Below are 115343 nucleotides of genomic sequence, written 5' to 3'. Positions count from 1 at the left end.
CATCTGTGTTGCATGAAAGGGGTTAACCATGCTAGGACTTGTAAAGAAAATATTCGGTGACACCAATGAACGCGATGTCAAACGTCTGATGAAGACGGTCGAAGTGATTAATGGACTCGAGCCGGATTTCGTAGCGCTCTCGGATGAAGCGCTCAAGGCTAAGACCGAAGAATTCCGTGCCCGGATTGAAAAAGGCGAGACCCTCGAGGAAATTCTTCCTGAGGCATTTGCAACCGTACGCGAAGCTTCCAAACGGACGCTGGGCATGCGGCATTTTGACGTACAGCTAGTTGGAGGTATGGCGCTGCATGAAGGCCGGATCTCCGAGATGAAGACAGGTGAAGGTAAGACACTGGTAGGAACATTGCCGGTCTACTTGAATGCATTGCTCGGTAAGGGTGTGCATGTCGTAACGGTAAATGATTATTTGGCGCAGCGCGACAGTGCGCAAATGGCACAAATTTATAACTTCCTGGGCATGACGGTTGGGGTCAACCTGAACGGCATGGACCATGCTGATAAACAACAAGCCTATGCCTGCGATATTACGTACGGCACCAACAATGAATTCGGCTTTGACTACTTGCGTGACAACATGGTGCTCTATAAGGAGCAAATGGTACAGCGCCCGCTATATTTCTGTATTATTGATGAAGTTGACTCCATTCTAATCGATGAAGCGCGGACTCCGCTTATTATTTCCGGACAAGCCGAGAAATCGACAGAACTGTATTATGCTGCAGACCGCTTCGTGAAGAAGCTGACTGCTGAAGAGGACTATACAGTAGATATTAAAGTGAAATCAGTGGCTTTGACAGAGAAGGGCGTGGCTACGGCTGAACGCGCTTTTGGTGTTGAGAACCTTTATGATCATAGTCATGTGACACTGAACCATCATATCGTCCAGGCACTCAAGGCAAATGTAATTATGCGCCGTGATGTAGACTATGTAGTGAATGGTGATGAGGTTGTCATCGTTGATGAATTTACGGGCCGGTTGATGGCTGGACGCCGTTACAGCGACGGGCTGCACCAGGCGATAGAAGCGAAGGAAGAGATCGAGGTACAGAACGAGAGCATGACGCTGGCTACAATCACCTTCCAGAACTATTTCCGGATGTACCGCAAGCTTGGCGGTATGACAGGTACTGCGAAGACGGAAGAAGAGGAATTCAAAAAAATCTACGGTCTGGAAGTTCTGCAGGTTCCTACGAACAAGCCGAACCAGCGTGTTGATATGCCTGACGTGGTCTACAAGAGCGAGAACGGCAAATTTAACGCGGTGGTAGCAGAGATCGTTGAACGCCACAAGAAAAATCAGCCGGTGCTGGTTGGTACCGTATCGATTGAGAATTCCGAACGCGTATCGGAAATGCTGAAGCGCAAAGGTGTAAGACACCAAGTGCTGAATGCTAAACATCATGAATCCGAAGCAGAGATCATCTCGCATGCCGGACAACCGGGAACTGTAACAATCGCTACGAACATGGCTGGTCGCGGTACCGATATTGTGCTGGGTGAAGGTGTAACGGATCTCGGCGGTCTGCATATCATTGGTACGGAGCGCCATGAATCCCGCCGGATTGATAACCAGCTGCGCGGGCGTGCGGGACGCCAGGGCGACCCGGGTTCGACTCAGTTCTATTTGTCCCTCGGCGATGAGCTCATGAAGCGTTTCGGCGCGGACAATGTCCTGAATATGATGGACCGTCTCGGTTTTGAAGAAGATCAGCCGATTGAGAGCCGCATGATTACCCGTGCCGTTGAATCTGCCCAGAAGCGCGTGGAAGGCAATAACTTTGATATCCGCAAAGTCGTACTGCAATATGATGATGTAATGAATCAGCAGCGCGAGATTATCTACAAACAGCGCCGTGAAATTCTTGAATCCGATAATATCAAAGATGTCGTAACAGAAATGATCCAGCCGGTCATTGACCGTGTGGTACGCGCACACTGCAGTGATGATATTCCGGAAAACTGGGAGCTTCAAGAGGTTGCTGATTATGTGAACAGCAAGCTGCTGGATGAAGGTGCCCTGACCCGTGATGATCTCTGGGGCAAGGAAGTTGAAGAAATCGTCGAATACATTTTCGACCGTGTGATGCAGAAGTATTCCGAACGCGAAGAGCGTCTCGGCTCTGAGCTGGTACGTGAATTCGAGAAGGTTATCGTGCTTCGTTCCGTAGACAGCAAATGGATGGATCATATTGACGCAATGGATCAGCTCCGTCAAGGGATTCACCTTCGCGCTTACGGCGGTACCGATCCGCTTCGTGAATATCAGTTTGAGGGCTTTGAGATGTTCAACGCCATGACTGCCAACATTCAGGAAGAAGTCGCTACTTATATTATGAAGGCGCACATCGAAACGAATCAGGAGCGGCAGTCGGTAGTGGAGGAGGACAAAATCTCCACCAACGCCGAACCGGTTGAGAAACGTCCTGTGCATGTTGAGGCTGCTATCGGCCGCAACGACCCTTGCCCGTGCGGTAGCGGCAAGAAGTACAAGAACTGCCACGGCCAGAACGCATAAGATATAAGAATTGTGTTAATTCTTTAGGTTTATAATGACAATAAAAAGCGGCTGGGCCCGGGGGACACCCCGTTTGCGGCCCGGCCGTTTTTTTGGAGTTTGGGTGTTAAGCTGATCATTAAGCGCAACAAGCGATGATGATCTGAAAACCAAAGCCCGGGCGGGAGTGACGGAGGGGAAGTTTGGAACTGGAGGAGCGACAGCGTCCGCCTTTAGGTTTGGATTTCTACCGCGAAGAGCGGTTAGAAATAAGGAAATCCAAACCTAACAGCGGCCGGAAGTCCAAACATTCCCTGGAGCTGCGTTCTAACCGGGGATTGCAGTTTTGAAGTGCCAACTCCGTAAGCGGCACAATAGAACCGGATCCACAAAGGCCCCAACCCAGCGGCCCGGCCCAGCATTTTATTATGAAAGGTGAAGTGATCCCATTGATCGATTCCAACGTAAAGCAGGATCTGCGTGAAATAGGCAAGAAACTAACCAACCTTAGGGGGTCTCTTTGACTTAGACCTAAAGCTTGAGATGATTGCGAACTTTGAAGAGAAGATGGCTGCGCCCGGCTTCTGGGATGATCCCGAGAAGGCGCAGGGTGTCATCGGTGAAATGAATGCGGTGAAATCCTCCGTGGACCAGTTTGAGAAGCTGCAGCAGGAGTATGATGATGCCGCAATGATGGCGGAGCTGGCTGATGAAGAAGGCGACGAAGAGCTGGCAGCAGAGGTTGCAGGAACGATCCGCGCTGTAGCCGGAAAAGTCGATGACTTTGAGCTGCAACTGCTGCTTAATCAGCCGTATGACAAACTGAATGCTATTCTGGAGCTGCATCCGGGTGCGGGCGGAACGGAGTCCCAGGACTGGGGACAAATGCTGCTGCGCATGTATACCCGCTGGGCCGAAAAGAACGGCTTCAAGGTAGAGGTGCTCGACTACTTGCCGGGCGACGAAGCAGGCATCAAGAGTGTCACGCTGCTGATCAAGGGCTTTAACGCTTACGGTTACTTGAAGGCTGAAAAAGGTGTACACCGGCTGGTCCGTATCTCGCCGTTTGACTCTTCCGGAAGACGCCATACCTCATTCGTGTCCTGTGATGTGGTTCCGGAGATTACCGATGATGTCGATGTGGAGATCCGTACAGAGGATCTGAAGATCGATACATACCGGGCCAGCGGCGCGGGCGGTCAGCACATTAATACCACAGACTCAGCGGTGCGGATTACCCACTTGCCGTCAGGCGTGGTTGTAACCTGCCAGAACGAACGCTCGCAGATCAAGAACCGGGAGCAGGCGATGAAAATGCTGCGTTCAAAGCTGTATGAGCGGAAATTGCAGGAACAGCAGCAGCAGCTTGATGAGATTCGCGGCGAGCAATCTGACATTGCCTGGGGCAGCCAGATTCGCTCCTATGTGTTCCATCCCTATAGCATGGTAAAGGATCACCGTACTTCCGTGGAAACCGGGAACACAGGAGCGGTAATGGATGGCGATCTGAATCCGTTTATTGACGGATATCTGCGCAGCCAGATTAAGACTGAAGTTGAATAAGCAAACTGTATTCCTACGCGTCTTCGGAGGTGTAGGGATTTTTTTTGAAATGGATCAGCCCCATGATGCCCCAATTACACCTTAAGGAGAAGCTAGATATGCAAAAAGTCAATTCACGCAACAAACCCCCGCTGATTCCACTGAACGGGCCGCTGCGCCATACGGTGGATGTAGCGTTAATACTAATCGGCTCGCTGATTACCGGATTGGGGTTCAATCTCTTTTTTCTGCCGAACCGGATTGCTTCGGGCGGGGTATCCGGCTTGTCCGTACTCGCAGAGGCCTGGTTTAACGCGGAGCCGGCTTTTACCCAGTGGGCACTTAATATTCCGCTATTCATCTTGGGCGTCATTTTTCTCGGCAAGCAGTACGGCATGCGCTCCTTGCTGGGCAGCTTTGTGCTGCCGCTCTTTATCTACCTGACCAAGGATGGTCCGGTTCCGACTACTAATCCGCTGCTGGCTTCCATTTATGGGGGGATTGCTGTGGGATTGGGGCTGGGACTGGTGTTCCGCGGGCGCGGATCAACCGGCGGACTGACGATTTTGGCGCAGATTATTCAGAAAATCACCGGCTTCAGCTTCTCGCTGTCTGTAGTGCTGCTGGATGGTACGGTCATCACCCTGGCGGCCTTTGTGCTGGGCATGGAGCAGGCTATGTACGCGCTGATAGGATTGTTTGTGACCGGCAGAGTAATTAATGCACTGGAAGTGGGCTTCAGTGTAACCAAGGTGGCCTATATTATTTCGGATCAGACCGAGGAAATCTCGCAGGCGATTCTGAATGATCTGGACCGCGGGCTGACGAAGCTGAATGCGCAAGGCGGTTATACGGGTGACAACCGTACGGTGCTAATGGTGGTAGTCGGCCAGAATGAGATTACCCGCCTAAAAGCAATCGTCCGCTCTGTGGATCCGGGTGCGTTCGTCATTATTACTGAGGCTCACGAGGTATTGGGTGAAGGGTTTAAAAGAGAAGCGTAGAATCTCCATAGGAGAGGCTTGCGCTTCTCTTTTTTTACAATCAAGCTCTCCAAGAAAGTTAACGCAACGTGTTGTATTTATATTAATTCGGTCGTATAATAATACATATTTGCAGGACGGTATGCATTGAAGAAATAGTCAGAAAGCGGGGATGACAGTGGGAGGCAAGCTGAGAGCGGCGATTGTTGGATCAACAGGATATGGGGGCGTAGAGCTGATCAGGCTGCTGCAGAACCATCCGGATATAGAGATTACCTCCGTAATCTCCTCCTCAAGCGCGGGAGAGCCTATCGAACTTGGGTTTCCGCATTTGACGGGGATCGTGGAGCGCAAGCTGGATGGTGTAGATCCGGCAGAGATCGCCGGCAGAGCGGATGTTGTTTTCACCGCAACGCCGTCAGGTGTCAGTGGTAAGCTGGTGCCGCAGCTGCTGGAGGCGGGTCTGAAGGTCGTCGATCTGTCCGGTGATTTCCGGTTGAAGGACGGCGCAGAATATGAACAATGGTATAAGCACACGGCTCCGCCCGAAGCTTATCTGGAGCAGGCGGTCTACGGGTTATGCGAAGTGTATGGTGAACGTGCGGCAGGTGCCGATTTCATTTCCAATCCCGGCTGTTATCCGACTGCTACGCTGCTTGGGCTGATTCCTGCGGTAGAAGCAGGCTGGATTAAGCCGGAGAGTATTATCATTGATGCAAAGTCGGGAGTATCCGGATCAGGCCGTGGCGCGAATCTTGGGGTTCATTTTGCCGAGGTGAATGAGAACTTCAAGGCTTATAAAGTTAATAAACACCAGCATATTCCGGAGATTGAGCAGGTACTTACTGATATATCAGGGGAAAAAGTAACCGTGACATTTACTACCCATCTGGTACCGATGACCCGGGGGATTATGAGCACGATGTATGCGGGAATGAACGGAAATTATAGCGAGCAGGATTTTGTGGAATTATACCGTAAATATTATTCAGGCAGGCCGTTTGTGCGGATCCGTGAGGCTGGAGTGCTTCCAGCAACAAAAGAAGTCAGCGGCTCGAACTATTGCGATATCGGCTTCTCCGCAGATGCCCGTACAGGTCGGGTAACCATTGTGTCCGTCATTGACAACATCGTTAAGGGCGCAGCAGGTCAAGCGATTCAGAACCTGAATTTGATGATGGGATGGGAGGAAACCCGCGGCCTTGGTTACACACCAGTGTATCCTTAAGGTTCAGCGGTTAAACATACAATGAGCGAGAACAAAGCATATACCGTCGTAGAAGGCGGAAGTATTACTGCACCAAAGGGCTTCATCTCCGGAGGGCTGCACTGCGGTCTCAAAAAAACCGAGCGCAACGACCTTGCGGCCATTCTGTGCGAAGTTCCGGCAACGGCTGCAGCCGTGTATACGACCAATGTATTTCAGGCGGCACCGCTCAAAGTAACGCGTGAAAGTCTGGCGAATGGTACGCTTCAGGCTGTCATCGTGAATAGCGGGAATGCTAATGCCTGTACAGGTGATCAAGGCGAAGCCGATGCATACGAGATGCGTGCTGCGGCGGCCAGAGCTTTAGGTGTGAACGAGCAGGATGTTGCTGTCGCTTCGACAGGTGTGATCGGCGAATTGCTGAAGATGGACCGCGTACGCAGCGGTATTGCCGGACTGCCAGAGAAGCTGGATGGCGGTGCTTCGGGCGCAGAGGAGTTCTGCCAGGCGATTTTGACAACCGATCTGGTGAAAAAAGAATGCTGCGTCAAAGTCCTTGTCGGCGGAGAAGAAGTGACGATTGCCGGAGCGGCCAAAGGCTCGGGGATGATCCATCCGAACATGGCAACAATGCTGGGCTTCATGACAACGGATGCGGTGATTGAGGGAGAAGACCTGCTGAGTCTGCTTCGAACGGCTACCAATACAACCTTTAATATGATTACAGTGGATGGAGATACAAGCACGAATGATATGCTGGTGACGATGGCCAGCGGGCTGGCCGGCAATGAGAAGCTGACACGGCTGCATCCGGACTGGGATGCTTTTGCCGCTGCGTTTACGCATGTATGCCAGCATCTGGCGAAGGCGATTGCCCGTGACGGTGAAGGGGCGACGAAACTGATTGAGGTGCAGATCAGCGGTGCAGTACATGATGAAGCTGCAGCCGCAATTGCCAAGACGGTGGTCGGCTCAAGTCTGGTGAAATCGGCGATTTTTGGTGCGGATGCCAACTGGGGGCGGATTATTGCTGCGGTGGGACGCGCCGGGGTTCCGGTATCGCCGGAGAAGGTGGATATTTCGCTTGGCGGAATCGAGGTGCTGCGCCAGTCGCGGCCGGTCGCTTTTGATGAAGAGAAGGCTCTTCACTATTTGCAAAAGACGGATACGGTGCTGATTACCGTAGCTCTGTCTGACGGCAGCGGTAAGGCAACAGCCTGGGGCTGCGACCTCACTTATGATTATGTGCGCATTAATGCTGCATACCGCACCTGATGGGCAGCTGGCATAAGTCTATAAGGAGGGTACCGAGATAATGACGGATCAAAAGATTGAGAAGCTGTTCGTGATGAAATGCGGCGGGAGCACGCTGGCTGCACTGCCTGATTCTTTTTTCGTGGATTTAAGAGAGCTGCAGGGCGGCGGGGTTCAGCCTGTTATCGTTCACGGCGGCGGGCCGGCGATTTCCGGCAATCTGGCGAAGCTTGGGATTGAGAGCAGCTTTGTGAACGGCCTGCGGGTGACGACAGAAGAAGTGCTGGATGTAGTAGAGATGACGCTCGCGGGAAGCATCAATAAGGCAATTGTCCGAAGAATCCAGGGAAGTGGCGGGCAGGCCCTCGGCTTGTCCGGTGTTGACGGTAATCTGATTACAGCGCGGCCCGTAGCCAACAGCGATGAAGTAGGACAGGTCGGAGAGGTCACCGAGGTTAAAGCGGAGATCATAAAGGGCATTCTCGCACTCGGCTATATCCCGGTGATTGCACCTATAGGTGTAGATGCCGGGGGGCAGCGTTACAATATTAATGCGGATACGGCGGCAGGGGCGGTGGCTTCTTTTGTAGAGTCGCCTTCCATGATTGTGGTTACGGATGTTCCGGGAGTTATGCGGACTATTGATGGTCAGAAGGTCGTGCTTCCGTCGGTGACAGTGACAGAGATCGAAGAACTGATTGCCAGCGGCGAAATTTACGGCGGGATGATTCCAAAAGTGCGTGCCGCTATGGACTGCATCCAGGGCAGCGTGTCCGAAGTGGTTATCGTAGACGGCAAGGAGCCCCAGGTACTAAGCCGCGTGCTGCGCGGGGAGAAGCTGGGCACGAGAATTATCCGTTCATAGTTTGTTAAGATAAGGCGAGACAAGTCGGATGGCGGTATTATCAAAATTAGAGCGCTGCCGGTTTACCGGAAGCAGCATGGTGGGAGAGTGACTAAGAATGAGTGAGCTAACACAAGCGGAAAAGGATTCTTTGACAGGGGCGGCGGATAACCGTTCAGTGCAACCGGAGGCTAAGGAGGCTGCTCCTGCCAAGCTGAGTGCGGTATTCCCGTCCTATGCCAGATATGATCTGAGTCTGGTCAAGGGCAAAGGCAGCTGGGTCTGGGATGATCAGGGCAACAAGTACCTCGACTTCATGTGCGGACTCGCTGTGACGAGTCTGGGGCATGCTCCCGAGAAGGTCGGCGCGAAGCTGAAGGCGCAGATTGATACGCTGTGGCATGTATCGAACCTGTTCCATATTCCGGGGCAGGACCGGGTGGCTGCGCTGCTTACGGGCAACAGCTGTGCGGATCAGGTGTTCTTTTGCAACAGCGGGGCAGAGGCGAATGAAGCCGCGATTAAGCTGGCGCGCCGTTATCACCAGAAGGTGAAGGGAACGGGCCGCTATGAAATCATTACATTTGAGCAGTCCTTCCATGGACGTACCTTGGCTACGCTGACGGCGACCGGGCAGCAAAAGGTCAAGGAAGGCTTTCTGCCGCTTCCTGAGGGCTTCAAGACCGTACCTTTGCACGATCTGCCGGCATTGAAAGCAGCCATTACGGAGAATACTGCAGCGATCATGCTGGAGATGATCCTGGCTGAAGGCGGCGTGCTGGAAGTCCAGCAGGAATTCCTGGATGCTGTAGTCGAGCTCTGCCAAGAGCACGGCCTGCTGCTGATTGTGGATGAAGTGCAAACCGGCATGGGCCGCACAGGCAAGTTGTTTGCGCATCAGCATTACGGCATTGAGCCGGATATCTTCACCTTGGCCAAAGGGGTAGCCAGCGGATTCCCGGCAGGCGTAATGCTCGGCAAAGGATATCTGCGCGAAGCATTCAGCCCGGGCAGCCACGCCAGCACCTTCGGCGGAACGCCGCTGGCTGCAGCAGTGATGGAAGCGACGATCGAGACGATGCTGGAAGACGAGCTGCCGCAGCGTGCCGAGGAGATGGGCGAGTATCTGCGCGGACTGCTGAGAGAGCAGCTGGCGGATACGCCTTTTGTGAAGGAAATCCGGGGCAAAGGCCTCTTGATCGGGATCGAGTGTACAGAGCCGGTAGGGGATATTGTACTGGCCGGACAGAAGCAGGGACTGTTATTCGTGCAGGCTGGACCGAACGTGATCCGGCTGCTGCCTAATCTATATGTGAGTAAGGATGAGATCCACCAGGCGGTGGACATTCTTGTCCAGCTCATTCATACTTATGCTAACAAAGGAAACGGGGAGGCACATTCATGAGCCAGGGAGTACAAAGCGATAAGGCGACTATCGCACAGCAGCTCAAAGGCCGTGATTTGCTGGAGCTGAACGACTATAGTCCGGAGGAAATCACGTATCTGATTGATCTGGCTATTGAGCTGAAGCAGAAGCAAAAGAACGGTGAGGTCTACCAGCCGCTGAAGGGTAAGACGATAGGACTTATTTTTGAAAAATCCTCGACCCGCACACGCGTATCCTTCGAGGTCGGAATGTTTCAGCTTGGCGGTCATGCGCTGTTCCTCAGCAAAAATGACATCCAGCTTGGACGCGGAGAAACGGTTGGCGACACAGCACAGGTTATGTCCCGTTACCTTGACGGCATCATGATCCGTACCTTCGGTCATGATAAGGTGGAGGAGCTGGCCCGCTTCGCTTCGATTCCTGTAATCAACGGACTAAGCGATCTGGCGCATCCCTGCCAGGTGCTTGCCGACTACCAGACGGTCTATGAGCATAAAGGCAAGCTTAAAGGCCTCAAGCTCGCCTACATCGGCGACGGCAACAACATGGCGCATTCCCTGCTGATCGGCGGAGCCAAGCTGGGCGTACATGTCTCGATTGCCGGACCGGAAGGCTACGAGCCTGACGCTGCAGTAGTTGCCGAGGCACGCGAGATTGGCAAGGAGACCGGTGCGAACATCGTGATTACCCGCAGTCCGCAGGAAGCGGTGCAGGATGCTGACGTTATCTACACAGATGTATGGGCGAGCATGGGCTTTGAAGCCGAGCAGCTGGCGCGTGAAGCAGCATTCAAGGACTATCAGGTTAATGAAGAACTGGTAAAAGGCGCGAAGAGCGACTACCTGTTCCTGCACTGTCTGCCGGCCCACCGCGAGGAAGAGGTCAGCACGGGAGTGATCGACGGCCCGAACTCGGTCATCTTCGACCAGGCTGAGAACCGCCTCCATGCGCAAAAAGCGCTGATGGCTGCGTTGATGGGCTAAGCTGAGATCTGCTTCTTTTTCTGATACTTATCTAATTCTATTTAGTTGGAATTTATCCGCTTAATTTCCTCTCATACACCTATACTGAAATTCTAGTTGGATAATCTCCACTTAATTTTTCGGAAAGTAACACCAAAGGGGTATGTAAACGGAAATAAGTGGAGAAATTCCCCTATAACGTAGATATGACGGTCAAACCTGGATTTAGGTGGAGTAATTCCGACTAATATGTCTGGTCTTATACTATATAAAACACTATATAGGATGAACTTGGCTTTTAAAGTTGTTGATCCAGTGCTAAGCAGCGGAGTGAAGTTTGGAACTGGAGGAGCGGCAGCGTCCGCCTTTATAATCGGATTTCCCCCGCCGTCTGCGGGCTTAAATCATAGAAATCCGATTATAACAGCGGCCGGAAGTCCAAACCTTCACGCAGCCTGCGTCGGAGCACCGGAGCTATACTCTTTTTATCAATGTTGATCCTATACCCCCACACCGAAAGGAAGTTGCACCCCCATGGCAAAAGAAAAAATCGTACTCGCCTATTCCGGCGGACTGGATACCTCAGTCATCCTGAAATGGCTCAAAGAAACCTATGATGCGGAGATTATTGCATTCACCGCCGATATCGGCCAGAAGGAAGAGCTTGACGGCCTAGAGGAAAAAGCGCTGGCAACCGGCGCATCGAAGGTCTACATCGACGATTTGCGCGACGAGTTCGCGAATGACTTCATCTATCCGATGTTCCAGTCGGGTGCGCTGTATGAAGGACAATATCTGCTTGGAACAAGTATTGCCCGTCCGCTGATCGCTAAGCGCATGGTGGACATTGCCATCGCCGAAGGCGCTACAGCGATTGCCCATGGCGCAACCGGCAAAGGGAATGACCAGGTCCGCTTCGAGCTGAATGCGGCAGCATTGTCGCCAAGCGTCAAGGTGATTGCACCTTGGCGGCTGGAAGAGTTCCGCAACCAGTTCCCGGGCCGTGCGGAAATGATTGCCTACGCTGAAGCCAATGGCATTCCGGTGCAGGCATCGGCAGCGAAGCCGTATTCGATGGACCGCAATCTGCTGCACATCAGTTATGAGAGCGGCGTACTGGAAGATCCGTGGTTTGATCCAAGCGCGCCGGAGAACAAGGAGATGTTCCTGCTCAGTAATGCTCCGGAGGATGCTCCGGATGAAGCGGAATACCTGGAGCTTGACTTCCTGAAAGGTAACTGTGTGGCGCTGAACGGTGAAGCGTTGACTCCGCTGCAGGTGATGGAGAAGCTGAATGAGCTGGGCGGCAAGCACGGTATCGGACGCGTAGACATGGTTGAGAACCGTTTTGTCGGCATGAAGAGCCGCGGCGTGTACGAGACTCCAGGAGGAACCATCCTGTTCACCGCTCACCGCAAAATGGAATCCATCACGATGGACCGTGAAGTGATGAACCTGCGTGACAGCCTGATTACCCGTTACAGTACGTTGGTATATAACGGTTTCTGGTTCGCTCCTGAGCGTCTTGCGCTGCAGGCCCTGGTGAACGAGAGCCAGAAGAACGTAACCGGTACGGTGCGCGTGAAGCTGTACAAAGGCAACATTATCGGTGCCGGCGTGAAATCTCCTGTCAGCCTGTACAACCCGGATATCGCTACAATGGAAGCAGATCCGACTCAGGCCTATGACCAGGGGGATGCAACAGGCTTTATCCGCCTGAATGCACTGCGTTTGAAGGTATCTGCCGGTGTGGCGGAATCGAATAAGTAGATTATTTTAGCCGCTCGACGGTTTTATAGCAGCATATCATATAAGCGGACACTAGAAGGCCGTTCCTCCGTCAGGACAGGAGCGGCCCTTCTATCGTCCATCAGAGGAGGACATAACAGGTGAGCAAGCTTTGGGGCGGACGGTTTACCAAAGGAACAAACAAGCTGGTGGAGGAATACACAGCATCCATCGGATTTGATAAGGCACTGGCCGAAGAGGATGTGCAGGGCAGTCTGGCCCATGTGACGATGCTGGGCAAATGCGGTATTCTGCCGCAGGAGGATGTCGAAACCATCAAGGCCGGGCTGAACAAGGTACTGGATAAGGTGCGGGCAGGCGAGATTGAGTTCTCTGTAGCGGACGAAGATATTCATATGAATATCGAAAAGAATCTGATCGGGGAAGTCGGTCCGGTCGGGGGCAAGCTGCATACAGGGCGCAGCCGTAACGATCAGGTAGCGACAGACATGCATTTGTATCTCCGGAACCGGGTAGTGGAGTTCGTAGGTCTGCTGCATGAACTGCAGGAAGCCCTGATTGAACAGGCGAAGGATAATGTGGAGACGATTGTGCCGGGATACACACATTTGCAGCGCGCACAGCCGATCCTGTTCGCCCATCACCTGCTGGCTTACGTGTCCATGTTCCGCCGCGATGCGGAGCGCCTGACGGACAGCTACAAGCGGATCAATGTGCTGCCGCTGGGTGCCGGGGCGCTTGCCGGAACGACGTTCCCGATTGACCGTCATTTTGTGGCAGAGCAGCTTGGTTTTGATAGCGTGTATGAGAATAGTCTTGATGCAGTCAGCGACCGCGACTTCATTGTTGAATTCCTGGCGAACGCAGCCCTTATTATGACCCACCTGTCCCGGCTGAGCGAAGAGCTCGTGCTGTGGAGCAGCACGGAATTCAGCTTCGTAGAGCTTGATGATGCGTTCTGTACCGGCAGCAGCATCATGCCGCAGAAGAAGAACCCGGACGTACCGGAACTGGTGCGCGGCAAAACAGGCCGTGTCTACGGCAATCTGATCGGTCTCTTGACCGTTCTCAAATCGCTGCCGCTGGCTTACAATAAGGATATGCAGGAAGACAAAGAGGGCATGTTTGATACAGTAGCCACGCTGACAGGTGCGCTGCAGCTGTTCGCACCGATGATCTCCACCATGAAGGTGAACAAAACCCGGATGCGTGAAGCGGTTAATACCGACTTCTCCAATGCGACCGATATCGCTGACTTCCTGGTCGGCAAGGGACTCCCTTTCCGCCAGGCTCATGAGGTGATCGGCAAAACCGTGCTGTATTGTATCAATGAAGGTAAATTCCTACTCGATCTGACACTGGATGAATTCAAGCAGTTCTCACCGCTATTCGATGACCAGATTTATGCTGTTCTGCAGCCTGAGGCTGTAGTGAACGCCCGTAACGTCTACGGCGGCACAGCCACTGTACAGGTTAAAGCGGCGATTGAACGGGCTGAAGCTTCTCTGCAGGAAGCAGGTAAATGGGTAGCGCAGCATACTAGCAGTGCCGAATAAACAGTCAGGCTGATCTTCATTAAGCATGACCTAAACCAAAGACTGTCCTCACCGTATCGGTTACGGGAAGGACAGTCTCTTTTTTACAGCAACGGCCTGATTATTTACCTAGCGGCAGCCATTTCAGTACATCTTGGATTTTGGTATCCCAGTAGCCCCACTCATGTGCGCCCGGACCTTCTTCATAGGTTAGAGACAGTGAAGTCTTGGCACAGGCTTTGCGGAAGTTCTGATTATTCTCATACAGGAAATCCTCCGTGCCGCAGCACTGATAGAGAAGCGGTTTAGGCCCCTTGGAGCGGTCCACTTCCTTGAGCAACCACAGTAGATCATTGGGAGTACCGTCGATATCCTCTTTCCCGAAAATAAGCTCATACTCCCGGCTCTTTTGGGAAGGGTCTTCCCAGTTGATGAAATCATGCGCCATATCCAGCGCCCCGGAAAGGCTTGCCGCAGCAGCGAAAGTCTCCGGCTTGCGCAGACCCAGCTTAAACGCTCCATACCCGCCCATGGAGAGACCGGCTACGAAGTTATCCTCACGTTTTGGCGACAGCGGGAAGAACGAGCGTGCGAGTGCCGGCAGCTCCTCACTGATAAAGGTCCAGTAATTGCCTCCGTCCGCCATATCCGTATAAAAGCTGCGGTGCACCTGCGGCATGACCACGGCGATACCCAGCTCTGCCACATACCGTTCAATCGAGGTCCGGCGCAGCCAGATGGAGTCGTCATCCGATAAACCGTGCAGCAGGTAGAGTGTCGGGTGAAGATCTCCTCTTTTGACATTGCTGAGACCAATTTGCGTAGTCGTCTGCTGCGGCAGAATAACCGTCATTGAGGTGCTTAATCCGAGCACTTCGGAATAAAATTTGCATTCTATTAAAGCCATGGATACATCCTCCTTTTAGCACAAATGATAGCACAGCGCGAAACCGATATACATAGTAGAAATCTCTAGAATAATTATGTCTAATAGGATTGCTGGGGCAACTAATGAAAGAATATAATGGGAATAGGTAGAAAGATTCAGATCGGTGCAGGAAATAGGACTTATGACAGGCAGAACAGGATAAGGAGCGAACCGGATGCCTTTAAGCGATAACCAAAAAGCGTTATGGAACAAGGAAGAGGGGGGATTTACTTTAATTGAAGTGCTGGCGGCTATCGTTATTTTGTCGATAGTGTCACTGGTGCTAACCTCTTATTTTACCAACGCCCTGACTTACTCTAAGTCGAACCAGAATAAGACAATTATGGTCAATCTGGCGCGGAATGCACTTTTTTATATGGAGAAGCAGGATTTTGAGAAAGTGCAGGAGTTTTTCGTGACTCAAGATTATTCGCTTTCTGCCGATGTATGTCGCATAGATGCATGTGATGATGATAGTAGTCCAGAAGGAAATGCATATCAACAAGCTTTTAATACGGAATCGCTGGCCCATGTCCTCCACCCCAAAGTAAACGGAATTGATTATAGCATCAATGTTGTTTATCAAAGGGGATTATTAGAGGAATCGGATTCAGAGGATGGGGCGGTTGATGAGTTAGATAAAGCGGATATCCGGGACTATCTGCTTCCGGTCAAGGTTGTGGTTACTCGTGATTCTGAGAGCGGCCCGTCCGCACCAGTAGAGGTGGAGGGATATATCAGTAATGAAGAAATTCGCTAATGGTGTAGAAAGCGAAAACGGTTTTACTTTAATTGAATTGATCGCGGCCATTAGCCTGTTTGCAATTGTGGCCGGTATTATCGGATCTGTGACCATGTTCGGTTTTAAAAGCTATCATAAAATTACGGTTGAGAATAAGTTGCGTGATGAAGCCGACCTCGTGATGTCCTCAATTATTACAGAGCTGTATACTTACGGACCGGAGGAGATAAGGAACACAAGTTCAGGAATAATGCTGCAAAGGTCAGATAGTGATCCGGTACGAATTCAAGTGGACGGCAGTGATATCGTAATCGGCGAAACACGGATTGGACCCGGAAGCACAGCGGCACTTCATTTAGAATCCGCTTTGGAGGGGTCGACTATAGCCGTCACTAAAGTAGATGAAAGCACACCGAATCCCAACGCATTGTATGAATCAGGACTGGTGCAGATACAGCTTGTGTTAAGCCATGATGGTGGGGCATTGGAGGGGGAAGGCCTTAGTGTGGATAGTCAATTTGGTTTTTAAGGGTAAAATGATGCGTGCTGGAGAGCTAAGCCGGCGGCTTCGTTCAGAAGAAGGCTCCGCTCTTGTACTGGTCATGTTTATAGTACTACTGCTTACGATCCTTGGGATGGGCGTCCTCAGCGCAACCATCGGCGGAGCAGTACGAACGGAAACTAGGGAAAACGATGTCCAGAGCCTGCATTTGGCACAAAAGGGTCTGGATGAGTCTACGGCCTATATCCAAGCACGGTTAGCTAAAATGACGGATATCAATCCGGATAAGCTTGAAGATGTTCTGCGCGGTTTGGACAAGGAAGGCCTCAATGTTTCCACAGAGCTTGGTGTCGGCAGCAGTGGAATGATTGACTACATTGAATACAAAAATAAGAATATCGGCGGGCAGACGAGACAGTATTACATCGATGTAGAGGCCTCTGCACTGGTAAACGGTGTTCAGCGTACTCTCCAGCAGAGAATTACGATCGACAGCTACCCGGACTTTCTGAAATATGCCTTTGGTTCGGAGCAGAATGTTTACCTGAATGGAGCGCCAGTGTTAAAAGGAAATATATATGCGGGCAACAAACTGATTGTCTCTAACAGAGCCGAGTATACATACCTCGGGGATTCCAGTTTGACGAAGGTGACAATGTTCCCGCAAATCCAACCTAATGGGACAGATACCGCAAATTCGGGAAAAGTTTATGTACAATCGCTTGAAAATATCGAATATCATACATTCGATCAAGCCGGGAGCGGGGGAGAACCCGAAATTTTATCTGAAAGTACTGATATGGGTCAAACCATTAGGAGTATATTGGATATTGATTTGGATAAGGTTAACATAAAAGATCAGAAGAAGTTCGTACAGATTAATGTGGAAGAATCTTTTAATGACAAACTGGTTGAAGCTACCTCGCCCGCTAATGTTATTGCGGCGGAGGAGCTTCGAAAACAGCTTGGCAAAAAAAACAAAAGCGAACTAACTACTTGGCTGCGGACAGCCAATCTCATTAGTGCAAAGCCGGTAATACCCCCTCCGGTTAAGCCTTCACAGAACGACGGGGAGAACGATGCTGCATACCAGACAAGACTTGTCCAATATAACAATGAACTTTTGTCGTACCATCGTTTCTTTATGAATATGAATCAATCGTACCGGGTTGATGGCAATCTTACGATTGATGGTATCGACTACTCTGGCATAACTTTTACCGATACCGCCAAAAGAGGCAGTGCTCCAAAATGGCTGGTTATAGACGGTAACTTAAATATTATCAATAATAAACCCGACTTTGTTTCCATTAAAGCGAATATATTGGTTACTGGTAACGTGACAATCAAAGGTAACGTATCTTTTGATTCTACGATGTTCGTACTTGGAAGCACCACAGTGGAAGATGCAGTAATCAGTGGCCTAGGTACGGGCACAGATCAAAAGGAATTAGTGCTAATTTCTAAAGGTCCGGTGCTGGTAAACCGGATTGACGCTTTTTCCAATGTTGATCCGACTGAAATGAACGCTTTTTTTTATACTGATGACAAGGCTGACCTTTATGGTGTCGGTTCGATCTTTTGGCTGAGAGGCGGATTTTTCTCTAAAGGAGATTTGACGGTAAATGCAGTGTTAGGAAATGCGAATCAACCGGCAGGAGCTGTAATTGGCGATAAATTGCTCTTCTCAGAGCCGCAAATTACCAGCCCAAGGGCAAGAGAGCGTTTTCGGGTGATTTATAATTACAATGTATACTCCGATCAGCAATCCAGTCTACCAAGGGTCCGGAAGGTGAATATTTCTGTGAGTCCGATGAGGCTCATTAGTGCTCCTCCACAATCTCCTGACGCGACTACTACGAATTGATTAGAAGAACCAAGAGTATTAGCTTAATAAAAAAAGCTTTCCTGGATATTTCCGTATGAAGCGGAATCCGGGAAAGCTTTTTTATTGAGCAGAAACCACAAGTTTGTCAGTAACGGTCTCCCTCATTGAGGTTAGACGGGCGGTTCACGACAATCACTTCTATTGTTGCAGTTACAGGCTGCAGTCCTGGAACAGAGTAAGTAACAGTAACTGTAACAGACCCCTTTTTATGCCCGGCTATGGCACCTTGTTTCGGGTTGGCGAAAGAAGCAATATCCGGTTGGCTGCTGGTCCAGGTTAAATCATTTTGGATAGATTCCAAGGAAACGGTACGCGGTATCGTCCATAATAAACTCATCAGATTAAAGGCAGGGTCGCCGACATAGATGGTCTTGCTGAACTGACTGAACTCAAGACCATTAAGACCTGTAATGCTTACTGCGTAAGGCAGACTGGTAATTCCGCTATTCTTGTCTTTGACAATGACCTGAACCGTCTTGCCGGGAGCATCCTTAGCTACCAACTGGCATAGGTTCGTTCCGGTAACTGGCTTCAGCTCGGCATATTGGCTGTGATCTGGATTTACGAATAACCATTCCAAAGCGGTTCCGTCAGCGTTAGTCGGTTTAAGAATAGCCGTGAGATCCAGCGACCCTCTTATCGGAACCGAGTTTCCGCTGCCTGAGATCGATAAGGCCTCAAGAGGATTGCTCACAGTAATGATCTTGCTGGCAGGGACGTTGGTAGCCTTGTTGCTGGATACGTAAACATAAACGGTATAATCACCGGATGCAGGTGCATTAAATGTTGCGTTTTCAGCCGCGGCTGTAATATAACTGCTCACATCGTTTCCGTCCTTATCGAGGACCTTCCAAACATAAGTAATATTTTCCTCCAGAATCGTGTTATAGATGGCCTTCAATCCTAAATCAGTTTTCGGTTTAACAGGGTTATCCCCGCCCTCAATCCACAGTGTGCGGTCTTTGACGGTAATGAGGGCTTTTCCTGTTATTCCGCTTCCATCAGTAGCAGTTGCAGTTATTTCCACGGGGCTTGTACTGACTCTCTTGCCAGTTACCTCTCCGGTTATGGAATCAATATATACTGCTGACGGATCTGCCGAGCTCCAGCTTAATACTTTATTAGAGGCATCTGCAGGTAAAATAGATGTGGGTATAATGCGTAACGGATTATCATTTAACAGGATATCTGTATTAGGCAACGTAATACTCTCTACCTTGATTACTGCATGCATCATCAACTGCAACGGAGAAAATAGCACCGAGCCAGGTACAGGGTCTTCATTCAACGGAATCGTCCCACTAAACGGTGAGTACATTAAAGTTGTCATCTTAGTCACAGAACCTGCTACAACCTGACCAGTTAACTGCCCATTCTCGAAGCTGACATTAGCGAATGGAGCTAGAAAGGTACCGTTTAAGGTGTTGCGTAACACAAGTGATTCAGCAGTTGGAAAGTTATATAGAATATGCCCGGCATCGACTCCGCTAAGATTAGTGTTGAGGGCCATATTGACAGTCTTGCTTCCTGCTCCAATGTTGACCAGCACAGTAGACCCTTGAGGGACCGATACATTCAAGCTGGTTGCCGAAGAAGTCATTTCAGCGGGAACAGAAAATATATACAGCTTGGCACCGCCAGTACCTGTTAAAGTAATCGTTCCATAGGCTGAGTTCACCGAACCATTATCGGTCAGAGCAGCCAGTTGGGTTGTCAGGTGCGTCATCCTGTCTCGCAGCGAGGCAAAGTCGATCGGAGAACCTTTCACGACCTGTCCTCTGATGGATTGGGTATCAGCATTCCCGTTATAGTAATAGTTACCGCCATACACGGCATTACCGTTTATAGTGATATTGTTATTATAGTAAAGGTTACCGCCTGCAACCAAGGCGTTCTGAGAAGAGTTACCGCTCTGATTGATATAAGCTCCCCCACCGATATTACGGAAATCAACATCTCCGCTAGCTGCGACACGTCCCTGGATTGAAAGGTTGCTAATTGTCACAGTATTAGAATTGTTTGGGATGCCTACGACTACCAGATTATAATCACTTCCGGCGCCAAGTAGCGACCCGTCTGTCACAGCATGAATCTCATCATATTGCAAAGAGGCTGTATTAAATAGGAAATCTCCGGCTCTTTGCGGGGATACCGTAATTGAGAATGTAACGTCTTGGCCGGGATCGGGAACGAAGGTTTTGACACCATCTGTTCCGGTCTTTAGGGTATAACGGATATCACTTAATTTCTTTGTTACGCTGTAACCAGTGCCGGATGTCCCGGATTTGGTAATGTCTGTGGACGATCCCGTAATGTCTAGCCCAGGTGGGATTCGTTCTGTAAAGACGACGTTGGAAATGATTTGGCTGTCTCCGACATTCGCTGTAATATTCGTTTGGGTAAATGGAATTGACCTTGGCGTAATAGTATATGTTACGGCGACGTCTTGCCCGCGTATAACTTCACCATTGACAATGCTTGCAGGCAATACCCGTGTGGCGGTTAGACTGGCTGTTGCTTGTCTGATCGTTACATTGATCGTTTTGGTAGCCAGTGCTCCATGGCTGTCCCAAGCGTTGATCTCGATCTGTAAATCTCCGCCGTTCGGAAGCGGGTTAGCAAAGGAGCGGCTAATAGTCTGTCCCGACTGGAGACTCAATCCATCCACACCGGCATTGTTAATATAGTTTCCTCCAGATTTAAAGCGAATGGATGTCGTCAGGTTGCGGTCGTTCAAATCGAAATCTCTTGCGCTGTAATCAACCAAGATCTCATGTGTATAAGACGGGATGATGCTACCCTCTGCAGGAGCGTTTACCGTGATCTCCGGAGCGTGGTTGGCACCGACGAAAGCCCGGTACATTGTATTAACGAAGAGCTTCTGCTCCCAGTCGGGGAACTTAATATTATTATTGATATCCCCTTTTTTGCTATGCCCTGTGCCGGAAAAGGTAATGCTGCCTACAGAATACGTATAGAAATGGTTGTAGCTGTCATCGACATCCCGCTGGGTTTTGCCGGATTCGCTCTTAACGTTATACCATGGCACCACATCGGCCCGCTCCAAATCCAGCATAAAAAACTGGTCGTGCGTTTCAGCTACCGGATAGTAGGTACTGCCGGCACTGTTAAGATTGAAGGGGTATTGAGTCAGTAGACCGTTGTTGACAGGAACGACCTTAGAGGATGGATTGACAGCATTGCCTCCCAAGTAAGTTCTTGAAGTCTGGCCAACCAGTGTACGGAAGTAATCGCCCCAATAGTTCAAATCGTTAGGATCATCAATATAAATCGTATCATGGGTGAGCATGATGCTTTGTTTGGTTGTGTTGGCAAAATCATAAACCGCCTGGGCGGCCTCTTTTGAAATCATCGGGCTAGTCACACGGTCATACATATCCTGAAAGCCGAAGACAATCATGTCATAAACGCCGTTAAGACCATGTTGTGGACTGTTGGCATTCTCACTGATATAGGTATTGAAATTATTCATGTTCATCGTAGAAATAGAAAGCTGATAACTATTGGTATTTAGATAGGTCTGATTCATATTGAGACTATTCAGGAGCGAACTGTCGGAACGATTCGAAGGCATAACCTGAAGCACCTTAATAATCGGCTTAACACCATTGAAACGGATGACATCACGATCAAAGGCCTTAAGATTGGTTGAGGTGTCGGTCACCTCCAGCTTCCAGTAAAGCAGTCCTGAGTAAGTATCCGGCAGAGTATAGCGAAGAGTTCCCTCAGTGGAATTCATTTCCAGCGAGGCGACCACATGATCCTCAGTCATAGGAATCGAAGAATCTACACTCATGTACAAACGGACACGGACAGGGGTGGTTGTGATGTTAGGCACGTTATCAAGTTTGATCTTGAAGGTCATAGCATCGCCCGGCCTATAAGTATCAGTGGCATTAGTTAAATAGCTTTTAATTTCCGATTTGTTGGAAATTGTAAGCAGCGGACGCCGGACAAGCCCGGCTATATATAGTGGCGTACGGTTCTTAATCCCGGTAATCCAGTTACTACGGATGTTGTCGGTGTCGGTGAGAAAAACAACGTTGGCTTTTCTGCCCGCTGTGGTGCGATAAATATTAAATGAATTGTAAAGCTTTCCTTGCAGATTCTTGTCTTTCTCCTGGGCTTTAAAGGTTTCATCCGGAAGAAATACATACAGGCCTTTATTGATGTAGTAGTCGATGATTTCTTTTGCCTTCAGATTAGTAATGTCGTTCTGGACAGCGAGCGTGTTATGGGCTTTGTCCCGGTCGGTGCTGTTCATCGCTGAAGTGCTGGAAACCAGCGTTTTGCTGAAGCTCCCCTGGCTTATGTAGATGGCATCGTACTTGCCGTCCCAGTCTTCGCGTAGTGAGACGAACTTCTTCATCGTAACCGTATCAACGGTAACATTGGAGAGTGTCTTAAGCTCGTCCAGTTCGCTGCCGTCGGATCCCAGACTGGTACTGGTGGGATCTGTTATCTCCAGAATGCGAATTGGATAGTCATTATTCGATGCCTCAACATCCGGGCTAAACAGCTGAATCAACAAAACTGTTAATACTATCAATACTGCGGTTACAGAAAAAAACATAAGCTTCTTCCGATTGAACATTTTCATCACCATCACTCCCCGGTTTACCGAAAAAAATGTCTTATTGGTAAAAATCCTCTTGAAAAATAGCATTTTTTGCCTAGATTCATTGTAAGATTACCTATAATATGCTATATATCATTCTAGGATAAATTTCACAGTTAGGCAATGAACGAATGTGTAAATATAACTAAAAATTTGAGACCTGGGAATTATTTTTTTAAAAATAATCTATTAAAAAATTAATAGTTTAAACTTGGCATACATACGAAATTTATCGACAAAACTCTATGAAAAATGTAGGCATTTCGCACTGTTATTAGCTTAATTTTAATAGATATTGTTCCGATAGAACTTACATACACTACACGGCATGGAGATGAGTTGAAGTTGGCGATTGTGAAAAAAAGACTTGGTGACTTGCTGGTAGAAAATGGAATCATTTCACAGGAACAGCTTCAGGAGGCATTGGTAGACCAGCGTAAATCCAAACGCAAGCTGGGTGACCTGCTAATTTCGCAAGGGTACATTACAGAGCAGCAACTGATCGAGGTACTTGAATTTCAATTAGGCATTCCACATGTAAGCTTGTTTAAATATCAGATCGATCCGGCGATTACACAGATTATTCCGGAAAGTATGGCCAAGCGGTACCAAGTTCTCCCCTTTATGAAAGAGGGCGGGAAGCTGATGGTGGCTATGGCGGATCCGCTGGACTATTTTGCAATCGAGGATTTACGGATGAGCACGGGTTTCCGCATCGAACCTGCTATCTCGACAAGGGACGAACTGCAGCGCGCTATTGCCCGCCATTACGGCATGCGCGACTCCATGAACCAGATGCTGGTAGAACTTCCAACCCAGGAAGAGATCGAAGAAACAGAAATAACTGATGAGGATTCACCGATCGTCAGACTCGTCAACCAGATGATTCAGCAGGCGGTTCAGCTGCGGGCATCAGATATTCATGTTGACCCGGGTGAGAATAACCTGGCGATACGATACCGGATCGATGGTACACTTCGCACGGAGCGGCTGATTCCGAAGCAGATGCAGGGCTTTATCACGGCCAGACTTAAGATTATGGCCCGCTTAAACATCGCCGAACGGCGTCTTCCCCAGGACGGACGAATTAAGATGCAGTTTGACTATAAGATGATCGACATTCGTGTCTCTTCACTGCCAACGATGCATGGGGAGAAGATCGTGCTACGGCTGTTGGATCTCAGTACCGGTGTGAAATCCGTTGATACGCTTGGATTCAGTGACAGCAATGCGGTGTCGTTTAAGGACATGATTGGCCGTCCTTACGGAATTTTGCTGATTACAGGACCAACGGGAAGCGGCAAAACGACTACACTATATTCTGCACTCAACCAGCTTAATCAGGAGAGCGTCAACATCATCACTGTTGAGGATCCGGTTGAGTATCAGCTCGAAGGAATCAATCAGGTTCACGTTAATCCGGCCATTGGTCTCACGTTTGCGGCAGGGCTGCGGTCCATTCTCCGTCAGGACCCCAATATTGTAATGGTGGGGGAAATCCGGGATACAGAAACCGCCGAAATTGCGGTCAGAGCGTCACTGACCGGTCACTTGGTGCTGTCCACGCTCCATACCAATGATGCCGTCAGCAGCGTATCTAGACTCCGCGATATGGGTGTGGAGCAGTACCTGATTGCTTCGTCTCTAATAGGTGTGGTCGCCCAGCGGCTTGTACGCAAAATATGCAGTGATTGCAAGGAAAGCTATAAGCCCTCTCAACAAGAGGCGATCTTGTTAGAACGCTATGGTTTGCAGGCAGACATGATGCTTCATAGGGGCAAGGGCTGCGGCAACTGTAACTCTACTGGCTATCGTGGCCGGATCGCGATTCATGAAGTGTTAACCATTAATGATCATCTTCGTCAATTGATTACGGATTCTGCGTCGGTGGAAGAGCTACGCTTGGCAGCTAAAGAAGGCGGGCTGGTCCAACTGATGGAAGACGGTTTGCTTAAAGTCTCGCAAGGGATGACCACCTTGCAGGAAGTGCTGCGCGAGACGGTATCCCATTAACCAAAAGGAGGAGTCGCGAATGCCGATCTCACCCAGAAATATTACACAGCTGCTGCACATGGCTTACTCCTCCCGAGCATCCGATTTGCACATTTCAGTAGGTGCACCTCCTGTGCTAAGGATTGATGGCAGACTACAGAACGCGGATGGCGAAATTGTCGGTCCCGGCGAAGCGGAACAGATGGCTTTGGATTTGCTGGGACCGGAAAGAGAAGCTGAATTTCGTGCGACGGGAGAGTATGACTTCTCCTATCCACTGGAAGGAGGAGTCCGGTTCCGTGTGAATGTATACCGTCAGAGGGGAGGTATCAGTATCGCCGCCCGTAGTATTCCAGCCGATATTCCAACCTTGGAGCGGCTGGCACTTCCGCCGGTTCTTTCGTCCCTGGCGCTGAAACCGCAGGGGCTGATCCTGGTAACTGGTCCAACAGGGAGCGGGAAGTCATCCACGCTTGCTGCGATGCTCCATCATATTAACCGAAGTGAACGGAAGCATATTGTAACGCTGGAAGATCCGATTGAATTTTTGCATAGTCATGGAACCTGTATCATCAATCAGAGAGAGGTCGGGAGCGATACGTCCAGCTTCTCGAATGGCTTACGGGCCGCGCTCCGTCAGGACCCGGACGTGATTCTCCTCGGAGAAATGCGGGATCTGGAGACGATCTCGGCAGCAGTGACCGCAGCAGAGACGGGCCACCTGGTTATGGCAACCCTGCATACCTCCGACGCGCCACAGACCATCGACCGGATTATCGATGCTTTTCCCGGGCATCAGCAGAACCAAATACGTTTACAGTTAGCTTCCGTCCTGCTCGCAGTCGTATCACAGCGGTTATTCCCCCGGTCACAGGGACAGGGGCGGCTCTGTGCAACCGAAATTTTGGTCAATACGCCTGCGGTGGGTAACATGATCCGGAGCGAAAAGACGCACCAGATCAAAAATGTGATGCAGACCGGGAAAGCGCTGGGCATGCACACGCTGGATATGAGCATCCGCGACTATTTGGCCCTAGGGCTCATCGATCAGGCAGCTGCCAAGACTTATCTTGCGGAGGTGAAAGCCGATGCCGCAATTTGAGTACCAGGTCAAGACGTCAGCTGGGAAACCACTCAAAGGCAAGCTTACTGCAATGGACAAGTCGTCGGCGATGGAGGAGCTCCGCAAGCGGGGCCTTACCGTTTTCTCGCTGAATGAACAAAAGAACTCTATTCTGTCGATGGAGATTTACATCGGAAATCCGGTTAAGACAATTCATTTCATTATTTACTGCCGGCAGTTCGCAACATTAATCCGGGCAGGTGTTTCAATTGTCGATGCTACCCGGATTTTAGCGGAACAGACGGACAGTAAGCCGCTGGCCAAAGCTTTGCAGGACGTCAGCTCGAACCTTCTGCGCGGCGTGGCTTTCTCTCAAGCCGTTCAGGATCATACTAAGATTTTTCCGCATTTGTTCGTCAGTATGGTGCGGGCGGGTGAGGAATCCGGTGACCTGGAAGGGACATTGGAACGGCTGGCCATGTATTTTGAGAAACAGCACACGACTACAGAAAAAATCAAATCAGCACTGATGTATCCGATCACAGTCGCAGTGATGGCAGTAGCTGCAGTTGTCTATCTGCTGTGGGCTATTGTCCCTCAGTTCGTAACAATGTTCGAGTCGATGGATGCGGAGCTCCCGGCAATCACCAAAATGGTGCTGGCGCTTAGTAAAAGTATCCAGGGACAATGGTATTTCTGGGGGCTTGGCATCATCCTGATCATCACTGCTTTTCAGATTGCGAAACGTACGGAAAAAGGCGCCTATGCCTTGGATTATGCCAAGCTGAAGGTACCGGTGTTCGGAAAGCTGAATCAGAAGGGCTCCATTGCCCAGTTCACACGGACCTTTTCCTCGTTGTACGCCAGCTCGGTACCGATACTGCAGTCACTTTCGATCGTTGAAGAAATCGCGGGGAATAAAGTGATCGGGAAATATATCCGAAGCGCGGGCGATTCGCTTAGACAGGGGAAACCCCTGTCCGAGCCGCTGAAGAAGGCATGGGTCTTCCCACCTTTGGTTACACAAATGATTGCTATCGGTGAAGAAACCGGGGCTCTTGATCAGATGCTGTCTAAGATAGCCGATTTCTACGAAATGGATGTCGAGAACACCGTTGACCGGCTGAAATCGCTGTTAGAGCCGCTGCTGATAGCCTTTTTGGCAGGGGTTGTCGGTGTGATTGTGGCGGCGATAATGCTGCCGATGTTTAGTATTTACAGCAATATGTAGGTGGATTTTATTGAGAGGGGTGACGCGGGCGAAAGAATATATCTTTCGTACTGACGATTTTAGATAAACAAGAGCTTAGACAAACGCAGTTCATCCACTCATTATATTTTTTTTAGGAGGAGATCATATGTTAGCAAATGCAATTAAAAAGAGATTGAACAAAGAAGAAGGACAGAAGGGCTTTACGCTGATTGAGCTATTGGCGGTTATCGTTATCCTGGGGATTATCGCGGTTATTGCAATCCCGTTGATCGGAAATATCATCTCAAATGCAAAAGAAGACTCCGATGTAGCTACAGCTCGGCAAATTTATGATGCAGCACGGTTATACATTGCTGGTGAGGGTGATGGTAAGTTTAACAGGGATGCAGCATATAATATTAAGATTTCCGATATGAAGACCAAAGGATATCTAGATAATGATTTAAGTCTTCCAAGTTCAAAAGCAACTATAACGGGTGGTGCGGTTTATTTTACTAAAGATGGGCAATTATCTTCTGTACAAATAGCTCCAAAGCCACTTGGCTCTGCTGCGGTAGATACTGTACCAACTACAGGAACAGCGACGACAGCTGGAGGCAGCTTTACAGCTTCGCAGGTTTTGAAGTCCGCCGCGGCTACTCCGGCTCCGTAAAGTAAAGGTAGTAAATATATTCTTGAATTCAACTCAAGGAATCGGACCATTCCGATTCCTTTTTTACAACATCCCGTCTAAATAAAAGTTATCATCCCGACAGCAATAACATCCCATACACAAAGGAAACCAATCATGACCATCATTATCGCTGTTTACATCACGCTGCTCGGAATGACTCTGGGCTCCTTCTATAATGTGGTTGCGCTGCGGGTACCTGCCGGGGAATCGCTCAGCCATCCGCCTTCGCACTGCACCGGGTGCGGGACACGCCTGACGGCGAGGGATCTGGTACCTGTACTCAGCTGGTTGGCCAGCAAAGGGAGATGCAGGCATTGCGGGGCTAAGGTGTCTGTACTATATCCTCTAGGAGAGCTTGCGACCGGGCTTTTATTCCTTTGGTCCTACTTAGAGTTTGGCTTTACCGTCAGGGGAGTAACTGCGATCGTGTTATCGAGCTTAGCCGTTATCGTAACAGTTGCGGATCTCAAATATATGCTGATTCCGAATAAGGTGCTTCTCTTTTTTACACCGCTCCTGTTTATGCTCACCCTGCTGAACCCGGAAGGACCGGTATGGTTATATCTGCTGGGTGCTGTTCTAGGAGGCGGGATTATCTTGCCTTTCGCCTGGTTCGGCGGGATGGGCATGGGCGACTTTAAGTTATTTGCACTACTGGGGCTGGTTATTGGCTTCCCCGGCGTGTTGCTTGCCTTTTTCGCAGCTTGTCTGCTGGGTACGCTTGTTGGCGGTACACTGCAGTTGACGGGTATCGTCAAGCGCGGACAGCCGGTTCCGTTCGGCCCTTGGCTGGCTGTAGGAGCGATGCTTACTTACGGTTACGGCTCACAGATTATCAGCGGGTATCTCTCGCTTATTCATTAGGAGGAGTATAGCTCATATGCTTGGACTTCAGAATCCTGCGGCCGGTCTTGCGATAGAGCAAACGGGAATCCGCTACATCAGCTTAAAGAATAAAAAGTCATGGGAGGTTCGCAAAAAGCGGTACCTACCTCTTCCGCCGGGGATGATCGTAGAGAATCAGGTCGCCGATAGCGAAGCTCTCTTGGAAAGAGTCAAGCAATGGGTCAAAAAAGAGGGGTTGCGCGGCAAAAGGGTTTCTCTGTCGATTCCTCCGTCGCAGATCATCATCCGTAAAATGAGCATCCCGAGCACTAACCCGAAACAGGTAGAGCAGCTTGTGAAGCTGGAGGTGGAAACGGGGCTGCATCTGCCTTTTGAGAGCCCAGTCTACGATTACGTCACCATCGAAGTCGATGAGGATAGCAGCCATCTGTTAGTGTTCGCTGCGCCCCGTAAGCCGATTCAGGACTACATTGATGTGCTGGAAGGCTCAGGTCTGCGCGTAAGCACCGTTGAAATCGCCGCTACCGCTCTTGCCCGAAGCCTGGCTCTCGGCCAGAATGCTAAGTTTGAGGAAACCATGCTTATTAATATCGAGCAGACTGTTCTCGACGTCTACATGTTCCGCAACGGCAATCCTTTATTTATCCGGACCATAAATCAAATGGACTTGAACAGTGGCGTGCAAACCGCTTTTCAACCGGGAATGGAGTACGCCAAGGAAGCTGCAGCTGCGTCTGAATTCGCTGGTAATTTGCTTACGTCTGGACAGATCCTGGAGATCACCGCTGAAATTTCGCGAATGTTAAACTTTTATCAATACAGCCTACATGACGGAAGCACGAGAATTCAAAACGTGCTGATTGCAGGTCCACAGCATATCCGCAACCAGTTGTACGAGGAATTGAATCAATCCTTAACTGAGCTGGAAGTATCACCGATCGGGCTAGACGATCTTACAGACGGAGGACCTTCAGATCCCGAGTTGAATGAATACCGCGTAGCAGCCGGCGCTGCCCTGCGCGATGGTGAATTTTTGACGATCAACCTTCTCCCTAGAGAAGACCGGGAAGCAGTACTTTTTCCTTACATTGCTGTTGCACTTGCCGGTGTTTGGCTGCTTGGGACGCTTGGGACGGGTATTTTTTATAGTACTGATAAAGGGCAGATCGCAGATAATAAACAACAGATTCAGGGTGCCCAAGACCGGTCTCTAATGTTCCAAGCCCAGCTAGCTGAGCTGAATGGGACATCAGGACAGCTGAACAGAAAAGCCGCAGTGGATGAAATTCTCACCTATAAAATGAATATTGTGTCCGTGCTGAACGAACTGGCCTCCGGCTTACCGCAAGGCAGTCTGCTGCGTAATATCAACTATACGTATCTTACCTCCATTGATCTCACTGTAAGAGTGCCAAGTATGGAGGCGGCATCCATTTATTTGGCTAACCTTCGAAAGATGTCCTTCGCTGCAAGTATCGAGATCCAGAAGCTGACAGAAGGGGACACGGCGACGGAGGCTGCAATCTCAACGTACGGCGCATATACCGCCGTGTATCATGTGAGTTTAATAAAAGCGGGAGCCGCTGAAGCGGACGGACAGGCAGCCGCAGAAGAGGGGGATAATAGTGGAACAAATCAATAAATACCGGTCGCCCATTGTATTGGGTCTGCTGATCCTGTTTTTGCTGTTATTTGCTTTCTTTATGCTCGGTGTGCGGCCGGCCAATCAAGAAATCAGGGATCAGGAGTCGGAGCTCAGCCAGCTGAATGAACAGAATGACCTGCTTCAGAGTAAAATAGACGAACGGAAGAGCGACACCTCCCAAGATGCCGAAGAGGCGGCACTGCTGGCCCAACTTCCAAAAGGTGACAACAGTGAACAGCTGATTCTGGATTTGCGTGCAATCGGGTCTGTTACCGGAACGAGACTAAAGGATGTCAGCTTCAGTGTCGGCGACCAGAATCCAATCCAGGTAATGACGGGCTCAAGTACAGCGGTGTACCCCACGGTTAAGCAGCTTAATATGACCGCAGTAGTCGAGGGTGACTATGACGGGGTCAGCAGCTGGCTGCTTGCGCTTCAGTCGCTGCCCCGCATCGTCAATGTGGATTCGTTATCATTCCAGCGGTCTACGGAAGGCGGATCAACACAGGGAAGCTCGGGGATTATCACAGCAAACGTCTCATTTACTGCCTATTTTGAAGACGCAGAGGACTCTGAAGGAAACGATGCATCGCTGGCTGCTAAGGACTCCAATCAGACGGCGTTTAAGGGTAACTAATATAGGCCAATCTTACTTTAAAAAGATGTTGATATTCCGGTCCCTCAGCGGGCCGGTTTTTTTATGAGCCCCCCAATAAATCCGTTTTCACTCCTACATGAATTGGGTATTTTAGCTTACAAGCCGCCGTAAAGTATAAAGTAACGGTCATTGTAATGGAAGTAACTGCGATCTACCGGGTGAAGCAGAACAACAAGGAGGAATTGAGAATGAACAAGAAGTGGATGATAGGTTCGTTGGCCCTGGCACTGGGGCTGGTATCGGCAGGGAGCGGGGCAATGGCAGCCGCGCAGGACACCGGAAGCACGGCCATAAAGACCGTGGCGGTTTCTTTACCGGGTAAAGAGGGCCCGGCCACGATTAACAATCTGACGGTGAAAAGCATTATTCCGCTCGTCGTCCATGCCAAAAAACTGTATACCTACGCCAGCGGGAGCGGGAATGTATACAATCCGGAAACATTCGTATACAACGGTATGAATTACCGTTACCTTTCCAGCGACCTTGGCACCAAGCAACAACTGATGAATTACATAAAAAGAGCATACACGCACAATGCCGCTGCCTTTTATGTGCAGACACAATTCCTGGAGTATAAGGGAAGAATGGCACAGGTGAATGCCGATGTGGGCAATGCGCTTCAGTACGATAAGGCTACAGCCATTATGGTCTCCAAAACGGCAACCACTGCGGTATTCGAATTGAGTGTGCCACAGCCTGACGGTCAGGGGGCAAATGAAATGGTAGTCGTCAAATTGAAAAAAGTGAACGGCTACTGGAGAATCGATATGTCACCGGATACCTTGTTCTAAGGGACTCTCCATCATGTCTGAAGGGTAGACAACACCGGCGAGCTTGCCTTGGGAGGTTATAATGATGCAATCATTTTTCATCATTTCGGGGCGGTTCGTGGCTTCGGCCAGTACGGAGACGGCAGGGGCGGATAGATCGGCAATTAGGGGGTTACGGATCATCAGCCTGGTTATGGATTCCCGGTAGAAGTGATCTGCACCCAGGCGTCCGGTAGCTTTTAAAAAGAAGCGTTCGCACATCAGCAGTCCCACCGGCTCGTCCACCTCATTGCAGACAACGATGCATTTCGATTCCGGATGCTGGAACATTACGCGCAGTGTTTCACGGCAGGTGAGAGAAGCTGGAACAGAAGGGGCGCTGCGGATCACTGTAGACCATTCGGATATTAATACGTTGCTCAACCTTCTTCATCCTTTCTGCTGCGGGTATTCTCCCAGTATAATGCGCCTGCGTAAACTCCAATAATTACCAAAGTAAGGTAAGTGTAAAATAAGCCAGGAAATTTCAGCAGTGTTTCAAAGCTGCACAAAATGACGGTCAGAACGTTTCTGAACCGTCTTTTTGCTGTGCGCTCTGAATAGCGGTTATTTTCCGCTGTCCGTATTTAATTATTCACTGCTGCTCACGCCGTCTTCCACCAGCGGCTTCCTCAGAGATTCCGGCCGGGCAGCATTGCTCATGCCGCCGCGGTTGATGGCAATCACCTGCTTCTGGGCCGGGTATACATCACGGGAGAGCTTCTTCTTCTCTACGGCTTTGCCGTCAACGAAACGTGTGATATAGGTCTCGACGATATAGCCTGCCTTTCCGCTCTGCAGAACACGGGTACCGCCGCGGGGGAGAGAGGAATCTGCTACATATTTAGCTGCGGGCTGCAGCACCTCAACTGTTTGGGATTGAACAGAATAGTAGACATTTCTCGGGAAGGTGCCGAACAGCTTTACAGTTAGCGTCCGGCCTTGGACAGCCGCCTTAATGATCAGATATTTACCGGTATTATTGCGGAAACGGAAATTGATATACCCTTGGGAAAAGGTCGCATCCTGGCCTTTGGGCAGATAGCTGACCGGCAGGGAGTGATTCCGGCGTTCCACGATTTCCAGGCCGGAGCGGAGAGCTGCGTTGTAGAGCGTGCTGGAGACCTGGCAGATGCCCCCGCCGGTGCCGGGCTGCAGCTTCCCGTTCACAATAACTGGCGCTTCGCGGAAGCCATATTCTGCCTGGGCTTTTTCAATCGCCTTGCCGTAATCAAAGACAGCCCCCGGCGGCAGCATCGTGCCGTTGACGGCTTTCGCTGCGGCCTCCACGTTGAAGGTACGGCCTGGACCGCTTAAGCCCAGAGAGGTGCTGAACTGCGAAATCTTACGCTCAATTCCCTGGTCCTTCAAAGCCTTCAAGGTTACAGCCGGTTCTTGAACGGTTAATGGCACTTCAAGGGTGATGCTCTTACCCGTCAGGAACTCTGCGCTGCTGAGCCGGGTAGGAAGGGCTGCCCGCAGGGCAAGCTCCAGTCCATGCCAGTCGACCTCATAAGAGGTGGTTTCCGGAGTATAGATGATTTGATCATCTCCGGTAATCCGCCGGGTGGCATCTACCGGAACGCCGAACGATTCCCGTTCCCAAGCCGGACTTAAGCTGCTCTGCAGCTGCTTAATCTCCAGATGAATGCCGAGGCCCCAAGAGCTGGCAAAGCTCCGCCGGGCTTGGACACGATGGAGCAGTCCTCCGTCCGTTAACTCCTTCAGCCCCCGGAGAAATGCCTCTGCTTCATACGTGGTTCCAGCCTGCGCCAAGGTGACGGTCATCTCGGTATTTCCCTCCGCTTTGAGAATCAACGGGACAGCCTCCAGAGCACTTAGCCTTGCAGCTATTCCCCTGCGGACTTCGGATATGTCCATCCCGCCGATATCCCAGCCCGCGAGGCGGGTGCCCTTGGGAAGCGTCTGCTGATTTCCATATATATGAAGTCCCCCGGCCACAAGTGATCCGGCCAGAAGCAGCCCGATTACGGTGATGAGGGCGGCGTGTTTTTTTTTCATCTGATAAACTCCTTCAGGGTGGCGGATTTGCGCTGCCCCGCAGCGCGGCCGGATAAAGTGAGCTTGCAATGATCAGTTTTTGAAGCAGATATATAGAAGTAGAAGCTGCAGGCGGGCAGGATTTTAACAGCGGTGGAGCGAATGTAATAATGTTCTGAGACAGCCGGACAAGAGCCGGTAATATATCTATATGTGCGATGCCTGTAAAACTTTCGGGTACTCAAGCAGTTACAGATTTGTTACAATAGATACGCCTGCGGTAATTTGTGCAGTTTATGGAAGCTTCCGCGGTTTGATGTCGAAACTGAAGAACCGGCGGAATATGTCAGAATCGGGAAGTGATAATTTTGATCGAAATGCAGGATGTCTGGAAGACCTACCCCAACGGAACCCACGCGCTTCAGGGGATATCCGTCAAGATTGACCGCAACGAGTTTGTGTATGTCGTCGGACCCTCCGGCGCAGGGAAATCAACGTTCATGAAATTAATTTATAGAGAAGAAACTCCGACGAAGGGGCAGATCTCGGTAGGCGGATTCAACATAGGTAAGCTCAAACCGCGTAAAATCCCGTACGTCCGGCGTAATATCGGCGTAGTGTTCCAGGATTTCCGCCTGCTGCCGAAGCTGACGGCCTATGAGAATGTTGCGTTTGCGATGGAGGTTATCGAAGCGCCGAAGAAGGTTATCCGGAAACGTGTCCCTGAAGTGCTCGAATTAGTCGGCCTGCGCAGCAAAGCGAACCGCGAGCCTTCTCAGCTCTCAGGCGGGGAACAGCAGCGGATTGCCATTGCCCGGGCGATTGTCAATAACCCTTCCGTCATTATTGCGGACGAGCCTACCGGCAACCTGGACCCCGAGACTTCCTGGGGAATTATGCAGCTCCTTGACGAAATTAATTTTCGCGGCACAACGATTGTGATGGCTACCCACAACAGGGATATTGTCAACAAAATGCGCAAACGGGTGCTGGCGATCGAGAATGGGAATATTGTCAGAGACCAAGTGAGAGGGGAATATGGTTATGAGTTTTAAAACCTTCTTGCGGCATGTGCGGGAAGGCTTCAAAAACGTATTCCGCAACGGCTGGATGTCGGTGGCTTCCATCACATCTATTGTCGTCTCCTTATTCGTGCTTGGTGTCTTTATACTGCTTGTGCTTAATGTTAATTCTATCGCAGACAAGGCGGACAGCCAGGTGCAGATCAATGTGCATCTGACGCTGAATACCGACGAGAAGCTGCGTGAAACGCTGCAGAATGAAATCGGCAGCATGCCGGAAGTCAGCAAGGTAGAGTTCGTGTCCAAAGAGCAGGGACTTAAGGAATTCCGTGAGGATATGGGACCGGATGCCGCCGAGCTGCTGGAAGGCTTTGACGAAGATAATAATCCGCTGCCGGATAAGCTGCTGGTAGAGGTCATTGAACCAACCACAGTTCCTTTTGTAGCAGATAAGATAGAAGCACTAAACAAAACGCATGAAGAACAGCCGATATATAAAGTAAACTACGGCAAAGGCTCCGTGGAGACGCTGTTTAAGATTACGCGCGCTGTGCGCAATATAGGCTTTATTTTTGTAGCAGGTCTGGCCCTGATGTCGATGTTCCTGATCTCCAATACGATTCGGGTAACCATTCTCGCCCGCCGCAAGGAGATTGGCATCATGAAGCTGGTGGGGGCGACGAATTATTTTATCCGCTGGCCGTTCTTTATTGAGGGGGCGCTTATCGGGCTGATTGGTTCACTCGTGACCTCTGGAGTGCTGTATATCGGATACAGCAGTCTTACGCATTCCGTACAGGGAGATCCGATGCTTGGACTGCAGCTGATCCCGTTTGAAGATATTTGGGTACTGCTCTGCGGGCTGCTGGTCGGCCTGGGTGTACTGATTGGTGTCTGGGGAAGTACCGTGTCAATCCGCAAATTCCTGAGAGTATAGGACTGTTCACTGTAAAAGGAACTTTAAATAAATGAGTAAAAGGATGGGGAGTGCGAGTTGAAGAAGATTGCCGCCGGATTAGCCGTAGCACTGCTGGCTGTCACTTTATTAGGGCCCTCTGACGGATATGCCAAGAAGACAACAGTTTCGGAAATAGATAAGCAGCTGAAGAAGCTGCAGCAAGAGGTGCAGGCTGCCAAGGCAGCACAGGAGCAGGCTGCTTCCCGTAATCAGGTAGCCCAGCACTACAAGAACAAAACAACGCTGAATCTCCAGTATGTACTGGATCAGATTGCCCAGGTGAAAGGCGAGATGACGACCATCTCCGGCAAAATCGCCAGCACAGAGCAGTCGCTGAATGTGACGGCGGCCGAGCTGGATGAAGCAGAGGCGCGTGTGGCTTCGCGCGAGAAACTGCTGGAATCCCGCGTCCGGCTGATGTATACAGATGGGGCAGTTTCGTATCTTGACGTACTGCTGTCTTCCACGAGCTTCTCGGATTTCCTGGACCGGGCCGACTCGCTGAAGATGATTGTAGACCAGGATCAGGACCTGCTGGTGCAGCATAAGCTGGACAAGCAGACAGTGATTGCGAAGAAGCAGGAGCTTGAGGGGCAATACGCTCAGGCCAAGCAGCTCTATACGGATCTGGAATCCCAGCGCACGGTGCTTAAGGAGAAGGAAGCCGAGAAGCAGGAACTTATCGCTTATTATGATGAAGAGATTAATGAAGCGGATGAAGTTAATGAAGAGCAGAACGCTAAGCTGGTGCAGCTGGCCAGCGAACGTTCGGCGCTTGAAGAGCAGAAGGACAAAATAAAGGCAGAGGAAGCGGCACGCAAAGCGGCTGCAGCCAAGGCGGAAGCGGCCCGCAGAGCCGCCGCAGCAGCTAAAGCCAAAAGCTCTAGAAGCGTCAGCAGCTCTAGTTCCTCCTCGGAATATGCGGGAGGTAACGGACCGTTCCTGCTCCCGGTAGGCTCGGCACGGATTTCCTCGGGGTACGGTTACCGGACACATCCGGTAACCGGTGAAGTCGGCAAAATGCATACCGGCGTAGACTTTGCAGTTCCCCAGGGGACTGACATTCATGCCGCTGATGCCGGCACCGTACTGGTTGCCGAATGGTGGAACGGCTACGGAAACTGCGTGATCATCGATCACGGCGGCGGTGTATGGACGCTATACGGCCATATCCGTGAAGGCGGGATTAAAGTCAAAGCCGGCGAGAAGGTCGACAGAGGCCAGGTCATCGCCGAGTCGGGATCGACCGGGCGTTCTACAGGCCCGCATCTTCATTTCGAGGTGCGGATTGACGGTAAAACCGTCGATCCGATGCCGTATCTCTAAATTTTAGTCCTAATAAATATTAATACACGCTGCGGCATATACTGGAAGAGATACCGTCCTTTCAGGACGGCTACGGGATACACGAGCTCTACATGAAGGGACGGTGGGAACATCATGTTAAAGAAAAGCACGGCGGCCTTTATGATCGTCGCTGCGTTGTTATGCGGCAGCCTCCTGACCTTGGGTGTGACCGGCTATGCGCAGGTCTTCGGACAAGCTGCCGGAGAAGGCGTGGCTGCAGTTTTGCAGACCAGCGGCTTACAGGAGAAGGAATCCCAGAAGCTGGGTACCGCGCTGAGCCTGATCGAATCGAACTATTACCAGGCAGTAGACCGGGACAAGCTGATCGATGGTGCTGTCAACGGTATGATGGAAGCACTGGGCGACCCTTATTCCAATTATATGGGCAAAGAAACCGCCGAGAAATTCGAAGAGAGTATTGAAGGTTCCTTCTCAGGAATCGGTGCGGAGGTATCCTCGGATAACGGCAAGGTCGTCGTTGTCTCACCGATCAAGGGAGCGCCGGCTGAAAAGGCCGGGATTCAGGCTAAGGATATCATCTTGTCGGTGAACGGCGAAACGCTGGACGGGCTGGAGCTTAATGCTGCAGTGGCCAAGATCCGGGGTCCTAAGGGCAGCAAGGCAACGCTCAAGGTTCAGCGTACAGGTTCTGCGGCGCCGCTGGAGTTCGTGATTACCCGCGATGATGTGAAGCTGGAAACCGTCTATGCCACCATGGAAAAGGACGGAGTCGGCGTAATCGAAGTTACCCAGTTCTCCATGAACACTGCCGAGCGGTTTAAGGAAGAGCTGGCTAACCTGGAGAAGCAGGGCATGAAAGGACTCGTTATTGATGTCCGCAATGATCCCGGCGGTGTACTACAGCGAGTCGTTGAGATGGCAGAGCTGTTTGTGCCTAAGGGCGAGGCAATCGTTAAGATAGACGAAAAGGGCAAAGCGCTCGAAGTGATTAAATCGAATGGCTCAAGGAAGGATTATCCGGTCGTTGTCCTGATGAACAAAGGCAGCGCAAGCGCATCGGAGATTCTGGCCGGGGCTCTGCAGCAATCGGCCGGAGCCAAGCTGATCGGCGAGAATTCGTTCGGCAAGGGCACGGTGCAGACAAGCTTTGAAAAAGAGCTTGGGGATGGCAGCCTGCTCAAGATTACCATCGCCAAGTGGCTGACACCGGACGGCACCTGGATTCACGGCAAGGGCATCAAGCCGGATATCGCGGTAGCACAGCCGGATTACTTCTCAGTTGCACCGATTAACAAAAGTGTGACCCTGCAATATAACATGAACAGCTCGGATGTGAAGAGCGCGCAGACCATGCTGGACGGTCTGGGCTACAAACCGGGCCGTAAAGACGGATACTTCGATACCGGGACAAAGAATGCGGTGAAGAAATTCCAGAGCGCATCGAAGCTGCAGGCAACAGGCATTATCGATGCCAAGACTGCAGAATCACTCGAGCTGGCCCTGATCAAGGTCATTCAGGACCCGGCCCATGACAACCAGCGCAACAAGGGAATCGAAGAGGTGCGGAAGGAAATTAAGGAAGCGGCGTCGAAAAAGTAAGAAGGCTGAATTCAGCCTTCTTTTTTTCTAGAATGAATATATTTTGGAACTGAAAAGTTGAGAAGAGTCTATTAAAGGTTATGGTACTGGCTAGATTTCATTCCAAAAAAGTACGGGTATGTTCTAGTGTATTTTGTGCAGCAGATCGCCGCGAATTCAGTCGGAAAACAAAAGCTATTGCACTTTGTACAGCAGAATGGGATTTGCCGATGATTCTTGAGCGTTCTACTGTACAAAGTACAATCATAACGCAATCAGATGGTATTTGAGACCACGGAGCATTAGCATCCGCTAACAGCTTTCTGCAGAAAGCTCGCTATCTTCAGCATAAAGGAGTGTGACGACGGTTTGAATGATATGCTAGAACTGCTTACAAGCTTGGGCACAGCGGTCATACATCTGCTGATACAGCCTTATTACTATATTGCACTTTTATTTATAGCCCTTTACTACCGCAGACAGGTTGCGCTGGAACGCAAACTGATTCATGTGAAGCAGCACAGCTGGGGCGCGGAAACCTGGCGGACGATCTGGAGCGGACTGATGATGGGGCTGCTGGTTTCACTGGCTGCTGTAGCCTTGGGGATCTCTCTCCCGCCTGATGCTGTAATTTGTATCTGGATCGTCAGTCTGATCCTGATGTTATTCCGTGTGCGGTATTTATGCTTTGCTTACTCCATAGGCTTGTTAGGAATTATGCAGTTTATTCTCTCCTTCTTTCCGGATTTACTTCAGGACGGAACGGCCGGCAGGCTGGTAACGGCGCTGCGGGAGATGGATATCCCGGCGCTGCTTGTGCTGGCCGCGCTGCTTCATCTCGCGGAAGCGCTGCTCGCACGCTGGCAGGGCGCGCGGCTGGCGACGCCGCTTTTCCTCGCAGGCAAGCGCGGCAAGGTCGTCGGCGGCTACCAGCTTGAGGCCTTCTGGCCGCTGCCGCTTTTCCTGCTGATTCCCTCCGGAACGGGAATCAGCGAGCTGCCATGGCAGCCGCTGCTGGGCGGCGGGCTTGGCCTGGTGTCTTTACCGGTCATCATCGGCTTTAGCGAGATGACCCAGAGCCTGCTGCCCGGGCGCAAGGCTGCCCGCACGGCAGGACGGCTGCTGGCGTACAGCACCGTTCTGCTGGGCGTCAGTCTGCTGGCCGCCTGGTGGAGCCCGCTGACGCTGGTCGCGGCGCTGCTCGCGCTTCTCCTGCACGAAGGCTTAAGCTGGTACAGCGCTCTGGAGGAGCGCAGCAGCAGTCCCAGCTTCGTGCATCCGCCCGTCGGCCGCAAGGTGCTGGCCGTACTGCCGGGCAGCCCGGCAGAGGAGCTGGGCATCCTGCCGGGTGAAGTGCTGCTGAAGGTCAACGGTGTCCTGTTGACCGAAGCGGCGCAGCTGCATGAAGCGCTGCGCATGAACCCGGCGTACTGCAAGCTGGAGGTGCAGAACCGTGAGGGCGAGAGCAAGTACCTGCAGCGGCCGATTTATGACGGGGACCACCACCAGCTCGGCATGATCCTTGTGCCGGAGCCGGATGAGGCGGTAACTGCTGAGGCGAAGCCGTCCAGCATCTTCGGGATTATCGGGATGAAGACGGGAACCCGTACACGCCGCAGAGGGCTGTCGGCAGGAGGGCTGCAGCGGGCCAATACGGCAGCAGCCCAGCCAAGCCAGCCAAGACAGCCGGACCTGCCTAAGCAGGAACCGGCGGAGGGCTGACACAGGGCAACAACTCCATATCTATCACTAAAGGCCAGCTTCTGCGAAACATGCAGGAGGCTGGCCTTTTTATATGTTATTTACCTCTCCCGCAGGCTTTTCAGATAAAAGATTGCGATCTGTGTCCGGTCACGCAGGCCGAGCTTGCTAAGAATATCGGTGATGTAGTTTTTAACCGTTCCCTCGCTAAGGAACAGCTTTCCGGCAATCTCTTTATTGGTCAGCCCTTCGGCAATGGAGGATACGACGGCCAGTTCAGCTTTGGTCAGGCCGTAATCGTCAAGCCGGGGCTGCTCTGCTGCGTCCGGCCGTGAAGCCGGCTGCAGAAATCCGGCCATTTTGCGGGCGATGTCGGGGTGGATCAGCATGTTGCCTTCATGGACGGTTTTGATGCCCTGAATAATCCGGTCCGGCGGGATGTTCTTCAGCAGATATCCGCTGGCCCCGTTGCGCAGCGCTTCGATAATATACTCATCATCGTCAAAGGTGGTCAGCATCAGTACGGATATCTGCGGATAGGACGATTTGATGCGGCGCGTCCCTTCGACGCCATCACAGTTCGGCATCCGGATATCCATCAGTACGACATCAGCATGAGGCAGCACCTGCAGCAGGGCGAGTGCTTCCTGTCCATCGCCCGCACTGCCCACGACTTCAATCTCAGCATCGAGTCCGACCAGTACCTTCAGACTCTCGCGGATAAAAGAATCGTCGTCAACAATCACTACTTTTATCATTAGAAATGCGCTCCTTGGATTGGATTTGTCATGGAATATTCGGCTGCTTATAGTCCCCCTGCCGATAAACCGGCAGCCGGGTGATTACAGTGAATGGCGCTTCAGGGCGCAGCTCCAGTGTCCCGCCAATCAGACGGGTACGCTCGTGCATACCTTCCAGGCCCATCCCGCTGCTACCGGCCCGGAGCCTGCGCAGCTGATCTTCTTCGGGCAGAACCCCGTTGTTACTGACCTCCATGACAACCTCATGCTCACTGTAGAATATGGAGATCCATACGGCGGTTGCTTTTCCATGCCTCAAGGCATTGGTAAGTGACTCCCGGGCATTTTTATAGAGTACGACCTGAATGCTGGGATACAGGGAAAAGGGATAGCCATGCACCTGATAGGACGTCTTAATGCCGGTATCACGGCCGGTCTCCTCCAGCAGCTGATCCAACGCATAAGCGCCCTCAAGCTGCGGAGAAGGGTTCACCTGCCTGATCGCGGCACGCATATCATCCATGCTGGCGGCGAGCTGGTCGCGGATCTGGACCATCATGCCCATCCCCGTCTCCGGAGCGACCGGCAGGGTATGGATCGCGGCTTCGACCATCATTTTGACCCGGATCAGGCGGTGGCCGATATCATCATGCAGCTGGCGGGAGATCCGGATCCGTTCCTCGGCTGTAGCTGCATTCTCAACCTGTGCGGTGAACTCCAGCAGCCGGTTGCGGGCCTCGTCCAGTTCGAAATGCTTTTTGCGCAGCTCGTCATAAAGAAACAGGGTGTATTCACGGCCGCGTCCTGTCCTGCGCAGCAGCTCGTTCAGTGCAGCTGCAAGCAGAAAGGTGAGGTTCATGTATGCTCTTTCGTACGGTGCTGCGGAGCTGAAGGCTACATTCAAAGCAGCCAGATGGAGCAAGGCGAGCAGTACTGGAACGCTTTTCGGCTGAAACCGGGAATAACAGAGCAACGCAGAAATCGCCGGGAAAATCATCAGCATGCCATACGTTTGACACATCCAGGCACTGTACAGCAGTTCAAGAGCAACGGCCAGAACGGGCAGCGGTTTAGGCAGCCTGGCACCGATCGTTGCGAGCAGCAGCTGCACCAGGAGATAGAAGGTGAATAATCCATAATCGGAGTAGTCGTATGTATATACTGAAATTATAGCCGGAACAACAATAAGACCGTAACGGATTAACTTCAGTTCTCTGGTCAAGTGGTTCACCCTTTGTATTAAAATATAAGGCTGGCGGAGCTACATTCATCTTAGCATATTCCTCTCCCGGTTCAGGAGATGACTTTAGTCACCTAAGCAAATGACTTTACGTACCTTCGGATGCGCCCCGTATGCGCTACAATTGAAACAATAGAAGCGATATGAACAGGAGAGATGTGCGGATGACTCTTGCGGTACTCAGTGATGTAGTGAAACGGTATGATCAGAAGCTGACGGTTGACCACGTGAATTTCAATATTAAAGAGGGAGAAATCTTTGGACTGCTGGGGCCGAACGGTGCGGGAAAAAGCACAACGATCAGCATGATATGCGGTCTGCTCAAGTACGACTCCGGCGACATCCGGATAGACGGACTGTCAGTCAAAGAGCAGCCGATTGAGGTCAAAAAAAGAATTGGCCTCGTTCCCCAGGAGCTGGCCTTGTATGAATCATTGACGGCAGCGGAAAATGTACGTTTCTTCGGCAAGCTATACGGCTTGCGGGGCAGCCTGCTGAAAGAACGGACGGAAGAAGCGCTTGCTTTTACCGGCCTGAGTGACCGGGCCAAGGAGAAGCCGTCCACCTTCTCGGGCGGGATGAAGCGGCGGTTAAATATCGCTTGTGCGATCATGCACCGCCCAAAGCTGATCATTATGGATGAGCCGACCGTCGGCATTGACCCGCAGTCGCGTAATCATATCCTGGATTCCGTCAAAGCCTTGAATGAACTTGGTTCTACGATTATTTATACCAGCCATTACATGGAGGAGGTTGCGGCAATTTGCGACCGGGTGGCCATTATGGACAAGGGGCATATCATTGCCTGCGGCACGGAGAAGGAATTGCGCGAACGGGTCGCCCATGAAGAGAAAATTGTCGTAAACGCTCAGAATATTACACCGGCGCTGATTAATGAACTGGGCAAGCATCCGCGGATCAACCGTGTTGAGGTAGTGCAGGATGCGATAGAGCTCTATCTGCCGTCTTCGCAAAGTGAGCTGCAGGACATTCTGTTTATTTTCGCCAAGCATGAGGGGGTCATTGTCTCCCTGCATATTGAAGAGCCGGATCTGGAGACGCTGTTCCTCAGCCTGACCGGACGGACCCTGCGGGACTGAGGAAGGGGGGAAGCTGAAATGAATATTTGGACGATTATGACCTATGAGCTGCGCCGGCAGCTGCGTTCACGCACGTTGCTGCTGAATATGCTTCTGCTGCCGCTGGTGCTGATTTTTCTGCTGGGGGCTTCACTCTCGGGAGTTGTCGGGGTTGAGGGCTCGGAATCGGTGGATCCGGTAAAGACGGCTGTAGTGTACTCCTCGGCTGCGGATGCCGGGAAATCTGCAATGCTTGAGGCTTTTGTAAAATCGGATGAGGTTAAGGATTACATTATTCCGGTGGAAGTAGCAACCCGTCAGGAAGCGGAGAGCGGGCTACGCACGGGCAAATACGGATACGCAGTCATTGTGCCGCAGGGTTTTGACAGCGAAGTTCAAAGCGGCGGAAAGGCGGAGCTGGAGTTCATTCTCGGCAAAAACCATAGTGACAATACTGTTGCAGGCACGGTGTTTGACAACTTCCTCAGCGCCATCAATTACAGGCAGGCGGCAGCAATGACGCTGGGACCGGCAGCGATCACGGCAGCTTTGCCGGTAGCGGCTGAGCAGTCTGCGGTGAAGCTCGGGGACCTTAACAATGGCGGGAAAACCTACACTGCCTCTCAGTTCTATGCGGCCTCCATGCTGCTGATGTTTCTGCTGTACAGCGGGTTTACGGTTACCCACTCTCTGTTCAGCGAGAAAGACAGCCATACCCTCTTCCGGATTAACTCCATGCCGGTAAAAGGCTCACAGCTGTTCATCGGCAAAATGCTGGGAGTCGGTGTGGTGACGGTGCTGCAGTGTGCAGCAATTATTTTCTTTACCAATTTGCTGTTCGGTGTCTATTGGGGCAACCGTCCGGGCCTGCTGATGCTGTTCTGCCTGCTGATGATTATTGCCTCGATGACATTCTCCATTCTTATCTGCATGTTCAGCAAAACAAGAACAAGTGCAATTAATATCATCAACATTGTTACGGTAGTCATGACCTTTCTCAGCGGGGGGATGGCCCCGCTTCCGGATGCATGGGTGAACAGCGTCGGAACATTTACGGTAAACCACTGGGAGCTACAGGCCATGATCCGGATGATGCTGCATTCCGGGTTAGGACAGATTTTACCGAATTTGCTTGTAATGTCGGTTATTTGCCTCGTTTTGTTCAGCGCAGTCCTGTTCACATACCGAAAGGTGGGTTACCATGAATAATATTTTTACGATCGGCTGGAATATGGTCAAACGGACCATCGGCACCCGCAGAGGGATGCTCATGTATATTTTGTTGCCGAGTATCGTAGTTGCAGGAATTGTTTCGATTACCGGAGGCGCAGTTGATGGCTCTGACGCAACCTTACTTTACACCAATATGGATACCGGTGCCGGGGGAAAACATCTGCTGGCCGAACTGGAGAAAGCCGGGGATTACAAGCTGGTGGAGAGCAGTGACGAAAAGAAGATGAAGGAAAGTGTAATCGGACAGGAGGGAGTGGCCGGACTCCTGATTCCGGCTGACTACACAACGGAATTACTGAACGGGACTCAGCCGCAGCTGACCGTCTACGAGCTGAAAGCATCGGAGGATTCGGTTTTGATCAAAATGAAAGCTGCCGCTATCGCTGGCGAAATGCTGGTGACTGCAGGGACGGTGAAGGGGGCTGCCGGTGCGGGCGAGCCTGAGGCGCAGTTTACCGCGGTTCTGCAGCAGGCGGAGCAGCATAACGTAGGAAGTATACGGACCGATTATGATCTGTATCCCCGGCAGACACTGGGAATTATAACGGGCATGACGCTGATGTTCCTGATGAACCTGGTAACCAGTACGGTTAACTTAATTATAGATGACCGCAGAGGCCGGACGATGATGCGAATGTACAGTGCCCCGGTTCGCGCATATGAAATTGCCCTGGGCAACTTCCTCGGCAGCTTTCTGGTTGGCGTCATTCAGATAGCAGTTGTGCTGTCGCTGGGCAAATGGGTTCTGCGTTATGACTATGGAGTACCAATGTACCTGTATTTCCTGGTGCTGGCTGCATTTATGCTTGTATCGATGGGCATCGCCGGTACCGTAGCCGGCCTGATCCGCAATCCCCGGAATGCGGGAATGCTGAATGCGCTCATTCTTACACCGACCTGTATGCTGGGCGGATGCTTCTGGCCGCTCTCCATCATGCCGGAATATATGCAGAAGGCTGCCAATTTCACTCCGCAGAAGTGGGCTATCCAGGCGGTGGACATTGCTGCCACCGGCGGAGGCTGGAATGAGCTGTGGCTTCCCTTTGCGGTGCTCGGCCTGATGGCGGCAATTCTGCTGGCTTTCGGATCCGCGACGCTCCGGCCTAATGAGGCAGGTATCAGCGCTTAAGCAGTCAGTGTCGTTCTAAATCGTAGTGACTGTTATTCGCAGAGTCTACTGCTTCCTGATCGCAAGTCACCGGGAACAGCAGGCTCTGCTTTTTTATTCTGTAAAATAGTTGCTAAAGCTATAATGTAAACGGTATCATAAGAGAGGGCCGCCAAGATGGATTATTTACGCCACGGTATATCAAACAGCGAATACATAGATGAAGTCAACCGGGTGCAGGCTCACCAAGCAAAGCAATGCAGATACTTTCGAGAGTTTTGCCTACTAGCTATTTATTAAAGTCTATACTCACCATACTTTTAGGAGGTTATGAGATGGAGAACAGCAATAAGTTGGCTTGGACCTGGCGGGTAAAGGAAGAGTGTCTGGAGGAGTACGTGCAGATGCATTTGAATCCTTGGCCGGAGATTCTGGAGGAGCACAGTAAGGCGGGCATTACTAATTATTCGATTTTTCAGAACGGCAATCAATTTTTCTACTGCTTTGAATGTGACGACAAGGAAGCGGCCTTTGCCTACATAGCCCAGAGCGAAGCCTGTAACCGATGGAACGCGATAACCTCGAAGATGGTGGAAGGGTCATTTGATTTCAATGAAGAAACGCCGATGGAGCCGCTTCGCGAGGTATTTTATCTGGAGTAGGAGACACTTCGGTATAATCAATCGTGTTAAACGAATAGATGTTTTACGAGGAGGAGCCTGTACCGGGGCTCTTCTTTTCTTTTGTAAGGACACCTAGAATTTTACTTACCTCTGTCCCGGGAGGGGGGAGAACCCCGACCTGAGACGGAGTACGAAACCCTCCGCCAGGCGGTTTTGGCATTGACCAAAAGGTACTACACTAAAGCAAGAAAGCGGCAGTTCATACATAACGGATACAGACATAAGAAGCTAAGCTAAAAAACTGGGGTGGAAGGGGATTTAGAAAATGACGTGGTTAACAAAATGGTCATTCGGCAATAAGGGGGCTGTGGGTCTTCTGGTTGTCATGGCGCTTGTGGTGGGAATGCTGAGTTATACTTCATTGCCGATGGAATTTATGCCGGAGGCTGATAATCCGCAGGTGACAGTTACCGTACTGGGCCCGGGCCAGGATGCTCATGCCATGGAGAGTAATGTGACGAAGCCGATTGAGGCGGCAACCTCAGCGGTGAAGGGCAAAACCGAGCAGATGTCTACTTCCGGTGACGGGTATGCCCAGGTGGACATTTATTTTGACGGAAAGACCAATATGAAGGAAGCAGCGCAGGAGGTTGAAAAAGCCGTCGGCGCACTGCATTTCCCGGAGGGAGTCATGGACCCCTTCATCGTTCAGCTTAACACTTCGATGATTCCTGTCAGCCAGGCGACCCTGTCTTTCGATGAGGGGCTCACCAAGGATAATCTGGCGATTGCCGAGAACACGATCATTCCCGAGCTGCAGAAGATAGACGGGGTAGCCAGTGTAGCGCTCTATGGCAAAACCAGCCCGCAGGTCAATGTAAAGCTTGATCCGCAGGCGATGGCAGCCAAGGGAGTGTCTACCGCCCAAGTGCTGGGACTGCTTCAAGGCCGCAGCGTGTCGGCGTCCATCGGTGAGCAGACCATTGGCGGTCAGACGGGCAATGTGAACGTTGTGTCCTCGATTGACAGCATCGATACACTCAAGAAGCTTCCTGTAGCTGCCGGCGTGACCCTGCAGGATATTGCTGCCGTGGAAGCAAAAGTAGACCAGGAGAGCGTGAGCCGCTCGAACGGTAAGGATGTGCTGTTCGCCGTAGTCACCAAAGAAGCAGGTGCCAATGCGGTTGATGTGGGTGAGAAGGTACGTGACACTGCAGACAGTATTAATAAAAGTGTAAAAAATGCCGAGCTCTCCGTAATCTTTAGCACCTCAGATATGGTGGTCACCTCGGTTAACAGTATGATGCGTGAGGTTCTGCTCGGCGCTTTGTTCGCAACGGTAGTCATCCTGCTGTTCCTGCGCAATATCCGGGCTACGCTGATTACGGCTGTCTCGATTCCGCTGTCTCTGGCCGTGACGCTGTATCTGCTTAATGTATCCGGAATTACGTTGAACATTGTTACACTGGGCGGGGTGGCCGTTGCGGTCGGACGTCTGGTTGATGACAGTATAGTGGTAATCGAGAATATTTACCGGAGGCTGCAGAAGGAGCCCCTTTCGAAGGATCTGGTGATCAGTGCAACCCGTGAGGTAGCCAGAGCGATTACCAGTTCGACGCTTGCCACGGTTGCGGTCTTCCTGCCGATGGGACTGCTGCGCGGCGGCCTGCAGGCCTTCCTGCTGCCGTTTGCCTTAACGGTAACCTATTCCTTGCTCACTTCGCTGGTAGTAGCGCTAACCGTAGTGCCGCTTCTTAGCTCATGGCTGCTGCGCGGCTCGTCGATGAAGGAGCATGAGCCTGCCAAGTGGTTCAGCCGTTTTCTGGAATGGAATCTTCACCGCAAGTGGATTACGCTAACGCTGGGTCTCGTACTGCTTGTCGGTTCGATTGCCGCTTATATCAATATGCCGAAAGGTGCGCTTAATGCATCGGATGCCAGCATGGTAAGCGTTCAGCTCGTCTATCCTAATGATGTGCCGGTAACAGAAGTGCTGGAGAAGGGCAAACAGCTGGAGCAGGAAATGATGGGCCAGCCGCAGGCCGAGACGGTTATCATGCAATCCGGGAACAGCGCGGATTCGGCCAGATGGGGCAGTGTAACCTCGGTGACCCAGGTGGATTATACCGTTATGATGAAGGAGGATGCTGATGCTCAGGCCTTCCTTGACCATATCCGTGGTCTGCAGGACAGCTATGCCGGGGCAACACTGACGGCGAATGAAGCCAGCATGATGGGCTCTACTTCAACGAGTGAATATGTGGATATCGTCGGCGATGATCTCGCCGTAATTAATAAGGTTGCGAAAGAGGCGGCGTCCAAAATAGAAAGTATCGAAGGCGTGGAGAAGGTCAGCAGCAATATGGAGGATACCAAACCGGTATTTGCCTTCAAGGTTGATCCCGCAGTAGCCAACGCCCAGGAAATCTCCATGCAGCTGAGTGCAATGCTTAACCCGGTTCCGCTGGGCCAGATGGAGCTCGATGGTTCTCCGGCGGCCGTCTTATTGCAGCCGGTATTGAAACCACAGTCGCAGGAGGATCTCCAAAAGATCACCATTATGACCTCCGGCGGTCCGAAGCAGCTCTCTGATGTAGCTTCGCTGGAAGTCACAGATCAGCCGGCTATGCTCTATCATAAGGACGGCAAGCCTTATGTGCGCATTACCGCAGAGGTTGATCCGAAGAAAGTGTCGGCAATCGGAGCCGATATCAAAAAACAGACGGACAGCATTACGCTGCCGGAAGGGGTAAACCTGTTCGCCGGAGGCGCTTCAGCCGATCAGGCCGGCGACTTCAGCGATCTTGGAATGACCGCACTGATCTCCATCGGGCTGGTGTATCTGATTATGGTGCTGACCTTTAAGACACTGCGTGCACCGCTGGCTATCATGTTCTCGCTGCCGCTTGCGGCCATCGGTGCCATTGTAGCGCTAATTATTTCAGGCGTTACTCCTGACTTCACCGCCTTGTTCGGTGCGCTGATGCTCATAGGGATCGTAGTCACGAATGCGGTCGTCCTGATTGACCGGATTAAGCAGAACGAGGAGCATATGCCGATCCGCGCAGCCATTCTGGAAGCCGCCGGCACACGGATGCGTCCGATTCTGATGACGGCCATTGCCACGGTCTGCGCCATGCTGCCGCTCCTGTTCGGACAGTCCGAGCAGGGAAGCATCGTCTCACAGAGTCTGGCGATTGTAGTTATCGGCGGCTTAACCGCAGCAACCTTGCTCACACTGCTGGTTGTACCAGCCATTTATGAGCTGCTCTATTTCCGCAAATCGGCCAAGGAACGCAAGCGGGCTGTCAAATCCGGAGCTGCCGCTTAGGCAAGGGCTGTGCAGTAACTCCTAAATATCGCAATAACTCGAAGAGCAGTGCGGAATCTCCGCACTGCTCTTCGTTGTTTTGCTAAATACTTGCTTGGGCCGTCTAGTTTCCTGTACTCTCATAACGGGAAAGTCCGAAGCGGAAGATGCCATACGCAGCCGCCGCACTTCCCAGCGCCGCGACAGGAGCGAGCATCCACCAACCGGACCATTCGCTTTTGCCGAAAACATAGGTTGCCGGGTAGAAGCTGATGAAGGCATAAGGGAGCACAGTCGAGACGAACACGCGAATGGCCTGCGGGAACAGCGTGAGCGGATATTTGGCCAGATCAGCCAGATTATGCACCATCAGCGGAAAAGCATTACCGGCGTTTTTGATCCAGAAGGCGGCGGAATTGGCTGCCAGATTGATCGACACCCGGATAATCACCGCTGTCAGGAGGAGCAGGAGGATGATCGAGATTTTGCCCAGGGTCCAGTGGATATGCCCGTGAACCAGCGATTGCCAGATGATCACTCCGCCGATGAGCAGATTGCCAAGGCCATTGATTCCGATGCCCGTACAGAAGACCTGCAGCACTACAGGTACCGGCCGCAGCAGATAGCGGTCCATCTCTCCCATATTTACCAGTCTGCCCATTCTCCAGGTGCCTTCAAAGAACAACGAACCTACTCCCTCGGTCACAAAAATCATCGCATACATAAACGTCACTTCCCAGAACTGCCAGCCGTTGATGTCGGGAATCCGGTCATAGATCACCCACAGGAAGACAAAACCCAGCACCTGTGTTAGCGCTGCGGAGCACATTAAGATGTAGAAATCCTTATTATATTCGAGAATGGCTTTGAGCTGCTGCACGTACAGCCTTCTGTACAGATAGAACATTCGTGACACCCGCACCGGTCTTCACTCCTTTCGTCTTAGCCCCCATGAATCGTTACCTGGCGGACGGCCCAGTTCCACATGCCTTTGCCGGCGATCCAGAGTGCAATCCCCCAGAAGGCTTGCAGCCCGATCAGCTTCAGGCTTTCCATGGTACCGGTCTGCTGCAGAAAAATCATGGTCGGCGTGTGAATGATACTCTGAAACGGCAGCCATAACGCCAGCCGCTCCAGCCAGTCCGGAAAAAAGGCCAGCGGCACAAGCGCCCCGGACAACAGGTTAGTGACGGCAATCCGGGTCCAGACAATGCCCATTGAGCCGGTAGACCAGAAGCACAGCAGTGCCGCCAGATACACAACGCCGAATTTCACCAGAATCGCCCCAAGCAGACTTAAGGCGAATAGCACATATACGAACAGCGAATGCGGAAGAGTGATCCCGGACAGAAAGGAGGCAAAAAGGATCAGGAGGATAGCGCTCATTCCGCCTTCGAGCAGGCTGGCACCGAGGGTCTCTGAGAAGCGGGCGGTCTGAAAGTCAATCGGCTTCAGCAAGTCTACGGCAACGCTTCCGTCAAGGATTTTACCGGAGATGGACGTTTCGGAGTACCAGGAGAGTACGGAATTGGCAAGAAAGGTGACCAGCAGATAGGTTTTCATCTGATCCCAGCTATAGCCTCCGACCTCTGCACGGCCGCTGTAAATCCCCTGCCATAAAAAGTAGATCGCCAGCAGATTCACGGCATTCGCCAAAAAGTTGATCACGTAAGAGGTCCGGTAGGCTAGCACATTTTGCAGGGAGCGGTTGGCAATGCTCCTGTATTTCTTTATTTGAATGGCAGACATGACTGTGGCTATACCTCCTTATTGACCGCTTTGGTTCAGGTCCAGATTTCCGTCATAGACAGCTTTAATCACCTGTTCGATGTTGGCATCCTCCATCCGGAAGTCAATGACCTCCCCATGCCGCATTACCCGGCTGACCACATCGCTGGCGGTATATTCATAACGGTCAAAAGAAACAGAGAACTCCTGTTCATTTTGCAGCTCCAGCTTCATCCCGTCTGTCTGCGCCAGCTGTTCGTAAAGCTCTGGCATCGGGGAGCCCACCTGAAAGAAAATAACCCGGCTTTTGGCAAAGCGCGATTTCACCTCACTCAGGCTGCCGTCATAAATGATCGAGCCGTGGTCAATGATAATCAGCCGTTTGCACAGGTCTTCAATGTCACCTAGATCATGGGTGGTTAGCATGACGGTAGTCTGCTGTTCCTGATTGATTTTTTTGATGAATTCGCGGATCTTCTGCTTCACGGAGACATCGAGGCCGATTGTCGGCTCATCCAGATAGACAATGGGCGGGTTATGTAAGAGGGCGGCGGCCAGATCCGCACGCATACGCTGACCGAGGGAGAGCTTACGGGCGGATAAGTGAATGAACTCATTCATACCCAGCAGTTCAATAAACTGGTCGAGATTTGCCCGGTACACCGGTTCGGGGATCTGGTAAATATCCTTCAGCAGCGAAAAAGATTCCACAATCGGAATATCCCACCACAGCTGGGTGCGCTGTCCGAAAACGGCGCCGATTTGGGCGGCGTTCTCCATTCTTTTTTTATACGGATTGATACCGTTTACAGAAATACTGCCCGCAGAGGGCATCAGTATGCCGCTCAGCATCTTGATCGTGGTGGACTTGCCGGCACCATTCGGCCCCACGTAGGCGACAGTCTCACCGGCTTCAATGCTCAGGTCCAGCGGCTGCACCGCGACTTTGGTAATATTCTTCGGCACAAGCAGATGCTTGAGCGCACCCTTTAGGCCCGGTTCCTTCACCGCCTGCTGAAAGGACTTCGACAGTCCTCTGGCTTCAATAATACTCAAGGGGAATCCTCCTTCATCCTGGATTTGGATCTCTCAAAAGACATGTTCAATAAATATAGCATTAGGCAAATGTCGAAAACTATCAGAATAAATCGATAACTGAAAAATAATATTAGACCCTAGCGGATGCTGCGAAAAAAAAACGGCTCTCCAGCGGTCCTTAATGCAGACCGGGATAGCCGCTGAGTGTATTGTTGGGGATACGCAATAGTTCGGTCTAGCGCTGCTTTTTTTGCGTGAAATACATGTAGATGAAGAAGATAATAATAAAAAGACTTAAATACAAGGCGGGGCGGTTCAATCTGTGCTCTGTGACAGCTATATAGATGAGCTGGATGATCTGTAGAGCTAACAGCAAGCCTAGAATTTTTTCGTATAACTGGATTTTCATCGTATAAACTCCTGTTAAAAGTTGTTCTCTAAAGAGACGATTCATATAACTACGCCTTTTACCGCTAAATTTACCTTCTCCAGAAAAATCAGGTATTCGTACTTCAGGCTGTCCATTTGCTGGTTGGATTGATTGAGCTGTTGGACAGTCTTATCCACTTCAGCCAAAGAGGCTAGACCCATGCTGTTTAAGGTCCGGATATCCTTCAAGGCCTGCTCAATCCGGCTATAGTCTTCTAATAACTGAACGTTCCTCTGACAGAGGTCATTGGCTTCGCTTTTGTAGCCCGTGAGCTTCAACTCCAGCTGCTGCTGGAGGATAGTTCTCTGTTCCAGCTGGCTGGACCAGAGAACATGATAGTAATTTTTGAGTTCAATCTCAGATGGCAGAACGGCATCATAATTGTCCTGGGCCAGCTTCACTTTTGCATCCTGCTCTTTTAACTCCAGACTATCCTCGATCTTGATAACCGTACTGAAGCTACCCGGCTTTGGAATTGCAGGCAGAGCTGGAGGGGAGAAAATAATTTCGCTGAACGCAGACAACCCAAGTTCCTGCTTAAAAAGCTCCTTTTGTGCCTTCAGACTGCCCAAGTTACGTTCAATTGCTGTTTCCTGCTGCTGCGCCTTAACCTGGGCGGCCTCCAAATCCTTTTTAGGGAGAAGTCCGGCATTATATAGGACAAGCGCATCATCCGCCTGCGTGTCCAAATATTGCTTGTCCTTTTGCTGATACTCAATATTCATTTGTGAAGAGCAGAGCTGGTAATACTTCTGGATGGTGTCATAACGGACTAACGCCTCTGATTTCTGTATTTCTAACCTGCTGAGTGTCTGGTTACTCTCCAAGGAGCGCAGCTGATCGCTGTATTCTAAAAGCTGGCTGTTCTTTAGCTCCTGGTTGTAGCTGTTCTGGCTGACGGTTTGTGCCTGTATCCATTGATTAATGGAGGTGTTAATCATGATTTGCAGGGTGATCGATTGTTGAACGCCAGCTTTATCCTCGTCACTTAGTTGATCGTAATTTGGAATACTCTTCAGAAAATCATTAAAAGAGACAGACAGTAGGCTGCTTGCTGCAGTGACGTTCTTATCTTCCAGCTTTTTCTTCACAGAAGTAATATAAGACAGATGGGCATCGTTCTCGGCCACCTTCCAATTGGAAAGCTTGAGATCGGAATAATGATCCAGCGCAAGCCTAATGGCTTCGTCCAAAGAAAGAGTCTTGACGGTGGCAGCCCCTGCAGAATCGGCAAAGACTGCCCGGGGATCCGATGTAATCACAATTAAGCAAACAAATACAAATAGCAGTGTCTTCTTAATCATAAGCAGTTTTTCTCCTCTAATCCTTAAGATTAATCTTCTCAAGAATGAAATCAATGATTTTTTTGGAATCGGTAATCACAGAAGCGTTGGCCGTCATCCCGATACGTAGCTCTCCACGTTCTCCCCGGCGGTTAGTGAGTGGGCTATTGGGAATAGTGGCTTCTGCCAGGTAATAGCTTAAACCGTCCTGCTGAACAACTGAATCTGTACTAATAGAAGTAATTGTTCCCCGAAGGGAGCCGAAGCTTTGTTTCGGGAAGGCTGTAAAGCTTAAATCCACCTTGTCGCCTATAGATATTTTTCCGGCTTCTGCATTAGGAACGGCAAGGCTCATCTTGTATTTCGATTCATTGGTAGGAATGATTGTAAGTAGTGATTCCCCGGCTTGCACCATATCTCCAATGGTGGTATCTTTCAAAATATTGACGGTACCAGCTATCGGAGCGGTAAGAACAGTCTTCTCCTGCCCGAGTTCAAGCTGCTTCACATTCTCCTGCAGGGCAGTTAGGTTCTTCTGCTCTTCTTCAATTAAGGCATGTATCTGCACGATACGGTCAAGCTTAAGTTTCTCCAAAGCCGTTTTTTCAGTCGCTAGATTAAGGGTCTGCTGCTTGTTCAAATCTTCCTGCTTGTCGGATAACTGCTGCTCCTGCAATTTAATCGCCTCCCGTTCGGATGAAGGCGTATCCTTGCCTTCATTCAACAAATCCAGGCTAACTTGTAATTCTTTTAACTCTTGAGCGTAACCGGTAATGTTGCTTTGCGCCCCTAGCAAGGACTCCTGCTGGTATTGGCTGGTCTGTAGCTGAGCGTTCTGATACTGCTGATGAGCTGTATCTATCTGTGATTTAGACATTAGACGTTCACCGAGACTCGCGGAGCGGTCATAGTCCGCTTTTTTGTCTGCGGCAATATTTGTTAATTGCTCATATTTGATCTGATAAGTATTGTATTGTTCTGTCCTCTTAGCATCTGAGACGGGCAGCAGATTGCGTCCGGTCCGGATAGACTGCTCAAGCAACTTCTCATTAGTCAGCTCGGTATACAGCAGGTTTTTTTTTCTTTCCAGGTCCTGTTTATCCAGCAGTGATTTTGTCTCGCTGGCATTAAGGTTGGCAGAAAGGGTTTCCCGGGAGCCTATGTTCTCATGAACAGCCGCTGCAAGCTGATCATTTGTCGCTTCAAAGCTCTGTTGCTGAACGTTATATTCCAGAAGAAACTGCTCCACCATATCACTGTAATAAGCCTCTTCGGTCTTGCCCGCAGAGAATAGATTGTGCAGATCATGTATGCTTTGCTTATAACGTTGCAGATACTCGATTTTACGGATTAGCTTACTCAGCTGATCATGCTGCTGGGCCAATTCCACATCTAAGTCCTTATGTTCAAAGCTCAGGAGCTTCTCGCCGCGCTGAACCTTCATGCCTTCACGGATATAGACTTGTTCGACTTTGCCGGTTAACGCCGATTGAATTGTACTGACCTTTTCGTTCGGTCTGACAATGGCTGATGCTTTGGCGACCACATCCATCTTTCCGAAGAAGGACCAGGTGAAAGCGGCTGCCAGTAAGATAAGTACAATGAACATAAAGATAGATATCACAGGGTTGGTTTTGGACTCCATGATTTCCCTGCTGTCTGACATTTCCGAGAGATCGTGAATGATTCCGCTCATCTGCTTATACCTCACCTATTCCTACTGCATACTGGATCTGCTGTTCTTGTTTGCTATCGATTCCAGGCAGCTGATCTTTCCACAACCCGTAGTATTTTCCACGATTATTTAACAAATCCCCATGCGTTCCGTGTTCGATGATCCGTCCGTGCTCCATTACATAAATTCGGTCACAGCGCATAATCGTGCTTAACCGGTGGGCAATGATAATGGTCGTCATATTTTCAAAGGCATTAATCGTCTCAGATACCGCTTTTTCCGTGGTGGAGTCCAGATTACTTGTGGCTTCATCCATGATGAGGATATCAGGGTGCTTTAAAATTGCTCTGGCAATAGCCAGCCGCTGCTTCTGTCCCCCGGATATATTGGCAGCATTTTCCTCGAGCATTGTGTTGTAACGGAGTGGCAGCTGATTGATGAAATCATGCGCTTGGGCAGTCTCGCAAGCCTGGATAATCTGTTCCAGTCCGGTTTCATGCTCCATTCCTAGGCAGAGGTTGTCACGGATCGTTCCACTGAAGAAGAAGGTATCCTGAGAGATATAAGAAATTCTCTGTCTTAGGCTGTCGAGATGAATATCTTTAATATTGGTGTTATTAATTAAGATTTCACCAGCCTCATGCTTATAAAACTGCATGATTAGCTTGATCAGAGTCGTTTTCCCAGAGCCGCTTTCACCGACAAAGGCAATTTTTTCGCCTTCATGGAGATGGAGGTCAATATCATGAAGCACCATAGAACGTGTCCCGTAGCGGAAGCTGACATTACAGAACTCGATATCACCTTTTAGGGAAGCAGGCTGAAGTTTTTGATCTTCATCTTCGTGTTTTTCTGCTTCTAGGTCTAAAATCTCTCCCAGTCTGTCAGCTGCCACAACGGCTGTTTGCAGCGTAGGCTGCAGGTTAATGAGGTTTTGTATAGGATCCAGGAAGTAAGCCAATAGCGAGTTATATGTAAGAAGCTGCCCCATGGACATTTTGCCGGCTAAGACCTGGCTTGCTCCGACCCAGAGAATGACGACACCGCCGATTAATTGGACAAATCCCTTAAGTGAGCCCTGGACATTATTAAAAATCCCAAAACTGAATACGGACCTTAAGAAGGAAATGAATTTCTGTTCCGTTTCAAACCCGACATTTCTTTCGGCATTGTATGCTTTGACTGTTTCTATCCCATCAATAGATTCCACCAGATAGGAGGTGAGTTGGGCATTCTTCTCCATCTGCTCCCGGTTTAATCGGTCGAACGGTTTGTGGAAACCCCATACTAAGGCCAGATATAAAGGGACCATGAGCAGGGTGACCCCAAAGAGCAAGCCACTTTGTGAATAGAGAATTATTGCGCCTGCCATAACCATTATAATGTCGATCATTAAGGTCAAGGTGGCACTGGAGATGGCATCACGCACTTTGGAGGCATCCATCAGCCTGGAGATGATTTCCCCAGTCTTACGGGTACCAAAAAAATTCATCGGCAGTTTCAAGACATGATGGTAATAACCGAGTATGAGTGAGATATCCAACTTCTGACTCAGGGTAAGAAGGATGTGGCTTCGGAACGCATTCAGCAGAATTTTAAAGATATATAAGATTATCACCCCGGCTGAGATGATATTTAGAGTCTTTTTTAGTCCAAAGGGAAGGATCTCATCTATTAAAAATTGAAAATAGAACGCAGAAAGAATACCTAACACGGTATATAATATGGATGTTAAAAAAATCCCCAGCAGCATTCGCTTCTGTGGAATCAGTAGTCCGAAAAAACGGGCAAACAGCCCTTTGGTCAGGTCCCCCTTCTTAAATTGCGGAGTGGGGACCATCAAAATTAGAATCCCCGTCCATATTTGAAAAAATTGCTCCGGTGTATATTTCACAATACCTTTTCCGGGATCGGCGACGATGACCTCTTTTTTTGAGATTTTATGAATGACAACATAATGCAATAAAGTTTGGTCAATAACGACATGAGCAATGGCGGGGAGAGGGAAGTTATCAAAGAAAGCTTCTTGATTTCCCTTTACGGCTTTTGCTGTAAATCCCAATTTTTCAGCAGCTTGAACTACTCCCCAGGCGCTTGTTCCCTGATGATCAGTACCGGAAATTTGCCGGATTTTAGAAATGGGATATTTAAGCCCATAATGTTTGGAAATCATAGCAAGGCAGGCCGCCCCACAATCTTTTAAATCATGTTGTTTGATGAGTATATATTTCCTAAACAAAGCGATCCCACCTAAGCTCTTAATAATAAGAAGTTTAATCACATAAAAATATTATGAAAAAGAAGAAAAACCGCGATATGTTCCCCACGGTTTTATTTTAATTATGATATTATGGAAAAACAGAAAAACATTAGTTCTAACTCTTATATAGATTACCGAATCTTTTTTCGCAAAAGTAAACTGCTGTTACAAGAATGGAGATCAAGGCCCAAGAAATCAACACTGTAGAATTTGTGAATGGATTTTGTTCTGCATGGATTCCTTCGATAAGCGCAAAAGAAACAAATAGCAAATCCACCCAGCTTAGAAGTACTATCGTTCGGGCAAGCTTGCGTACGCTTTGTTCTCCACGGGTCAGATTATAGTTATAAATTGAACTGGTGAACATAAAGAGTAGGAAAGAGATGAAGAACATTACCATTACTGCAGTGGTGAAATCTGCTTCTTTAGCGTAATGCTTGTATATGAAATCAACAATAAGCAGAACGTTTGATACTACGGATAGTATGGCCAGGGCAAAGGTATAAGGTAAAATTCTTTTCATAAGGCTACACCCGGTTTCATCTAAAAAGTAAGTTTTATAATATACTACACAAAGAGATGTAATTGAACTACACAAGTCTGAAGATTTTAGATTCTTATTTCATTCCGTTATAAATATAATCTGCGGCAGCGCCCAATCCGCCGTAATAGGACAGCACAACAGGGATAGTTATTTCAGGTGCAGTAACCAGGGCCGCTACACTACCTGCTGCTGTAACTACACCAAGAGCGACTTCAAACCAGTTTTTCCCACCGTCGATAGTATTCAATTCATCCATGCCAAGGGTTGTGAAATTAGAGCTTAGTACCAGTTCCATAAAAAATCTCTCCTTTTTTCTTATAAACTAGACTTGTGTAGTATAGTATAAAACCCCTTATTGATTTCCATAGCAAACGATATACCTTTTTCGATGTTGGAAAAATATCCCTTGCTGTATATTTACTATTTTTAGCTGATTTGATATTATATCTTCCTAATTCTTTGAAATAAACAAAATATTATCTGTTTTTGCAATCAAGTGATTTAAATCACAAACTATTTATGGTAATTCTAATATCTTTATCTGTACGTAAGGCGATAATTGTGCGAGGTGTTATTTATGATTGCTCCCAAGATAAAACAGTGGTGTGAGCCTAAAGATCTGCAGGAAACTCAGCTGGAATCTTTTCGTCAACGGCTCTTTTCAGAGGCAACGGCTAACAATGAATTCATACTTTCTCAGGTTAAAGAGAATATGTCTGTTTACAATGAGGCTATGGTGTACTCCACACGTGCAGAGATGAGTGAAATAGGCCAATACATCCCCATCCCCTACATTGTGTTTCTGGCGAACGCAGAAGGCTGCGTGCTTGATCTAATATGTTCTTCGGAGAAGCTGGAGTCAGAGATGCAGCAAGCTGGACTATGCCCGGGCGTGAATCTCGGTAAGTCTGTTTCCGGCCTGAATGCAGTCTCACTCTCCATGGAAATGAACTGTATGGGGATAGTCAGGGGGGAAGAGCATACCGATCCAGCCTTTGAAAAATGGAATTGTGTATGCGCGCCTTTATTCGTGGATGGCAGCATACAGGGCTATGTGGATATCTCCTTTGGTGTGGAGCAGCAGATCGAGTTTGCCATCCCGTTCGTACAGCAATTAGCGGAGAATGTTACGGATAAATGGATGAACCAAAATATAGACTTGCAGAAATACAGATTGGATATGAGTTTTGGCGAATACAAGCTGACTGCGAGGGAGAAAGACGTTGCTTCACTGTGGCTGTCGGAAAAAAGCGCGCTGCATATCTCCAGTGAACTCGGCATTAGCGAAGGTTCTGTACGCAATGTGGTTAAGAGTATTTATTTCAAAATGAATGTAAATGACCGCTGGCAATTCACCAAGAAACTTATGCATTAATGAATGATTACGGTTAAGAGAAAGAGCTTCTGCTTGAAATCATATATAGATTGAAAAAAAAGCGGCTATCCGCGAGGCCATCAGGCCCCGGGATTAGCCGCTTCTTTGTTTATGGCTTATTTATAAATTAGCCGCAGGAACAGTTCAATACCGGCTTCCGCGCAGCCTGGGTCTCATCCAGACGGCTGATCTCCGTAGTGTGCGGAGCGTTGATCACGATCTCCGGCGTTTCCTGGGCTTCCTTGACGATCTGGATCATCGTTTCAATGAAGCCGTCGAGCGTTTCCTTGCTCTCGGTTTCGGTTGGCTCGATCATCATGCACTCTTCGACGGTCAGCGGGAAGTAGACGGTCGGCGGGTGGTAGCCGAAGTCGAGCAGCCGTTTGGCCACGTCCAGTGTACGCACGCCGTACTGCTTGAGATTCCGGCCGGACATGACGAATTCATGCTTGCAGACACCCGGATACGGGATTTCAAAATATGGCGCCAGCCGGTGCATCATATAGTTGGCGTTCAGTACGGCGTTCTCGGAAACCTCACGCAGGCCGTCTGGTCCGTAGGTGCGAATATAGGCATAAGCGCGGACAAGGATACCGAAGTTGCCGTAAAAAGCTTTGACCCGGCCAATCGATTCCGGTCCGCCGTAGTTCAGTGAGAAGCTGTTGTCTTCATTCTGGACTACAGTGGGCTGCGGCAGGAACGGAATCAGCTTCGCCTTCACACCGACAGGTCCTGCTCCCGGACCGCCGCCGCCGTGCGGGGTGCTCATTGTCTTGTGGAGATTCAAATGCACGACGTCGAAGCCCATATCGCCCGGGCGGGTAATGCCCATGATCGCATTGGAGTTCGCTCCATCGTAATAGAGCAGTCCGCCGGCTTCGTGGACAATCGCGGCGATTTCTACGATCTGAGTCTCAAACAGGCCGAGCGTGCTGGGATTCGTCAGCATCAGCGCAGCGGTGTCGCTGCCGACGGCTGCTTTCAAGGCTTCAAGATCAACCATTCCTTTAGCATTGGAAGGAATCGTTACGGTTGCAAGGCCCGCAGCTGCGGCGCTGGCCGGGTTGGTGCCATGCGAGGAATCCGGCACGATGACCTTCGTGCGGGTCTCGCCGCGGCTTTCGTGGTAGGCGCGGATCATCATCAGCCCAGTCCATTCGCCATGGGCTCCGGCGGCAGGCTGGAGGGACACAGCATCCATACCGGTGAGTGCGGCCAGATCCTTTTGCAGGGTATACATCAGTTCAAGTGCGCCCTGAATGCTTTCTTCCGGCTGGTAAGGATGGATCTTGGCCAGACCTGGGAAGCGGGCGACATCTTCATTAATCTTCGGATTATATTTCATCGTACAGGAGCCGAGCGGATAGAAGCCGTTGTCGACACCGAAGTTGCGGCGGGAGAGTGCAGTATAGTGGCGGATGACATCCACTTCGGATACTTCCGGCAGTACAACTGGCTCGCTGCGCAGCAGTCCGGCCGGAATCAGCGACTCCATCGCCTCATCTTCAGGAACATCGCACACCGGCAGGGAATAGGCTGAGCGGCCGGGACGGCTAAGCTCAAAGATCAGACTTTGTTCCGGTTTCATATACAGCCCTCCAATAGCTTAGCGAATTGGTCGATTTCAGACTTGCTTCGTTTCTCGGTGACGGCAACCAGCATATGTCCGGCGAGTTCCGGATAATCACGGCCCAGATCATAGCCACCAATAAAACCTGCTTGAATCAGCTTCGAGTTAATCTCGCTGACGCTGCTTCCTTCCGGAAGCTTCAGGACGAATTCATTGAAGAATGGCGAGGTGAACGCAGGGGCTGCACCAGCCAATGCTCCAAGCTTGCCTGCAGCATAATGGCTCTTGCGGATATTCAGCCCGCCAACCTCGCGCATGCCTTCTTTGCCCATCACGGACAAGTATACGGAAGCGCACAACGCCAGCAGCGCCTGGTTGGAGCAAATGTTCGAGGTCGCCTTCTCGCGGCGGATATGCTGCTCGCGAGCCTGAAGGGTTAGGACGAAGCCGCGTTTGCCGTTACGGTCCACCGTCTGGCCGACGATCCGGCCCGGCATGCGGCGCATCAGCGGCTCCGCTACGGCGAAGAAGCCGCAGGTTGGACCGCCGAGTGAAGCGGGAATGCCGAGCGGCTGCGCGTCGCCGACGACGATGTCGGCCCCGAGCTTGCCCGGCGTTTCCAGAACGCCCAGCGCCAGCGGGTTGGCGCTGACCACGAACAGGCCTTTAACCGCATGGATCAGCGGTTCGATGGCACCGAGGTCCTCAATCGCCCCGAAGAAGTTCGGGGACTGCACCAATAATGCAGCAGTATCAGCGTCGATGGCTTCAGCCAGCTTAGCCTGATCGGTTACGCCGTCTTTATAGTCAATTTCCACGACTTCCAGACCCCAGGCGCCGGCCGAAGTGCGCAGTACCTGGCGTGCCTCCGGGTGAACCGTGCGGGAAACAATCAGTTTCTTGCGTTTCGTAGCACCTGCCGCCAGGACAGCCGCTTCCGAGAAAGCAGTAGCGCCGTCATACATACTGGCATTGGCTACTTTCATGCCTGTTAGCTCACAAATGTAGGATTGAAATTCGAAGATCGCCTGCAGCTCGCCCTGGCTGATCTCCGGCTGATATGGGGTATAAGCTGTATAGAATTCCGAACGGGAAATGACATGGTTGATGACAACCGGGATATGGTGGTCATAGAGCCCGGCGCCGAGGAAGCTGGTGTGGGTATCGAAATTGGCATTTTTGTCGGCCAACTCTTTCATATGGCGGAGCAAAGCGTATTCATCCAGAGCTTCCGACATCGGCATCGTGCCCTGATAACGGACAGCCTGCGGAATATCGGAGAACAATTCTTCCATGGACTGGATTCCGACCGCTTCCATCATCTCTTGGCGGTCTTGTTCAGTCATCGGCAGATAGCGGTGTTTCATTGCGGCTTCACTCCTTGGCTCTTTTTGTAGAACGGCGCTTTGACGACGGCAGCCTTCAGCTGCTTGCCGCGGATCTCCACGTAAACTTCTGTGCCGATTTCACTGTAGGCTGCATCCAGCAGCGCAAGTCCGAGATTGCGTTTCAGTGTAGGGGACTGGGTTCCGGTGGTCACTTCCCCGATCTTCACGCCATCCGCGTAAACGGGGTAATGGGAGCGGGGGATACCCCGGTCGATCATTTCCAGTCCCACGAGGCGGCGGGGCAGTCCGGCTTCCTTCTGCTTCACCAGCGCTTCCTTGCCGATGAAGCCGGCTTTGTCCAGCTTGACGAAGAACTGCACGCCCGCTTCCAGCGGGGTGATGTCCGCCGACAGCTCCTGGCCGTACAGCGGCAGCTTCGCTTCGAAGCGGAGCGTGTCACGCGCGCCGAGACCAGCCGGCGTAAGTCCGTGCTTGCTTCCGGCTGCAAGCAGGCCGTTCCACAAGGCGGCCGCTGTATCCTGCGGGGCATACAGCTCGAAGCCGTCCTCGCCGGTGTAACCGGTACGGGAGAGGAGCACCTCTACGCCGCAGACCATGGCGTGCTCGATGAAGTGAAAAGGCTTCAGTTCAGCGACCGGGGCCGAAGTAACTTCGCTGAGAATGCTCTCAGCCAGCGGGCCCTGGAGGGCCAGCAGCAACGTTTCGTCCGAGACATTCTTCAGGCTGACTCCGCTGAATTCAGCAGTGAGATGCTCCTGCAGCCACTGGAAATCTTTGTCGATGTTGGAGGCATTGACGACGAGCATGTAGCGTTCTTCGCCGAGGCGGTAGACCAGGAGATCATCTACAACTCCGCCGTTAGGGTAGAGCATCAGGGTATACTGCGCCGCGCCGTCAGTGAGGCGGCTGACATCATTGGTCGTCATTTGCTGCAGGAAGGCTTCCGAGCCGTTGCCGGAGACCATAAATTCCCCCATGTGCGATACATCGAACAATCCAGCCTGCTGGCGGACCGCTTCATGCTCCTTGATGATTCCAGTGAACTGCACCGGTAGCTCCCAGCCGCCGAAATCAATACATCTGGCCTCTGCATAAGCGGAATAAAGGTCGTAAAAAGGCGTTCTTTTCAAAGCATCCATGTGCTCACTCCCTTGGTCTAATTACTTGCAAGCAAAAGCGGCCATTCCGCTCCCGGAAGGTTACGGTGCAATAAAAAAAGGACAGAGCGGAGGCCAAATACGCGCTGCGCGCATAAATAGCCATCCGCTCTGTCCTTTGTACCTGAGAGTTACCCTGCACAGCATCAAAAGCCGGCAGGTTTCCCCGTTGGTGATCAGTACGCTGCGTGTGCAGGGCCTGATGCTCTCCAGAGATGCGTCCGGCAAAGGTCCTTTTGCCTGAGAGATTCACCCGCTTTGGGGCTTACTCCTTCGGCGCTGTCTTCGTGAGACAGTCTCTCCCTATGCCATCATTCGCCAACCATATGTTTTCTGCTGTCTCCATTAAACCGGGTATCGAGCTGCGCTGTCAACAAAAAAACGTCAAAAAGATGACAAATTTAAATTTCCTGTCAGTAATATTGACATTGCGGAGGACGATAACTTAGTCTATAACTAAATTTACAACACCAAATTCGGAAATGAGGCGGCTTGAAATGAGTGAAGTGTTAGACAACCTGCGATACAGCGAAGAGCACGAATGGGCGCAGCAGGGTGAAGGACGCGTAGTACGGGTCGGGATTACGGATCATGCCCAGCATTTGCTTGGCGATATCGTATTTGTGGAATTTCCGGAAGTGGGTTCAGCTATTTCTGCCGGCGACAGTGTAGGCAGCATTGAGTCTGTAAAGACGGTTTCCGAATTATATTCACCGGTCTCAGGAAAGGTGACCAAAATCAACGATGCGCTGGAGGCCAGCCCGGAATTAATCAATGACGAGCCATACAGCGGCGGATGGATCTTTGAACTGGAGCTTGACGGCGGGTATGACGAGGCGGTTTCCGGACTGCTGGATGCGGCTGCTTACCGCGAATTGATCGGGGAATAATACTTGGATTTATAAAATTTTTCAGACAAAAAAATGGCTGCCGCTCCTTTTTCGGAAGGAAGCAGGCAACCGTTATTTACAGGACGGACTTCACACATGATTAAACACTATGTGCGGAGTCTGTCTTTTTGCGTTGCTGTGGGCTGAAATCTGTGGATCTCCGGCTGGAAAATGCTACTGCTCTTGCAGCTGGCGCAGTACAATCAGTTCTACCCGGCGGTTCTTCTGGCGCCCCTCTGCGGTCGAATTATCGTAAGCGGGTCTGGTGTCGGCATATCCTGCATACTGGAAGGTAGCGGGGCTCAGCCCCTCACTGTCCAGGAAAAAGCGCAGCACCGAAAGGGCGCGGGCACCCGACAGCTCCCAGTTGTCACTGTACCGCGAACCGGCAGATACCGGTGTATTGTCCGTATGCCCTTCGATGCTGACGGAAGCCCCGATGCCGCGGAATAATCCGGAGAGCTGGCGTAAGGCGGGAAGCGCAGGCGGCTTCAGCTCGGCTCTGCCGACATCGAACAGAAAGCGGTCGCTCAGCGTAATTGCTATGCCCTGCGGCTTGTCCGCCACAAAAATCTGGTCGCCAAGATTATTATCTTCGACATATTTAGTGATAACCCCCATTAGGGCAGCCAGCTTAGCTTCCTGCTCGCGAAAAGCCAGCTCCCGCGCCGACGGCGGCACATTCTGGCTCTCCCCGGAGGTACTGGTGTCTGCATTTGGGTTCCCTGATTCCGGACCCTCGCTCTTTCCGCCATTTCCGCTGCCGCTTTCTTCTTCCGTACCGTTCGCGGGGCTGTTGCTGTTCTGACTTCCGTTTTCCCCGTCCAGCAGTCCGCTGCCGCCTTCAAGAACAGGATTCCCGGCCTTAAAAGTCTCGGACAGCGACCCGGTGACGATTTTATATTTTTCCGTATCCAGGCTGCTCATAGCGTACATGATGACGAAAAAAATAAGCAGCAGCGTAATCAGATCCGCATAGGTAATCATCCAGCGGTCCCTGGGTTCATGTGCGCTTCCCCTGCGGCTGCGTCGGTTTCTCTGCCTCATAGCAGGCCTCTTGTAGGGCTGTCTTTATCCGCTGCTGATTCCGTCACAAAAGAGCTCAGCTTCTTGCGCACGAGCTGAGGATGATCCCCGTTCTGAAGGGCTAGTATGCCGACGAGAAGCATTTCCATGCTGTTCAGCTCCGTTTGACTGCGGGATTTGATTTTGGAGGCGATGGGTAAAAATATTAAATTAGCGCTCGCTACACCGTATAAGGTTGCTGTAAATGCGACGGCAATGGATGAACCCAAATTGGACGGGTCGGAAAGATTGCTGAGTACATGAATAAGTCCCATGACGGTGCCGATGATGCCCATCGTCGGAGCGTAACCTCCGGCTGCTTCAAAGATTTTGGCATAGCTTTCATATTTCAGTTCTTTGGCATCCATATCCAGTTCCAGGATCTGACGGACCTGATCCGGATCAGTTCCATCGACGATGAGCAGCAACCCCTCACGGGTAAAGGGATCGGGATGCTCCTCAGCCTGCTCCTCCAGTGCGAGCACACCGCCCCGCCGTGTAATGGCAGCCATTGATACTAACTCTTCAGCTTTTACAGAGCTGGTATCCGGCTGTCTGCCAAAAGCAATGCGCAGCGCAGAAGGTATGGAACGCAGTTTGGAGGCAGGAAAGCTGATAAGAACAGCGGCAAACGTTCCTCCGAATACAATGACGGCGGCGTTGGGCTGCAGCAGTCCGGACAGGTTGCCCCCTTCCCAGAAGAAACCGCCGACAAGTGCGGCCAGTCCAGCCAGGAGGCCGATAATTGAGGTGATATCCATAGGATCAGTCTCCTTAGTTTTCAATATATTATGGTTTGCATCAAGATAGGCAACACTGTATAATAAACGGGAACACGCATTCTTATCTTCCATATTTATTTGCATCGTATGGGATCAGGACAATCAGACCACAATTATAATATATTAGTATATTTTAGACGATAGAGGGGAGACGGGCAAATGAGCGACATTGTCGTCAGTACGAAGACTTTTAAACTGGAGTCCGAGTATACACCCCAGGGCGATCAGCCTCATGCCATAGAGGAGTTATTGAACGGCATCCGGCAGGGCAAGAAGCACCAGACGCTGCTGGGAGCAACCGGTACAGGGAAGACCTTTACGATTGCACAACTGATATCCAAGCTAAACCGGCCCACATTGGTTATCGCACACAACAAGACGCTGGCTGCACAGCTGGCAAGCGAGTTCAAGGAGTTCTTTCCGAGCAATTCCGTTGACTACTTCGTCAGCTACTACGATTACTACCAGCCAGAAGCCTACATTCCCTCCTCCGACACCTACATCGAGAAAGATTCCAGCATTAATGAAGAGATAGATAAGCTGCGGCACTCCGCAACCAGCTCCTTGTTTGAACGGCGCGACGTTATTATTGTGGCGAGCGTATCCTGTATTTACGGTCTCGGTTCGCCGCAGGAATATGGAAGTCTCCTGCTCTCTTTGCGTGTAGGCATGGAGAAGCCGCGCAATCAGATTCTTAGCCGGCTCGTGGATATCCAGTATCAGCGCAATGACATCAATTTCGTACGCGGCACGTTCCGTGTGCGCGGTGATGTCATTGAGATTTTCCCGGCATCACAGGGAGAACATGCCATCCGGGTCGAGCTGTTCGGTGATGAGATTGAGCGGATTACCGAGATTGATGTCCTGACCGGAGAGCTTATCGGTGAACGCGATCATATAGCGATATTTCCGGCCTCTCACTTTGTTACTCAAGAGGAGACAATGCGGGTTGCGCTGGTCAATATTGAACGCGAGCTGGAGGAACGGCTGGCGGTGCTCCGCGAAGCAGGCAAGCTGCTAGAAGCCCAGCGTCTAGAGCAGCGGACCCGCTATGATATCGAAATGATGAAGGAGGTCGGCTTCTGCTCCGGGATTGAGAACTATTCCGGACCGCTGACCTTCCGGGAACCGGGAGCGACCCCGTACACCTTGATGGACTATTTCCCGGATGACATGCTGATTGTCATTGATGAATCCCATGTCACACTTCCGCAGATCCGGGCTATGTACAACGGTGACCGGGCGCGCAAGACTGTGCTGGTGGAGCATGGATTCCGCCTGCCGTCTGCGCTGGATAACCGGCCGCTGCAGTTCGAAGAATTCGAAGACAAAGTGAAGCAGATCGTCTATGTGTCAGCAACCCCTGGCCCTTACGAAATGGAACATTGCGACACGATGGTGCAGCAGATCATCCGGCCTACCGGTCTGCTGGACCCGATTATCGAGGTGCGCCCGACAGAAGGGCAGATCGATGATCTGATCAGCGAGATCCGTGAACGCGTAGAGCGGGACGAACGGGTGCTGGTGACTACACTTACGAAGAAGATGTCAGAGGATTTGACCGATTACTTCAAGGAAATCGGCATCAAGGTCCGCTACATGCACTCCGACATTAAGACGCTTGAGCGGATGGCAATTCTGCGTGACCTCCGTCTCGGTACGTTCCATGTCCTGGTGGGTATTAACTTGTTAAGAGAAGGACTGGATTTACCGGAGGTATCCTTAGTCGCGATTCTCGACGCGGATAAGGAAGGCTTCCTCCGTTCGGAGCGTTCTTTGATCCAGACCATCGGCCGTGCAGCCCGTAACTCGGAAGGCCGTGTTATTATGTACGGCGATCGCATCACGGACTCCATGGAGAAGGCGATCAGCGAGACCGAACGCCGCCGGGCGATTCAAATTGCCTATAACGAGAAGCATGGCATCACTCCGACGACAATCAATAAAAAGATCCGCGAAATCATCGAGGCCACCAAGGTGGCCGAGTCCAAAGCCGAATATCTCACTGGTGTGGGCGGCAAGATGAATAAGAAAGACAAACAAAGCCTGATGCAGCGTCTGGAAGCTGAGATGAAGGATGCCGCCAAGAACCTGCAATTCGAACGCGCCGCCGAGCTGCGTGACGCTTTGCTGGAGCTGCGTGCCGAATAAAGCAATACTTTCAAGTACGAACCGGAACGGCGCTTCCCAGGCCGTTCTTTTTAGATAAAGTGTCTTATGCCTCCCAAAGGGACAGGCAGTTGTCAGTTAGCGTATCCCGAAGGGACAGCCGCAGTTAAGCAGTTAGCGCATCCCGAAGGGACAGCCGCAGTTAGTCAGTTGGCGCATCCCGAAGGGACAGCCGTAGTTAAGCAGTTAGCGCATCCCGAAGGGACAGCTGCAGTTAGCAGTTAGCGCATCCCGAAGGGACAGCTGCAGTTCGCAGTTAGCGTATCCCGAAGGGACAGCTGCAGTTCGCAGTTGGCGCCTCCCGAAGGGACGGCCGCAGTTAGCAGTTAGCGCATCCCGAAGGGACAGCTGCAGTTAGCAGTTGTTAGTTGGTACCTCCCGAAGGGACAGCCCCCGGAGCGTCTGCATACCAGCGGTCCCGTAGGGATAAGCGCTCTTAGCACCAAGGTAACTAAGTCCATCCCGCCACACTCCTTCGCCTACCCTTGCGGGTGTCCAGAGGGCGCAGCCCTTGGGGCCCTCCCTTGGCAAGGGAGGGTTTGGGAGGGATCGAAAATGTTTTCCAAAAATATTTCCGCATTTTAAATTGGAGGTTTTACCGTTGGCGAACGAAAACATAGTAATCAAAGGCGCGAGGGCGCACAATCTCAAGAACATTGACGTAACGATTCCGCGGGACCGCTTCGTTGTGCTGACGGGACTTAGCGGCTCCGGCAAATCATCGCTTGCGTTCGACACGATCTATGCCGAGGGACAGCGGCGTTATGTGGAATCCCTCTCAGCTTATGCCCGCCAGTTCCTGGGTCAGATGGAGAAGCCGGATGTCGATTCGATTGATGGCCTGTCTCCGGCAATCTCGATTGACCAGAAAACTACGAGCCGTAACCCGCGCTCGACGGTAGGAACGGTAACGGAGATTTACGATTATCTGCGCCTGCTGTTTGCCCGAATCGGACATCCGCACTGCCCGGATCACGGCATTGAAATTACATCGCAGACCGTGGAGCAGATGGTTGACCGGATTATGCAGTATCCCGAGAAGACCCGGCTGCAGATTCTGGCACCGGTCATTTCCGGACGCAAAGGCGAGCATAAAGGCCTGTTCAGCGACATCTCGAAGCAGGGCTTCGTTCGTGTGCGTGTCGATGGAGAGCTGCGCGAAGTTACGGAAGAGATTGAGCTCGAGAAAAATAAGAAGCATACCATAGAAGTTGTAGTAGACCGTATCGTCATTAAAGACGATGTGCAGACCCGGCTGACGGACTCCCTGGAAACGGCATTGAAGCTGTCCGGCGGTCAAATTCTGGTGGATATTATCGGCCAGGAGGAGCTGCTGTTCAGTTCGAATTTTGCCTGCCCGGTGTGCGGCTTCAGTATTGAGGAGCTGGCCCCGCGGATGTTCTCCTTCAACAGTCCTTTCGGGGCCTGCCCGGAATGCGATGGTCTGGGGATGAATATGGTTGTCGATCCGGATCTGCTGATTCCTGACCCGGAGAAATCGATCGAAGAAGGTGCCTTTCTGGCTTGGACCGGCAGTACCTCTAATTATTATCCGCAGTTTCTAAAGTCGGTCTGCGAGCATTTTAAGATTCCGCAGAATGTTCCGGTAAGCACGCTGACACCTGAACAGATGAATAAGCTGCTGCATGGAACGGGCAGTGAGAAGATCCGCTTCCGGTATGAGAATGACTTTGGCCAGAAGAAAGATGCGCTGGTTGCCTTTGAAGGAATTATTCCTAACCTGGAACGGCGTTACCGGGACACTGCTTCCGAGGGGATCCGTGAATTTATCGAAGGCTTCATGAGCGCCAAGCCTTGTCATGTCTGCAAGGGCAAACGCCTGAAGAAGGAAATTCTCGCTGTTACGATCAATGACCGCAATGTGGCAGATGTGACGGATCTTTCTATTGGCGACTGCCAAGAGTTTTTTGCGGGTCTTGTACTAAATGAGAAGGAAACGGCCATTGCCCATCTCATCCTCAAAGAGATCAGCAGCCGGCTCGGCTTCCTGGTCAATGTAGGTCTTAATTATCTGACACTCAGCCGTGCGGCGGGATCGCTGTCAGGCGGTGAAGCCCAGCGGATCAGGCTAGCTACCCAGATCGGCTCCAGTCTGATGGGAGTTCTGTATATCCTGGACGAGCCCAGTATCGGCTTGCATCAACGGGACAACGACCGTCTGATCTCCACACTGGCGCATATGCGCGATCTCGGAAATACTCTAATCGTGGTTGAACATGATGAGGATACGATGATGGCTGCTGACTATATTATAGATATCGGCCCGGGTGCAGGGATTCACGGCGGGAACGTGATTGCCCAAGGCACACCTCAGGAGATTATGAATGATCCGAACTCCTTGACCGGGGAATATTTGAGCGGACGCAAGTTCATTCCGGTCACCTCCAAGCGGCGGCCGACCGATGACCGCTGGATCGAGATCCGCGGAGCGAAGGAGAACAACCTGAAGAACGTCAACGTGAAGATCCCGCTGGGTGTCTTTACGGCTGTGACCGGCGTCTCCGGTTCAGGCAAGTCCTCCCTGGTCAACGAGATTCTCTATAAGAGTCTGGCCCGGCAGTTGAATAGAGCAGTGAAGGTCCGTCCGGGTCTGCACAAGGAAATCCGCGGCCTGGAGAACCTGGATAAGGTCATTGAGATCGACCAGTCACCGATTGGCCGTACTCCGCGCTCGAATCCGGCAACCTATACCGGGGTATTCGACGATATCCGTGATCTATTCTCCAAAACCAATGAAGCCAAGGTACGCGGCTTCCAAAAAGGCCGGTTCAGCTTTAACGTGAAGGGCGGACGCTGTGAGGCTTGCCGTGGAGACGGAATCATAAAGATTGAAATGCATTTCCTGCCGGATGTTTATGTACCTTGTGAAGTGTGCAAAGGCAAACGCTATAACCGGGAGACCCTGGAAGTGAAATATAAAGGCAAGAGCATTGCGGATGTGCTGGAGATGACTGTAGAGGATGCCACCGAGTTCTTCAAGAACATTCCGCGTATCCACCGCAAAATGCAGACACTGCTGGATGTGGGCCTTGGGTATATCAATATTGGCCAGCCCGGAACGACATTGTCCGGCGGCGAAGCCCAGCGCGTGAAGCTGGCTTCAGAGCTGTACCGCCGGAGCACAGGTAAGACGCTTTATATTCTGGATGAACCGACCACTGGGCTGCATGTCGACGATATCGGCCGTCTGCTGGAGGTCCTGCATCGTCTAGTGGACTCCGGCGAATCGGTCCTAGTCATTGAACATAATCTAGACGTGATCAAAACGGCAGATTACATCATTGATATGGGTCCAGAAGGCGGTAGCGGCGGCGGAACTGTACTGGCAACAGGAACCCCGGAGAAGCTGATTACCGTTGAAGAGTCCTATACCGGCAGATATCTGAAACCCATCCTGATCCGCGATACAGAGCGGACGGAGGCCATGGAGCTGCAAACGACAGAAACCGTATAGTAATCTATTGCGGTTATTGTTAGGGCGCAATGGTAGGATGCGACCCCATAAATAGTGTTAGGGTGAGTAGTTGGAATAAAGCAAACTAAATTACTCATTTCCGCGGATTTGGAGGCTTTAGGTGGAAAAGCTCCATTTAATTCACCCTATAGTTGCCAAATATGTTTGAACCGGAAGATTTAGTTGGACTTTTTCCCGCTACTTCGGCCTGGAACCAGATTAGGCCAAAATTAGTGGAGAAATTCCCTTTAATAGCAACCAGCCATCCAAACCAGAACACGCCGCACGCGGTCATCCCGCATGCGGCGTGTTTTGTGTACATATAATTGTGCACATTACAATATGTTCAGTCCAACGATTACCGTACAGTCCTACAAGAAAGTCCTAATATGCACGGTCGAACTTTCATGAATCAACAGGGATTAATTAAAGTGTTCTAACTTAAATCAACTTAACTTAACTTAATTTAATTTAATTCAGCTTACTTCAAGCCTCAGCGGCCAAAATCGCCGTGAACTGCTCCTGAATTACGGGAATACCAACACGTTCGACAAAAGAGTGGAAGTTCTCCGTCTCACTCCGCTGCTCACTGTAATAAGTAATCAGCTGCTCAAGAACCGGACCTACCCGTTCGCCCTTAACCCGGCCTTTTAACGGGCGGGTAAACTGGGCCGCCGGCCCTTGATCGCCAGTGCCCAGGGTTCCTCCGATCGCAATGTCGAAGGCATCAACCATGCCTTCCGGTGTTTTGATCAGTGAGCCTTGAAGGCCGATATCTGCGACATGCTTTTGTCCGCAGCCGTTCGGACAGCCGATGAAATGAATCCGCAACTTCTCTTCCAGCTGCAGCCGCTCATCAAGATATTCAGCTACACTCACAGCGCGCTCTTTCGTTTCCACGAGTGCCAGATTGCAAAATTCATTACCGGTACAGGATACGGTGCGGCTGATGAAGTTTTTGGCCTCTGGGGACAATCTCTGTAGTACAGGTGCCTGGAGAAACTCGGGGATCTTGTCATCCCGGATGCCGCTGAGAATGATGTTTTGCGACATGGTTGTGCGGATTTTACCCTCACCATAGGAATCAGCCAAATCCGCTAATTGAATAAGCTCATCGCTGTTCAGCCGTCCAACCGGAACGTTCAGCCCGACATAGCTCAGCCCTTCCTGGCGCTGCGGATGTACACCGTCGAAATAAGCGGCCTGCCAGCCGAGCGTCTTGTCTTCACCGCGTGAAGGCAGCTCGCCAATAATCTCAAACAGCTTTTCTTTGAATTTCTCAGCGCCCCAATCGGCAACTAGAAACTTAAGGCGGGCGTGATGGCGTTTTTCACGGTACCCGTAATCACGGAACAGCGTCACAACTCCGGCTGCGACCTTAAGCGCTTCTTTCGGTTTGACAAATACATCGAGCTTTTGTGCCAGATGCGGCTTTGCGGAGAGCCCGCCGCCCACCATCACATGGAACCCGGCAGTTTCTTTTCCGTCAATGATTTTGACAGCCGGGGTAAACGACAGATCGTTGATCTCAGCTTGTCCATTGTTATAGTAATTGGCGGAGACAGACAACTTGAATTTACGCGGCAGGTTGGAGAAATCCCGGTTCAGCATGAAGAAATCATTCAGCTGCTCCACAATGGCGGTCGTATCGAACAGCTCGTCCTTGTCGATTCCCGCCAGCGGATTGCCCACGATGGTCCGCGGACAATCACCACAGGCTTCATAGGAATAGAGCGAAGCAGCCTCCAGCCTCCGGAAAATGTCAGGGAAGTTCTCAACCGTCAGCCAGTGAAACTGGACAGCCTGCCGTGTGGTTACATCAATCAGCCCCCGCCCGTACAATCGGGCGATTTCGGCAATAGCCCTCGCCTGATCCGAGGTCATAATACCGGTATTAATGCGGACACGCATCATGAAATGGCCGTTTCGCGGCTTTTGCTGATAAACCCCTGCCCACTTAAAAAGATCAAGCTCTTCAGCCGGGATGGAATCAAAGCCCTCCAGGGCGTATTTTTCAATAATGGTGCGGATGATGTCGAGCCCGTCTTTCTGCAGTTTAACAAATTCGAATTTGCTCAGCTTTTCTGGATCAGCACTCCAAACCGGTTCATAAGCCATCGTATAACTTCCTCTCTGCCAGGATATCCCCTTCAGTAATATTGCATGAATTCCGGTAGTATTCCTGAGATATTATGCTCGATGGTAACATAACCCGCCAAGAATAGGCTGTGAGAGTTGTAGCAAACGATATAACGATTCTTTATGGCTTCATTAGGTTCTGCTGATAGTTCCATGACAACTCGATAGGATTTCAACTTGGTATGGATTTTTTCCTTATCGTCAATGAGGTTATTCATATTTTGAAGGCTAAAAACAGCTGTGAAAAATATTTCTTGTGACATTTACCGATTTTTTGTGGATTTCCTATTGCGCCAGGCAAATGGTAGCGATAACATAGAAGGAGATATGGATTAGAGGAACTTGCTTGACAACACTTTTGAGGAGGTAATGCCATGCTGCTTGCAGAAGCTGCTGTGCAAGAACCGTCTAAATTTCATACCTTCGATCTTTTTATGATTATGTTCACCATCCTGATCTTTGTCGGTGTCTTCCGGCTGCTCCGAGCTCCCCAGAAGAACAAGTTTGCCATTGCCTTCGGTGTGGTGAGCCTGCTGGTATTTGCCGTTTCCGATTATGCGATGATCATGAACTGGTTAAGCTGACCGGGAATTTACACTTGCCTCTTAACTAAGCTGAGTAGAACTGGAGATTCGAGGCCCACTAAATGAATATTAGAAGACCTTGATAATCTTACTGAAAGAGGAAGGTGTGAGTGGTCTTAAGAATTCAGGAAATATTTCCAGATTATTCAGTCGATGAATTAACTATCGGAATTGAGCAAAAAGACATTTTTACTATATTCGTTTTTTGTGTGTAATTCCTTGATTGGCAAACTCCTTCTGACTCTGATGCCAATCTAACACAAGTTTAGCAGGCGGTACTGCAAAGGGTGCTTCAATCGTTTTGCTTAGCGGGGTAAAAAGGTAGTATATTGCAAATAACGACCATGGCCGCTTGTGGCCTTGGTCGTTATTTGTGCTGGAACTGTCTGTTGAGAAGACGGAGGTTGTCTTATATAATCCGCCGTGATCAATACAACATATTATTTATTAATATAAGAAATTATGTGTGACGTCTTTAAGCAGAGGGGCTTTCTCATCTTTGGCAGACAGCACAGGAGTTACATTAATCGGCCATTCAATACCGATGTCAGGATCATTCCACAAAATACCGCCATCACATTCTGGTGCGTACAGCTCATCGCATTTGTATTGAACTTCCACGTCCTCGGTCAGCGTTATGAAACCATGGGCGAAGCCTTTAGGAATGAGTAGTTGCTTTTTATTCTCAGCGGTTAACTCAATACCGAACCACTTCCCGTAAGATGGGCTGCCTTGACGGATATCTACCGCTACATCATAAATGGATCCACGTGTGCAGCGGACGAGCTTGGTTTGTGCTTTTGGGTTTAATTGGTAATGTAGTCCGCGTAATGTCCCCTTAACAGCCGAATAGGATTGATTGTCCTGAACGAACTTATAGCCAAGATTTTGTTCCTGAAACTTTGCTTCGCTGTAGGTTTCCATAAACCATCCTCGGTGATCTCCAAAGACTGCCGGTTCGACAACGAGGACGCCTTCCAGATTAGTTTTGGTAAAATTCATCTTATTCACTCTTTCAATTTTAAAATTGGATTTTGCCGTAAGCTACCTTAATAAGATATTGACCGTATCCGGTCTTACTGAGTTTATGTCCGCATTCCAGCAGGTGTTCCTTTGAAATCCAGTTATTGATATAAGCAATTTCTTCAGGGGCTGAAATTTTAATGCCTTGATGGTCTTCAATCGTTCTGACGAAATTAGTGGCGTCGACCAGACTTTGGTGTGTTCCGGTATCCAACCAGGTGAAACCGCGTCCGAGCAAGGCAACATCCAGTTCTCCCAATTTCAAATAGGCTTCATTAATTGACGTGATTTCTAATTCCCCTCGGTGTGACGGCTTCACTTGCTTAGCTAAAGAAACCACTCGATTGTCATAGAAATACAGGCCGGTAACCGCATAATTCGATTTAGGGTGCTCCGGTTTTTCTTCGATACTGAGAGCTTTGCCGTCTTCGTCAAATTCAACTACACCAAAGCGTTCAGGATCAGGTACATGATAGCCGAAAACTGTTGCACCACGTTCTTTTCGGGCAGCTTGTTTTAACATCTTGGTCATGCCGTTGCCGTAGTAAATGTTGTCTCCAAGAATCATAGCCACAGAATCTTCCCCAATAAACGATTCGCCCAAAATAAAGGCCTGTGCAAGTCCGTCTGGACTTGGCTGAACAATGTATTGCAGAGAAATTCCGAACTGGGAGCCATCGCCGAGCAAATTTTCAAAACGGGGCGTATCCTCAGCAGTTGAGATGATTAGAATATCTTTGATGCCTGCCAGCATTAGCGTGGACAGAGGATAATAAATCATGGGCTTGTCATAGACCGGCAATAACTGTTTGCTGGTCACCATTGTGAGAGGATAAAGGCGAGTGCCGCTTCCTCCTGCAAGAATTATGCCTTTCATAACCGTTTTCGACTCTCCTTATACTGCATATAAATTTTGGGAACAGTGTAATCTTTTTCGTATTCATTCTTTTCAAAATATATTTTACGCTGTAAGTTCCTCATTTGTCTATCAGGGCAAGAACACATGTATATGCTAAGATGTCTCAAAGTTAGAAATAAATTAAAGCGTTTCTATTTTGGTGGCGGATAACTGTGATATTTGATACAATTAATAAGTTAAAGATTTGGAAAAGATCCGCTAAACAGCGGTTTGGGAGGATATAAATGAACGAGCAAGGAATACGCAGAGAAGACGTGGAGCTGCTGGCTCCGGCCGGTGACTGGGATTGTATGCGTGCAGCAGTGGCGAACGGGGCAGATGCTGTCTTTTTTGGCGTAGAGAAGTTTAATGCACGGGCGAGAGCCAACAACTTCCGTATGGACGAGCTGCCGGAAATTATGGCATTCCTCCATAGTTATGGCGTGAAGGGCTTTCTGACGTTTAATATACTGGTGTTTGAAAATGAGCTGGCTGATGCCAAGGAGCTGATCGATGCCTGTGTGGATGCGGGTGTGGATGCGGTGATTGTGCAGGATTTGGGGCTGGTCAAAATGATCCGCGAGATTTCTCCGGATTTCCCGATCCATGGTTCAACGCAAATGACAATTACTTCGCCGGAAGCGGTGGAGTTCACGAAGCCCTGGGGAATGGAGCGCGTAGTGCTCGGCCGGGAAAATAATCTGAAGCAAATCCGTACAATCGGGGATCAGGCCCGCCTGCCGATGGAGGTGTTCGTGCACGGTGCGCTGTGTGTCTCCTATTCGGGGCAATGCCTGACTTCGGAAATGTGGGGCGGACGTTCTGCGAACCGCGGTGAATGTGCCCAAGCCTGCCGGTTACCGTATGATCTGATGGTGGATGGCGAAGTGAAGCCGATGGGGGATGTGACTTATTTGCTGTCTCCTAAGGATCTGGCCGCAATTGACCTGATGCCGGAGCTGATCGAAGCGGGCGTCACCTCCTTCAAAATTGAAGGCCGGCTCAAAAGCCCGGAGTACGTGGCTAATGTGGTGGGTAAATACCGCAAAGCGATTGACCGTTATTTTGACGGGAACTGGTCTCCTACCTCCAAGGAGGATATTCGTGAGCTGCAGCAGAGCTTCTCCCGCGGCTTCACGCATGGCTTCCTGGAAGGGACGAATAACAAGAAGCTGGTAGATGGTACTTTTCCAAAAAGCCGTGGTGTGTACATGGGAACGGTCGAGCAGATTCTGCGTGACGGTGTCGTCTGCCGGATTCATGCTCCGCTCAAACGCGGAGACGGTATAGTGTTCGATGCCGGTGATCCGACGAAAAAAGAAGAAGGCGGACGCGTGTATGATCTGCGCCGCAAAGGCGTAAAGCTTGAGGGCGAAGCCGGAGAAGGCTGGATCGTAGACATCGTACCGGGACGCAACGATGTTGATCTGCGCCGCCTGCATGTCGGCGACCGCATCTGGAAGACCAATGACCCGGCGCTCGACAAGGCGCTGCGCCAGTCCTACGAAACCGAGAAGCCGTACCGTGTCTTCCCGGTTCAGGTGAAGGTAGAAGGACGCGTAGGCGAGCCGCTCTCCACCTGGTGGACCGACGTTCAGAAGAACGTCACGGTCCGCGTGGATTCGGAGCTTCTGCTGGAAACCGCGCAGAAGCGTCCGATGGATGCCGCCCTGCTGGAAGAACAATTCGGCCGCCTGGGCGGGACCGTGTTCCAGCTTGAGGCGCTGGAGTCGCAGCTGGAAGGCGACGTGATCGTGCCTATGCGCGAGCTGAACAGCATCCGCCGCCAAGCGGTGGAGCTGCTTGCCGGCGAGCGCCCGAAGCCGCCCGTCTACGTGAAACGGGCGGTAGAGGTTTACGGCGACGCCTTCCGCAGGGGCGCCTCAAGCCCGCACGGTGAGGCGGAGCTCACCGCGCTGTGCCGCAGCCTGCCGCAGGTGCAGGCTGCGCTCGAAGCCGGCGTAAGAAACATTTACGCCGACTTCGAGTTCATCAAGCAGTTCCCGGCAGCGGTAGACGCTGTGCGGGCTGCGGGGGCCAGTATTGCACTGGCCACGCCGCGTATCCATATGCCGGGCGAGAACGGCTACCACGCCAACATCCTGCGCCTGGAGCCGGATGCGGTGCTGGTGCGTAATACGGGCGCGCTGTATTACTATCTCAAGCGCCGGATGGAGCAGCCGGATGCCGTGCATCCGCGCCTGATCGGCGACTTCTCGCTGAATATCGCCAACCATAAGGCGGTAGAGCTGTTCCTGGACTCCGGATTAGACACAGTGACACCGTCCTATGACCTGAACATTCAGCAAATGGTTGATCTGCTTGAACACAGCGATACCTCCCGCATGGAGGTTGTGATCCATCAGCATCTTCCGATGTTCCATACCGAGCATTGTGTGTACTGCACCTTCATGAGTGAAGGGACCGACTACACGAACTGCGGGCGCCCTTGTGAAGAGCACCGTGCTTCCCTGCAGGACCGGATCGGGATGTCCCATCCTGTCCGTGTAGACGAAGGCTGCCGCAACACTGTTTATAATGCTGTGGAACAGTCCGGTGCGGAATACCTGAACAATTTCCGTGAGCTGGGTGTATCTTCATTCCGTGTAGAGTTTCTGGAAGAAACACCGGAGCAGGTGGCTGAGGTCATCAGTCTCTACACCCGTGCGCTGCGCGGTGAAATCTCCGGCACTCAAGTCTGGAAGAGCCTCAAGGCCACCAACCAGCTTGGTGTTACACGCGGACAATTGGTGAATGCTAAGTAAAGTCTGGCAGCACGCCAGAGTTTTTTGAAAGAGTACAAATTATTATATAGAGTCAGGGTGACTCAGGGGCATATTAGCTGCGCCTGAAGGCACCCTGGCTCTTTTTGTATAAAGAGTAACAGATCCTAATATATAACAATATTACTGCCAAAAGATTTCCTGAACTGCTATAATAAATTTAATTATGCCAAGTTTCTAGGGAAACTGGGGCACCAAGAACAAAAGCAGACAGAAGGAGCTATATCATGAAGATACGTAAGGCGATTATTCCCGCGGCCGGGCTGGGTACCCGCTTTTTGCCCGCTACTAAAGCGATGCCCAAAGAAATGCTGCCGATTGTAGACAAACCGACGATTCAATATATTGTCGAAGAGGCTGTTGCCTCAGGAATTGAGGATATTATCATCGTAACCGGGAAGGGCAAGCGTGCGATTGAGGACCATTTCGATAATTCTTTTGAGCTGGAGTTCAACCTGGCGGAGAAACAGAAGTGGGAACTGCTCGAGTCTGTACGCAAATCCTCAGAGATGGCCGACATCCACTACATCCGGCAAAAGGAACCGCGCGGTCTGGGACATGCCATCTGGTGTGCCCGTAAATTTATCGGCAATGAACCGTTTGCGGTTCTGCTGGGTGACGATATCGTTGAATCAGGCAAGCCATGCCTCAAACAAATGATTGAGGTCTATGACCAGTATAAATCCTCCATTGTGGGTGTTCAGCCGGTGCCTTGGGAAGAGGTATCCAGGTACGGTCTGGTGGACGGCGCTGCCCTGGCGGACCGTGTCTACAAAGCCAACCGGCTGGTAGAAAAGCCGAAACGTGAGGATGCACCGTCCAACCTGGCCATACTGGGACGGTATATCTTAACCCCGCGTATTTTTGATATGCTTGGAGAGCAGCAGGTGGGGGTAGGCGGAGAAATCCAGCTCACAGATGCCATCGCACGGCTTAGTGAAGTGGAACGGATTATCGCGTATGATTTCGAAGGCAAACGCCATGACGTCGGTGAGAAAATGGGCTTTATCCAGACAACCATTCATTATGCGCTGCAGCATGAGGAGCTTAAGGAAGGTCTGCTGGATTATCTCAGACAAGTAATCGACAGCGAAGCCGGCAAAGCAGCAAAGCTGTAAGGCTGAAGATACATGGCATACATCCATTCATACTTAAAAATATACCGGTTTATACCCAAAAGGGACAAGCTGCATCTGCAGCTTGTCCCTTTTATGATTAAGTGTATCAGGTAAAGTGTGTGAGCAGCTCTTAGAACTGCTGCGCAACAATTGCATCAATCTGCGCTGCTTCCGCAGCATCAGCTGCAATCAGCAGATCGTATACAGCTTGATCCTGGCCTCCGCTGCGTTTCAGTGCAGCCAGGTACCACCGGGCAATCTCGCGGTTTGTGGCGTCTTTATAATCTTCGCCTAGGCCGATCTTCAGAGTAGCAGCCGCAGCTTCGTTATCGCCCGACATCAGCTGGAGTTTGCCGGCATTCAGTGCGATGCTAGGGGTAACGGAGAACGGACGTCCCTGCAGCTGTTCAGGAGGCAGAGTCTTTAAGTGCTCAACACCATCAACAACATGTTTGTAAGCCTGAAGGCCTTCTGTGAGATACTCCTGTTTCTTGGCATCGTCCTTCTGATCATAGGCGGCATATGCTAGTGCAGAGGAGCGGCTAATCAGAGCATCATACCAGTCGATATCCCAATTGAACTTATCCGCATTATCGCGGTATACGGTATAGCTGAGATCACCTTGGCCCTTTAGATCATAGTAACCCACCAATTGCTTCAAAAGCTCCTTATTATACGGTTCGTCCTCAAGCGCACGGGATACAACACTATAGGCTTCCTCAAGGTATTGATCATCCTTCGTCTGATTAAATACCTGCTGATCCATAGAGGAAAGGTAAAGCGCAGACTCCGGATGGAAAGGACGGTCTTTCAACGCTTCAACCAGAGGTGCTTTGATCTCCTCGTAAGACTGGCTCACACCGATCAGGTTCTTGGCCTTCATTGCAGCGTTGCTTGATCCGAGGTAGCCGATGGTCAGGAACAGCAGGAACAGAGTGCCAGCTGCAAGGATGGCGAAGTAACCAATCCGCAGGCTTGATTTATTCCAGTTCCGGCGCAAGGTTCTGCTGTCCATCGCTACACTCATACCGGCAAGGCTTAGGAAGACCAGAATGCCCATAAAAGCGTAACTTAAGTTGAAATCCAGTAAGCTGTGTACCAGAATGGACAGCGCAATAATATAGAAGAAGTAGCCATTCGCAAAGTCATCCTTGTCACGTTTCAGGTAACCGCGGATGTACTTGTAGAAAATATATCCGATAAAGCCGATAAACACGATAAAACCGACAATCCCAACCTCGATCAGATACTGCAAGAAGAAGTTATGCGCCTGGCGGCTTGTGTAAGGGTTATTCTGATAGTGCTCATATAGTGATGCCCAGCCGCCGCCGCCGGCTCCGAGTATCGGATAATCCTTAACAACCTTTAAGGCATCTTTATAAAAAGTGAAGCGTTCCAGTACACTGTGCTGCTTAAAGTTGATGTTCTCGAGCCGGGTTTCGATGTTGGCAGGCAGGATACTGCGCACGCTTGTCCCAATCAGCAGGAAAGCAACAATACCGACAAGGACAAGTGAACCGAGCGGAAGCCACAGCCCAGTAAGCTTGCGGGAGCCCCAAGCACCAAGCTTTTGTTCCAGCCAAGGGGCTACAAACCGCTGTACCGCCCATCCTAGTCCTGCTACTACAATAGAAGCAACAATCAGGTAAGCCCAGCCTTTAACAGCAGCGCCAGAGGTGAAGGCCGTATTGAGCTCCGTACCGAGAGTAGTCAGCGGGTTAGTAACCGCCAGAGCGGCAATACCGGCCAGTGCCAGATGAATTATCCAGAGAATCTGCTGAGCGGGCTTAAGTAGAATCAATAGCAGGATGAAAACCACCGGAAGCATGACAAGTCCGCCGCGGGACAAGGTCAGCAGCAGTGATACGATGACCGGTACCAGCATAAAACCATGCGTCAGCGTCCCGTACCACTTTTTGGAGCGGACCAGGGCGAAGACGGCAACAAACAGAAATGCCATCAGGAAGGCGGCATATGTATTCGCATATTGGAAAACAGAAGTCAGACGCAGACCATTAGAGTCTGTCATCACGGCATCCAAGTATTTGCTGTCGCGCACAGTGTTAGAGAACCAGCCAACCAGAGCGCCGGCAAATTTCGCCCCGCCAAGCCAATTAATCAGCCCAAAAGCGATAATAAAATAAGAAACCGCAAGAATTGCATTTTGAATGACAACATTTAGTTGCTTTTGCTTGAGCAGATATAACGCTATAATGAATATTGCTATATACATGCTCTGAACCAACAGCAGATTCATCGCCATATAATGCGAAGCCGCGCCAAAGAGCGACAAGGCATACGTGATTGGTAGCAGCAGTGATGCTACAACAACCAGGTCGCTCTGCTCCTCCAGCTTGAACTTTTTAAAGTACAAGCCCATCCAGACTAGCAGCATGAGGCCGCTAAGCAGGGAGGATACATAAATCGGCTTTTCAAAGTCCAGTTGCTGTCCATTAAACAATCCCACCTGGAACGGTGTCCAGATCAAAAACAGGATAAAAACAGCAACCAATGCCCACACTGGGCTGGATATTTTTTCAACATTTCTCGACTGAGCTGCATTTTTACCGTATACTGGTTTCGACACGTTTTAATCTCCTTTTCCTGTAGGTACGTGGATATTTTAGCATAAGTAGTTACTTTCTAAAAGGAGATCAATTTATTAGTAGAAGGAGATAGTGAATTGTTAAAATTATTAATGTCACAAGAAATGAACTCAAGGATCAAATTAATATACAATTTGGCGCAAAATGATTTTAAGAAAAAATTTAAGGGATCTTACTTCGGCATATTCTGGGCCTTCGCCAACCCCTTAATTACAATCCTACTGTATTGGTTTGTTTTTCAAGTTGGGTTTCGATCCGGGGTGACGACGAGTGGAGCTCCATTTGTGGTGTGGCTTATTTGTGGGATGATCCCGTGGTTTTACTTTGCAGAGGCCTTTGCAAATGCAACTTTGAGTTTTACTGAATATAGTTTTTTGGTGAAAAAAGTGGTTTTTAAAATTAGTATACTACCGCTTGTGAAAATCTTGTCATCCTTTTTTATTCATTTATTTTTCTTGTTATTCCTTCTTATTATCCTAATAATCTATGGAATCTATCCAAGCATATTTTGGTTGCAGGTAGTATATTACTTAGCTGGTATGGTGGTATTGTTAATTGGTGTTAGTTTTATTACATCCTCTATCGTTCCATTCTTTAGGGATATGAACCAGATTGTTTCAATTATAGTTCAGATTGGATTTTGGTTAACTCCTATCGTTTGGTCTTTGGACATAACACCTGCTAAATATCAATTTTTATTTAAACTTAATCCTTTCTATTATATTGCAGAAGGTTATCGTGATTGTTTTTTGAATAAAGTCTGGTTTTGGGAAAAACCTTTCGAAACCTTGTATTTTTGGATAATTACTTTTGGATTTTTACTGGTAGGCGGCTTAATGTATAAAAAATTAAAACCTCACTTCGCTGATGTTTTGTAGAATTAAGGAGAGTAGAAATGAGTAATGTGATAATAATAAATAATCTTACAAAGATATATAAATTGTATAAAAATCCTCTGGATCGTTTAAAGGAGTCTTTAAGCATAACTGGCAAGAACTATCACAAAGATTTTTTTGCCCTGAACAATGTGACGTTACATGTTCAAAAGGGAGAGGCTTTGGGGATTATCGGAAAAAATGGTTCTGGGAAGTCCACTCTTCTGAAAATAATGACGGGAGTTCTTTCTCCAACCTCAGGAGAGATATCCGTTAACGGTAGAATATCAGCTTTATTAGAGCTGGGAGCAGGGTTTAATCCTGATTTTTCCGGTTTGGAGAATGTGTATTTAAATGGCACTATGATGGGGATGAGTAAGGAAGACGTTGATGAGAAAATTGATGATATTATTGCTTTTGCTGATATAGGAGATTTTATTCATCAGCCGGTAAAAACATATTCGAGTGGTATGTTCGTGAGGCTAGCATTTGCTGTGGCAATTAATGTTGAGCCTGAGATATTGATTGTTGATGAAGCCTTGTCAGTAGGTGATATTTTCTTTCAGGCTAAGTGTTTCAAGAAGTTCAGTGAATTTAAGGAGCAGGGTAAGACCATAATATTCGTTACTCATGATATGAGTAGCGTGATGAAATATTGTGATAGGGTCATTGTGATGAACGAAGGAGTAATCGTTGATGAAGGCTCGCCTGGTCCTATGATTGATATTTATAAGAAAATATTAGTAAACCAATTCACTGGAATGGAGAAAGAGAATAAAAAAATTGAAAATATTGAATCTGAATGGAAGAAGGGAATTAATATTAATCCTTCTTTTAGTGATTATGGGAATAATAAGGCTCAAATTATCGATTTTGGAGTCTTTGATCATACTGGAGATTTAACAAATGTCATAATGAAGGGCAAAGAATTTAAGCTAAAGATTAAGGTGCTTTTCAATGAAGACATTGTGGATCCCATTTTTGCCTTTAGTATAAAGGACATTAGAGGTACTGAAATTACAGGTACTAATACAATGCTTGAATCAATTAATACAGGCTTAATAAGCAAAAATGACATATATGTAGTTGAATTTACTCAGGATATTTCACTGCAAGGTGGAGATTATTTGATCTCCTTCGGCTGCACCGGGTATGAAAATAATGATTTTGTTGTATACAATCGATTATACGATATATTTAATATTCATGTAATCGCCAATAAAAACAGTGTGGGATTCTTTGATATGGATTCTGAAATTAAAGTTATAAAGAATGAGAGGATTGGAATAAGTGGACAGTTATGAAGACAAGCGGCTCAATTTTTCGTTTTATAGTGGAGAAGATCTGTACTCTGATGGTGAAATAGAAGATGAAATGCTTGAAATCGCTAAGAATAATACTAATTTTGATAATATCATTGCTAATGATAATCGTTGGCCTATACTATATCATTTTTCCAGTAAAAGGCATAACCTACTGGAGTGGTACCCCTTTGATAAGGAAGCTGAAGTCTTAGAAATTGGGGCGGGTTGTGGTGCTATTACAGGAGTTCTTTGTGACAAGTGTAAGCATGTAACTTCGGTTGAACTGTCAAAAAAGAGATCGTTAATAAACTATCACCGCAATAGAGATAAACAAAACTTAGAAATCATTGTAGGTAATTTGAATGATATTGAATTCGATAAGAAGTTTGATTATATAACTCTTATTGGTGTGTTGGAATACGCAGCAATGTATACTATCTCTAATTCACCCTATAATGATTTTTTGAAAAAAATAAAGAAGAATCTTAAACCAAATGGAACCTTAATAATTGCAATCGAAAATAAATTTGGTTTGAAATATTGGGCAGGAAGTAAAGAGGATCATACCGGAGTGATTTTCGATGGTTTGGAAAACTATCCATCTAACCGGCAAGTTTCCACTTTTTCTAAATCGGAACTAACCACAAAACTACTTGATGCAGGATTTGAAGAAAATAGGTTCTACTATCCATACCCTGACTACAAGCTACCGAATTCAATTTATTCAGATGGAAGATTGCCGAAGATCGGAGAGTTGCAAAATAATTTAGTTAATTATGACCAATCTAGAACGATCCTTTTTAGCGAACAAGCTGTATACAATAGCATTCTGCATAGTGAAGCTGAATATCCGTTTTTCTCAAACTCTTTCCTTGTCTTTTCAAGATAAAGGCTAATTAACCACTTTGAGGAGTGAGAAGTACTTGAATATACTATATGCGAGATATAGTAAAGACCGACATCCTCACTTTCAAATGAAAACCGTTATTTATGAAGAAGACGGTCTTAAGAAAGTGATGAAACAAGCTGTTGCCCCGTCTGGTGTGGCGCATATTCGAAAGATTATACAGAACTATAAAGATTTGAATATGCATTATAAGGAGGATGTTTTGCTGCGGCCTCAACTTCAAGATGATTCAATAATATTTGAATACATAACTGCTTATAGTCTTGATGAGTTGATTTTAGAGGCTGCTCTTAACAAGAAGAAAAAAGACTTCTTTTATTATATTGAATTATACAAACAATTTATTGATGAAGTTGCCTGCCTTAACTATACGACTTTTAGCAATACGGAACAATTCGTTAGCTTTTTTAATAAGAAATACCCCCTTGAAGGCTTGAAGTCATTTATTACCCCTAACGTAGATTTGAATTTTGATAACATCTTCATTTTAGAGGATCAAGAATTTAAAGTATTGGATTACGAATGGGTTTTGAATTTTCCAGTGCCTGTTGAGTTTGTAGCGTTTAGAGCTATCAATACTTTCTATTACGCGCATTATTCATCATTAGTTAATTTCGTAGATATTAGCGAATTATTTAATGTCTTTGAAATATCTGATGAGAGAATAGAGCACTATACGAAGATGTCGATTGCATTTGCTGACTTTGTGGGAACTAATCAAGCAACACTCAGACAGAATGGTTACCTTAAAAAAAGTAGTCCTTTTGAGTTTAAAGAGCCGGAAATAATCACGAGTCAATTATTCTACAAGAACTCGAAGGAAGATATATTTTCTGAGGAAGACAGCATAAGGATTGGTGTTGATTCACAAACATCAATTCTCCAGTTTTCAATTGACGCCAATATGAAAAATTTTAGATTTGATCCAGCGGATAAGAGTAGCGTTATCTGTATTGAAAAAGTAATTGCATATGACTCCTCCGACAAGGCTCTTGAATTGAGCCTGATGGATACAAATGCAAGTTTTGTAATGGACTCCACACATTTTTTTGCTACGGATGATCCTCAAGTATACTTTTTTACTGAGCCTGATTTTCAAGCCACTAAAATTGAAATCACTTTGAAATATATTCATTTTTTAGAAGAGGAATTTTTTATTGAAGTTGGTAAGCGGTATGAAGAATTAACAAGGTCTCTTAATTCATTGGAGGATAATCTTGTAAAAGAGAGGGAGTTTTCACAACAAACAATCTTGGATTATCAATCACGGATAGATGAGAAGCAGCTATTGCTCCAGACTGTTCAAGATATTAATCTTAATCTCGAGGTTGAATCGAAAAGACTAGAATCTGAACTTTTAGAACAAAACAAGATGAATAATGATCTCCGTTATGAAAATTCTCAACTTATGAGCGAAAAAGAAATTTTAACAAATGATTTGAAAATAAGTAAAGAAATAATAAGTGAAATCGAAAGTACTATTTGGTGGCGTACTATGCAGAAAATAAATAGTTTCGGTAGGAAAATTAAAGGTGAAGCGAAAGGAAAGAACAAATGAAAAAAACAATGAGTGTTTCCTCTTTATATGGTTTAGAGATGAAAACAATGAACGAATCTTCTAATGAGTGGAATAGTCTCAATAATGATCCACAGATGTACTTTAATGAAACATTTGTAAAGGGATTCTATAAAATAGTTTGGCAAGGAGCATCTAACGACACTAGATATTTACGCCTCTATATAAATTATGGAGAAGGATATAGTCAAGATAATTCATTACTTCTAGGCGTGCTGAATGAAAAAGAAAACACACATTTTAAAATTGTTAAATTTGACAATAATGTAAAGGATTTAAGGTTAGACCCAGGGGATATGCCAGGTGAGTTTAAATTTGAAAATCTAAGCTTCGAAAAAATATCCTTTGTTTCATATTTCAGGCTTGCCTTTGAAAAATATACAAATTTGTATGGTGATGAAAGCGTCTTACAGCTAATAAAAAAAGGATATCGAAAATGGAGAGAACATGGCTTTAGATGGGTCATTACAAGAGCTGAGACGCTGTTGGTTAACCATTCTTCTGACTCGGGAATGCAGCAAAGCTATGAATCCTACAAGTATGTGGAACAAGAACCAATGAAATATATTGAGTCTGCTATTGATCCTTTGTTCTCCATTATTTTGCCCTTCCATAGCGGTGATCTCCAGCTTTTAAATACATGCTTGGATTCCGTAAGAAGACAGTCTTTCACTAAATATGAAATTATAGTAGTTGGAAAAAATATCGCTGGACTTACCAATTATTTTGAAAAGTCTCAACTTAAACTAGTTGAAGTAGCTAGTGATAATTTTATGGACCATATTAATGCTGCTTTACCTAATATTTCTGGTGACTATACATTTGTTCTTGAAGAGGAGGATTTCATATCTATTAATACTCTTTATTATGTTTCACAAGCAATTAAGGAAACAAATAGTGATCTAATTTATATGGATGAAGACAGGTTTATGGGAGAAGAACACTTTGCGCCCCTTTTTAAGGGAGAATTTATTTTTTCGGATATCAAAAATAAATGTGAATTTATTGGTCCAGTGTTTGTTAAATCAGAGATTATGAAGGGGAATTCTGGATTAAACCATTATTCATTATTGAAAGATAATCTCATCACACAAAGTAAGGTTATTCAACATATACCACATGTTATTTATCATAAACGTGCATCTGTGTCCCAATGGGAGGAAGGGGAAAAAGAAAAAATCAAAATCATTCCCTTCTATCTTCCGCAATATCATGAAATTCCTGAGAATAATGAGTGGTGGGGAAAAGGTTTTACAGAATGGACAAATGTTACAAAGGCTGCCCCTTTATATGAAGGCCATTATCAGCCTCAAATTCCAACTGATTTAGGCTATTATAATTTAGTAGAAGATAAAAATATAAGAGAACGCCAAGTAGAATTAGCTAGAAAATATAATATCTTTGGGTTCTGCTATTACTACTACTGGTTTAATGGAAAGAGGCTTCTTGAGAAACCGCTTAATGATATGATTGCAAATAAAGAATTAGACTTTCCTTTTTGTATTTGCTGGGCTAATGAAAGCTGGTCTAGAAGATGGGATGGTCAAGAAAAAGAATTGCTTATGCAGCAGATTCATGATGAGGATTCAGACAAAAGGTTTATTGAAGAGGTTATTCCTATGTTGAAAGATAGTAGATACATTTGTATTGAAGATGGAGTTCCGATAATTCTAATTTACCGGGCAGAACTGTTTCCCGATTTGAAGAATACAGTGAAGTTTTGGAAAGAAAAATGTCGAGAAAACGGGATTAAGGATTTACATGTGTGTATGGTCCAATCATTTGGACAGCAGGATCCAGAGCTTCATGGATGTGACTCTGCAGTTGAATTCCCTCCACATGGCGTCTATGCAGCCGAGATTTCCAATCAGATTAAAGGGTTGGATCCTGAATTTGATGGAAACATTTATAATTATAGAGAGGTTGTAGAGCGGAATTTGCGGAAAAAGAATTCCAATGATTATAAATGGTTTCGTGGTGCCATGTTGAGTTGGGATAATACTGCGAGAAGAAAAAAATCTTCTAATATATTCTTTGATGCCTCACCTGCTGAATATGAGAAGTGGATGATTGGATTAATTGACTATACTAGGAAATTTAACAGAAAAGATAATCAAGTTGTTTTTGTAAATGCATGGAATGAATGGGCCGAAGGCACTCATTTAGAGCCAGATACCAAGTATGGACATGGATATCTGGAAGCTACACAAAGAGCATTAAATGTTCGCTAATAAACTAGGAGAGAACGCCATGACCAATCCCCCTTTAGTTAGTGTTATTGTTCCATCTTATAATTATGAGAAGTTTATTGTTCAATCCTTAGAGTCTATAGTTTCTCAGACATATGAGAATTTAGAGTTAGTGATTGTTGATGATTTTTCCAAAGATAATAGCGTGGCACTGATCAACCAATTAATATCACAGGAAAAGATAAAGCAACGATTTGATGGGAAGATTCAATTTATAAAGCATGAAGTGAATCGAGGTGCTCATTTTTCTATAAACGAGGGAATTAATGCTTCCAGGGGTGAATATATCTCGATTCTAAATGCGGATGATCTATATGATGTCGATCGGTTTGAGGTAATGATGGCAGCAATGTATTCTCAGGATGCTAAATTTTCTTTCTCAAAGATAAGTGTGATTGATGGGGAAGGACTGTTGGTAGACAGTACCAATGGCGAAGCTGGTAAGTTTGTTGCAGTTCAAAATTCAATACAAAACTTTCCAACAGTAGGATGGTCCCTTGTTCCTCACAATGCAGCTATATCTACAGGGAATATGTTATTTACTCGAGAGATATATAATAAAGTAGGGGGATTTAGGAACTTAAAGTACTGCCATGATTGGGACTTTATTCTGAAAAGTTTAATACTTACAGAACCCCTATATATACCGGAAACTAATTATTACTATAGGCTGCACGGAAATAATTCATATTTGCAGTTGGATAACGTTGTAGATAGAGAAGTGAAAACTGTATTAGGATGGTTTTTTTATAAGTGTAGGAAGAAAAATTTACTTAATAGCTTATGCCCTAGTCCCCAGAATTGGAAGAGTGAGTTTTTACCACGAATTCAAAACATGTCACTTCAAAAATTCTGGTTGTTTTCTTTGACACCATTAAACTTGTTTTATCAGTTAAGGCAATCGTTTAATGATCGAAAATAAGGGATTTGAATTATAGAAATCATGAAATTAATTAGGAAAAGGCGATAATAATAATTAACTAAGGATGTTATAAATGAAAATTGAAATTAATGTTGATGATAAAACGATTAACATTTATAGAGCGATAATAATTTTTTTATCTATTATTATTTTCGGGTATTTTTTCAAACTTAATGGCTTTACTCCCTATTGGAATGATGAATTCTATTACAGCTTTATTAGTGGAGGCGATACTAAGTTAGGCAGCATTTATGATATTATCCGTTCACAACATTATTTGTATTTTAATTGGACAGGCAGAATACTCATACATGGTATAGTTCAAATTTTTTTATTGGTTGGCAAAGATTATTTTAATATTTTCAATTCGATATTTCTTTTGTTATTAATATATTTGGTATGTTCTTTTGTTCGGGTTAGAAAATTTAATAATAAAGAGGATTTGCGGGATTTTATTATCGTAACTCTACTTTTATGGTTTTTGATGCCTGTAATGGGGCAAACAACATTCTGGCTTGCAGGATCTATCAACTACTTATGGTCTACAGTGTTTGTCTTGGTGTTTCTGTTGCCTTATAGATATTTGTTGGAAGATAAATATATTATTAAAAATAACATAGCGAGTGCAGTAATAATGTTCTTCTTAGGTTTACTGGCAGGCTGGTCGCAAGAAAATGCTGCTGTTACGGCAGTTGTATTTGTAGGTACTGCTTTTATATTTATAATTTACAAGTACAAAAAGGTTCCCTATTGGTTTATAAGTGGAAGTGCAGGTCTTATTATTGGAGCTGTATTCCTCCTTCTGGCTCCTGGTAATGGGGTAAGAAAAGAAAAAATGTACTTCGATTTAAGTTTAAAGGATCAGATTCAGGGCTTTATTCAATCAATGAATTATATTATGCTTCACGAACAGTTATTCTTATTTATTTTGTTTTTAGTAATGTTTATTTTTGTTTTGTTCATAAAATCTGAATTGAAAATAAAAAGTATTGGCTTAGCTCTACTACTTTTCCTATCAGGATTCACCTCGTATCTTGCAATGATTGCTTCTCCTGAGTTTCCTACTCGGGCTACGTTTATAGGCGCTATCTTTATAATTATTTCATTAATGATATTATCGACCCACCTTAATCAAAAGTTTCTAGTTGCTATAATGATAGTTGCTATAATACCATTCTTTTTATCAGTTACTAATCTTTATAATGATATGCAGACAGTGGGACATGAAAATGCCCAAAGGGAGAAGGTAGTTGCAGAAAGTATAGAGAATGGGAATTATGATGTGCGACTTCCCGAATATTCTGTAAAAGGGAGCGACAGAGTGTTTATTTTTGATATCACTATGAATCCTAAATATACATCTAATGAGCATTTTGCAAAATTTTACGGTTTGGATTCAGTTGTGATTGACACTCCTGTATTAGTTGTTGAACTGAAGGAACCTGTTATCAATCAATATCAATTATATTATGATACCGGTAAAGGATACAACGAGACAGACACTTCCTACGCAGGGATTTATAACCAAACTGACGGGAAAAGAATCTACTTTAAACTTCCTAATAAGCCGATTTATAGATTTAGATTTGACCCAGGGATTCATGCGAATGAAAAAATTGGAATATTAAAAATTACTATTCAAAATAAAAATATTATAAAGAATTACGATGGTGCCCAACTACAGGAAATGTTAATTCCACAACATGATATTTATTCCGTGACAAATAAAGTAGATTATTTGGAATTGATCACTGGTGGTAGTGATCCTCAGCTTGAATTTGTTAATGATTATACGGATAAAGGCACGTCAGTCACTATCGATTTTGCTGATAAACTATCTGAAGAAATTCAAATTTTTTATGATTTAGGAAAAGGTTTTAATGAAAACAATTCAGTTAAAATTGAAATGAATGACGATAATAAACTAGTTGCTCATTTGCCTGCTAAAAATATACACGACCTTAGAATCGACTTGGGAAATAAACAGGGTGTTTCTATAGGTATAAAAACAATTAATATTGAAGCTGCGAAAACGATAGAAATTAAAGATATCTTTGGCAAAGCTTCTTCATTGATTCAATTGGAAAAGTCACAGGTTAAAGGTGACATCGATTACTTCATAACAAAGGGCAACGACCCATCATTCCAAATTAATGACTTGGAATCGATACTTGCGAGTGAATAAGTATACTAATCTATAAATAAGTGAAGAGGATGAAAAGGGCATGGAGTTTATGTTGTCACTTATAGTTCCTATGTACAATGAAGAGGCTAATATCGATACTTTTTATAAAAGTATCAAAGATACTATGTTGAAAAATTCATATAACTTCGAAATTATATGTATAAATGATGGGAGTAAAGACAACACTCTTTTGTTGCTTAGAGAACTGGCACACAAAGATGAACGAATTAAAGTAATTGATTTATCAAGAAACTTTGGTAAAGAGGTTGCAATGTCTGCAGGTCTAAAATATGCTTCAGGAGATGCAATTATTCCAATTGATGCTGACTTGCAAGATCCTCCTGATGTTATTCCATTATTAGTGAATAAGTGGACTGAGGGATATGATGTTGTGTATGCAACACGCACTAAGCGAGAAGGCGAAACAGCACTTAAAAAAATGACTGCACACATGTTCTATAGAGTCATAGCTAAGCTAACAAGAATCGACATCCCTGAGGATACAGGTGATTTTCGGCTTATGTCTAGGCAAGTTGTCGACGCTTTGAACCAACTACCTGAGCATCATCGATTTATGAAAGGACTTTTCAGTTGGGTGGGCTATAAACAAACTAGTATTACTTACGAACGAGAGGCTCGATTCGCTGGGAAAACTAGTTTTAATTACTGGAAGTTGTGGAACTTTGCAATTGAAGGTATTACCTCATTCAGCTTTGCACCGTTGCAATTTTCTTCCTACCTAGGATTTTTTGTATCAATTACTTCTTTTATCTACATGATTTATCTCATTTTTAATACTATCTTTTTTGGTAATCCAGTTGCAGGTTATCCATCTCTAATGGTGGCTATATTGTTCTTTGGAGGTATACAATTAATCACGTTAGGAATTATTGGGGAGTATATAGGAAGAATCTATAATGAAACTAAAAGACGACCCCTATTTCTTGTTAGAGAAGAAATAAATATCCCATCTTCATCAGTTTCTAGGAAAAATTAGTATGACAGTTATGGGCTGGTTAAAAGAGAAGTTTTACGAGAACATTACGTTTTTTAAGTTTATCTTGGTGGGTGTCTTAAACACCTTGGTTGGATTAGGTTCGATATTTATCCTATTTAATACTTTGCATTTTAACTATTGGGTATCAACCAGTTTGGGGAATATTATCGGAATTATTTGCAGTTATGTATTAAATAAAAACTTTACTTTTCAATCTAAAAAAAGTACAAATAAAACAGTTTGGAGATTTTTCTTAATTTCATTACTCTGCTACCTAATTTCATATTATCTTGGTCATATATTGAATATGCTCATGAATGATGCTGGATTGCTGGAAAAGGGTAAACTTACTGAAAATGTTTCTATTTTAGTAGCATCAGGTCTTTATACAATATCTAACTATGTAGGTCATAAATATTATACATTTCGAAAGAGTTAAAAGGCTTATATTCATAATGAAGCACTTCGACAAATGTAGTGAATAGTATAAGAATAATAAAAAAATATCTGGGGGTAAAATTAATTATGAAATTACTCGTTACCGGTGGGGCCGGCTTTATCGGCAGCAACTTCGTAATATACATGCTGCAGCAGCATCCGGAATACAAGATCGTCAACGTGGATGCACTGACGTATGCGGGGAACCTGGAGAATTTGAGGTCTGTAGAAGGCAACCCGAATTATACATTTGCCAAAGCTGACATTACGGATGTGCAGGCGATGGATGCGCTGTTAAGCCAGGGTGTTGACGTAGTGGTCAATTTCGCGGCGGAATCGCATGTGGACCGGAGTATTTTGGAGCCGGATGTGTTTGTGAAGACGAATGTGTTGGGTACGCAGGTGCTTTTGGATGCAGCAAAAAAATACAGCGTAACGAAGTTCGTTCAGGTTTCTACGGATGAAGTATACGGAACACTGGGCGCGACTGGTCTCTTCACCGAAGAAACGCCGTTAACTCCGAACAGCCCTTATTCCGCGAGCAAAGCGGGTGGGGATTTGCTGGTGCGTGCTTACCATGAAACCTTTGGCTTGCCGGTTAATATTACACGCTGTTCCAATAACTATGGCCCGTATCAATTCCCAGAGAAGCTGATTCCGCTGATGATCTCGCGTGCGCTTGCTGATCAGGCGCTGCCGGTGTATGGCGATGGAATGAACATCCGTGACTGGCTGTATGTTGAAGACCACTGCAGTGCAATTGATCTGGTTATTCATGAAGGGGTAAACGGCGAAGTCTATAACATAGGCGGCAATAACGAGCGCACCAATGTGCATATTGTAAAAACAGTGCTTCAGGAGCTGGGTAAACCAGATTCACTGATTACCTATGTTCAGGACCGTCCTGGTCATGACCGCCGCTATGGCATTGATCCAACCAAGATTACAGACGAACTGGGCTGGAAGCCGAAGCATACGTTTGAAACGGGGATTAAAGAAACGATACAGTGGTATTTGAATAACAAGGAATGGTGGACCCGTATCCAGTCCGGAGAATACCAGAAGTATGCCGCGCTTCAATACGGCAGCCGCTTGGGGGATTCGCTGTAATGTCTAACATGAGAGTACTTGTTACAGGTTCAGCCGGCCAGCTGGGGCAGGACCTCGTGCTGCTGTTGCAAAAGCAGGGGCATGAGGTGCTTGGCTGTGACCGTCAGGAAATGGACATTACGGATCTGGATCAGTGTATAGAGGTCACCTCCGGCTTCCGTCCGGATGCAGTCATTCATTGCGCTGCTCATACTGCTGTGGATGCGGCGGAGACCGATATTGATGCAGCTTATGTGATCAATGCTACCGGAAGCCGGAATGTGGCCCTTGCTGCCGAAAGGGCAGGAGCTAAGCTGGTGTACATTAGTACGGATTATGTTTTTGACGGTATGGGCACTCAGCCTTATCATGAATATGATAATACTGATCCTAAGAGCATTTACGGCAAGTCGAAACGGGCTGGAGAAATTCTGGTGCAGTCCCTTTCTTCGAAGTATTTCATTGTTCGCACTTCTTGGGTGTATGGTAAATATGGTAACAACTTCGTGAAAACAATGCTGAAGCTGGGGCAGGAAAAGCCGCTGCTGCAAGTGGTGAATGACCAAACCGGCTCCCCCACCTATACCGTGGATTTGGCTAACTTCCTACTAGAGCTGATCCAAACTGAAAAATATGGTGTGTACCATGCTTCTAATAGTGGGTTTTGCACATGGTATGAGTTTACACAAGCGATTTTTGAAGAGGCTGAAGATATTCTCGGTCTTAAGTTTAATGCTAAGCTTGAACCTTGTGGTACCGAGCAGTTCCCACGTCCGGCTCCGCGCCCGCGGTATTCGGTGATGGAGCATTTGTCTATCCGTACAAATAAATTTGAAGACATTCGCCCTTGGCGAGAGGGGTTAAGGGAGTTTTTATTTGAGATATTAGAAAAATAAAAATGAATTTCTAAAAATATTCATTGCCCGAAAGAATATATAGTACTTATCTTTCGGGCTTTTTATAATGTTTGGAGGAGTAATTTTGAATAATGTGGCTGGAAAACGATTAGTTGGTTTAGATTCATTAAGAGGCATTGCAGCAACGATGATTATTTTCTTTCATGTTCTATATTTAGGAGGATATGCTGAGAAAACAATATTAACACCAGTGGTATCTAAACTGGATATAGGAGTCCGTTTATTTTACGCATTGAGCGCATTCTCTTTATTTTATGGCTATGAAATGAAGATTGATAAGAACGGCGCAATCAAAGACTTCTATGTGGGACGATTTTTTAGAATTGCCCCTCTATTCTATTTATGTATAGTTTTTTATTTATTCGCTTTACCTTTGCTATTTAATGCTGATGTAGCAGAAACTGAAATTTTAGCAGATGTTACATTTATCTTTGGTTTGTTACCAGGTAAACAAGAGAGCATTGTATGGGCTGGATGGTCAATTGGTGTTGAATGGATATTCTATTTTGTATTCCCTTTAATTGTGATGTTGAATAGATCTTTGATGAATACCATAATTATATTTGTTATATCGGCGTTTGTGTTTTATCGGTTTGGTTTTTTTGGTAATGAGCTAAAAAAAATATCTGAATCTGCTTTTGATTTGAATTTTTTTAATCAGTTTATGTTTTTTTCGGCGGGAATAGTTAGCTATAACCTTTATAAAGCGATAGACTTTAATAAAAAGAGTTTTCGCTTGGTTTTTCCAATAGTAAGTATCCCTTTTTTATGGTTATACTTTTTTACTGATATGATTAATAATAGATTTGGTGATGTTTTGATAGCTGTCTGCTTTGTCTTTTTGATACTTTATTTTTCATGTTTTCCACCAAAAATTTTTACTAATCGTTTTTTTATTTCTGTTGGCTTAAGCAGTTTTGGTTTGTATTTAATACATCCAATAGTGCTGATTTTATACATGCAGACAGGTTTTTTACAGAGGGTTCACTTCTCTGAGCACGAAAGTCTATCTTATGTATTAACATTTATTCTCACATTTATTTTGACATTCCTGTTAGCTTACTGCTCATATCATTATTATGAGAGACCTCTAATGAAATTTGGAAAGAGTATTCTTAATAAAAATGCAAACTCTAAATAATAAGAAAATCGTACTTTAATTCTAAAAAAGAAATACTGGAATTCTATGCTTAAAACGATATAGAAAATCATAATATTTATAGTTGTGAGTAGACCTATCAGATGATTTCTTATGAAATATCAGATATAAATCTGCATGATAGCATCAGAATCTGCTAGTTTCTAAGGTATAGTATCTAACTAGCGTAAGTTTGATTGTGCTATAATAATTGTCGATAGATTACTATATTTGTCAGGAGCGTAGTGCAGTGAATGTAGATGTTAGTATATTAATCCTCAATTACAACACATGCCGCCTGACGCTGGACTGCATAAGGTCGGTTTATGAATCGGATACGAACTATTCCTATGAGATCATTTTGATAGACAATCATTCCCATGATGATTCGGTAGAGAAGATTAGCGCAGAATTTCCGGATGTGCTGTTGATCGCCAATTCAGAGAATGTCGGATTCGCCCGCGGCAATAACCAGGGGATGGAGGTTGCTTCCGGACGTTATGTGCTGCTGCTTAATTCCGATACGGTGATCCGCCGGGATACGCTGGAGACCATGGTTTCCTTCATGGACAGCCGTCCGGATCTAGGGGCTTCGGGCTGTAAGGTGATTTTGCCGGATGGTTCGCTGGATAAGGCCTGCAAGAGAGGGTTTCCGACGCCTTCCGCATCGTTCTATTATGCCTTTGGCTTCAGTAAGCTGTTCCCGGACAACCCCAAATTTAATGGATATCAGTTAGGTTACTTAGATCCCGATCAGGCCTACCCCGTTGATTGTTTAGTCGGGGCGTTCATGCTGCTCAGGCGGAAGACGATTGACCAAGTGGGCGGGCTGGATGAAGAGTTTTTTATGTATGGTGAAGATTTGGACTGGTGCTACCGGATTAAAGAAGCCGGCTGGGGAATCTACTACTATCCGCAGACATCGATCATTCATCTGAAGGGCGGCAGTGCGCAGCGCAGGCCGTTTAAGATTGTGTATGAGTTTCATAGAGCGATGATATTATTTCACCGCAAGCATTATAGCAGGCAATACAACAGTATAATTAATGGAACGGTGTATGCCGGAGTGGGTGTGAAATTTATGTTGTCGCTGCTGCGTAATGCGCTGATTATCCCGCGTGCGGTCCCTTCTCCGGCACAGAGCTTAACGGTTTCCGGAGAAGCCGGACCACAGATTGAATCGAAGGCTGAGGTGAGATTATGATCCGCCGTAATCAGAAGTTTTTGACCCAGCTGTATATGGTTACCGACTTTCTGGTGATTCAGCTGTCTTTTCTGGCAGCGTGGTGGCTAAAGTTTAAGAGCGGTTTGCTGGAGTCCTACAATACGCTCCCGGTAGAATCGTATGCTTATTGGAGCATAATGTACGCCGTGATTGCTGTGTTGATCGGGATTGTGCTGTCTCTATATCTGCCGAAGCGCAAGAAACGTTTTGTCGACGAATTCCTCAAGATTTTTCAAGTGCATGTGATGGCTATCTTTATCCTACTAGGCGTAATGTTCTTCCTGAAGGAAATCAATATTTCACGTCAATATCTAGCCATTTATATGGGCTTCAATATTTTATCCATTATGCTGTACCGTTATGTGCTGAAGTCAATGCTGAAGTCGCTGCGGGAAAAAGGCTACAACCGCCAGTTTGTCCTGATTATAGGGGCCGGTACTCTGGGTAAAAGATTCTATAACAATCTCGTGCAATACCCGGAGCTGGGATATGAGACGATCGGCTTCCTGGATGACTACCATAAATGGGACGGTATTGAAGAACAGCGCTTTAAGCCGATTCTGGGTACGGTCGATGAGCTTCCGGGAATGCTTGAGATGCTGCCTGTGGATGAGGTGATCCTGGCGCTTCCGCTGGATGCCCACTCCAAATATCCGGCAATTATTGCCGCCTGCGAAAAAGCGGGTGTGCGGACGCTAATCATCCCTGATTTCTTCGACTATCTGCCGGCACGTCCTTACTTTGACAATTTTGCCGGAATGCCGATGATCAATGTGCGTGATATTCCGCTGGATATGACGGGTAATAAGCTGGCTAAACGGGCGTTTGATATTATATTCTCGCTGTTCGCCATAATTATGATGTCTCCTGTAATGCTGATTGTAGCACTGGGTGTGCGGATTACTTCGCCAGGACCGGTTATCTTCAAGCAGGAGCGGGTAGGACTCAACCGGCGCAACTTTATGATGTACAAATTCCGATCGATGAAGATGCAGACGGATGGGGAAGAGGATACCGGTTGGAGCACGAAGGAGGATCCCCGCCGCACTCGGTTCGGAACCTTTATCCGCCGGACCAGCCTGGATGAGCTCCCGCAGTTCTTTAATGTGCTGCTGGGGCAAATGAGTGTGGTAGGCCCGCGGCCCGAACGTCCGTTTTATGTAGAGCAGTTCCGTGGTGAGATCCCGAAATATATGGTCAAGCATCATGTGCGCCCGGGAATTACCGGCTGGGCACAGAGCAACGGCCTGCGCGGCGATACCTCGATTGAAGAGCGGATCAAGCATGATATTTTCTATATCGAAAACTGGTCGCTGCTGTTTGATATCCGGATTATTGTCAGAACGATCCGCAACGGCTTCAAAAATGCCTATTAATTTTATATCTTCCATAGAAACGGTTGCCATCCTTCTATAAGGCTACAGCCGTTTTTGCTTTTTCTACACTACACCCGGCAAAGGAAACCCACTATTATGGATAAAAGAAAGCTAACAGCGTCAGTCATCATGGTTGCTGCACTTATACTTTTACTCGTGATTACCCTATGGCCTAAGGAAGAAGAACCGGCAACCGGCTTTACAGCGTACCGGATCATTGCCCATGCGATGGGCGGGATTAACGGTCATACGTATACGAATACTCTCGATGCTTTTGTTGCTAATTATGAGCAGGGTAGTAGGCTGTTCGAAACGGATTTACTGCTCACAACAGACAATAAGCTGATTGCCCGTCATGAGTGGACTGGAAATATGAGTAAGCTGCTGGGTCAGCTTGATGTGCTTCCTGCAGCCAAACAAGGAACGGTACTTAGTTACAATGAGGTTATGGATAGTCCTATCCTTGAACTGTATTCTCCGCTCGACATTGATAAGATTATGGATCTGATGATTGCCTACCCGGATGCTTATATTGTGACGGATACAAAGGAGCATGATCCTGAGCTGGTAACCAGACAGTTTAGACTTATTGTTGAAGCTGCTAAGCGCAAAGATCCTTCGCTGCTGGAACGGATTGTTCCGCAAATTTACAGCCGTGATATGCTGGACATAGTAAATAAGGTATATGCTTTTCCAGAGGTGATTTATACTTTGTATCAATCCCAGGATAGTGATGAGCAGGTGCTTGCTTTCGTTAAAGATACGGGAGTGGAGATTACAATGCCGGTTACCAGAGCCTCCAAGAGTTTTGTCCGGAAGCTGAAACAGGCCGGAGCCCGCGTATATGTGCATACGCTCAACGATGAACAGGAGATTACAAAGCTGTCCCGGATGGGTGTGGACGGATTTTATACCGATTTTGTCTCCGAGGATGACTTGGATGGGATTCGGGGATTACGCTAAAGGATCCTAAAAACGCGAAAAAATGTTCGTATTTTTCTCTGCTTTAAATTGACACTCCCCTTTGTGCTGGCATAGACTAGAGTTACGGTTTTTGCGGTGGCGGGAGTGTTTTTGGCTTGGCATAAATAACCTGTGACGATGCTCTATGTAACGCAGGGGATGTCTAGATAAATTGATGAGGATGGACGATGGATGAATGAAATGCGGCAATTAATACAGCCGTGGCGGCATGTATTCAAGTTGGACCCGGACCGTGAGCTCGGTGATCAGGAGCTGGAAGCCATTTGCTGTTCCGGTACTGATGCCATTCTCGTAGGCGGGTCCACTGGCGTTACTTATGAGAATACAACCAAGCTGCTCGCCAGAGTACGGCAGTATGAGCTACCCTGTGCACTGGAGGTTTCAGATCTGGAAGCGGCCGTGCCGGGATTTGATTTATATATGATTCCTATGGTGCTGAACACTTCCGACACGGACTGGATTCTCGGCCACCACCGCAAGGCGATAGAGCGCTTTGGCAGCCTGATCCCGTGGGAGCTGGTGCTGACAGAAGGGTATATTGTCTTGAATGAGGACTCTTCTGTAGCCCGTCTTACGGGCGCGGACAGCCGCTTAAGCGCGCGCGGGGCTGCGGCCTATGCGCAGATTGCGGACAAGCTGATGCAGCTGCCGGTCGTTTACCTGGAATACAGCGGGACATTCGGCCATATGGAGACGGTGCGGGAAGTTAGAGAGACGGTGGAGAACAGCCAGCTTTTTTACGGAGGCGGAATTACCGGCGAGGCTGAGGCGGAGCAGGCGGCTGCCCTTTGTGATACCGTCGTTGTAGGCAATATTATTTACCGGGATGTGCAGCAGGCGCTGCTCACCGTGAGGGCTGTTAAGCAGACACCGAAGATTCAATTGGATTAGCTATATTAAGCTTATATTGGAAAGGAGCATGTCACACATGCAACTTATTAACATACAGGATGCCGTAAGCCGGCTGAATCCTCCACAGCGGCAGGCTGTAGAAACCACCGAAGGACCTCTCCTGATTATGGCCGGAGCGGGCAGTGGTAAGACACGCGTGCTTACCCACCGCATTGCCTGGCTGATTGCGAACCGCAAAGCGCCGCCTTGGGCGATCCTGGCAATTACCTTTACGAATAAAGCAGCCCGCGAAATGCAGGAGCGTGTCTCCAAGCTGGTTGGCCCGGAGGGGCGGGATATCTGGGTATCCACCTTCCACTCGATGTGTGTGCGGATTCTGCGTAAGGATATTGAACGGATCGGGTTCACCTCCAATTTTTCTATTCTTGATTCTACGGACCAATTGTCTGTTATCCGCAACTGCATGAAGGATCTGAATATCGACACCAAGAAGTTTGAGCCCAAAGCAGTGCAGGCGGTAATCAGTACCAACAAGAATGAACTGATCACTCCGGCGCAGTATGAGCAGAAGATCGGCGATTATTTTGAAGGGCTTGTCGCTAAGGTGTATACCAAGTACCAGCAGCGGCTAAGAAGCAACAACTCGCTGGATTTTGACGACTTGATTATGAAGACGATTCAACTATTCAAGGAAGTGCCTGAGGTGCTTGATTTCTACCAGAAGAAATTCAAGTACATTCATGTCGATGAGTATCAGGATACGAACCGGGCGCAGTATATGCTCTGCCGCATGCTTGCGGACAGCCATCACCGGATTTGCGTCGTCGGCGACAGTGACCAGTCCATCTATCGCTGGCGCGGAGCGGATATTACCAACATTCTAAACTTTGAAGAGGATTACCCGGAGGCCAAAACCATTCTGCTGGAGCAGAACTACCGCTCGACCTCCAATATTTTGAACGCCGCCAATGGCGTTATAGCGCTGAACACCGGCCGTAAGCCGAAGAAGCTGTGGACGGATTCGGACGAAGGCCCGAAGATCAAGGTGTTCCGCGGGGATTCCGAGCATGATGAGGGGTATTTTGTTACCGGTGAAATCAGCAAGAACGTTAAGCAGGGGCGAGCCTATCAGAATCATGCAATTCTGTACCGTACCAATGCCCAGTCCCGTGTAATAGAAGAAATTCTGATCAAATCGGATATTCCTTATCAGATTGTCGGCGGGATTAAGTTCTATGACCGTAAAGAAATCAAAGACCTTCTGGCTTATCTGCGTCTCTTGTCTAATCCCGATGACGACATCAGCTTGGCGCGGATTATCAATGTACCTAAGCGCGGTCTGGGAGATACGACGATCGGCAAGCTTGCTGTAGCGGCTGCAGAACGCGGTGTTTCGATATTCCGGGTACTGCAGACGGTGGACGATCTCGGCTTTGCCGGCCGGACGCGGAATGCACTTGTGGAGTTTTATGATATGATCGAAGCGCTGCACCGGATGGTGGAATTCCTGTCGGTAACCGAGCTGACCGAGAAAATTCTGGAGCTGTCGCAATACCGGCTGGAGCTGCAAAATGAGAATACACTCGAATCCCGCTCACGCCTCGAGAATATCGATGAATTCCTGTCGGTGACGATGGAGTTTGAGAAAAATAATGAAGACAAGTCGCTGGTCTCCTTCCTTACTGATCTGGCGCTGATTGCGGATATCGACAGTGTGAATGATGATGAGGAACGCAGCGATGCCGTGGTGCTGATGACGATGCACAGCGCGAAGGGTCTGGAGTTCCCGACAGTCTTCATCATCGGGATGGAAGAGGGGGTATTCCCGCACAGCCGTGCTTTCCAGGACAATGATGAATTGGAAGAGGAACGCCGGCTGGCCTATGTAGGGATTACACGTGCGGAGAAGCAGCTGTTCCTCAGCTGCGCAAGAATGCGCACGCTGTTCGGACGGACGACAGCCAATGCGCCGTCCCGCTTCCTGGAGGAGATTCCGGAGGAGCTGAAGGAAGATACCGTTAAGGAGTCGGACCGCTTCCGGCGCGGAGGCGCGGAGGTTGGCGGTGCCTATGGCGGCCGCGGCTTCAGCGGCGGCGGCCGGGGGAACTTCGGCAGCCGCACTGGCGCTGCCGGGAATGCGCCGGCTGGCGGGCCGAGCACCAGCCTAGGCGGTAGTACCGCGTCCGCTGTGCCTGGCGCAGGACGCGTGACCGTGACGACCGGAGCAGGCGCGCAGCGCGCTATGGGAGGTGCGGCCGCGGCGCCCGGTGACTACAAGGCGGGCGACAAGGTTGCCCACGGCAAATGGGGCACAGGCACCATTGTGTCCGTTAAGGGCAGCGGCAACGATACGGAGCTGCAGATCGCTTTTCCGGCACCGGTCGGCGTGAAGCGGCTGCTTGCCGGGTTTGCCCCGATTACCAAAGTCGAATAATCCGGCCAGGGATAGCGAATGCATTTTTAGAATATAAAGAGTAGTAGATGTGTCATTCACATGCTATAGAACGTGAACTTAAGAATGTGATCTAGCTTCACTACTTCATTCTTAAGTTCATCTTGTAGATATTATCCTTATGACGGAGGGATACGCCCGGATGGACGTTATGCATACCATGGAAGAGCTCGTGGCAGAGCTGAATCAGTACAATTACCACTATTACACCTTGGATGCGCCGCAGATCAGCGACAAGGAATATGATGTGCTCTATGATAAGCTGGTTCAGCTTGAAGCGGAGAGCGGCATTGTGCTCCCTGATTCACCAACCCAGCGTGTTGGAGGCGAGCTGCTGAAGGGATTTACTCCCCACCGGCATCTTGCGCCTTTATGGAGCCTGGATAAGGCGCAGAACATCGAGCAGCTGCGGAGCTGGAATGCCCGGGTACTGAAGCTGGTAAACGATTATAATATGAAGAATCCTGAAAAGCCGCTGCCGGAGCCTTGCTATGCGGTAGAACTGAAATTCGACGGGTTGACCCTTAACCTGACCTATCGTGATGGCGTGCTTGTACAGGCTGCAACCAGAGGTAACGGGGTAACGGGTGAAGGGATTCTCGCTCAGGTGAAGACCATCAAATCGGTTCCGCTCACCATTCCCTTCAAGGAAGGCCTGATTGAAGTCCAGGGTGAAGGAATCATGAACTTGTCCGTGCTGGCTGACTACAATACCCGTGCAGCCGAGCCGCTGAAGAATGCCCGCAACGGAGCTGCAGGTGCACTGCGCAACCTGAACCCGAAGACGACAGCAGACCGTAGGCTGAATGCTTTCTTTTATAATGTGGGTTATGCCGAAGGGGTGCAGTTTGCCGATCATCAGGAGATGATGGCTTTTCTGCGGAACAACCGTTTCAAGGTGAACCCTTACCTCACCTATTTCGATCAGTTCGATGAAGTTACCGAGCAGCTGGCCGAGATTGAAGCGAGCCGGTCCGGTCTTGATTATCTGATCGACGGTGCGGTTATCAAGGTGACCGATTTCCGGATTCGTGAAGCGCTGGGTTACACCGATAAGTTTCCGCGCTGGGCAGTGGCTTACAAGTTCGAGGCGGAAGAAACGACAACCATTTTGGAGTCGGTCAGCTGGAATGTAGGCCGTACCGGCAAAGTCACTCCGCTGGCGCGTGTAGAAGCAGTCGAGCTGGCAGGTGTTACCGTCCAGAACTGTACGCTCAACAATGTAGGAGATATTGAACGCAAAAACCTTAAATATGCGCTGGGGACCCGGGTTTTCATCCGTCGTTCCAATGATGTCATTCCGGAAATTCTCGGCAAGGTAACCGAAGAAAGTGACGGCGGGGAGATTATTTTCCCGGAAAATTGTCCTGCCTGCGGGTTTCCGCTGGAAATGCGCGGAGCGCATCTGTTCTGCAACAACAAGCTGGACTGTAAACCGCAGATTATCAGCCGGATTACCCATTTTGCTTCCCGTGATGCAATGGATATCGAGACGTTCAGCGAGAAGACTGCCGGCCAGCTGCATGAGGAATTAGGTGTACGTGAGCCGGCTGATTTATATGAGCTGACCTTCGAGCAGCTGGTGAAGCTGGACCGCTTCGGGGAGAAGAAGGCAGATAATCTGATCAGAGCGCTGGAGGAGAGCAAGGGGCGTGATCTCGCTTCATTCCTATACGCTCTGGGTATCCCGAATACCGGCAAAGCGACAACCCGGATGCTGGCCGAGCACTACCGCAGTCTGGAAGCTGTAATGAACGCAACAGCAGAGGAGCTCTCGGGTCTGCCGGATATCGGCGGAATTGTCGCCGAGAGCATCGTGAACTTTTTTGCGGATCCGTTTGTGGCTACCAGCATCAACCGTATGCTGAGCCTAGGCGTTGAGGCCAAGGCTCCTGAAGCCCCGCGCCAGGTCAATACCAACTCCTTCTTCAGCGGTAAAACGGTCGTCTTAACCGGTTCGCTGCAGAAGCTGACCCGGGAGGAAGCGGCGGAACGTCTGGAGGCTCTGGGGGCCAAGGTGTCCGGAAGTGTCTCCAAAAAAACAGATCTGGTCATTGCCGGGGAAAAGGCGGGCAGCAAGCTGGCCAAGGCACAGCAGCTCGGTATTCAAGTTATTGAGGATGAAGAAGAACTGATCCGGCTGCTTGAGTTGTAAGCTGGCTAGGATTAGTAAATATACAAATCCACGGACAGAGTCCTGTGATCCCTTCGCTATGCAGCGAAGGGTTGCAGGGCTTTTTTTCATTGTTGAAGTAATATATGAGCAACTGATAATTTAATACAACCCGTTACTTATTTTGACAATTCGTTAACCTTTCCAAGGTAAGCTTGGGTAAGAATCAATATAACCAGGAAGGGGTACACAATGAAGAAGCTTATGAAGGGCATCGTTTTTGGAGGATTGGCTGCAGCTGTAGTTTCGGGGGCAACCCTTGCCGGAGCAGCACAAAGCACAACGAAAGCAGGGGGAACAGCCAAGGCACAGTCTCAAAACCTCATAGTTCTGATTGGCGACGGTATGGGTCCGGCACAAGTTTCTGCGGCAAGATATTTTCAGCAATACACCAAGGGTGTCAATCATCTGAACATCGATCCATATTATGTAGGACAAGCAACTACATATGCAGACCGTGGAGAGGACGGCGGGAAAGTCGTTTCCGGGATCGTCACAGACTCCGCTTCAGCAGGTACTGCATTTGCTACAGGCCATAAAACATACAATGCCGGCATCAGTGTGTCCAACGAGGATGTATCCAAACCGTTTGCCTCCATTATTGAAGCTGCAGAGAGCAGCGGCAAGGCAACCGGGCTTGTAACTACGGCTCGCATCACCCATGCCACACCAGCCGTTTACGCTTCCCATGTCCGCAGCCGCGATAATGAATCAGCGATTGCCTCGCAGTATCTGGAGAGCGGCGTAGATGTCCTCATGGGCGGCGGCAAGCAGTTTTTTGTGACCAAGGATGAGAAGGGCAAACGTACAGACAAGAACATCCTCCCTGATTTTAAAGCCAAAGGATACACTGTGGTCGAGAACACTTCAGCCTTAAATGCGCTCACCTCCAAAAACACCAAGGTTCTGGGCCTGTTCGGCAGCTCGCATGTTGCCTATGTTCCGGATCGTACGGCGGAAATTCCGAGCCTGGCGGCAATGACCTCCAAAGCGCTGAATATTTTGTCTACGGATAAAGACGGCTTTGTCATGATGATTGAAGGCGGTCGTATCGACCATGCCGGTCATGCTAACGATCTTCCTACACTTGTTCAGGAGACACTCGACTTTGATGCTGCATTTAAGACGGCGATTGAATTTGCGAAGAAAAACGGCAACACTTCCGTGGTAGTTACAGCAGACCATGAAACAGGCGGCCTGTCCCTCTCCCGCGACAATATCTACGAAATCAACATCGATTTGTGGAACAAGCAAAAGCACTCCTCCGAAAGCCTAGCAGCAAGTCTTGAGGCAGCGCAGACACCGGAAGAGATCCGCAGTATCGTAACGGCGAATACATGGATTACAGATCTTTCCGATGAGGAAGTTACCCAGATTATGAATGGCGACGGTTCCTCTTATAAACGTGAAGGCGCGTATAATGCAGTGATTTCGAAGCGACTCCTGGTAGGCTGGTCTGGTCATGGGCACTCTGCAGTGGATGTCGGAATCTGGGCGTATGGTCCAATCGCAGACAAGGTGAAGGGTCAGGTGGACAACACGCAAATTGCAAAAGCGGGCGCAGGCATCCTGGGTCTGAATTTGGAGAAGAGCTCAGCAGAGCTGCAGTCCAAATATTTGTATCCTAAGTTTAAAGTCAGCCGTGACAACGAGGTACTCTATCCGGCCGGGGCACTGGCCAAAGCACTTGGGGGAACTTACAAAGGGGATACAGCTACTGTGAAGCTGAGCCTTGCGAAGAATACCATTGAGGTTAACCTGACGGACAAAACAGCCAAGCTGAACGGCAAAACAGCAGCTTATACAATTGATGTTGATAATGGCGTACTGTATCTCCCGCTCAACGCATTCAGTCAGCTGAAGGGCACAACCTTAACCTGGGATGCTTTGTCCGAACGGATCATATTGAGATAGGAGTGGCCTGATTGCTCCAAATTCGAGATTTGAAGAAACAATTTAAAGTCGACGGAAGAGTTGTGCGGATCCTGGATATACCCGAGTGGACAGTAGAAAAAGGAGAGCGTGTAGCCATTACCGGACCCAGCGGGTCCGGTAAAAGCACGCTTCTGCATCTGGTTAGCGGAATCCTGCGGGCAGACAGCGGTGAAATAGTGGTGAACGGCCAGCCGCTTCACAGTTTGGCAGAGGCGAAGCGCGATGCCTTCCGTGCTTCCTCTATCGGCTATGTGCTACAAGACTTTCATCTCATTCCTTCACTGACAGCCAGGCAGAATGTTGAGATTGCGATGAATTCCCGGCTTTCGCGCAAGGAGAGAAAACAGGTGGTTGACTATTGGCTGGAGCAGGTGGGGCTCTCCGATAGAGGCCAGCATCTGCCGTCGCAGCTGTCACGCGGCCAGCAGCAGCGGGTCGCGATTGTACGGGCACTGGTTAATCAGCCGCCGCTTCTGCTGGCGGATGAGCCTACAGGCAGTCTGGATTGGGAGACAGCGGACGAGATTTCCTCGCTTTTGCTGGATTTAAGCGAAGCCCATGGACATACCTTAATCGTTGTAACTCACGACCTTAACATGGCGGACCGCTTTCCGCACTGTCTGAACATTCAGGATATCAATCAAGTGCGCCGTGAGGCATCACCTGAGCAGAGGGTTCTCCGCGTGAAAAGAGAAGAGGTAACGATATGAGTCTGTTCAGACTGACTCTCCGGAACGTGCTGCACCGGCAGTTCTTATCCTTGCTTACCGTATGTGCGGTTGCCATTACGGTTGCTTTTATTGTTCTGCTGACTTTGTCCCGTGAGAGCGTGGAGCAGGGTGCCAAAAAAGGCTATGGTCCATTTGACCTTGTCATTGGCGCTGCAGGCAGTGAGACTCAGCTTGTGCTAAATACCTTTTACCATATCGGTGCGCCAACCGGAAATATTCCGCTTGCCGTTTTGGATCAGGCGAAGCAGGATAAATCCGTCGATCAGGCCTTTGCCATGACAACAGGTGACAATTTCAAGGGGTTCCCGATCGTCGGGATGGATTCCGGTTATTTCTTTACCCGCTATGGGGACAGCAAGCTGCAGGAAGGTGTTATGTATAACCGTACCGGTGAAACCATTGTTGGCGCGTATGTCGCCGAGTCTCTGGGACTGAAGGTAGGCGATACCTTTTCGGGGGCGCACGGGCTTGTGCAGGAAGAGGCCCACGAATCAGCAGAAGCAGAGCATGGAGAGAATCATGTGGCTGGAGAGCACGATGAAGAACATGATGAAGAACATGCCCATGAGAGCTTCCACTACACCGTAGCAGGCATTCTCCCTGAACTCCACACCCCGGATGACCGTGCCGTATTTACAACCGTGGACTACGCCTGGGCCGTACATGAACTTGCACCTGAGGATCGGGAGATTACGGCGGTGCTGGTCAAACCGGCCAGTCTGTTGGGGGCACACGATCTGAAGCAGGCACTCGATGGAAGCAATGGGGTTCAGGCGGCTTATACAAGCAAGGCGGTCTCAGATGTACTGAATGCGGTAGATCAGGGATCCAGGCTTCTAAGCGTGCTGACGGCTATCTGTGTGCTGCTGGCCGGCATTGCGATTTTGTTGTCTCTGATTGCAGCTGTCGGGGAGCGTACCAAGGATGTAGGACTTTTACGTCTTCTCGGAAAATCCAGGGCTTATGTATGGCTGACATTAACCAGCGAAGGTCTTCTGGTGACGGCTGCCGGACTCATATTCGGTCTGCTGCTCGGCCATCTCGGAGCTTATCTGCTGAAGGATGCGTTATTCGCACAGGCAGGTATCCAGATAGAGCCTTATCATTGGACACCGGAGCATTGGCTCATTGTTGCAGGCGCGCTCTCCATAGGTTTGCTGTCCTCGTTGGGACCGGCCTTCCGGATGTACCGGATGCATCCGCTCGCTTTGTTCAAATCATAGGAGGGACATACACTTGATACGATTACAGGGAAGACTGATCCTGATGTCGGCAGCCGTTATCTGTATGCTGCTGCTTCAGGCATGCGGTCAGGACAAGGCAGATGAAGGCAGCGGAGAATCCTTTGCTGCCGTGGCAGAAGCTTCAGGCGGCTCTGACATATTGGCGGCTGCTAAGGAGACTGCTGCTCCGCAAGCTTCTGCAGAAGTCTCTCCTGCGGCGGAGAACTCTCCGGCAGTAGAAACCGCGCCTGTCACTCCCGGCCCTGCCAAAGCTGAGGCTCAAGCTGCAGTGCCATCCGAAGCCACAGCTACAGCCGCTGAAAACAATGTGCCGGCTACGTCCAAGCCTTCGGCTAAACCTTTTACATCTGCAGCGGCCGTTACACAGAAGCCTGCCAAGAAGATTGCAGGCTCAATCCCTGGCGCTACATCTTCTGCTCCTACATATGGTGCTAATTCGGCAGAGGCCAAGGATGCGGGGAAGGACAGCACCGAAACGGAATCTGCGAAAGCTAGCTCCGTCACGGTAGCGAGCCCGTCCCAGCCTGCAAATGTGCCGAAGCAAGAAGTGGGATCTTCCGCAGGGAATACAAACATTGATTGGAACGGTTTTTTTGACGGCAGTGACCAGACCCGCCCCTCTGAGCGTTTCTGGGATCTTACCGGCAGCAAGGTTACGATAAAAGGCTTTATGGGTGAAGTCCTTTCCTTTGAGAAGAACTGGTTTCTGCTCATTCCGGAGCCGGGTGCAGAATGCCCGTTCGATAACGGCGATGAGACCTACTGGAACAAGATTATGATTGTGTTTGTGCCTGAAGGAAGCAAGCTGCGCTATACCTCGGGCCCTTTGGAAATTTCGGGACGCCTGGATGTCGGAATCAAGATTGACGAGTCAGGCTACAAAACCATGTTCCGCCTGTACGATGCGTCCTTTAAAAGCCTATAATACTCAAACTATAAAAGCCTTCTTGCCCCTGACGGGAAAGAAGGCTTTTGTGCATTTCAAACTACGCAAATGAAGCTCGCAGCAGTTATACCCGTTTCGCACCGGGCACCCAGGCGTCCTTATCATAACCCCGCTGTTCCCAGTATCCGACATGATCTTCTTCGATTAACTCGATCCGGTTCAGCCATTTGACTGATTTGTAAGCATACATTTGCGGAGTAATCAGGCGTACCGGTCCACCCAGCTGATTAGGGATGGGCTGCCCGTCATGCATAACCGCTACCATCACGTCCTCCATCCGGGCTTGAGCAAGCGTAAGAGAGTCGGTATAAACACCGTCGCCGGAATAGAACTTAACTGTAGAGGCTTTGTTTTGTACGCCGGCCATATCGAGCAGTTTGTAGAGAGGGAGGCCCTCCCATGTGTTTTTATAGACGGACCAGCCGGTGACGCAGTGAAAATCACTGACCTGCACCTCACGCTGCAGCTTGACGAACTCTTCCCAGTTCCAGGTGAAGGTCTTATCTACCAGACCGTTGATTGTAAACGACCAGTTGGAGTTATCGAAGGCGGGAATGTCCGTTACGGTATACACCCGGAAGTTCCCCTCGGCACCGCCGCCTATCGGCGGGGAGGAGTCAGCCAGCGGCACGGGATCCGGTAGCAGGGCATTGGCGTTATTGGCGGCATAGTCTGCAGACCCGGGAAGCTGAAGCGACTTGCCGATCCACCTCACAAAGGTGGGGCCGACCGTTATCGCGAGACCGGCTCCCACTGCAAGCTTAATGAATCCGCGCCGCGTATACACAGGCTGGGGTCCACCGGTAGCCGCAGGACGTTGCTGCCCGCCCGAAGCGCCCCCATTCTTGCCAGTATCCAGTTCAGGGACGACAGAACGCTTCTTAGGCTCCTTCAGCCATTTAACCCGGGTAATGGAGTGATAGATAATCACAGGAAGCCCAATCCAGGTGAGGAGGTCATGGACCAAAAGCGCCATATTGGCGGCCCTAGGTCCGGCAAGTCTGAATTGCCACAGCACAATACCGGATACAATCCAGCCGACAAGGAGAATGAGCACGAAGATTACGTTTGTCTTTTGGGCGGTTTTTCCCTGGAGCCTCTTCCAATGCTTGGCGGCGAGCAGCAAATAATAAATGACCGGAATAAGCAGAACCAGTCCAAAAGCGATATGAGCCCATTTTAGCCACACTCTGCCTTCGCCCAGCAATTCTCGCCAGAAGCCGCCCACCAGCAGCAGTCCGCTCAGAGCCAGAAACAGCACCAGCCATGCATTCCACATATGAATCGAGACCAGCTTTTTTCCGTACCCTTTGCGGATATTTCCCAATATCTTGTTCAAGCGTTATCCCTCCTCAAGCCTCCGGAGCTGTATTGGTTATTTCAAGTTTGAATTAATTGTACCGCAAAAAACAGCGGTTGAATAATTTTCCTATTCAGCAGGCCTGCCGCCGATTTAGAATGTGCCAAAAAGCCCATCAATCCCGGTTTTGAGAAGGATGGGCCTTATAAGGTAACTTGTAAAAAGAAGATTCGCAGCTATTCAGCCGCCCATTGCTCCAGCTTTTTATCACCAGGCAGCAGGAGCGCAAGTAGACCGAGCAGCGGAAGGAAACCGCAGGCTACGAATACTGTTGTGATGCCAATCCGGTCAATGAGCTCACCGATTACTACAGAGCCGATGCCGCCAAGTCCAAAAGCCAGACCGGTAATAAGCCCTGAGACTGTGCCGATATTGCCAGGGTACAGCATCTGCGCATAGATTACTGTTACCGAAAAGCTGGACAGCAGTACAAAGCCGGAGATTACGAGAAGAACTGCAGCCCAGAAATGATTCACAAAAGGCAGCGCAAGCGCAAACGGCACCGTACCTACCATGGAGATCAGAATAAGATTACGCCGTCCGAAACGGTCAGCAAGCGGGCCGCCAAAAAAAGTACCAACGGCTCCTGCTGCTAGATATATAAAGATGTAGACTTGGGCATCATCCAGCTTCATTCCGTAATTATCCATTAAGTAGAAAGCATAATATCCGCCGATGGAGGCGCCATACCAGGAACGGACAAATACGATAAAGACGAGAATAACTGTGGCAAGCAGGATGCTTTTACGGCGGGCGGGATCAATTGTGCCTCCGGAGGACTTTTTACGGAACGTGTACCCGGCATTCAGCATTTCACGGTACCACCTGGCCACATAGGTCTGAACGGCGATTCCGGCAGCGGCGAAAACCGTGAACCCGAGCGCACCAATCTGTCCGAATGGAATGAACACCCACTTCATGAGCAAAGGTCCTAACGATTGTCCGGCGTTACCGCCTACCTGGAAGATCGACTGGGAGAGTCCTTTGCGCTGGCCTGCCGCCATGTGAGCGACGCGCATCCCTTCCGGGTGGAAGGCTGCCGACCCGAACCCTACGAGCATGACAGAGAAGATTACCAGAGCATAATTGTTTGCAAAAGCTAAAAGGAACACCCCGGCGAACGTACAGCACATGCCAAGCGGCAGGAGGATCGGGCGGGGTTTGCGGTCGGCCGCATAACCGATCACCGGCTGGATCACCGAAGAGGTGATGTTTAAGGCAAAAGCAATCCAGCCCACCTGGCTGAAGGACAACAGCAGATTATCCTTTAGCGTAGGAAACATTGCCGGAATAAGCGCCTGAATGGAATCATTGAATAAATGAACAAAGCTGACAGCCAGCAGAATCCTGTAGATGGTGGCCTGCTGCAGATTGCGTTGCTCCTGGACTTCCAAAACAGGCGAGGGAGTGTCCGCGGGATAGTTACTATTACTGTTCATCTGAACTCCTTTCCAAGCTGATAATAATAGGAACGAATCTGAGGGGATTCAATAAATCCTATTTTAGCCACAACTAAAGCGTTATGGAACTCAATTTGTGCCCCGGATAGGCCAAATATACACCGGATTATTATTTTGCAAAAAAAGCTTGCAAACATCAGCCCAGCATGATATATTATCTCTTGTGCTTATGAGACATCAACGCCGAGTGATTGGCTGAGAAAAAAATAAGTTGACAAGTAATAAAGAAACATGATATGATCTAATTCCTGTGCGAGAGACTAAAGTTGAAACGCCGGGAGCAAGTTCTTTGAAAACTGAACAAATGGAACGCGTTAATTTTTACAAGATTCATTTAATGAATCGTCAGTTTCAAAATGAGCAATCGCTCTTTCTAAATATCAATTTGGAGAGTTTGATCCTGGCTCAGGACGAACGCTGGCGGCGTGCCTAATACATGCAAGTCGAGCGGAGCTTATCCTTCGGGATGAGCTTAGCGGCGGACGGGTGAGTAACACGTAGGCAACCTACCCCTCAGACTGGGATAACTACCGGAAACGGTAGCTAATACCGGATAATTCCTTTTCTCTCATGAGAAGAGGATGAAAGGC

85 protein-coding genes, 1 rRNA gene and 1 riboswitch are annotated in these 115343 nt (G+C 48.8%); of the genes, 61 read left to right on the top strand and 25 right to left on the bottom strand.

Annotated features, from left to right (window positions below):
* The first annotated feature begins 28 nt into the window (after nucleotides 1–28).
* From secA to argH, 10 genes are all read left to right on the top strand, one after another.
* Nucleotides 29–2536, top strand: a complete 2508-nt coding sequence (gene secA / locus L6H70_RS16150; RefSeq protein WP_236334896.1) for a preprotein translocase subunit SecA — start codon at nucleotides 29–31, stop codon at nucleotides 2534–2536.
* A gap of 407 nt (nucleotides 2537–2943) precedes the next feature.
* Nucleotides 2944–4078, top strand: a protein-coding gene (gene prfB / locus L6H70_RS16145; protein WP_423802836.1) for a peptide chain release factor 2 whose coding sequence is annotated in 2 segments (ribosomal slippage) — nucleotides 2944–3036 and nucleotides 3038–4078 — 1134 coding nt in all. Because the reading frame shifts where the segments join, the coding sequence is not laid out codon by codon here.
* 98 nt (nucleotides 4079–4176) lie between these two features.
* On the top strand, nucleotides 4177–5061 hold the full coding sequence (locus L6H70_RS16140) for a YitT family protein (protein ID WP_236334894.1): 885 nt from the start codon (nucleotides 4177–4179) through the stop codon (nucleotides 5059–5061).
* A gap of 151 nt (nucleotides 5062–5212) precedes the next feature.
* Nucleotides 5213–6268 (top strand): N-acetyl-gamma-glutamyl-phosphate reductase, encoded by a 1056-nt coding sequence (gene argC, locus L6H70_RS16135; RefSeq protein ID WP_423802835.1) that lies wholly within the window; start codon nucleotides 5213–5215, stop codon nucleotides 6266–6268.
* A gap of 21 nt (nucleotides 6269–6289) precedes the next feature.
* Nucleotides 6290–7522: a bifunctional glutamate N-acetyltransferase/amino-acid acetyltransferase ArgJ gene (gene argJ, locus L6H70_RS16130; RefSeq protein ID WP_236334893.1), complete on the top strand. Its 1233-nt coding sequence runs from the start codon at nucleotides 6290–6292 to the stop codon at nucleotides 7520–7522.
* Between the two features lie 40 nt (nucleotides 7523–7562).
* Entirely contained in the window at nucleotides 7563–8366 is an 804-nt protein-coding gene (gene argB, locus L6H70_RS16125; RefSeq protein WP_236334891.1) for an acetylglutamate kinase, read from the top strand.
* 97 nt (nucleotides 8367–8463) lie between these two features.
* A complete protein-coding gene (locus tag L6H70_RS16120; protein ID WP_236334889.1) occupies nucleotides 8464–9750 on the top strand; it encodes an aspartate aminotransferase family protein in 1287 nt (428 codons plus the stop codon).
* The gene (argF, locus tag L6H70_RS16115) at nucleotides 9747–10715 is read left to right on the top strand and encodes an ornithine carbamoyltransferase (protein WP_236334886.1); all 969 of its coding nucleotides are present in this window, start codon (nucleotides 9747–9749) and stop codon (nucleotides 10713–10715) included. Before L6H70_RS16120 ends, argF begins: the two co-directional genes overlap by 4 nt.
* 513 nt (nucleotides 10716–11228) lie before the next feature.
* On the top strand, nucleotides 11229–12464 hold the full coding sequence (locus L6H70_RS16110; RefSeq protein WP_236334885.1) for an argininosuccinate synthase: 1236 nt from the start codon (nucleotides 11229–11231) through the stop codon (nucleotides 12462–12464).
* Nucleotides 12465–12583: 119 nt separating this feature from the next.
* Nucleotides 12584–13999: an argininosuccinate lyase gene (argH, locus tag L6H70_RS16105; protein WP_236334884.1), complete on the top strand. Its 1416-nt coding sequence runs from the start codon at nucleotides 12584–12586 to the stop codon at nucleotides 13997–13999.
* Between the two features lie 100 nt (nucleotides 14000–14099).
* Here the strand turns inward: argH and L6H70_RS16100 are convergent, their stop codons facing one another.
* Nucleotides 14100–14885 (bottom strand): alpha/beta hydrolase, encoded by a 786-nt coding sequence (locus L6H70_RS16100; RefSeq protein ID WP_236334883.1) that lies wholly within the window; start codon nucleotides 14883–14885, stop codon nucleotides 14100–14102.
* A gap of 196 nt (nucleotides 14886–15081) precedes the next feature.
* Between L6H70_RS16100 and L6H70_RS16095 the strand changes: the two genes are divergently transcribed.
* Genes L6H70_RS16095 through L6H70_RS16085 form a run of 3 tightly spaced genes read left to right on the top strand, consistent with a single transcriptional unit; the run spans nucleotide 15082 to nucleotide 18017 of the window.
* A complete protein-coding gene (locus L6H70_RS16095) occupies nucleotides 15082–15666 on the top strand; it encodes a prepilin-type N-terminal cleavage/methylation domain-containing protein (protein WP_236334882.1) in 585 nt (194 codons plus the stop codon).
* Nucleotides 15650–16177 (top strand): PulJ/GspJ family protein, encoded by a 528-nt coding sequence (locus tag L6H70_RS16090; RefSeq protein ID WP_236334881.1) that lies wholly within the window; start codon nucleotides 15650–15652, stop codon nucleotides 16175–16177. The genes L6H70_RS16095 and L6H70_RS16090 overlap by 17 nt, the downstream gene beginning before the upstream one ends.
* Nucleotides 16119–18017: a hypothetical protein gene (locus tag L6H70_RS16085; RefSeq protein ID WP_236334880.1), complete on the top strand. Its 1899-nt coding sequence runs from the start codon at nucleotides 16119–16121 to the stop codon at nucleotides 18015–18017. The genes L6H70_RS16090 and L6H70_RS16085 overlap by 59 nt, the downstream gene beginning before the upstream one ends.
* 106 nt (nucleotides 18018–18123) lie before the next feature.
* On the opposite strand, the gene L6H70_RS16080 is transcribed toward L6H70_RS16085, so the two are convergent.
* Entirely contained in the window at nucleotides 18124–22632 is a 4509-nt protein-coding gene (locus L6H70_RS16080; RefSeq protein WP_236334879.1) for a collagen-binding domain-containing protein, read from the bottom strand.
* Between the two features lie 390 nt (nucleotides 22633–23022).
* On the opposite strand from L6H70_RS16080, the gene L6H70_RS16075 reads away from it, so the two are divergent.
* The 8 genes from L6H70_RS16075 to L6H70_RS16040 all read left to right on the top strand — a co-directional run bounded on the left by L6H70_RS16075 (nucleotide 23023) and on the right by L6H70_RS16040 (nucleotide 31558).
* Nucleotides 23023–24690 carry a GspE/PulE family protein gene (locus L6H70_RS16075; RefSeq protein ID WP_236334877.1) on the top strand — a complete coding sequence of 556 codons (1668 nt, stop codon included), beginning with the start codon at nucleotides 23023–23025 and terminating at the stop codon, nucleotides 24688–24690.
* A gap of 19 nt (nucleotides 24691–24709) precedes the next feature.
* Complete coding sequence (locus L6H70_RS16070) at nucleotides 24710–25771, top strand: type IV pilus twitching motility protein PilT (RefSeq protein ID WP_236334875.1); 1062 nt, start codon at nucleotides 24710–24712, stop codon at nucleotides 25769–25771.
* Nucleotides 25758–26963: a type II secretion system F family protein gene (locus L6H70_RS16065; protein ID WP_236334872.1), complete on the top strand. Its 1206-nt coding sequence runs from the start codon at nucleotides 25758–25760 to the stop codon at nucleotides 26961–26963. Before L6H70_RS16070 ends, L6H70_RS16065 begins: the two co-directional genes overlap by 14 nt.
* A gap of 127 nt (nucleotides 26964–27090) precedes the next feature.
* Nucleotides 27091–27597 carry a type II secretion system protein gene (locus L6H70_RS28710; RefSeq protein WP_279306764.1) on the top strand — a complete coding sequence of 169 codons (507 nt, stop codon included), beginning with the start codon at nucleotides 27091–27093 and terminating at the stop codon, nucleotides 27595–27597.
* A 135-nt stretch (nucleotides 27598–27732) separates the two neighbouring features.
* Nucleotides 27733–28482 carry a prepilin peptidase gene (locus L6H70_RS16055; protein ID WP_236334869.1) on the top strand — a complete coding sequence of 250 codons (750 nt, stop codon included), beginning with the start codon at nucleotides 27733–27735 and terminating at the stop codon, nucleotides 28480–28482.
* A gap of 16 nt (nucleotides 28483–28498) precedes the next feature.
* Nucleotides 28499–30106, top strand: a complete 1608-nt coding sequence (gene pilM / locus L6H70_RS16050) for a pilus assembly protein PilM (RefSeq protein ID WP_236334866.1) — start codon at nucleotides 28499–28501, stop codon at nucleotides 30104–30106.
* Nucleotides 30090–30746 (top strand): type 4a pilus biogenesis protein PilO, encoded by a 657-nt coding sequence (gene pilO, locus L6H70_RS16045; protein ID WP_236334864.1) that lies wholly within the window; start codon nucleotides 30090–30092, stop codon nucleotides 30744–30746. Before pilM ends, pilO begins: the two co-directional genes overlap by 17 nt.
* A gap of 209 nt (nucleotides 30747–30955) precedes the next feature.
* Nucleotides 30956–31558 (top strand): IseA DL-endopeptidase inhibitor family protein, encoded by a 603-nt coding sequence (locus L6H70_RS16040; RefSeq protein ID WP_236334861.1) that lies wholly within the window; start codon nucleotides 30956–30958, stop codon nucleotides 31556–31558.
* Here the strand turns inward: L6H70_RS16040 and L6H70_RS16035 are convergent.
* Nucleotides 31538–31960 carry a CBS domain-containing protein gene (locus L6H70_RS16035; protein WP_236334858.1) on the bottom strand — a complete coding sequence of 141 codons (423 nt, stop codon included), beginning with the start codon at nucleotides 31958–31960 and terminating at the stop codon, nucleotides 31538–31540. The two genes, L6H70_RS16040 and L6H70_RS16035, sit on opposite strands and share 21 nt — an antisense overlap.
* 207 nt (nucleotides 31961–32167) lie before the next feature.
* Nucleotides 32168–33598, bottom strand: a complete 1431-nt coding sequence (locus L6H70_RS16030) for a VanW family protein (RefSeq protein WP_236334856.1) — start codon at nucleotides 33596–33598, stop codon at nucleotides 32168–32170.
* Nucleotides 33599–33945: 347 nt separating this feature from the next.
* Between L6H70_RS16030 and ftsE the strand changes: the two genes are divergently transcribed.
* The 5 genes from ftsE to L6H70_RS16005 all read left to right on the top strand — a co-directional run bounded on the left by ftsE (nucleotide 33946) and on the right by L6H70_RS16005 (nucleotide 40165).
* The gene (ftsE, locus tag L6H70_RS16025; protein WP_054942228.1) at nucleotides 33946–34632 is read left to right on the top strand and encodes a cell division ATP-binding protein FtsE; all 687 of its coding nucleotides are present in this window, start codon (nucleotides 33946–33948) and stop codon (nucleotides 34630–34632) included.
* Nucleotides 34622–35536, top strand: coding sequence for a permease-like cell division protein FtsX (ftsX, locus tag L6H70_RS16020; protein ID WP_236334854.1), 915 nt, complete (start codon nucleotides 34622–34624; stop codon nucleotides 35534–35536). Before ftsE ends, ftsX begins: the two co-directional genes overlap by 11 nt.
* 57 nt (nucleotides 35537–35593) lie before the next feature.
* A complete protein-coding gene (locus L6H70_RS16015) occupies nucleotides 35594–36883 on the top strand; it encodes a murein hydrolase activator EnvC family protein (RefSeq protein ID WP_236334852.1) in 1290 nt (429 codons plus the stop codon).
* 114 nt (nucleotides 36884–36997) lie between these two features.
* Nucleotides 36998–38464 carry a S41 family peptidase gene (locus tag L6H70_RS16010; RefSeq protein ID WP_236334851.1) on the top strand — a complete coding sequence of 489 codons (1467 nt, stop codon included), beginning with the start codon at nucleotides 36998–37000 and terminating at the stop codon, nucleotides 38462–38464.
* A gap of 348 nt (nucleotides 38465–38812) precedes the next feature.
* A complete protein-coding gene (locus L6H70_RS16005; RefSeq protein WP_423802833.1) occupies nucleotides 38813–40165 on the top strand; it encodes a PDZ domain-containing protein in 1353 nt (450 codons plus the stop codon).
* Nucleotides 40166–40245: 80 nt separating this feature from the next.
* Here L6H70_RS16005 and L6H70_RS16000 read toward each other — a convergent pair whose 3' ends face one another.
* Both L6H70_RS16000 and L6H70_RS15995 read right to left on the bottom strand, forming a co-directional pair.
* Nucleotides 40246–40902 carry a response regulator transcription factor gene (locus L6H70_RS16000; protein ID WP_236334849.1) on the bottom strand — a complete coding sequence of 219 codons (657 nt, stop codon included), beginning with the start codon at nucleotides 40900–40902 and terminating at the stop codon, nucleotides 40246–40248.
* A 28-nt stretch (nucleotides 40903–40930) separates the two neighbouring features.
* Complete coding sequence (locus L6H70_RS15995; protein WP_236334847.1) at nucleotides 40931–42106, bottom strand: sensor histidine kinase; 1176 nt, start codon at nucleotides 42104–42106, stop codon at nucleotides 40931–40933.
* Nucleotides 42107–42288: 182 nt separating this feature from the next.
* On the opposite strand from L6H70_RS15995, the gene L6H70_RS15990 reads away from it, so the two are divergent.
* The 5 genes from L6H70_RS15990 (at nucleotide 42289) to L6H70_RS15970 (ending at nucleotide 49498) form a co-directional block, all read left to right on the top strand.
* Nucleotides 42289–43224 (top strand): ABC transporter ATP-binding protein, encoded by a 936-nt coding sequence (locus tag L6H70_RS15990; protein ID WP_236334845.1) that lies wholly within the window; start codon nucleotides 42289–42291, stop codon nucleotides 43222–43224.
* 18 nt (nucleotides 43225–43242) lie between these two features.
* A complete protein-coding gene (locus tag L6H70_RS15985; protein WP_236334843.1) occupies nucleotides 43243–44412 on the top strand; it encodes an ABC transporter permease in 1170 nt (389 codons plus the stop codon).
* Nucleotides 44405–45565 (top strand): ABC transporter permease, encoded by a 1161-nt coding sequence (locus tag L6H70_RS15980; RefSeq protein ID WP_236334841.1) that lies wholly within the window; start codon nucleotides 44405–44407, stop codon nucleotides 45563–45565. The genes L6H70_RS15985 and L6H70_RS15980 overlap by 8 nt, the downstream gene beginning before the upstream one ends.
* Before the next feature lie 314 nt (nucleotides 45566–45879).
* A complete protein-coding gene (locus L6H70_RS15975; protein ID WP_236334840.1) occupies nucleotides 45880–46206 on the top strand; it encodes an L-rhamnose mutarotase in 327 nt (108 codons plus the stop codon).
* Between the two features lie 286 nt (nucleotides 46207–46492).
* Complete coding sequence (locus L6H70_RS15970) at nucleotides 46493–49498, top strand: efflux RND transporter permease subunit (RefSeq protein ID WP_236334838.1); 3006 nt, start codon at nucleotides 46493–46495, stop codon at nucleotides 49496–49498.
* Between the two features lie 103 nt (nucleotides 49499–49601).
* Here the strand turns inward: L6H70_RS15970 and L6H70_RS15965 are convergent, their stop codons facing one another.
* The 8 genes from L6H70_RS15965 to L6H70_RS15930 all read right to left on the bottom strand — a co-directional run bounded on the left by L6H70_RS15965 (nucleotide 49602) and on the right by L6H70_RS15930 (nucleotide 58730).
* A complete protein-coding gene (locus tag L6H70_RS15965; RefSeq protein WP_236334836.1) occupies nucleotides 49602–50399 on the bottom strand; it encodes an ABC transporter permease in 798 nt (265 codons plus the stop codon).
* A 20-nt stretch (nucleotides 50400–50419) separates the two neighbouring features.
* Nucleotides 50420–51226 carry an ABC transporter permease gene (locus tag L6H70_RS15960; protein WP_236334834.1) on the bottom strand — a complete coding sequence of 269 codons (807 nt, stop codon included), beginning with the start codon at nucleotides 51224–51226 and terminating at the stop codon, nucleotides 50420–50422.
* An 18-nt stretch (nucleotides 51227–51244) separates the two neighbouring features.
* Nucleotides 51245–52261, bottom strand: a complete 1017-nt coding sequence (locus L6H70_RS15955; protein ID WP_236334832.1) for an ABC transporter ATP-binding protein — start codon at nucleotides 52259–52261, stop codon at nucleotides 51245–51247.
* A gap of 432 nt (nucleotides 52262–52693) precedes the next feature.
* Entirely contained in the window at nucleotides 52694–53977 is a 1284-nt protein-coding gene (locus L6H70_RS15950) for a TolC family protein (protein WP_236334830.1), read from the bottom strand.
* Nucleotides 53978–53993: 16 nt separating this feature from the next.
* The gene (locus L6H70_RS15945; RefSeq protein ID WP_236334828.1) at nucleotides 53994–55652 is read right to left on the bottom strand and encodes a beta-barrel domain-containing protein; all 1659 of its coding nucleotides are present in this window, start codon (nucleotides 55650–55652) and stop codon (nucleotides 53994–53996) included.
* 4 nt (nucleotides 55653–55656) lie between these two features.
* Nucleotides 55657–57870 carry a peptidase domain-containing ABC transporter gene (locus L6H70_RS15940; RefSeq protein ID WP_236334826.1) on the bottom strand — a complete coding sequence of 738 codons (2214 nt, stop codon included), beginning with the start codon at nucleotides 57868–57870 and terminating at the stop codon, nucleotides 55657–55659.
* A gap of 136 nt (nucleotides 57871–58006) precedes the next feature.
* Complete coding sequence (locus L6H70_RS15935) at nucleotides 58007–58414, bottom strand: hypothetical protein (RefSeq protein WP_236334824.1); 408 nt, start codon at nucleotides 58412–58414, stop codon at nucleotides 58007–58009.
* A gap of 94 nt (nucleotides 58415–58508) precedes the next feature.
* Nucleotides 58509–58730, bottom strand: a complete 222-nt coding sequence (locus L6H70_RS15930; protein WP_236334823.1) for a hypothetical protein — start codon at nucleotides 58728–58730, stop codon at nucleotides 58509–58511.
* Between the two features lie 462 nt (nucleotides 58731–59192).
* On the opposite strand from L6H70_RS15930, the gene L6H70_RS15925 reads away from it, so the two are divergent.
* Complete coding sequence (locus L6H70_RS15925; RefSeq protein WP_236334821.1) at nucleotides 59193–59810, top strand: helix-turn-helix transcriptional regulator; 618 nt, start codon at nucleotides 59193–59195, stop codon at nucleotides 59808–59810.
* A gap of 127 nt (nucleotides 59811–59937) precedes the next feature.
* Here L6H70_RS15925 and gcvPB read toward each other — a convergent pair whose 3' ends face one another.
* From gcvPB to gcvT, 3 genes are read right to left on the bottom strand one after another with little or no spacing between them, the layout of a single operon-like run.
* A complete protein-coding gene (gcvPB, locus tag L6H70_RS15920) occupies nucleotides 59938–61398 on the bottom strand; it encodes an aminomethyl-transferring glycine dehydrogenase subunit GcvPB (RefSeq protein WP_236334819.1) in 1461 nt (486 codons plus the stop codon).
* On the bottom strand, nucleotides 61395–62747 hold the full coding sequence (gene gcvPA / locus L6H70_RS15915; RefSeq protein ID WP_236334817.1) for an aminomethyl-transferring glycine dehydrogenase subunit GcvPA: 1353 nt from the start codon (nucleotides 62745–62747) through the stop codon (nucleotides 61395–61397). Before gcvPA ends, gcvPB begins: the two co-directional genes overlap by 4 nt.
* Entirely contained in the window at nucleotides 62744–63868 is a 1125-nt protein-coding gene (gene gcvT / locus L6H70_RS15910) for a glycine cleavage system aminomethyltransferase GcvT (protein ID WP_236334815.1), read from the bottom strand. Before gcvT ends, gcvPA begins: the two co-directional genes overlap by 4 nt.
* Before the next feature lie 236 nt (nucleotides 63869–64104).
* Nucleotides 64105–64201, bottom strand: a riboswitch (glycine riboswitch).
* 182 nt (nucleotides 64202–64383) lie between these two features.
* Between gcvT and gcvH the strand changes: the two genes are divergently transcribed.
* Nucleotides 64384–64776: a glycine cleavage system protein GcvH gene (gene gcvH / locus L6H70_RS15905; RefSeq protein ID WP_236334813.1), complete on the top strand. Its 393-nt coding sequence runs from the start codon at nucleotides 64384–64386 to the stop codon at nucleotides 64774–64776.
* Nucleotides 64777–64950: 174 nt separating this feature from the next.
* Here gcvH and L6H70_RS15900 read toward each other — a convergent pair whose 3' ends face one another.
* Together L6H70_RS15900 and L6H70_RS15895 are read right to left on the bottom strand one after the other, a co-directional pair.
* The gene (locus L6H70_RS15900; protein ID WP_236334811.1) at nucleotides 64951–65823 is read right to left on the bottom strand and encodes an OmpA/MotB family protein; all 873 of its coding nucleotides are present in this window, start codon (nucleotides 65821–65823) and stop codon (nucleotides 64951–64953) included.
* Nucleotides 65820–66602 carry a flagellar motor protein gene (locus L6H70_RS15895; protein ID WP_236334809.1) on the bottom strand — a complete coding sequence of 261 codons (783 nt, stop codon included), beginning with the start codon at nucleotides 66600–66602 and terminating at the stop codon, nucleotides 65820–65822. The genes L6H70_RS15900 and L6H70_RS15895 overlap by 4 nt, the downstream gene beginning before the upstream one ends.
* Before the next feature lie 180 nt (nucleotides 66603–66782).
* Here L6H70_RS15895 and uvrB point away from each other — a divergent pair, with 180 nt between their 5' ends.
* Both uvrB and uvrA read left to right on the top strand, forming a co-directional pair.
* Nucleotides 66783–68774 (top strand): excinuclease ABC subunit UvrB, encoded by a 1992-nt coding sequence (gene uvrB / locus L6H70_RS15890; RefSeq protein WP_236334806.1) that lies wholly within the window; start codon nucleotides 66783–66785, stop codon nucleotides 68772–68774.
* A 619-nt stretch (nucleotides 68775–69393) separates the two neighbouring features.
* On the top strand, nucleotides 69394–72267 hold the full coding sequence (uvrA, locus tag L6H70_RS15885) for an excinuclease ABC subunit UvrA (RefSeq protein ID WP_236334804.1): 2874 nt from the start codon (nucleotides 69394–69396) through the stop codon (nucleotides 72265–72267).
* A gap of 486 nt (nucleotides 72268–72753) precedes the next feature.
* On the opposite strand, the gene L6H70_RS15880 is transcribed toward uvrA, so the two are convergent.
* Complete coding sequence (locus tag L6H70_RS15880; protein WP_236334802.1) at nucleotides 72754–74385, bottom strand: nitrite/sulfite reductase; 1632 nt, start codon at nucleotides 74383–74385, stop codon at nucleotides 72754–72756.
* A 395-nt stretch (nucleotides 74386–74780) separates the two neighbouring features.
* On the opposite strand from L6H70_RS15880, the gene L6H70_RS15875 reads away from it, so the two are divergent.
* Nucleotides 74781–74990: a hypothetical protein gene (locus L6H70_RS15875; RefSeq protein ID WP_206102209.1), complete on the top strand. Its 210-nt coding sequence runs from the start codon at nucleotides 74781–74783 to the stop codon at nucleotides 74988–74990.
* Nucleotides 74991–75437: 447 nt separating this feature from the next.
* On the opposite strand, the gene rfbC is transcribed toward L6H70_RS15875, so the two are convergent.
* Together rfbC and rfbA are read right to left on the bottom strand one after the other, a co-directional pair.
* Complete coding sequence (gene rfbC / locus L6H70_RS15870; protein WP_236334800.1) at nucleotides 75438–75992, bottom strand: dTDP-4-dehydrorhamnose 3,5-epimerase; 555 nt, start codon at nucleotides 75990–75992, stop codon at nucleotides 75438–75440.
* A gap of 19 nt (nucleotides 75993–76011) precedes the next feature.
* A complete protein-coding gene (gene rfbA / locus L6H70_RS15865; RefSeq protein WP_236334798.1) occupies nucleotides 76012–76890 on the bottom strand; it encodes a glucose-1-phosphate thymidylyltransferase RfbA in 879 nt (292 codons plus the stop codon).
* A gap of 266 nt (nucleotides 76891–77156) precedes the next feature.
* Here rfbA and L6H70_RS15860 point away from each other — a divergent pair, with 266 nt between their 5' ends.
* Both L6H70_RS15860 and galU read left to right on the top strand, forming a co-directional pair.
* Nucleotides 77157–79676 (top strand): U32 family peptidase, encoded by a 2520-nt coding sequence (locus tag L6H70_RS15860; RefSeq protein ID WP_236334796.1) that lies wholly within the window; start codon nucleotides 77157–77159, stop codon nucleotides 79674–79676.
* Nucleotides 79677–79921: 245 nt separating this feature from the next.
* Nucleotides 79922–80812, top strand: a complete 891-nt coding sequence (gene galU / locus L6H70_RS15855; RefSeq protein ID WP_236334794.1) for a UTP--glucose-1-phosphate uridylyltransferase GalU — start codon at nucleotides 79922–79924, stop codon at nucleotides 80810–80812.
* 130 nt (nucleotides 80813–80942) lie between these two features.
* Here galU and L6H70_RS15850 read toward each other — a convergent pair whose 3' ends face one another.
* Nucleotides 80943–83399 (bottom strand): O-antigen ligase family protein, encoded by a 2457-nt coding sequence (locus L6H70_RS15850; protein ID WP_236334792.1) that lies wholly within the window; start codon nucleotides 83397–83399, stop codon nucleotides 80943–80945.
* 96 nt (nucleotides 83400–83495) lie between these two features.
* Here L6H70_RS15850 and L6H70_RS15845 point away from each other — a divergent pair, with 96 nt between their 5' ends.
* From L6H70_RS15845 to L6H70_RS15740, 22 genes are all read left to right on the top strand, one after another.
* Nucleotides 83496–84296 carry an ABC transporter permease gene (locus L6H70_RS15845; RefSeq protein ID WP_236334790.1) on the top strand — a complete coding sequence of 267 codons (801 nt, stop codon included), beginning with the start codon at nucleotides 83496–83498 and terminating at the stop codon, nucleotides 84294–84296.
* Between the two features lie 17 nt (nucleotides 84297–84313).
* On the top strand, nucleotides 84314–85597 hold the full coding sequence (locus tag L6H70_RS15840) for an ABC transporter ATP-binding protein (RefSeq protein WP_236334788.1): 1284 nt from the start codon (nucleotides 84314–84316) through the stop codon (nucleotides 85595–85597).
* Nucleotides 85584–86486: a class I SAM-dependent methyltransferase gene (locus L6H70_RS15835; RefSeq protein ID WP_236334786.1), complete on the top strand. Its 903-nt coding sequence runs from the start codon at nucleotides 85584–85586 to the stop codon at nucleotides 86484–86486. Before L6H70_RS15840 ends, L6H70_RS15835 begins: the two co-directional genes overlap by 14 nt.
* 34 nt (nucleotides 86487–86520) lie before the next feature.
* The gene (locus L6H70_RS15830) at nucleotides 86521–88062 is read left to right on the top strand and encodes a hypothetical protein (protein ID WP_236334784.1); all 1542 of its coding nucleotides are present in this window, start codon (nucleotides 86521–86523) and stop codon (nucleotides 88060–88062) included.
* Complete coding sequence (locus L6H70_RS15825) at nucleotides 88059–90311, top strand: glycoside hydrolase family 99-like domain-containing protein (RefSeq protein WP_236334782.1); 2253 nt, start codon at nucleotides 88059–88061, stop codon at nucleotides 90309–90311. Before L6H70_RS15830 ends, L6H70_RS15825 begins: the two co-directional genes overlap by 4 nt.
* 19 nt (nucleotides 90312–90330) lie before the next feature.
* Nucleotides 90331–91251, top strand: a complete 921-nt coding sequence (locus L6H70_RS15820) for a glycosyltransferase family 2 protein (RefSeq protein ID WP_236334780.1) — start codon at nucleotides 90331–90333, stop codon at nucleotides 91249–91251.
* Between the two features lie 73 nt (nucleotides 91252–91324).
* Complete coding sequence (locus L6H70_RS15815; RefSeq protein WP_236334778.1) at nucleotides 91325–93436, top strand: DUF3329 domain-containing protein; 2112 nt, start codon at nucleotides 91325–91327, stop codon at nucleotides 93434–93436.
* Nucleotides 93437–93476: 40 nt separating this feature from the next.
* Nucleotides 93477–94433, top strand: a complete 957-nt coding sequence (locus L6H70_RS15810) for a glycosyltransferase family 2 protein (protein ID WP_236334776.1) — start codon at nucleotides 93477–93479, stop codon at nucleotides 94431–94433.
* 1 nt (nucleotide 94434) lies between these two features.
* Entirely contained in the window at nucleotides 94435–94872 is a 438-nt protein-coding gene (locus L6H70_RS15805) for a GtrA family protein (protein ID WP_236334774.1), read from the top strand.
* A gap of 86 nt (nucleotides 94873–94958) precedes the next feature.
* On the top strand, nucleotides 94959–95981 hold the full coding sequence (gene rfbB / locus L6H70_RS15800; RefSeq protein ID WP_236334772.1) for a dTDP-glucose 4,6-dehydratase: 1023 nt from the start codon (nucleotides 94959–94961) through the stop codon (nucleotides 95979–95981).
* A gap of 8 nt (nucleotides 95982–95989) precedes the next feature.
* A complete protein-coding gene (gene rfbD, locus L6H70_RS15795) occupies nucleotides 95990–96856 on the top strand; it encodes a dTDP-4-dehydrorhamnose reductase (protein WP_236335173.1) in 867 nt (288 codons plus the stop codon).
* A gap of 94 nt (nucleotides 96857–96950) precedes the next feature.
* The gene (locus L6H70_RS15790) at nucleotides 96951–98018 is read left to right on the top strand and encodes an acyltransferase family protein (RefSeq protein ID WP_236335171.1); all 1068 of its coding nucleotides are present in this window, start codon (nucleotides 96951–96953) and stop codon (nucleotides 98016–98018) included.
* A gap of 247 nt (nucleotides 98019–98265) precedes the next feature.
* A complete protein-coding gene (locus tag L6H70_RS15785) occupies nucleotides 98266–99219 on the top strand; it encodes a glycosyltransferase family 2 protein (protein WP_236334770.1) in 954 nt (317 codons plus the stop codon).
* A complete protein-coding gene (locus L6H70_RS15780; protein WP_236334768.1) occupies nucleotides 99216–100616 on the top strand; it encodes an undecaprenyl-phosphate glucose phosphotransferase in 1401 nt (466 codons plus the stop codon). Before L6H70_RS15785 ends, L6H70_RS15780 begins: the two co-directional genes overlap by 4 nt.
* Nucleotides 100617–100712: 96 nt before the next feature.
* Complete coding sequence (locus L6H70_RS15775; protein WP_236334765.1) at nucleotides 100713–101579, top strand: phosphatidylinositol-specific phospholipase C/glycerophosphodiester phosphodiesterase family protein; 867 nt, start codon at nucleotides 100713–100715, stop codon at nucleotides 101577–101579.
* Nucleotides 101580–101780: 201 nt separating this feature from the next.
* The gene (gene pcrB / locus L6H70_RS15770; RefSeq protein WP_236335170.1) at nucleotides 101781–102491 is read left to right on the top strand and encodes a heptaprenylglyceryl phosphate synthase; all 711 of its coding nucleotides are present in this window, start codon (nucleotides 101781–101783) and stop codon (nucleotides 102489–102491) included.
* 37 nt (nucleotides 102492–102528) lie between these two features.
* A complete protein-coding gene (gene pcrA, locus L6H70_RS15765; protein WP_236334763.1) occupies nucleotides 102529–104886 on the top strand; it encodes a DNA helicase PcrA in 2358 nt (785 codons plus the stop codon).
* 160 nt (nucleotides 104887–105046) lie between these two features.
* Entirely contained in the window at nucleotides 105047–107059 is a 2013-nt protein-coding gene (gene ligA, locus L6H70_RS15760) for an NAD-dependent DNA ligase LigA (protein WP_236334760.1), read from the top strand.
* A 210-nt stretch (nucleotides 107060–107269) separates the two neighbouring features.
* Complete coding sequence (locus L6H70_RS15755) at nucleotides 107270–108991, top strand: alkaline phosphatase (protein ID WP_236334758.1); 1722 nt, start codon at nucleotides 107270–107272, stop codon at nucleotides 108989–108991.
* A 29-nt stretch (nucleotides 108992–109020) separates the two neighbouring features.
* Complete coding sequence (locus L6H70_RS15750; RefSeq protein WP_236334756.1) at nucleotides 109021–109722, top strand: ABC transporter ATP-binding protein; 702 nt, start codon at nucleotides 109021–109023, stop codon at nucleotides 109720–109722.
* Entirely contained in the window at nucleotides 109719–110966 is a 1248-nt protein-coding gene (locus L6H70_RS15745; protein WP_236334754.1) for an ABC transporter permease, read from the top strand. Before L6H70_RS15750 ends, L6H70_RS15745 begins: the two co-directional genes overlap by 4 nt.
* A gap of 13 nt (nucleotides 110967–110979) precedes the next feature.
* Nucleotides 110980–111912, top strand: a complete 933-nt coding sequence (locus L6H70_RS15740) for a hypothetical protein (protein WP_236334752.1) — start codon at nucleotides 110980–110982, stop codon at nucleotides 111910–111912.
* Between the two features lie 85 nt (nucleotides 111913–111997).
* Here L6H70_RS15740 and L6H70_RS15735 read toward each other — a convergent pair whose 3' ends face one another.
* Complete coding sequence (locus tag L6H70_RS15735; protein WP_236334750.1) at nucleotides 111998–113272, bottom strand: molybdopterin-dependent oxidoreductase; 1275 nt, start codon at nucleotides 113270–113272, stop codon at nucleotides 111998–112000.
* A gap of 197 nt (nucleotides 113273–113469) precedes the next feature.
* Nucleotides 113470–114732, bottom strand: coding sequence for an MFS transporter (locus L6H70_RS15730; protein WP_236334748.1), 1263 nt, complete (start codon nucleotides 114730–114732; stop codon nucleotides 113470–113472).
* A 403-nt stretch (nucleotides 114733–115135) separates the two neighbouring features.
* Here L6H70_RS15730 and L6H70_RS15725 point away from each other — a divergent pair.
* Nucleotides 115136–115343: ribosomal RNA gene (locus tag L6H70_RS15725) — 16S ribosomal RNA — on the top strand; the annotation flags it as partial.

This window comes from Paenibacillus auburnensis (genome assembly GCF_927798115.1).
Lineage (GTDB): Bacteria > Bacillota > Bacilli > Paenibacillales > Paenibacillaceae > Paenibacillus_AQ > Paenibacillus_AQ auburnensis.
The sequence above is the reverse complement of the archived record's forward strand: the minus strand, read 5'-3'. Positions and strand labels throughout refer to the sequence as shown.

What these genes read in the sequence shown, in the direction of transcription:
- gcvPB (WP_236334819.1), bottom strand. Translation starts at nt 61,398, where the DNA reads ATGAAACCGGAACAAAGTCTGATCTTTGAGCTTAGCCGTCCCGGCCGC.
- rfbA (WP_236334798.1), bottom strand. Translation starts at nt 76,890, where the DNA reads ATGAAAGGCATAATTCTTGCAGGAGGAAGCGGCACTCGCCTTTATCCT.
- L6H70_RS16010 (WP_236334851.1), top strand. Translation starts at nt 36,998, where the DNA reads ATGTTAAAGAAAAGCACGGCGGCCTTTATGATCGTCGCTGCGTTGTTA.
- rfbB (WP_236334772.1), top strand. Translation starts at nt 94,959, where the DNA reads ATGAAATTACTCGTTACCGGTGGGGCCGGCTTTATCGGCAGCAACTTC.
- pcrA (WP_236334763.1), top strand. Translation starts at nt 102,529, where the DNA reads ATGCAACTTATTAACATACAGGATGCCGTAAGCCGGCTGAATCCTCCA.
- uvrB (WP_236334806.1), top strand. Translation starts at nt 66,783, where the DNA reads ATGAGCGACATTGTCGTCAGTACGAAGACTTTTAAACTGGAGTCCGAG.
- rfbC (WP_236334800.1), bottom strand. Translation starts at nt 75,992, where the DNA reads ATGAATTTTACCAAAACTAATCTGGAAGGCGTCCTCGTTGTCGAACCG.
- L6H70_RS15990 (WP_236334845.1), top strand. Translation starts at nt 42,289, where the DNA reads ATGACTCTTGCGGTACTCAGTGATGTAGTGAAACGGTATGATCAGAAG.
- L6H70_RS15935 (WP_236334824.1), bottom strand. Translation starts at nt 58,414, where the DNA reads ATGAAAAGAATTTTACCTTATACCTTTGCCCTGGCCATACTATCCGTA.
- L6H70_RS16000 (WP_236334849.1), bottom strand. Translation starts at nt 40,902, where the DNA reads ATGATAAAAGTAGTGATTGTTGACGACGATTCTTTTATCCGCGAGAGT.
- L6H70_RS15780 (WP_236334768.1), top strand. Translation starts at nt 99,216, where the DNA reads ATGATCCGCCGTAATCAGAAGTTTTTGACCCAGCTGTATATGGTTACC.
- L6H70_RS15880 (WP_236334802.1), bottom strand. Translation starts at nt 74,385, where the DNA reads ATGGCTTATGAACCGGTTTGGAGTGCTGATCCAGAAAAGCTGAGCAAA.
- L6H70_RS15775 (WP_236334765.1), top strand. Translation starts at nt 100,713, where the DNA reads ATGGATAAAAGAAAGCTAACAGCGTCAGTCATCATGGTTGCTGCACTT.
- L6H70_RS15810 (WP_236334776.1), top strand. Translation starts at nt 93,477, where the DNA reads ATGGAGTTTATGTTGTCACTTATAGTTCCTATGTACAATGAAGAGGCT.
- L6H70_RS16100 (WP_236334883.1), bottom strand. Translation starts at nt 14,885, where the DNA reads ATGGCTTTAATAGAATGCAAATTTTATTCCGAAGTGCTCGGATTAAGC.
- pilM (WP_236334866.1), top strand. Translation starts at nt 28,499, where the DNA reads ATGCTTGGACTTCAGAATCCTGCGGCCGGTCTTGCGATAGAGCAAACG.
- L6H70_RS15840 (WP_236334788.1), top strand. Translation starts at nt 84,314, where the DNA reads ATGAGTAATGTGATAATAATAAATAATCTTACAAAGATATATAAATTG.
- L6H70_RS15730 (WP_236334748.1), bottom strand. Translation starts at nt 114,732, where the DNA reads ATGAACAGTAATAGTAACTATCCCGCGGACACTCCCTCGCCTGTTTTG.
- L6H70_RS16040 (WP_236334861.1), top strand. Translation starts at nt 30,956, where the DNA reads ATGAACAAGAAGTGGATGATAGGTTCGTTGGCCCTGGCACTGGGGCTG.
- L6H70_RS16090 (WP_236334881.1), top strand. Translation starts at nt 15,650, where the DNA reads ATGAAGAAATTCGCTAATGGTGTAGAAAGCGAAAACGGTTTTACTTTA.
- L6H70_RS15970 (WP_236334838.1), top strand. Translation starts at nt 46,493, where the DNA reads ATGACGTGGTTAACAAAATGGTCATTCGGCAATAAGGGGGCTGTGGGT.
- L6H70_RS15825 (WP_236334782.1), top strand. Translation starts at nt 88,059, where the DNA reads ATGAAAAAAACAATGAGTGTTTCCTCTTTATATGGTTTAGAGATGAAA.
- L6H70_RS16065 (WP_236334872.1), top strand. Translation starts at nt 25,758, where the DNA reads ATGCCGCAATTTGAGTACCAGGTCAAGACGTCAGCTGGGAAACCACTC.
- gcvPA (WP_236334817.1), bottom strand. Translation starts at nt 62,747, where the DNA reads ATGAAACACCGCTATCTGCCGATGACTGAACAAGACCGCCAAGAGATG.
- secA (WP_236334896.1), top strand. Translation starts at nt 29, where the DNA reads ATGCTAGGACTTGTAAAGAAAATATTCGGTGACACCAATGAACGCGAT.
- L6H70_RS15895 (WP_236334809.1), bottom strand. Translation starts at nt 66,602, where the DNA reads ATGGATATCACCTCAATTATCGGCCTCCTGGCTGGACTGGCCGCACTT.
- L6H70_RS16070 (WP_236334875.1), top strand. Translation starts at nt 24,710, where the DNA reads ATGCCGATCTCACCCAGAAATATTACACAGCTGCTGCACATGGCTTAC.
- gcvT (WP_236334815.1), bottom strand. Translation starts at nt 63,868, where the DNA reads ATGGATGCTTTGAAAAGAACGCCTTTTTACGACCTTTATTCCGCTTAT.
- L6H70_RS15980 (WP_236334841.1), top strand. Translation starts at nt 44,405, where the DNA reads ATGAATAATATTTTTACGATCGGCTGGAATATGGTCAAACGGACCATC.
- argC (WP_423802835.1), top strand. Translation starts at nt 5,213, where the DNA reads ATGACAGTGGGAGGCAAGCTGAGAGCGGCGATTGTTGGATCAACAGGA.
- L6H70_RS16030 (WP_236334856.1), bottom strand. Translation starts at nt 33,598, where the DNA reads ATGAAAAAAAAACACGCCGCCCTCATCACCGTAATCGGGCTGCTTCTG.
- L6H70_RS15925 (WP_236334821.1), top strand. Translation starts at nt 59,193, where the DNA reads ATGAGTGAAATAGGCCAATACATCCCCATCCCCTACATTGTGTTTCTG.
- L6H70_RS15900 (WP_236334811.1), bottom strand. Translation starts at nt 65,823, where the DNA reads ATGAGGCAGAGAAACCGACGCAGCCGCAGGGGAAGCGCACATGAACCC.
- L6H70_RS16140 (WP_236334894.1), top strand. Translation starts at nt 4,177, where the DNA reads ATGCAAAAAGTCAATTCACGCAACAAACCCCCGCTGATTCCACTGAAC.
- ftsX (WP_236334854.1), top strand. Translation starts at nt 34,622, where the DNA reads ATGAGTTTTAAAACCTTCTTGCGGCATGTGCGGGAAGGCTTCAAAAAC.
- L6H70_RS15875 (WP_206102209.1), top strand. Translation starts at nt 74,781, where the DNA reads ATGCTGCTTGCAGAAGCTGCTGTGCAAGAACCGTCTAAATTTCATACC.
- argB (WP_236334891.1), top strand. Translation starts at nt 7,563, where the DNA reads ATGACGGATCAAAAGATTGAGAAGCTGTTCGTGATGAAATGCGGCGGG.
- L6H70_RS15820 (WP_236334780.1), top strand. Translation starts at nt 90,331, where the DNA reads ATGACCAATCCCCCTTTAGTTAGTGTTATTGTTCCATCTTATAATTAT.
- pcrB (WP_236335170.1), top strand. Translation starts at nt 101,781, where the DNA reads ATGCGGCAATTAATACAGCCGTGGCGGCATGTATTCAAGTTGGACCCG.
- galU (WP_236334794.1), top strand. Translation starts at nt 79,922, where the DNA reads ATGAAGATACGTAAGGCGATTATTCCCGCGGCCGGGCTGGGTACCCGC.
- L6H70_RS15805 (WP_236334774.1), top strand. Translation starts at nt 94,435, where the DNA reads ATGACAGTTATGGGCTGGTTAAAAGAGAAGTTTTACGAGAACATTACG.
- L6H70_RS15985 (WP_236334843.1), top strand. Translation starts at nt 43,243, where the DNA reads ATGAATATTTGGACGATTATGACCTATGAGCTGCGCCGGCAGCTGCGT.
- argF (WP_236334886.1), top strand. Translation starts at nt 9,747, where the DNA reads ATGAGCCAGGGAGTACAAAGCGATAAGGCGACTATCGCACAGCAGCTC.
- L6H70_RS16085 (WP_236334880.1), top strand. Translation starts at nt 16,119, where the DNA reads ATGATGGTGGGGCATTGGAGGGGGAAGGCCTTAGTGTGGATAGTCAAT.
- L6H70_RS28710 (WP_279306764.1), top strand. Translation starts at nt 27,091, where the DNA reads ATGTTAGCAAATGCAATTAAAAAGAGATTGAACAAAGAAGAAGGACAG.
- L6H70_RS15950 (WP_236334830.1), bottom strand. Translation starts at nt 53,977, where the DNA reads ATGATTAAGAAGACACTGCTATTTGTATTTGTTTGCTTAATTGTGATT.
- ligA (WP_236334760.1), top strand. Translation starts at nt 105,047, where the DNA reads ATGGACGTTATGCATACCATGGAAGAGCTCGTGGCAGAGCTGAATCAG.
- L6H70_RS16080 (WP_236334879.1), bottom strand. Translation starts at nt 22,632, where the DNA reads ATGTTTTTTTCTGTAACCGCAGTATTGATAGTATTAACAGTTTTGTTG.
- L6H70_RS15945 (WP_236334828.1), bottom strand. Translation starts at nt 55,652, where the DNA reads ATGAGCGGAATCATTCACGATCTCTCGGAAATGTCAGACAGCAGGGAA.
- L6H70_RS15860 (WP_236334796.1), top strand. Translation starts at nt 77,157, where the DNA reads ATGAACGAGCAAGGAATACGCAGAGAAGACGTGGAGCTGCTGGCTCCG.
- rfbD (WP_236335173.1), top strand. Translation starts at nt 95,990, where the DNA reads ATGAGAGTACTTGTTACAGGTTCAGCCGGCCAGCTGGGGCAGGACCTC.
- L6H70_RS15960 (WP_236334834.1), bottom strand. Translation starts at nt 51,226, where the DNA reads ATGTCTGCCATTCAAATAAAGAAATACAGGAGCATTGCCAACCGCTCC.
- L6H70_RS16095 (WP_236334882.1), top strand. Translation starts at nt 15,082, where the DNA reads ATGCCTTTAAGCGATAACCAAAAAGCGTTATGGAACAAGGAAGAGGGG.
- L6H70_RS16055 (WP_236334869.1), top strand. Translation starts at nt 27,733, where the DNA reads ATGACCATCATTATCGCTGTTTACATCACGCTGCTCGGAATGACTCTG.
- L6H70_RS15755 (WP_236334758.1), top strand. Translation starts at nt 107,270, where the DNA reads ATGAAGAAGCTTATGAAGGGCATCGTTTTTGGAGGATTGGCTGCAGCT.
- L6H70_RS16120 (WP_236334889.1), top strand. Translation starts at nt 8,464, where the DNA reads ATGAGTGAGCTAACACAAGCGGAAAAGGATTCTTTGACAGGGGCGGCG.
- L6H70_RS15930 (WP_236334823.1), bottom strand. Translation starts at nt 58,730, where the DNA reads ATGGAACTGGTACTAAGCTCTAATTTCACAACCCTTGGCATGGATGAA.
- L6H70_RS15815 (WP_236334778.1), top strand. Translation starts at nt 91,325, where the DNA reads ATGAAAATTGAAATTAATGTTGATGATAAAACGATTAACATTTATAGA.
- gcvH (WP_236334813.1), top strand. Translation starts at nt 64,384, where the DNA reads ATGAGTGAAGTGTTAGACAACCTGCGATACAGCGAAGAGCACGAATGG.
- L6H70_RS15975 (WP_236334840.1), top strand. Translation starts at nt 45,880, where the DNA reads ATGGAGAACAGCAATAAGTTGGCTTGGACCTGGCGGGTAAAGGAAGAG.
- L6H70_RS16110 (WP_236334885.1), top strand. Translation starts at nt 11,229, where the DNA reads ATGGCAAAAGAAAAAATCGTACTCGCCTATTCCGGCGGACTGGATACC.
- argJ (WP_236334893.1), top strand. Translation starts at nt 6,290, where the DNA reads ATGAGCGAGAACAAAGCATATACCGTCGTAGAAGGCGGAAGTATTACT.
- L6H70_RS15745 (WP_236334754.1), top strand. Translation starts at nt 109,719, where the DNA reads ATGAGTCTGTTCAGACTGACTCTCCGGAACGTGCTGCACCGGCAGTTC.